Genomic DNA, 113,386 nt, shown 5'->3' with positions numbered 1-113,386 from the left:
TGAGGGTGCAGATGCACAGCCACGCGGTCGGGATGATGGTCACGAACGCGTAGCGCTCGCGCTTCATCTTGAAGATCACCACCGTGCAGAGCGTCAGCGCCACCGCGGCCAGCATCTGGTTCGAGATGCCGAAGAGCGGCCACAGGGTGTTGATGCCGCCGAGCGGGTCGGTCACCCCCTGGTAGAGGAAGTAGCCCCAGGCCCCCACCGAGATGGCGGTGGCCGCGATGCTCGGCCCCCACGACGTGGTGTTCTTGAACGACGGCACCGCCAGCGCGACCAGATCCTGCACCATGAACCGGCAGGCGCGGGTGCCCGCGTCCACGGCCGTGAGGATGAACAGCGCCTCGAACAGGATCGCGAAATGGTACCAGAAGGCCATCATCGCCTTGCCGCCGATGGCCGACGAGATGATGTGGGCCATGCCCACCGCGAGCGTCGGGGCGCCGCCGGCGCGGGAGATGATCGTGTGCTCGCCGACATCGGCGGCGGTCTGGGTGATCACCTCCGGGGTGGTGGCGAAGCCGAGCTTGGTCACCGCGGCGGCGGCGGTCTCGGGCGTGGTGCCGAGCAGGGCGGCGGGCGAGTTCATGGTGAAGTAGACGCCGGGGTCGATCACGCAGGCCGAGACCAGCGCCATGATCGCCACGAAGGATTCCATCAGCATGCCGCCGTAGCCGATGAAGCGGGCATCGGCCTCGCTGGCGATCAGCTTCGGGGTGGTGCCCGACGAGATCAGGGCGTGGAAGCCCGAGACCGCGCCGCACGCGATGGTGATGAACAGGAACGGGAACAGGCTGCCCGCCCAGACCGGACCGGTGCCGTCGACGAACTTGGTGACCGCCGGCATCTGCATGTGCGGCGCCACGACGGCGATGCCGAGGGCGAGGCCCACGATGGTGCCGATCTTGAGGAAGGTCGACAGGTAGTCGCGCGGGGCGAGGAGCAGCCAGACCGGCAGGATCGAGGCGACGAAGCCGTAGCCGATCAGCATCCAGCAGAGCTGCGGGCCCGTGAAGGTGAAGGCCGGTCCCCAGACCGGGCTCGCCGCCACCGAGCCGCCGGCCACGATCGCCAGCATCAGCAGGACGAAGCCCAGGATCGAGACCTCGCCGATCTTGCCGGGCCGGATATAGCGGGAATAGACGCCCATCAGCATGGCGATCGGGATCGTCGACATCACCGTGAAGGTGCCCCAGGGGCTCTCGGCGAGCGCCTTGACCACGATGAGGGCCAGCACGGCCAGCAGGATCACCATGATCAGGAAGGTGCCGAACAGCGCGATGATGCCGGGAATCGTCCCGAGCTCGGCCCGGATCAGCTCGCCGAGCGACCGGCCGTCCCGGCGCATCGACACGAACAGGACCATGAAGTCCTGCACAGCGCCGGCGAGGACCACGCCGGCCAGGATCCAGAGCATGCCGGGCAGGTAGCCCATCTGGGCGGCGAGCACCGGGCCGACCAGCGGGCCCGCGCCCGCGATCGCCGCGAAGTGGTGGCCGAACAGGACGCCGCGGTTGGTGGGGACGTAATCGAGACCGTCATTGTGCCGCACGGCCGGCGTCATGCGCTTCGGGTCGAGGCGCATCACCTTGTCGGCGATGAACTGGGAATAGTAGCGGTAGGCGATCAGGTAGACGCAGACTGCCGCGACCACGACCCAGAGGGCGTTGATGGTCTCGCCCCGCTGGCTCGCCACGATCGCCAGCGCCGCGGCGCCGAGGGCGCCCACGAGGACCCATGGCCCATGCCTGCCGAGCGCCGTACCCATGTCCCACTCCCTGACCGACCGCCTCGCGCACGGGGCCACGCGCGGGGGCTCCGGCTGGGACTTCGTGGTCCCGGGCTACACGGGCGGGTTATCCTATTGGTCCGCCGTTGACGCAAGCGATCCGAGCTGTGATGCAGCGTCGGCGGCGGCACGACGCCCAATGTGTCACATCGGGTCTCCGGCACGGCCCCGACCCCCTTCACGGCCAGGCTGCCGAGCTCCGTCGCCGCCCGCCGTCGGAGAAGGAAGGGCGCCGGCGCGGTCCGGGCCTGCGAGGAGCGGACAACCATGGCGAAGGTCGCATTCCTGGGTCTCGGCGTGATGGGCGGGCCGATGGCTGGCCACCTCGCCAAGAAGGGTGGCCACGACGTCACCGTCTACAACCGCACCACGCCGAAGGCGGAAGCCTGGGTGAAGACCTATGGCGGTGCCTTCGCCCCCACGCCCCGGCAGGCCGCCGAGGGCGCCGAGATCGTCTTCGCCTGCGTGGGCAACGACGACGACCTGCGCAGCGTCGTGCTGGGCGACGACGGGGCGCTCGCCGGCATGACGCCGGGCGCGGTCTTCGTGGACCACACCACCGCCTCCGCCGAGGTGGCCCGGGAACTGGCCGCGGCCGCGGAGGCCAAGGGGCTCGGCTTCATCGACGCGCCGGTCTCCGGCGGCCAGGCCGGCGCCGAGAACGGGGTGCTGACCGTGATGTGCGGCGGCGACGCGGCGACCTACGCCAAGGTCGAGGGCGCGATCGGGTCCTTCGCCCGGGCCTGCCGGCTGATGGGCCCGGCGGGCGCCGGCCAGCTCACCAAGATGGTCAACCAGATCTGCATCGCCGGCCTCGTCCAGGGCCTCTCCGAGGGCGTCCACTTCGCCAAGCGCGCCGGCCTCGACGTGGAAGCGGTGCTCGACGTGATCTCCAAGGGCGCCGCCGGCTCCTGGCAGATGGAGAACCGCGGCAAGACCATGAACGCGGGCAAGTTCGACTTCGGCTTCGCGGTCGACTGGATGCGCAAGGATCTCGGCATCCTGCTGGACGAGGCCCGCCGCAACGGCGCCAAGCTGCCGGTCTCGGCGCTGGTGGACCAGTTCTACGCCGAGGTTCAGGCCATGGGCGGCAACCGCTGGGACACGTCGAGCCTCGTGGCCCGGCTGGAGCGCTGAGGGCGGCAGCTCCCCTCGCGGTCCGGAGGGGTCGGAAACGGCCCCGTGTACCCCCTCCCTCGCCCCGTCGCGGGAGAGGGGGTGTCGGGCGAGGACAGCATCCGCACAGAACAGGATTCTGCTCCGCGTGCAGGCCCTGCCTTCTCCGGAAGCCGGGCTCCCTCACCCGCACGGGGAGGGAGCCCGCGGGAAGCCTCACAGCGCCGCCGCGGCCTCCTCCGGATCCATCCAGCGCCAGTCCTCCCCCATCTGGTGGCGGAACCACGTGAACTGGCGCTTGGCGTAGGCCCGGGTATCCGCCTGTCCCCGGACGATCGCCTCCTCGAGTCCGATCGCCCCCTCGAGATACGCGATCAGGCCCGGCACGCCGTGGGCGCGCATCACCGGCAGCAGCGGGTCGAGGTTTCGCCTGTGCAGGCGGGCGACCTCGTCCAGCGCCCCTTCGGCGATCATGGTCCGGAAGCGGGCGTCGATGCGGGCGCGCAACACGGCGCGGTCGGGGGCCAGGAAGATTTTTTCGAGGGCCCACCCGGCGAGCGGCCCGGGTATCGGATCGCCGTAGAAGCTCGCGATCGGCCGGCCGGTGGCGAGAAAAATCTCCAGGGCCCGCATCACCCGCATCCGGTCGCTCGGGCGCAGGCGGGCGGCGCCCTCGGGATCGTGGCGGGCGAGGTCGGCGTGCAGCGCCTCGGTGGGACGGCCCTCGGCCTCCGCCCGCACCTGCGCGCGCACGGCCTCGGGCACCGGCGGCAGCTCCGAAAACCCCTGCTCCAGCGCCCGGAAGTACAGGCCCGTGCCGCCGACGAAGACCGGCCTTTGCCCGTCGAGCGTCGTCAGCAGCGCCGCCACATCCCGTGAAAAATGCCCCACGGAATAGTTCACGGCGCCGTCGACATGCCCGTAGAGCCGGTGGGGCACCCGTGCCTCCTCGTCCGGGTCGGGCCGGGCGGTGAGGCGCCGCAGGTCGCCGTAGACCTGCATGGAATCGGTGTTGATCACCACGCCGCCGTGACGCTCCGCCAGCCGGGCGGCCAGCGCCGACTTGCCCGACGCGGTGGGCCCTGCGATGAGGATCGCCGCCGGGCGCCCCCCGGCTTCCTCCCGGTCTGGCGGCAAGGTGAAACTCCACGATGCTGGTCGCGGTCCTGATAGCAAACCCGGATCGGCCGTCCATCACCGATGCGGTGCTGGCCGAGGCCCGCGCGGTGCTGCGGACGGAGCACCAGCCCCGGATCCTGCACGGCGCGGTGGCGGCCGAGCTGCTCGTTTCGGGCGAGCCCGCCGCCGCGGCGTCCCTCACCGACGCGCTGCGGACGGCCCTCGCCGGTGAACCCATCGACCTCGCCGTGCTCCCCGCCGACGCGCACCGGCGCAAGCGCCTGTTCCTGGCCGACATGGATTCCACCATGATCGAGCAGGAATGCATCGACGAGCTCGCCGGAACGCTCGGCCTCAAGGATCATGTCGCGACGATCACCGAGCGGGCGATGCGCGGGGAGATCGCCTTCGAGCCGGCGCTGCGCGAGCGCGTGGCGCTCCTGAAGGACATCCCGGTCGGTGCGGTCGACGGGCTGATCGCCGAGCACCTGACCCTGACCCCGGGCGGCCGCACCCTGGTGCGGACGATGCGGGCGCACGGCGCCCACACCTGTCTCGTCTCGGGCGGCTTCACCCTGTTCACCGGCCCGATCGCGGCGATGATCGGCTTCGATGAGCACCGGTCCAACCTGTTGGGCGTGGCGGACGGACGGCTCACCGGCTTCGTGGAGGATCCGATCGTCGGGAAGGCCGAGAAGCGCGCGGCGCTGATCGAACTCCGTGAGGCGCTGTCCCTCGGCCCTGCGGAGACGCTGGCGGTGGGCGACGGGGCCAACGATCTCGACATGCTGACCGAGGCCGGCCTCGGCGTGGCGTTCCGCGCGAAGCCCGCGGTCGCCGCCGCGGCGCGGGTCCGGGTCGAGCACGGCGACCTCACCGCGCTCCTGTACCTGCAGGGCTATGCGGCGGCGGAGTTCGTGGGGTGAGCCCTCACTGAAGGGTGCGGGTCGGGGCGCGGACCGCGCCCGGAACGGCCGGGGCCTGAACGCCGATCGCACCGACCCGCCGGCGCACCGGCTCGACCTTCGCGCAGGCGACGGCGCCCATCGCGGCCGCGATGTCAGAGCGTGTCGATACGCGGAGCTTCTCGATCTCCGGTTGGTTCGCGAACCGCTGCGCCTCGCGGCACCGGCGTGCCGCGCCGCGGCACCACGGGTGTCCTGAACGCAGGAAGGCCGCCGCTCCTCGCGAAGCGACGGCCTTCGATCTCGCGTGGGACAGCGCTCAGTCCAGCCCGACGGCCACGAAACGGACGTCGCCTGTGGCGCTCGCCACCAGCAGCAGCACCGACTTGCGCCCATCCTTCTTCAGGGCGTCGATCCGCTTGGTCACCTCCGCCGGGGTGCTCACCGCCTCCTGGCCGACCTCGACGATCACCTCGCCGGGCTGGATCCGCTTGTCGGCCGCCGTCGAGTTCGGGTCGACCCGGGTGACGACCACGCCCTTCACGGTGTCCTTGATGGAGAACTTCTTGCGCAGCTCGTCGGTCATGCCGGAGAGGTTGAGGCCCAGCGCCTGCCGGGTGGCGCTCTCGGGCTCCGGCTGGCGCAGGTTGGCGAGCTGCGGCTTGTCGCTGTCCTCCAGGCGGCCGAGGGTGACGGGCTTCGTCACCTCCTCGCCCTTGCGGACCACGACCACGTCGACCTTCTGACCCACGGGGGTCGAGGCCACGATCCGCGGCAGGTCGCCGGAGGCCTTCACCGGCGCACCGTTGAACTTCAGGATCACGTCGCCCACCTCGATCCCGGCGGTCTTGGCCGGACCCTTCTCGTCGACGCCGGCCACCAGGGCGCCCCGCGCCCCGCCCTTGAGGTTGAGCGCCTCGGCGGTGGTGTCGTCGACGTTCTGGATGCGGACGCCGAGCCAGCCGCGGCGGACCTCGCCGAAATCGCGGAGCTGATCGATCACGGGCTTGGCCGTACCCGACGGGACCGCGAAGCCGATGCCCACCGAGCCGCCGGTCGGCGACAGGATCGCCGTGTTGATGCCGATCACCTCGCCGTCCATGTTGAACAGCGGACCGCCGGAATTGCCCTTGTTGATGGCCGCGTCGGTCTGAATGTAGTTGTCGTAGGGTCCGGACTCGATGTTACGGCCCCGGGCCGAGACGATGCCGGCCGAGACCGAGCCGCCGAGCCCGAACGGATTGCCGATGGCGATGACCCAGTCGCCCGGGCGCATCTTATCCGAATCGCCGAACGGCACCGCCTTCAGCGGGTGATCGGCCGGGGGCTTCACCCGCAGGACCGCGAGATCGATCTTCGAATCCTTGCCGACGATCTCGGCCTTGAGCTTGGTGCCGTCGTGCAGGATGACCTGGATGTCGTTGGCGTCGCCGATGACGTGGTTGTTCGTCACCACGAGGCCGGCGGCGTCGATGATGAAGCCGGAGCCCAGGGAATTGGACTTGCGCTGCGCGCGCGGCGCCTCGCCGTCACCACCGCCGCCGCCGCGGCCTCCGCGCCGGTTGAAGAATTCCTCGAACAGGTCCTCGAACGGGGTGCCCGGGGGGACCTGCGGCATGGCGCGGCCGCCGCGGGCCTCCACGGTGGTGGAGGCGGAGATGTTGACCACCGCGTCGGTGACCTGCTCGGCGAGATCCGCGAGCGAGGCCGGCCCCTTGGCGAGGGCGGGAACCGGCAGGGCGGCCGCGGCTACGGAGGCGCCGATCAGGATCGAGGCCATCAGCGCGCGGGCGCGGGAACGGGGCTGCGCGGTGGCGCGGCCGAAGGGCGCCACGGGGGCGCTCGCGACGGGGTGCATGGTCGACCTCTTCAAGAACGCGTTTCCGGCGCCGCGGGCCTCGACCGACGATCGGGGGCCCGCGGGTTTTCCTGCAAGGTAGTCTCCGGACGCCGGGGCGCCAACTCGCATCCCGATCAGCGTGCCGTCCCGGCCGCGGACCCGGTGGTGGACCCGGTGGCGGCGCTCGGATCGGCCGGTCCGCGCGGCCCGCGGGCCGCCGGGGCCGGGGGCCGGCCCTGCGGGTCGCTGAAGTACCGGAAGAAGTCCGAAGTCGGGCTGATCACCAGACGGGTGTCGGATCCCTTCAGCCCGCTCTCGTAGGCCTGCATCGAGCGGTAGAAGCTGAAGAAGTCCGCATCCTTGCCGAACGCCTCGGCGAGGATGCGGTTCTTGTCCGCGTCACCCTGTCCGCGCAGCTGCTCGGAGGTCTGCGTCGCGTCGGCGAGGATCACCGTGACCTCGCGGTCGGCCTTGGCGCGGATCGTGGCGGCGATCTGGTCGCCGTTGGCGCGGATGTCGGCGGCCTCGCGCTCGCGCTCGGTCTTCATCCGGCGGTAGACGGCGGCCGAATTCTGCGCGGGCAGATCGACGCGGGTCATGCGCAGGTCGACGATCTCGATGCCCAGTGCCTTGGCCTGCCGGTTCACGTCCTCCTGGATCTGGTGCATTAGCTGGCCGCGGTCGGTCTTCACGATGGCGTCGCGGGTCGAGCGGGCGAGCACGTTGCGCAGGCCGGAATTGGTGAAGCTCGCGAGCCGCTGGTTGGCGAGCCCGATATTGCCCACCGCCTGGTAGAAGCGGAGCGGGTCGAGGATCCGGTAGCGGGCGAAGGCGTCCACCTCCAGGTTCTGCCGGTCGGCGGTGAGCACCGTCTGCACCGGCAGGTCGAGGTCGAGCACGCGCTTGTCGAACAGGACCACGTTCTCCATGAACGGGATCTTGAAGTACAGGCCGGGCTTCTCCTCGCCGGTGGCGTTGAGGACGGCGCGGACGCGGCCGAACTGCAGGACCAGGGCCTGCTGCATCTGGCCGACGGTGAAGATCGACGCGTAGAGGCCGATCGCGACGATCGCCGCGATCGCGATCAGGCCGGTGCGGAGAGCCTGCTTCATCGGGCGGCTCCCGTCTGGGTCTGGGCGCGGGCGCCGAACTCGGAGAGCGGCAGCACCGGCAGCACGCCGGCGGCGGTCGCCGCCCCGGGCTGCGTCCCGTTCTGGTCGATGATCACCTTGTTCACGGACCCCAGTACCTTTTCCATCGTCTCCAGGAAGATCCGCTCGCGGCTGATCGCCGGGGCGGCCTTGTAGGAGGCGTAGACCTCGCTGAAGCGGGCCGCCTGGCCGGTGGCGTCGGCGGTCGCCTTGGTCCGGTAGGCCTCGGCCTGCTGGACGATCTGGGACGCCTTGCCGCGGGCCTGCGGCACTTCGCGGCTCGCGTAGGTCTTGGCCTCGTTCTGCGCCGTGTCGGCGTCCTGCTGGGCCGCGTTCACGTCGATGAAGGCGGGGCGCACCTCCGGCGGCGGATTGACCGAGACGAGCTGCACCACCTCGATGCGCACGCCGGCGCCGTACTCGTCGAGCGCCTTCTGGACCATCTCCTTCACCTCCTGGGCGATGCTCGACTGCTCGTTGGTGAGGATCGCCTGGATGTTGCGGCGGCCGATCACCTCGCGCATCGCGCTCTCGGAGATCGCCTTGATGGTGCCCTCCGGGTTCTGGAGGTTGAACACGAAGTCGGAGGCCTTCAGCGGGTTGACCCGCCACTGCACCTCGAAATCGAGATCGACGATGTTCTCGTCGCCGGTGAGCATCAGGCTCTCGTCCGGCACGTCGCGGGTGCGGCCCTGGCCGTTCGGACCGGCGCGGAAACCGATCTGGATCGAGTTCTGGGAGCCGACATCCGGCTTCACCACCCCGCCGATCGGATAGGGGAAGTTGTAGCGCAGGCCCTCGCCCTTGGTGCCGACATAGCGGCCGAAGATCGTCTCGATGCCGACCTGACGGGGGTAGACGGTGTAGAAGCCGGTGGCGAGCCAGATCGCGACGGCGAGCACGGCGATCACCGCCGCGCTGCGGCCGCCGCCGACGCCCTGCGCGCCGCCGCCCCCGTAGCCGCCCGAGCCGCCACCGCCGCCCGGGATCAGACCGCGCAGGCGGTCCTGCCCGCGCCGGAGCAGGTCCTCAAGATTCGGCGGCGTCTTGCCGCCGCCGCCGCCACCACCCCAGGGACCGCCGCCGTTGCCGCCGGGCCGGCCCCACGGGCCCCCGCCGCCGCTCTGATTGCTCCAAGGCATCCTAGACGTCGTCTCCTGCCTGTCCGCGCCCGGCCCATACCCCGGCCGGCGCCCCCTGCCTGAACGGCCACGCTCGCCCGCCTAGTCCCGGCCATCCGGATCGATCGCGAGGCGACCGCATCCGGCCTCAAGCCTTAAGAGCCTGCACGCACGCATCTTCCCGCAGGATGCGCAGGCCCGGCGTGAGCACGCGCACCCGACAGGCACCTGCGGGCGCGCGCCCCGTGCTGTCAAGGCTGGCAGGTGGGCATGCGCGGCATGGAACGCAATTGCGGCGGCGCGCCTCAGCGGACGCGCTCCCAATCGACGAACGCGAAGGCGTGCTCGTCCCGGGGTCCCGCCGGATGCGCCTCGCGGAACGTCTCCCGGAAGCGACCGCGGTCGAAGGCCGGGAAGCGCACGTCGCCCTCGGGCTCGGCCTCGACCTCGGTGAGATGGAGCCGGTCGGCCTGCGGGAGCGCGAGCGCATAGATCTCGGCCCCGCCCACCACCATCAGCTCCGCCCCGGCGGCGGCCGCCAGCGCGGAGGGCCAGTCATGGACGGTCTCGACCCCCTCGGCGCGGAAGCCGGCATCCCGGGTGAGCACCAGGGTGCGACGCCCCGGCAGGGGCCTGCCGATCGAATCCCAGGTCCGCCGGCCCATCAGCATCGGCTTGCCCATGGTCAGGGCCTTGAAGCGCTTCAGGTCGCTGGAGAGATGCCAGGCGAGGCCGTTGTCGCGGCCGATCACGCCGTTGCGGGCGACCGCGGCGACCAGGGAGACGATCGGGCTCATACCGCCACCGGGGCCGCGATGGCCGGGTGCGGCTCGTAGCCCGCAATGGCGATGTCCTCGTACCGGAAGGCGAAGAGGTCGCGGACCTCCGGGTTGAGCCGCAGCTGCGGCAGCGGGCGCGGGGTCCGGCCCAGCAGGGTCCGGGTCTGCTCCAGGTGATTCCGGTAGAGATGCGCGTCGCCGAAGGTGTGGACGAAGTCGCCGACCCCGAGGCCGGTCACCTGGGCGATCATGTGGGTCAGCAGGGCGTAGCTCGCGATGTTGAAGGGCACGCCGAGGAAGGCGTCCGCCGAGCGCTGGTAGAGCTGGCAGGAGAGCCGCCCCTCGCTCACGTAGAACTGGAACAGGCAGTGGCAGGGGGCGAGCGCCATCCGGTCGAGGTCGGCCGGGTTCCAGGCCGAGACGATCAGGCGGCGGGAATCGGGGTTGCGCCGGATCTCGTCGAGCACCCAGGCGATCTGGTCGACGGTGCCGCCGCCGGGCTTCTCCCAGGAGCGCCACTGCTTGCCGTAGACCGGCCCGAGATCGCCGTGCGCGTCGGCCCACTCGTCCCAGATCGTCACGCCGTTGGCTTGGAGCGCGGCCACGTTGGTATCGCCCGTCAGGAACCAGAGCAGCTCGTGGATGATCGAGCGCAGGTGCAGCCGCTTCGTGGTGACCAGCGGGAAGCCGGCCGACAGGTCGAAGCGCATCTGGTGGCCGAACACCGAGAGCGTGCCGGTGCCGGTGCGGTCGTCCTTGGCCACGCCCTCGTCGAGGATGCGCCGGAGCAGGTCCTGATAAGCGTCCATCGGTCATTCCTGCGCGCCGACGCGACGGCGGGCAAGCGCGCCGCCGACATCTGTCCACCGCCGTCACCAGCTGGCGGTCAGGCCGGCCAGAGCAGGTAGGTTACGAGGGCGAGGTTCGACCAGCCGTGCAGGGCGATCCCGGGCCAGAGCCGGCCGGTCCGCCAGCGCAGCCAGCCGAGCGCCAGGGCGAGCGGCAGCAGGGAGACCGGCCGGGCGAGCCCCCAGGAGGAGATGTGGGCGGCGGCGAAGATGACCGCCGTGACCAGGATCGCCCCCGCCGGCCCCAGCACCGCCCGGGCACGGGCGAAGGCCTCGCCGCGCAGCAGCAGCTCCTCGGCCACGGGCGCCAGGATCGCCAGATAGGCGAGCCACGCCGCCACCGCGGCCTGGCTCATGAACGGGGACAGCCGCACGTGCTGGCCGAAGCTGGCACCGAACAGTTCCGCGGTGCCGGTGACCCAGGCGATGTGCAGAACCGGCCAGACGAGGAGGAGCCCCAGCAGGGCGACGGGCCGCATCCCGTTCGGGCGCTCGCGGTCGAGGGCGAGGCGGCGGCGCCAGCCGGTCCGGTCGCGCCACCAGGCCGCACCCACCACCAGAACGGCGAGGAACACCTGACGCAGGACGTCCGTGGCGAAGGCACGGTGGGTCAGCTCCACCGCACCGAGGAACGGGCGCCGCTCCGGCGGCAGGAACGGATCGATCCCGCTCCACAGATCGAACCCGACGCGCACGACCGCCAGCGCGAGCAGGCTCGCGGCGCCGAGATAGAAGACGACGAGCGCGACCAGCCCGCCGAGATGCCAGGCCGCCGACCAGATGCCGGGACGAGGGGCGTCGGCCACCGCGCCGGAAGACGACTGCGCGCTTCCGGCAACAGCCTCACCCGGAGGCTCCAAATGAGACGGCGGCGCGACACGATCGGGCTTCAAAACCGGACCGATCCCCTCTATATCTTGGGAGCCGGTCGCGAGGCCGGCTATGGCGATAAACGTTCTTCGCAATAAACCTATCGGACCCGGGGGCGGTACCCGGCGCCTCCACCCGAGCCCAGGACATGCTGCCGCAAGGCGCGTGATCTTAGCCTGGGCTTTGGCGGGGGCGAAATAGGATCGACGAGGGCGTAAAGGTTGGACTTTCGCTCGGCATGGTTCCGCCGTTATCGGGCCTTTGCAATAGTTGCCAACGACAACTTTGCTCCGGTGGCGGTGGCCGCGTAAGCGGTCCCCAATACCGACCTAAAGTCCTAGCGGGTAGCACCGCATAGGCGGGGTTCGGAGGCACCTGGCAACAGAAGCCTCCACTTCCAATCCTCGGTCCAGCCATCCGCGGCGGGGCGCCGGGCAGACCGGGCGAGAGCGCAACCGCAGATGGCAGACGACCTCATCCGCTACGATCTACTGGTACAGGACGCCCTGCGCGGCGTGGTCCGCAAGGTGCTGACCGACGCGGCCCGCGAGGGCCTGATGGGCGAGCATCACTTCTACGTCTCGTTCCGGACGGAAGCGCCCGGCGTGCGGATCTCGCAGGCCCTGCGGGAGAAGTACCCGCAGGACATGACGATCGTCCTGCAGCACCAGTTCTGGGACCTCAACGTCACCGAGCACGCCTTCGAAGTCGGCCTGTCCTTCTCGGGGGTGCCGGAGCGGCTGCTGGTGCCGTTCGACGCCCTGTCGGGCTTCTTCGATCCCTCCGTGCAGTTCGGCCTGAAGTTCGATCTCAGCGAAGCCGGCGAGACCCCCGAGGAGGCGAACGCCGCCCCGGCGGCCAAGCCCGGCCCGCGCGGGGCCGGCTCGGAACCCGGCGAGGTGCGGCCCAAGAGCGCCGGTCTCGCCACGATCGGCTCCGGCGCGCCGAAGGGGCTGCCCGCTCCCGCCGCTCAGGGCGAGAAAGCCGCCGGCAAGTCCGACGACAAGGCCCCCCGCCCCGCCGCCAAGAAGGAGGGCGAGGAGGGCAGCGCCGAGGTCGTGAGCCTGGACGCCTTCCGCAAGAAGAGCTGAGCGTCTCCCGGGCCGGATCGACGGCCGGGCGTCGTACGGGGGACGACACGGTCGCGCCGTCGATGCTGTCGGCGGCTGCGGGGAGCCCGCGCCCGATCGCCAAGCGATCCGCGACCCTCGAGACCGTCGATCAGATTCGGTCGCCCGTCCCCTCCGGCCGTCCTGCTGAAGGGCGCCGGCCTGCACCGCGGCACGGTGACCGGGCCCGGCCTAGCCCCGCGCCACCGCGTCCATGCGCAAGCCGTGCTCCGGCCGCAGCGTCACCCGGTGGAGCGGCGTCACCGGCGGATGATCCGCCGGCAGCCGGAAGCGCACCGCCCGCACCACATGCGCCAGCACGATCACGGCCTCCTGAATCGAGAAGCTCTGGCCGATGCAGATCCGCGGCCCCGCCCCGAACGGCAGATAGGCGAAGCGCGGAATCGTGTCGCGGTTCTCGGGCAGGAACCGCTCCGGCACGAAGGCCTCCGGATCCTCCCACAGCAGATGATGGCGGTGGAGCACCCAGGGCGCCACCATGACCAGCGAGCCCCGCGGCACCTTGATCCGGCCGAGCCGGTCGTCCCGGATCGCCTGACGGCTGAGGAACGGCACCGGCGGGAACAGGCGCATCGCCTCCTCGATCGCCGCCCGGGTGAACGGCAGACGCTCCGCGGAAAAATCCCCCGGCCCGGCGGCATCGACCTCGGCCTCGATCCGCGCCTGGGCGGCCGGATCCTGCGACAGGCAGTAGAGCGTCCAGGTCAGGGAATTGGCCGTGGTCTCGTGCCCGGCGGCGATGAAGGTGACGATGTTGGCCTTCACGGCGAGATCCGAGAGCCCGTTGCCGGTCTCGGGATCCTGCGCTTCGAGCAGCAGGGTCAGCAGGTCCCGGGGCGCCTCCCCCCGCGCCATCAGCGCCTTGCGGCGGGCGATGAGCTCATCGACCACCTCGGCGAAGAAGCGGCCCGCCGGACGGGCCCGCAGGCGGCCGATCCGCGGCACGAAATCGGGCACGCCGAACACGTCGAGGGGGTCGATCGGCCCGACCGCTTCCAGGAAGCGCGTGATCGCACGGCCGAGAGCATCGGGATCGCTCGGCAGGCCTTGCGTGAAGATCGTCCGCTCCAGCACGTCGAGCGTGACGCGGGTCATCTCAAGGGCCACATCGACCTGCTTGCCGTCGCGGCGGACGAGGCGGCGGCCGAGACGGGCGCCGGCGGCGTTCATCGCCTCCGAAAAGCCCTGGACCGTGCGGGCGTTGAAGATCGGCGCCAGCGTCCGGCGCTGGAGGCGCCACTCGTCGCCCTCGGCGCTGAGCAGACCGTTGCCGAGCCCCGGGGCGAGGACACGCCGCTGCAGGTCGTCCTTGCGGTAGCCGTCGGCATTCTCGATGAGCAGGTAGCGGATCAGCGCCGGGTCGCTCACCAGGGTGATCCGGCCCATCGCGCCCTCGGCCGCCACCACCGGCAGCTTGAAATGCGCGTCCATCCAGGTGGTGATCGGATTCTTCCGGGCCGCCCGCAGGAAGTCGAACAGGCCGAGCGGCGCCTTCAGCGGCGGCGGCACGACGGGGCGGAACCGGGCGGCGGGTTCGGACAGATCGATCGTCGCGCTCATCGGCTCCTTGTCCGGCGGGAACAGAGCTTCGCTCTTGTCGGGGTACCGGGAAAACCGGCATCGCGATTCACCCGCGCCTCATTTAAGTAGGCACCGCACGGCACCAGACGTAGAGGCCACGATGTCGCCCACCGAGACCGCCACCCGCACCGAGTCCGACACCTTCGGGCCGATCGAGGTTCCGGCGCATCGCTACTGGGGCGCGCAGACGCAGCGCTCGATCCAGAACTTCAAGATCGGCACCGACCGGATGCCGGCGCCCCTCGTCCACGCCCTCGGGGTGGTGAAGCAGGCTGCCGCCCTGGTGAACAAGGATCTCGGCGCCCTCGACGCGACGCTCGCCGACGCCATCGCGGCCTCGGCCGCCGAGGTAGTGGAGGGCCGCCACGACGACGAGTTCCCCCTGGTCATCTACCAGACCGGCTCGGGCACCCAGTCGAACATGAACGCCAACGAGGTGATCGCGAGCCTCGCCAACGAGCGCCTGGGCGGCCAGCGCGGCGGCAAGTCGCCGGTCCACCCGAACGACCATTGCAACCGCGGCCAGTCCTCGAACGACACCTTCCCCACCGCCATGCACATCGCGGTGGCGCGGGAGATCCAGGGGCGCCTGCTGCCGGCGCTCTCCCACCTGCACGGCGCGCTGGACGCCAAGGCCAAGGCGTTCGCGTCGATCGTCAAGATCGGCCGCACCCACCTGCAGGACGCGACGCCGGTCTCGCTGGGCCAGGAATTCTCCGGCTACGCCGCCCAGGTGGCGCTCGGCGGCTCGCGGGTCGCCGCGACCCTGCCGGGGGTTCTGGCACTCGCCCAGGGCGGCACCGCGGTCGGCACCGGGCTCAACGCCCATCCGGAATTCGCCGACCGCTTCGCCGCCAAGGTCGCGGAGCTGACCGGCCTGCCCTTCACCTCCGCCGAGAACAAGTTCGAGGCGCTGGCCACCCACGACGCGCTGGTGTTCACGCAGGGCGCGCTCGCGGCCCTCGCCGCCGGCCTGTTCAAGATCGCCCAGGACATCCGCTTCCTCGGCTCGGGCCCGCGCTCCGGCCTCGGCGAATTGTCGCTCCCTGAGAACGAGCCCGGCTCCTCGATCATGCCCGGCAAGGTCAACCCGACCCAGTGCGAGGCGCTGACCATGGTCTGCGCCCAGGTGATCGGCAACGGCACGACGGTGAGCTTCGCCGGCAGCCAGGGCAATTTCGAACTCAACGTCTTCAAGCCGGTGATCGCCAACGCGGTGCTGCTATCGGTGCGGCTGCTCGCCGACGCGGCGGTGAGCTTCACCGACAATTGCGTCGTCGGCATCAAGGCCAACGAGGACAAGATCGCCGACCTGATGAGCCGCTCGCTCATGCTGGTGACCGCGCTCGCCCCCTCGATCGGCTACGACAAGGCCGCCGAGATCGCCAAGACCGCGCACAAGAACGGCACCACCCTCAAGCAGGAGGCCCTGCGCCTCGGCTACGTCACCGAGGCGGAGTTCGAGCGCGTGGTCCGGCCGGAGACGATGCTGGCGCCGAGCGCCGACTGATTGTTGTGTGACGTCCCGGCGCGGAGCCTCCCGCGCCGGTTACGGGAGGCGATCCGTGGCCGAGATCATCAATCTGCGCCAGATCCGCAAGGCGAAGGCCCGTGCCGAGGCCGACACGAAGGCCGAGGCCAACCGGATCGCCTTCGGCCAGCCGAAGAAGGCCAAGACCCTCCAGCAGCGGCGCAAGGCCCTCGAGACCGAGCGCCACGAGGGCCATCGCCTCGCGCGGCACGAGCCGGATTCCGACCCGAACGCATGATCCGCCTCCCGTGAGCGCCGGCCTCACCAAGCACTCCGTGATGATCGCCGGTCACCGCACCAGCGTGTCCCTGGAGGATCCGTTCTGGGCGGCGCTGCGGGAGATCGCGGAGGCGCGGGGCCAGTCCGTCCAGGCCCTCATCGGGGCGATCGATGCCGGGCGCGACGGACAGAACCTGTCTTCGGCGATCCGGGTCTTCGTCCTCGAAGCCGTGCGCGCGATGCCGGAAACGTGAGCGCGTCGCGCCCTGTCCGATCTGCCGGTCCCGAATAGCTTGTGACGTGCGCGTGACAAAACCCCGCAGTCAGGAGATCCCATGGCCACCCGAGAGCCGCTGCTCAGAACAATCCCGATCGCCGAGCTGCGCCCGACGCAGATGACGGTGGGCTACCGTGAAGTGGCGGAGAAGCGGCGGCGCTGGCGGGAATACGACGGCGAGAAGAAAGAGGAGTTCCTCGGCGCCCATATGATCCCGACGCTGCTCGGGCCGAAGAAGCGCCATTACATCATCGATCATCACCACCTCTCCCGCGCCCTGCACGAGGAGGGGGTCGAGAGCGTGCTCGTCACCGTGGTGGCCGACCTGCACTACCTCGACAAGGACGCTTTCTGGACGGTGTGCGACCACAAATCCTGGGCGCATCCCTACGATGCCGAGGGCGTGCGCCAGCACTTCAAGGACATCCCGAAATCGGTCGATGCCCTGGCGGACGATCCCTACCGCAGCCTCGCCGGCGAGCTGCGCCGGGCCGGCGGCTTCGCGAAGGATACCACCCCGTTCAGCGAGTTCCTGTGGGCCGACTTCCTGCGGCGGAACATCAAGGAGAAGCGGATCGAGGGCGACTTCTCCTCCGCCCTGGAGCGGGCGATGGCGCTGGCGAAATCCAAGGACGCCGACTACCTGCCCGGCTGGTGCGGACCGGTGACCCGCCCCATCCGCTAGGGCGCCGCCGGGTCGTCGCGGTGGATCCGCCCGACCGTTTCGCGTGACGCGGCGGGCTGTCTGCCCGAAAAACGCCCCGCCCCTGGGCGAGGTTCGGGGGGGCCGCCCGCGCCCGCCCCCTCCAGCCGGACGAACAGCCCCCGCATGCCGATGCCGCGTTTCGCCCCGAGCCTCGCGCTCGCCGCCCTGCTCCTGCCCGCCGCCGCGCAGGCCCAGGATCGCGGCAGCGTCAATCCGAAGCCCCTGCCGCCCCTGGAGCATCCGGACGCGCCCTCGACGCCCGCCAAGGCGCTGTTCGGGCGCGTCACCAAGGCGGCCTCCGGGCCGGCGCACATCTACGGCTTCTATGCCAAGGGCTGCTTCTCCGGGGGTGAGGCGCTGCCGCTGGACGGTCCGAACTGGCAGGTCATGCGCCCGTCCCGCAACCGGATGTGGGGCACGCCCTACCTCGTCGATTTCATCGAGCGCCTGTCGCAGAAGGCGGCCCGGGTCGGCTGGCCCGGCCTCCTCGTGGGCGACATGGCCCAGCCCCGGGGCGGCCCGATGATCACCGGCCACGCCTCGCACCAGATCGGCATCGACGCCGATGTCTGGCTGACGCCGATGCCCGACCACCGCATGAGCCGGGCGGAGCGCGAGGAGACCTCGGCCACCGACATGGTCCGCCGCGACCGCCTCGACATCGATCCGGAGGTCTGGACGCCGACGCACCTGCAACTGATCAAGGTCACCGCCGAGCAGCCGGAGGTGGAGCGCATCTTCGTCAACGCGGCGATCAAGAAGGCGCTGTGCCGCGACGCCGCGGGCAGCCGCTGGATGTCCAAGGTGCGCCCGATGTACGGGCACAATTACCACTACCATATCCGGCTCGCCTGTCCGGCCGGCCAGGAGGATTGCCAGCCGCAGGGCGCGCCGCCGCCGGGCGACGGCTGCGACGACCTCAGCTACTGGTTCTCGGATGCGGTGCTGCATCCGAAGCCCCCGAAGGTGCCGCCGAAACCCAAGCCCGCCATGACCATGGCCGCGCTCCCCAACGCCTGCCGGGCGGTTCTGAAGGCGCCGTAGGGCGGAGGCGCGGAGGCGGGGCGGCCGCCATCGCGGGCGAGGCGACCCGTCCGCGCGCCACCCGCGCTGACGGTGGCACCGCCGAGGGGATGAGCGGCGCGGAAACGATCCGCCCGGCGAGACTGGTCGCTCGGCGCGCCGGACGCGATGTGCTAACGCCTGCGGATGCCCCGCTGGCTCTTCATCCTCTTCGCGACCGCCGTCGCCCTCTCGGTGCTGGGCAGCGTGCTGATCGTGCTCCGCAGCCCGAACAGCACGCCGCCGCCGCACGGCAGCGCCGCCCCGTTGCCGGGCCCGCAGACGCGGCCCGACGGACGGAGCCCGTGAGGCTCAGGCGGCGACGCCGGTTCCCACCGGGCAGCTGACGCCGGTGCCGCCCAGGCCGCAATAGCCCGCCGGGTTCTTGGCGAGGTACTGCTGGTGGTAGGCCTCCGCGAAATAGAACCGCTCCAGCGGCTTGATCTCGGTGGTGACGTCGGGGAAGCCGCGCGTCCGGAGCGCCTCGGCGTAGGCGTCGCGCACGGCCCGGGCCGTGGCCTCCTGGTCGGGGCCGACGGTGTAGATGCCGGAGCGGTACTGCGTGCCGACATCGTTGCCCTGGCGCATGCCCTGCGTCGGGTCGTGGCTCTCGAAGAAGGTCCGCAGCACCGCCTCCCGGGACAGCACCGCCGGATCGAAGGCCACCAGCACGACCTCGTTGTGGCCGGTCTGGCCGGTGCAGACTTCCTCGTAGGTGGGGTTCGGCGTGTAGCCGCCGGCATAGCCGACCGCCGTCACGAACACGCCCTCGGGCAGTTGCCAGAACCGCCGCTCGGCGCCCCAGAAGCATCCGAGCCCCAGCACGATCGTCTCGATGCCCGGCGGATACGGCCCCTTGAGCGGGTTGCCGTTGACGAAATGCGTCTCGGCTGTCGGGACCGGCGTCGGGCGGCCCGGCAGGGCGTCGGCCGGGGCCGGCATTTCGGGACGCTTGCGGAACGAAAACATCGGCTTGCCTTCCGGTGTCGAACTCCCGCCGATATGGGGAGGCGGAGGCGGCCAGAAAAGCGTTCGGCGGCCCGGCGACGCGAAACCTTGACGCGAGACTGGACCTCGGACGCGAATTCCGGCTTGTACCCCCGAGAGACACTGATCGAATGGCCGCTCCGAGCGGCGTTGGGAAGGGCTGATCCGCATGGAGACGGGCGGGACTGCCACGAGCCACGTGCCGGACAATGTGAAGGTGGGGTCGCAGCGGGGCGATCCGTTCGCCGCAGCCGTGCGCGCGACGCGGATGCCGATGATCATCACGGATCCGGCCCAGCACGACAACCCGATCGTCTTCGTGAACGACGCCTTCCTGACGCTGACCGGCTATACCCGGATGGAGGTGATCGGCCGCAACTGCCGCTTCCTGCAGGGTCCCGAAACCGAGGCGGAGGCCGTCGATCGCCTGCGCGAGGCCATCCGGCGGGAGGAGGACATCCGGGTCGACCTCCTCAACTATCGCAAGGACGGCTCGACCTTCCAGAACGCCCTCTATGTCGGGCCGGTGCGGGATGAGGCGGACCGGGTCGTCTACTTCTTCGCCTCGCAGTTCGACGTCAGCGAGCGCTACGCGCTGACCGCCGAGGTCGAACGGCTGAAGGGGGCGCTGGCGGAGGCCGAGGCCCGGCTCGCGGGCCGTTAGGCTGCGCCCGAGCGCCAGGGCTTCGTCATTACTTCGTCAGGGCTTCGTCAGGAAGCCGATCGGCTCGCGGCCCGGCTGGCCGAGCCAGAGCAGCACCGCGCCGAGCCCCAGGCCGATCAGGGAGGCCGGCGCCAGGGTGAGCGGCAGGCCCAGGATGTGCCAGAGCCAGGGCGCCGCCCCCTCCACGCTGCCCTGCAGGGCGCTGGCCTTGTCCTTGAACAGGGTGGCGATCACGTCGGAGAGGGGCGTCACCCGCAGGCCGTTGTTGGCGATGGAACGGGCGCCGTCATAGATCAGCGCGACGAAGCCGCCGGCCATCAGCAGGAAGCCCAGGACGCGGGCCAGGAAGCGGAACATCGCGGGGCCTTCTGAGCCTTGCCTTACGGACCGTTTGGGCTTTCGCCGGCGCGCCCGAGGGCGCCCGCCCCGGGAGTATGGGTCCGGACCGCAAGGTGCAAGCGCCAGCGGCGCGTCTGCGGCGCGGCCGGGGCGAGCGTCGATCCGCGCGGTTGCCGGGTCGCCGGGCCCGTGCCACAGGCTCGCCCCGCGGCGGCGGGCCGCGGGAGAGCGGTCGACCTTGAACGCGCGCGCGACGAATCTCGGCCTCGTGATCTTCGATTGCGATGGCGTTCTGGTGGACAGCGAGCCCCTGAGCCTCGCCTGCTTGACGGCCGGACTGAACCGGATCGGCGTCGATATCGACTTCGCCACCGTGCGGGCCCGCTTCACCGGCACCGCGATGCCCTCGATCATGGCCCATATCGCCAGCGACTACGGGGTCGCCGCCCCCGCCGGCTTCGTCGAGGCGGTGAAGGCCGAGACCCTGGCGCTGTTCGACGCGGAGCTGCGGGCGATGCGCGGCGTCGCCGAGGCGGTCGCCGCCGTGGGCCTGCCGGTCTGCGTCGCGTCGAGCAGCGACCCGGTGCGGCTGCGCCATTCCCTGACCCTGACCGGGCTGCTGCCGCTGTTCGGCGAGCACGTCTTCTCCTCGGCCCAGGTGGCACGGGGCAAGCCGTTCCCCGACCTGTTCCTGTTTGCCGCCGCGCGCATGGGCGCCGCTCCGGCCGCCTGCCTGGTGATCGAGGACAGCGTGCCCGGCGTCACGGCGGCCCGGAGCGCCGGCATGCGGGTGGCGGGCTTCACCGGGGGCGGCCATTGGGGGCACGACCCGGCGGGCACCGGCCTCGCGGAGGCCGGCGCGACCCGGATCTTCTCGGACTTCTCCGACCTCGCCGCGGTGATCGCCGCCGCCTGAACGATCCCGCCTCCCCCGAGCGCGGCCGGCACCGGATTCCTGCCAGGCGGGCACCGAAAATCGGAAGTCCGTTCCGTTGACGGTGTGCGGCGCCACGCCCATTTTCAGGGTGCCGGCCGGGCTGAACGCCCGGGCGCTCCGCCGGTCCGGCCGCGGTGATTTGAGAAGCGTAGCTTGCGCCGCGTGATCAAACGCTAAAGCACTGCGACGGCCCCGTGCCGCGCGGTCCTTCAGTCTGGAGGACATCCGATGGTCCTGCGAACACCGTCCCTTCGACACCCGCTCCTGAACGCGCCCTGCTGCCCCGCCGCCCGTCGGCGCTGTCGACGCTAGCCCCGCCGACCGTCCGCAGCAGCCCACGCGATCCGGCACGGCGATATGCCGGCCCAGGGAGTTCCCAGTCCGATGCACAGTCTCGCAGAGTTCCAGCCCGAAAACCGTCCCGATTTCGCAGACCCGGCCATCGGGCCTGCCGAACCGGCCCGGGTGATCGAGATCGGTGAGGTCACCGCCGGGATCGCCGTGCCCGAGGGGCGCGGCGTCCGGTTCTTCTCATCGGCGCGCGCGTTCGACGGTCTCGACGGCGCCGTGTTCCGCACGGCCGAGCAGGCGGCCCGGGCAGCCCGCGCGCGCATGCGTACCCCGAGCCGGCCGGCCGCGCGGGCGCATCGCCCCGCGCTGCGCCGGGCCTGACCCGCGCGCCACCCCGCGCGCTACCGGCCGCACTCGTCGCGGGTGCGCTTCAGGGCTTCCGCGAACCCGCCGAGGGCGTATTCGTCGCTCGTCGGGTTCCCGCGCAGCGAGGTGGTCTTGATCACGAGCTTGGGGTTGCGGGCGCTCATCTCCGAGACGACCCGCGCCTCCTCGGCGGGGTTCTGCAGCCAGGCATTGCCGTCCTTCACCACGAGGCCGTAGCGGCTGGCGCCGAGGTTGAGGCTCGGATCGGTGGGCGCGGCCGCGGAGCCGGGCTTGATCTGGGAGGCCGCGGGCTTCGACGGGAAGCCCAGCATCACCGCCACCTCGTTCTGGACGTTCTCGCCCTTGCGCACGCTCACGAACAGATAGGCGGTGTCGCGCTTCAGGGTCTTGGGCGAGCGCGTCTGCGGCTGCGCGATGGCGTAGCAGAGCTTGTTGCGGCCGTCGCCGTTCACGAACACGTTCCAGTCGCCGAAGATCGCCACCGGCGTGGCCTGCTGCATGCCGGGCGGCGTCGCCGCCTTCTCCGCGCGCTTGGTCCGCTCGCGCCCATGCCGCCGCACCCGGCGGCTCGGGGCCGCGTCGCCGCCCCCGGCATCCGGGGCCTGCGCCACCTCCTGGGCATTGGCCGTCGTCGCCGACAGGCCGACCCCGCCGAGCAAACCGGTGGCCAGCCCGGATGCGAGCAGGGCGAGAGCTCCGACCGGGAGCGAGCGGGAAACGCGGACCATCTTCACTTCCTGACGACGGGCGGCTCCGTCAGGAGCCGGACCGGGGATCGGGATTAGTGAAGCTTGCGTAAAACGTCGGCAAGATGGCGAGGCCGGATCTCTCGAACATCAGACCGCGCGGGCTTCCGTCGCCCGGGCCGCGATCAGTCCGGCCGGAACCGGCAGCGGCTCGACCGCCTGGCCGGCCGAGACCGCGATCGCGTCCGGCTGGGCCGGCGCGGCACGCTTGCGGGGCGGATCGTTGTAGGGCGTGTTGTAGCCCTTGCGGACCGCGGCCCAGTAGGATTCGCGCGTCAGGCCCGACCCGGTCAACGCGGCGTCGATCATCGCCGTGGCATGCGCCGCGAAATCCGGCACGTCCTCCGGGTTAAGCCAACTCTCGACAGGCATCCTGCGAACTCCGATCCGAACGGCGAAGCTTGTAGCTGAGCGGACTTATCCAGACACTGAACGCGCGGGTGGGCAGAGGGTTGCAATGCACAATTTTGATGGGCGCTGTGGATGACCGGGCGCCCGTCATCGGGCCCGAGGCGATCGGGGCGCCGCCCTGTCGGCGGAGCGAAACGCCCCCCGGCCCGCGCTACGCCCGGTGAACGACGAGGGTAAAGCCTTCCTCCGGGTCCGGCGGCACGAAGTAGCGGCTGAACAGGTCGAACTCGGCATCCGTCACCGTGAAGGTATGGGCACCCTCGGCGTTGCGGAGGCGGAGGCGGGCCTTGCAGACCGCATCGGGTACGTCGAGGACGTGGAGTTGGTGGGCGACGCCGGCCGCCTCGAACAGGGTCCGCATCCAGGCCCGGCTGGCGACGGTGTTAGCCGGGAAGTCCAGCACGACCGAGAGGCCGAGTCGCAGCAGCGCCACGAGGTGCGGCGCCATCGCGTCGCGCAGGCGCGCCGCGTTGCGCGCGTAGTCGGCCAGGGAGGTTTGCTCACCGGGATAGAGCCGGGCGAGCCAGTGATCCTCCGCGACCACGACCGTGCCGGGCTGCTGCCCCAGGCGGTCGGTCAGCGTCGATTTGCCGGCAGCGATCTTGCCGCACACGAGGTGCAGAGTCGGGACGTGGGTGGGCATGGCGGGGACCTTGGATGCGGCGCGACGGCCGCGGGGCGCTCACGGGCGGGTCGGCCCGGCCTGACGGATCAGGCCGGGTTCCGAATTCGCCCGCGCAACGCGGCCCCTCCGCCGTGAATCGACAAGGTCATGAACCCACTCTGACATCCGCCGGGCGCCACTGCCAAGGAGCACCGAGGAGCGGCGGAGGCCCGCGGGGGCGCGCTGGCTCAGCCCAGCCGCTCGATCCAGGCCTGCGCCTGTTGCCGGACGTTGTCGGGCGCGGTGCCGCCGTAGCTGGTGCGGCTCGCCACCGAGTTCGCGACGCCGAGCACCGCGTAGACCGCATCGGTGATCCGCGGCTCCGCCTCCTGCATCTCGGGCAGCGACAGCGCCTCCAGCCCGACGCCCTTGGCGGAGGCGACGCCGACGAGACGGCCGGTGACGTGGTGGGCTTGCCGGAACGGCAGGCCGAGCTCGCGCACCAGCCAGTCGGCGAGGTCGGTGGCGGTGGCGTAGCCGGAGCCGGCGGCTTGGCTGAGCACCTCGGCGTTGGGCTCAAGATCCTTCACCATGCCGGTCATGGCGGCGAGGCACAGCGACAGGGCCTGGAGGGCGTCGAACGTCCCTTCCTTGTCCTCCTGCATGTCCTTCGAATAGGCGAGCGGCAGGCCCTTCATGACGACGAGCAGGCCGGTCAGCGCGCCGATGATCCGGCCGCTCTTGGCCCGTACCAGCTCGGCGGCGTCGGGGTTGCGCTTCTGCGGCATGATCGACGAGCCGGTGGTGTAGCCGTCCGACAGGCGCACGAAGTTGAACTGGGCCGAAGTCCAGACCACCAGTTCCTCGGCGAAGCGCGACAGGTGCACCGCGCAGATCGAGGCCGCCGCCAGGGCCTCCAGGGCGAAGTCGCGGTCGGCGACGGAATCCAGGGAATTCGCGGTCGGCCGGTCGAAGCCGAGCGCCGCCGCGGTGGCGTGCCGGTCGATCGGGAAGGAGGTGCCGGCGAGCGCAGCGGCGCCGAGCGGGCACTCGTTGAGCCGCGCCCGAGCGTCACGGAACCGGCCCCGGTCCCGGGCCAGCATCTCGACATAGGCGAGGCAATGGTGGCCGAAGGTCACCGGCTGCGCCGACTGGAGATGGGTGAAGCCCGGCATCACCGTGCCGGCGTGCTGCAGCGCCGTCTGGCTGAGGGCGCGCTGCAGGTCGGCAGCCTGCTGGTCGAGCGAATCCAGGGTGTCGCGCACCCAGAGCTTCATGTCGGTGGCGACCTGGTCGTTGCGCGAGCGCGCCGTGTGCAGGCGGCCGGCGGCCGGCCCGACGATCTCGGTCAGGCGGCTCTCCACGGACATGTGGATGTCCTCGAGCTCGCGCTTGAACGTGAAGGTGCCGGCCTCGATCTCGTCGCGCACGGACTTGAGCCCGGCCTCGATCGCGGCCACATCCTCCGCCGGCAGGATGCCGGCTTGGCCCAGCATCGCCACATGCGCCAGCGAGCCGCGGATATCCTGGGGCGCGAGGCGCTTGTCGAACCCGATGGAGGCGTTGATCTCCTCCATGATCTCCGCCGGGCCGCTCGCGAAGCGGCCGCCCCACATCCGGTTGCTCATGTCGATCCTTCCGCGCCCTGACCGTCCCGAGGCCCGAGCCTGATGCCCGGCCGCACGCCCATCCTGGCCGGCGCGGGCGTCGCCGCGCTCGCCGTCCTCGGCCTCGCCCTATACGGGAGCGGTCTCCTGCCCGGCAACATGGGCGGCGCCCTTCAGCCCTGCGCCGCCGCCAAGCCCGCCCTCGCCCGGGTCGACGCCGCCGCGAAGGGCGAGGTCGCCGCCATGCAGGCCCTGACGCAGGCCCGGCCCGCGCCGGACATCCGCTTCAAGGGGCCGGACGGCGCCGAGACCGGCCTCGCCGACCTCAAGGGCCGGCTGCTCCTCGTGAATCTCTGGGCGACGTGGTGTGCCCCCTGCAAGGCCGAGATGCCGGCCCTCGACCGGCTCCAGGCGCAGATCGGCGGGCCCGACTTCCAGGTCGTCGCCATCAACGTCGACACCCGCAACCTCGAGACGCCGCCGGCCTGGCTGAAGCAGGCCGGCATCCGCGACCTCGCCTTCTATGCCGATCCCGGGGGCCGCGTGCTTCCGATCATCCAGCGCGACACGCAATCGCCCGGCCTGCCGACCACGATGCTGATCGACGCGCAGGGCTGCACCCTCGGGGTGATGAAGGGACCGGCCGCGTGGTCGAGCCCGGACGGGTTGGCCCTGATCCGTGCGGCGCTGGGACGGACGTCATAGAGGTTGGCATCATAGAGGTTGGCGCCATAGGGGTTACGGTCGCGCCCTTGCGCCCACCTGGGATGCGCGGCAAGGCCTGCTGCGATGACATCTCCCCACACCGCGCCGCGGAGGCGGGGCCCGCGCCCCCTCTCGATCATCCGCACGCTGCTCGCCGGCGAGGCGGTGGGCGGGCTGATCCTGATGGCGGCCGCCGCCCTGGCGCTCGTCGTCGCCAACGGGCCGTTCGCCGAAACCTACGCGCACGGGCTCCACGCGGCCCTCGGGCCGATGAGCGTCCAGCACTGGATCAACGACGGCCTGATGGCCGGGTTCTTCCTGCTGGTCGGGCTGGAGATCAAGCGCGAGGCCCTCGACGGGCGGCTGCGCACCTGGCCCGACCGGATCCTGCCCGGCTGCGCGGCTTTGGGCGGCATGGCGGTGCCGGCCGCCTTCTACGCCCTGGCCAATCTCGGCGCCGGCACCCTGCGGGGCTGGGCGATCCCGGCGGCCACCGACATCGCCTTCGCGCTGGGGGTCCTGGCGCTCCTCGGATCGCGGGTGCCGGTCTCCCTGAAGATCTTCCTCAGCGCGGTCGCCATCGTCGACGATCTCGGCGCCGTCGTGGTGATCGCGCTGTTCTACAGCTCCGGCCTCGACCTCACCATGCTGGGGCTCGCCGCCCTGGTAGTGGCCGCCCTCTACGGCCTCAACCGGGCGGGGATCGGATGGCTTCCGGCCTACGGGCTGCTCGGCCTCGTGCTCTGGGTCCTCGTGCTGCGCTCCGGGATCCACGCGACGATCGCGGGCGTGCTGCTCGCGCTCACCATCCCGATCCGGGTCAGCCCGGGCCGGCCGGAGGATGCGCTCTCGCCCCTGCACCGGCTGGAGCACGCCCTCGCCCCCTGGATCACCTACTTGGTGGTGCCGGTCTTCGGCTTCGCCAATGCGGGCGTGGACCTCTCCGGCCTCACCCCCGAGGCCCTGCTCCAGCCGGTGACGCTCGGCATCGCGGCCGGGCTGTTCCTCGGCAAGCAGGCCGGCGTGTTCGCGAGCCTCCGGCTGGCGGTGGCGCTGGGATGGGCCAAGCGCCCGGCCGGGGCCGGCTGGGGGCAGGTCTACGGGGTCGCGGTGCTGTGCGGCATCGGCTTCACCATGAGCCTGTTCATCGGCGGCCTCGCCTTCCCGGATCCGGAGCATGAGACCGCCGTGAAGCTCGGCGTGCTCGCGGGCTCGGTCCTGTCGGGGCTCGCCGGCGCGGCGATTCTGCTGCTGGCCAAGCCGCGGACCGCCACGCGATAGCGGCGTCCCGCGCACGAGGCGGGATCCGCTGCGCGGAAAAATGCGCTACCCCGCGTCGGCATGCGCTTCTATCTCGGCCTCGCCACCACCTTCCACGACCCGGCCCTCGCCCTGGTCGGGCCCGACGGCACCCTGCTCTTCGCCGAGGCGGCGGAGCGGGTCCTGCAGTACAAGCGCGCGCCGAACTGCGAGCCGGACGCCCCGGCCGTGATGGCGTCGCTGCTGAGGGACCACGTCCCGCCGGGCTCCGAACTCGTCGTCGCCTCCAGCTGGGGCCCGCAATTCACCGACTTCCTGCGTGGTCAGGCGGGCACCGGCGCCTTCGACCTCATGGCGCTGTCCGCCCACACCACGGCGCTCAATCGCTCCTTCGTGCCCGAGCAGGCCGAGCGGGTGTTCATCGCCGACCTCCACGGCGCGCAGGAGCGGGCCGGCCACGGCACCCTGCTGGCCCTGAACCAGGAAGCCCGGATCACCGGCGCGGCGCCCCGGGCGACCATCGCCGGGCAGCGGCGCTACCCGCACCACCTCTGCCACGCCGCCTACGGCCTCTGGGGCAGCCCCTTCGACACGGCCACGGCCCTGGTGGTCGACGGCATGGGCGAGACCGGCGCGGCGGCGATCCACCGCCTGGAGGGCGGCCGGATCACGGAGCTGCGCCGCCATCGCGGGCGCGGCTCGCTGGGGTTCCTGTACGGGCTGATCACGGATCTCGCCGGCTTCGACCAGGTGAAGGGCGAGGAGTGGAAGATCATGGGGCTCGCCCCCTACGGGCGGTCCGATCCGGATCTCGCCGCGCTGCTCGGCCGGCTCTGCACGGTCGAGGGCCACCGCCTGCGCTATGCCGACGCGGAGACGATCCGCTCCGTGGCCGCGGAGATCCGCGCCCGCCGCCCCGCGGACGCCCTGGAGACCGGCTGGGCCGATCTCGCCCGCTGCGGCCAGGATCTTTTCGGCACCCTCATGGACGCGCTGGTGGCCGAAGCCTACGCCCTGGCGCCCGCCGAGAACCTCGTGATCGCCGGCGGCTGCGGGCTGAACTCCTCCTACAACGGCCGGGTGCTCGGCCGCTCCGGCTTCACCCGGCTGCACGTGCCCTCCGCCCCGGCGGATGACGGCAACGCCGTGGGCGCCGCGTGGCTCGCCTACGCGGAGGACCATCCGGACTGGGCAGGGCCGCCGCACGCGCAGCGCCCGCTGACCCCCTATCTCGGCTCGCGGGTCTCCACCGGCCCGATGGAGCGGCTCGCCGAGCAGGAGCCCCGCGCCAAGCGCGTCGGCCACGCGGAGGCGACGCGCGCGGCGGCGCGGATCCTCGCCGAGGGCGGCCTCGTCGGCTGGGTGCAGGGCCGGGCGGAGTTCGGGCCCCGGGCGCTCGGCAACCGGTCGATCCTGGCCGATCCGCGGCCGGAGGGCGCCAAGGACGCCCTCAATGCCAAGGTGAAGTACCGGGAGGCGTTCCGGCCGTTCGCGCCGTCGATCCTGGCCGAGGCCGGGCCGGACTGGTTCGAGGATTACGCCGACAGCCCCTACATGGAGCGCACCCTGGTCTGGCGGGAGGCGGTCCGGGCCCGGGTTCCGGCCGTGGTCCACGCGGACGGGACCGGCCGGCTCCAGAGCGTCACGGCGGCGCGGAACCCGGCCTACGCGGCCCTGATCGGCGCCTTCGCGGCGATCACCGGCGTGCCGATCCTGCTCAACACGAGCTTCAACGTGATGGGCAAGCCGATCCTCCACGGCGCGGAGGACGCGATCCTGATGTTCTACACCACCGGCCTCGACGCCCTCGTGGTCGAGGATTGGCTGGTGGTGAAATGAAAAGCGCCGCGCCCCCGGGGGACGCGGCGCCGGTCGCGCGACCGCGCGGATGCCTTACTCGCAGACCTCGACGCGGCGGTAGGTGAACTCGCCGTCGCCGAGCCATTCCTTGCGGCGCTCGTAGTGGCAGATCGGGCCGCGGCGCTCGCGCACCACGATGGTCTCGGGCTCCTCGACCACGACGCGGCGCGGGCGGTACTCCGGCGGGGGCGGCGGGGGCGGCGGGTTCGCGCCGTTGACGAGGGCGCTGCCGACCATGCCGCCGACGACGCCGGCCGCGAGGCCGCCGACGATGGCACCGGTCTGGTCGCGGGCGGTGGCCGGGGCGACCGCCCCGAGCACCAGGGTCGCCGCGAGGGCTGCGGCCCCAGCGCGAATCATCGTGAAGGAACCGTTCAAGGACACGCGAAAGATCTCCCGTTCGTGTTGAGGACGATCCAACACCGGGAGGATTAAGAATCCCCGAAGTGGGCCAATTGAATTGTGTGCCGGATATGGCATCGGCCCGTCCGAAGTTCCTGGGCGGAGGCGCGCAGGGCCCGCCTCCGCCGGCCGGCTACTTCGCCTTGTCGGCGATGCCCTTCAGGCCGGCCTCATAGACGCCCGCGATGGCCTCTTCCGCTTTCGCGTCGGGAGCGCCCTTGGCCTTGAACGTCCCTTTCCAGGTCACCTTGGAACCGCTGCCGGCCTTCGCGACCATGATCGTGGAATGATAGTCCGTGACGGGCAGCGGACCTTCCAGGATGGTGTAGGTGTAGTCCATCTTGGTGTCGTTGCGGGATTCCTCCTCCTCGACGATCGTCCCGCCACCCTTCAGGCTGAGCGTCCGGACCGCCTTGCCGCCCTTCTTCGACAGGGCGCATTTCTCGATCACCGGATGCCAGTCGCCGATCCCGCAGAACCCGCCGATCGTCTTCCACACGGCTTCGGGCGACGCGGCCACATCCACCGACTTGGTGACGTCCAGGGCCCAGGCCGGCCCCGCCGCCCCGAGGCAGATCGCGGCGGCCGCCAACAACATACGCTTCATCAGTCGCTTCCTCCCGCTCGACGCTCGATTTCCCGGCGTCCGAGTCAGGCCCAAACCAAGAGCGACACGCCCACGTTGCAAGGTCGACTTTAGTCCAAGACGCGGCCGAAAAATTCCGCCCCGGCCGCGCTGCGGGCCATCCGGTGCACCGCGTCCCCCGCGGGCTCGGATGTCAAAGCAGACCGTCGAGGGCCCCGATCACGACCGTCGGCGCCGAATCCATGTACTCGTCGGGCAGGCCCTTGCGGTTGACCCAGGCGGTCCGGAACCCGAAGACCCCGGCCCCCGCCACGTCCCAGCGGTTCGACGAGCAGAACAGCACGTCGCCCTGCCCCACCGCCAGCCGGGTCAGGGCGATCCGGTAGGCGTCGGGATGGGTCTTGAACACCTGCGCGTCGTCCACCGAGAGAACCGCGTCGAGGTGATCGGCCAGCCCCGCCGAGGCCACCGCCCGGTCGACCATGGCGGCGTTGCCGTTGGTGAGCACCGCCGTGCGGATCCCGCGCTTGCGCAGGGCCGCCAGCACGCCCGGCACCTCCGGATAGGCATCGAGGTCGCGGTAGGCGTCGAGGAGCCGCTCGCGCAGGCCGGGATCGACCTGCGGGTGGACCGCCAGGGCGTAGTCGAGGGCCCGCACGGTGAGGTCCCAGAAGGCCGCGTACTGGCCCATCAGCGACAGGGTCCAGCTGTATTCGAGCTGCTTGTTGCGCCAGACCTCGGAGAGGTGGGCGGCGTCCGGCCCCACCGCCTCGGCGTAGCGCTGGACCGCGGCGTTCACGTCGAACAGTGTGCCGTAGGCGTCGAACACCGCGGCCTTCACGCCCGCGAGGGGTCCTGATGCGTCGGTCATGGTGTTCCTCACTCGGTGCTCTCGCCCGATCTGGGGCCGGACCCGCGCTGCGGCGAGCCCGGCCGGGTCACTCAGGCCCGGCGCAGGCGCAGGCCGAACAGGTGCAGCAGGCCGGCCAGCAGGCCGCCATAGACCAGCGCTCCCACGAGCCCCAGCACCGCCAGGACGACGAGGTCGCGCCCGTGCGGGAGGGCCGGCACCAGCGCCTGGACGAGTCCCTGGCCGTAGACGGCGACCGCCGCCAGCCCGAGGCAGGCCAGGGCCACCCCGGCGACGGTGAGGCCGAGCGTGCGCCCCGGCGCCGTCCAGTTCCGGCGCTTGGCCAGGACGAGCAGCAGCAGCAGGTTCACCCATTGGCTGACCGCGGTGGCGAGCGCCAGCCCGGTGACGCCGTAGGGGCCGGTCAGCCAAAGCTTCAGGACCACGTTGACGCCGATCGCCGTGAGGGAGGCCCAGAGCGGCGTCTTGGTGTCCTGGCGGGCGTAGAAGCTCGCCACGGCGCTGCGCACCAGCACCACCGCCGGCAGCGCCAGCCCGTAGGCCGCCAGCACCGAGGCCGCCCGGGCCGCATCCTCGGCGCTGAAGGCGCCGCGCTGGAACAGGGCCGCCATGATCAGGCCCGGGATGGTCAGGAAGGCCACGGTGAACGGCGCCGACAGGGCCAGGGAGAAACCCGCGGCCCGGTTCTGCGCCGCGTGGGCCCCGGCCACGTCGCCGGCCGCGATCCGGCGGCTCATCTCCGGCAGCAGGACGGTGCCGGCCGCGATGGCGATGACGCCGAAGGGCAGCTGGTAGAGCCGGTCGGCGTAGTAGAGCGCCGAGACCGCCCCGGTGGGCAGCCAGCTCGCGATGATCGTGTCGGCGAAGGCCGCGATCTGGAAGCCGGCCGAGCCGACCACCGCCGGGCCGAGCACCGTGAAGAAGCGCTTCAGCGCCGGATCGAGGCGCGGCACCGCGAGGTCCGGCATCACCCGGACGCGGCGGCAGCCCCACCAGAGCAGGCCGAACTGGAGCACGCCGGAGACGGCGACGCCCCAGGCGGCGGCGTAGGCGGCGTTCGGGAACAGGAAGCTCACACTCAAGGCCGCCAGCATGGCGAGGTTGAGCAGGACCGGGGCGCCCGCCGCCACCGCGAAGTGCCGGTGGGCGTTCAGGATGCCCGATAGCAGCGTCACCAGCGTCATGAACAGCAGGTACGGGAAGGTGATGCGGGTCAGCGCCACGGCGAGCTGGAAGCGCTCGCCGTCCTCGGCAAAGCCCGGCGCCAGGGCGTGGACCACCCAGGGCATGGCCGGCAGGGCGAGATTGAGCAGCACGAGCTGCACGATCAGCATCAGGGTGAAGACGCGGTCGGCGAAGCGGTGCGCCGCCCCGGGCTCGCCGGCCTCCGCGAGCCCGGCATAGGCCGGCACGAAGGCGGTGTTGAACGCGCCCTCGCCGAAGATCGCGCGGAAGTGGTTCGGGAGCCGGAAGGCGACCACGAAGGCGTCGGCCATGGGCCCGGCGCCCATTACGGCGGCCATCACCACGTCGCGGGCGAAGCCGGTGACGCGGGAGACCAGCGTCCAGCCGCCGACGGACAGGATGGAGCGGATCATCGGGCAGGGCGCTCGCTCACCCCCTCCCCCCGCAGCGGGGGCGGGCGGGAGCACGGTCGAAGCGTCGCGCGTGTCGATCGAAAGGAAATGGCCGGCCCCTTCTGCACCGGGTCATCCGGCCTCGGGCGCATCAAGAGCCGGTTTCGTGCGCCACCTCAAGGGTGCCGCGGACACAGGGTCCGCGGCACCGGCGATGCGCCTCAGCGGGTCGCCTCGGCGTACATCTTCTCCACGTGCTCCCAGTTCACGAGGTTCTCGATGAACGCCTTCAGGTAGTCGGGCCGGCGGTTGCGGTAGTCGATGTAGTAGGAGTGCTCCCACACATCGACGCCGAGGATCGGCTTGGCGCCGTGGACCAGCGGGTTCTCGCCGTTCGGGGTCTTCATGATCGCGAGCTTGCCGTCCTTGACGGCGAGCCACGCCCAGCCCGAGCCGAACTGGCCGACGCCCGCCTGGATGAAGTCCGCCTTGAACTTCTCGGCGCCGCCGAGATCCTCGTCGATCTTCTTGGCGATCGCGCCGGGGATCGCGCCGCCGCCATTCGGCTTCATCCACTGCCAGAAATGGATGTGGTTGTAGTGCTGGCCGGCGTTGTTGAAGAGCGGCTGATTCGTGTTGTAGGCGGCCTTGACGATCTCCTCGACGCTCTTGCCCTGGAGATCCGTGCCCTCAAGCAGCTTGTTGCCCGTGTCGACATAGGCCTTGTGGTGCTTGTCGTGGTGGAACTCGAGGGTTTCCTTCGACATGTACGGCCCCAGCGCGTCGTAGGCGTAGGGCAGTTCCGGCAGGGTGAAGGTCATCGCGTCTTTCTCCGCTTAGCAGGGGGCGGCCTCGTCCCCGGCGGGGGGTCCCGAGTCGAGAGCCCGCTAGGTAAGTCGGCGACCGCGGGACGGCAACGCCGTTCGGCCGCAGCGCGGGACGTTCCGTCGATCCCGAAGCCGCGGCGGCGGATCGGTCCGCGCGGCGGATTGCCGGGTGAGATCCGGACTATTCCGCTTTCCCGGACAATCTCAGCCCCGAGTTTTGCAATATGATCGGTAGGCCTTACTGTGCGACCGCCTTGAGTGCCGGCCGTCAGCCGGCCCGTGTCTAGAGAGTATCATGATCGCTGCGCTGTTCGCGCTCGCCGCCGCCATGATCATCGGGGGCTGCGCCGCCGTGATCCAGGGCTTCCCGTACGTGCGTCTGGAGAGCGGGCTCGCGATGGTGATCGCGGGGTCAGTGGCGGCCTCGTCGGGTGCGGTCCTCCTCGGCCTCGGCGTGGTGGCCCTCGGTTTCCGACGGGTCGAACGGGCGATCGGGCGGAATCCGATGGCCGGCCCGCGGGAGGCCACCGCGGGCGCCGCACCGACGATGTCCCCCGACGAGGGCCGGATCCGGCTGCCGCCGGTCCTGCCGGCGGCGCCCGCCTTCATCGTGCCCTCGGTGGTGGAGCCGGCCTTCGACCCCGAGCGCCCCCGGATCGAGCCGAACCTGGAACTTCGGGCCGACGAGGCCCGCGCGCCCGTCGCGGGCCCCTCTTTGGCCGAGTTGGAGAGACCCGTTCCGGCCGAGCCGCCGCCGCTGCATGTGGCGCCTCCCGTCCACGTGGCGGAGCCGATCCGCGCACCCGCGCCGGAAGCCCCGAAGGCCGAAGCCGCGATCGCGCCCGACGACGACCTGTTCGCCGCCCCCGAGCCGCCTCCGGAATCCCGGTCGGAGGAGCCCCATAAGGAACCGCAGGAAGGACCGCAGGAGGAGACACCCGCCCTGCGCCCGAGCCTCGACACTCCCCCCGAGCCCGAGCCGGCTCCGAAGCCCGCCACGCGCACCGTGGTGGGGCGCTACGCCTCGGGCGGCAACACCTACGTGATGTTCGAGGACGGCTCGATCGAGGCGGAGACGCCGCAGGGCCGCTTCACCTTCGGGTCGCTCGACGAGCTGAAGGCCTTCGTGGATGGCGGCGGCGAGGCCGGGACCCGCGGCGCGGCCTGACCCCCGCGTCCGCGCGCGCGCAGCGCAGCGACCCAGGGCCGCGCGCCGTCTGCGGGCGCGGTGCGCTGCTCGATGGCCCCGTCCCCCGCAAGGACGGTGACCTGTCCGAGCCGGCGGCGGGGACGCGGCCTCACACCAGCGGGTTGAGGTTGTCGTTGCGCGGCGGGATCGGCGCCCGCATCGTCAGGGCGAAACCGCCGGGGGCGTAGTCGGTCGTTACCTCGGCCTGGACCTGGGTGATCAGGACGCGTTGCAGCAGGCGCGACCCGAAACCCTGACGGCTCGGCGGCGAGACGGGGGGACCGCCCGTCTCACGCCAGGAGAACCGCAGGATCCCGGCCGGTCCGCCGGGCTCCAGCGACCATTCCACCGCCACCCGCCCGGTGCGGTTCGAGAGCGCCCCGTACTTCGCGGCGTTGGTGGTCAGTTCGTGGATCGCCATGCCGATCGGGACCGCGATCTCGGAGGGCAGGTCGATCGCCGGCCCGTCGAGGCTGATGCGGCCCTCGGCGCCGCCGTCCGGCGCCACCTCCGCGTAGGGCTTCAGCTCGTTGCGCAGGAGGTTGGCCAGGGACGCCATCTGCCACGTGTCCTCGGTGAGGACCGAGTGCGTATGCGCCAGGGATTTGATGCGCCCGACGAACGCCTCGTAGAAGCTCTCGATGCTCGACGCCGTCCGCGCCGTGGAGCCGACGATGGCCTGGACGGTGGCCAGCGTGTTCTTCACCCGGTGATGCAGTTCCCGGATCAGCAGGCTCTGGCGCTCCTCCGCGACCCGGCGGTCGGTGACGTCCGCGACGACGCCGATCAGGCGGCGCGGCAGGCGGCCGGGGGCGTCGCGCTCGAACCGCCCGGCCATGTCGATCGTGCGCCACACGCCGTCGGACTTGCGCCGGATCCGGCCGCTGATGTGGAGATCGCCGTCCTCCCGCAGCGCCTTGGAGATCGCCCGGCGGACCGCGGGACGGTCTTCGGGATGGAGGATGTCGTTGAGGAACTCGGTCTTGCCGATCGTCCCATCCTCGGGCGTGTGCCCGAAGATCTCGTACATGTGCTCGTTCTCCCAGATCGCCTGGTCCTCGAGCATGTGCCACTCGAAGATCCCGAGCTTGGCGACCGTGGTCGCGACCCGCAGGCGCTGGTCGCGGGACAGGATCTCGTCCCGGGCCTCGACCCGTGTGGTGATGTCCTGGATGACGCCGACCATACTGGCCGGTCTGCCGTCCGGGCCCGGCACGGCCTGCCCCCGCACCCGCAGGATCACGGAGCGCCCCGCCACCGTCGTGGCCGTGTCGAACTGATAGGGCTCGTCGGTTCCGGCCGCGTCGTCGATGAGCGCGCTCAGGCGGGTGAGTTCCGCCTGCGACAGGCCGGTCTTGAGCGCCTCCCACGAGACGGAGCGACCCGGCGGCCGGCCGAGGATCCGGGCGGCGCGGCGCGACAGGGTGAGAAGGCCCGTCGCCCGGTCCCAGCGCCATTCCCCGAGCCCGGCGGCCGCCAGCGCCTCCCGGTTCGCCTCGGAATGGGCGGCCGCATCCACGTCGACCGCCTCGACGACCAGGGTCAGGCCTGCGCGCCGGACCCGCACGTCGAGGGAGGTGCCGTCCGAGCGGCGCCAGAACTGGAGGCCGTCCCGGAGCCCCTCCGGTCCCTCGGTCAGGAGATCGGTGGCCGGCCGCCCGGGCAGGGTGCCCTGCGGCCAGCCGAGGAGATCGTGCAGCGCCCGATTGGCGGCAGCGATCGTCGCCTCGTCCGCCGACAGCACGACGAGGCCGATCGCGGCGTCGTCGAAGCCGGTGCGGGACGGGTCCGCCGCCGCCGGGTCCTGCCCCACCCTCTCATTCACTCGGAAGAATCCTCGAACGTGCCGTGGCACGCTCCCGCCGGAGATGAACCCCGCCCCGCGATCCGCAACCGCGGCGGGACTTCAGGATGGCGATCGAGCGTGACTGTGGCAAGGCGTTCCGCTCCGCCTGCGGCGACCGGGCGCCCGGGCGGCGCGATCGAGGCCGGTCTCAGCGCGGATGCCGGGCGAATTCCAGGTAGGTGGGCCGCCGCCCAGCGTCCAGCGCCTTGGCCTCGTAGCGCGTGCCGGGCCAACCCGGGAAGGGCTGCGTCCAGTCCTGCGCACCCCGTGCCGTCCAGGTGAGGTCCGGGCAGCGCGCGGCCCGGACCAGCGTCCAGCCGGCGTAGTCGTCGATGTCGCTGGCGAAGCGGAACAGGCCGCCATCCTTCAGCACCCGGCCGATCTCGGCGAGCGAGGCATCGGAGACGAAGCGGCGCTTGCGCTGCCGGCGCTTGGGCCAGGGATCGGGATAGAGCAGGTAGACCCGATCGAGGCAGGCATCCGGCAGGCGCGCCAGGAGGGCGGTCACGTCCGCGTCGCGGATGCGGACGTTGCGCAGACCCTGCGCCTCGATCGCCGCCAGCAGCTTGACCACACCGTTCACGAAGGGCTCGGCGCCGATGATGCCGACGGTCGGCTGCGCGGCCGCCTGAGCGGCGAGGTGCTCGCCGCCGCCGAAGCCGATCTCCAGCCAGAGCGCCTCGGGCGGCGCCGCCATCGCGGGAAACAGCGTCCGCGGATCGAGGGGCCGGTCGTCCGGCGGCAGGTCGATGCGCAGGGCCGGCAGAAGCTCGGCGAGCCGGCGCTCCTGCTGGCCGCGCAGGCGCTTGCCCTTGCGCCGGCCGAAGAAGGCGCGCTCCAGCTCCTCGGCCGGCGGTGCGGCGCGTCCAGACGTGTCAGACATGGTCACGGTGCGCCGTCGAAGGGCTTGCGCATCTCAGCGGGGTTGCTCGGCGGCGTGGGACCTTCGTCCCGTGCCGGTGTCTCGCGCCGTCGGTCCGGGGGCCGCGGGCAAGCCCGGATCCGGGATCGCCGTCCCGACGCGGATCCGGATCCGCCGGCGCGTCTGGATGCGGGCTCCGCGGGGCGGCCCCGGATGACGGAGCGGTTGCCGGCCCGAGCCGGCCACCGGTCGGACCCAGGCATGGGGGCGCCGATCGCGGTGGGTGTGCGTCCGGCGCAGGCCCCGGACGACACCGGAACCGGCGCTGCCCCGAACCCGCTCCGCGGGTCCGGGGCGATTCCGTCCTCAGGCGAGGGCGGACTTCAGCTTGCCGGCGAGGTCGGTGCGCTCCCAGGAGAAGCCGCCATCGGCCTCCGGGGCGCGGCCGAAATGGCCGTAGGCCGAGGTGCGCGCGTAGATCGGCTTGTTGAGGCCGAGCGCCGTGCGGATGCCGCGGGGCGACAGGTCCATGGCGTCCATCAGCACGGCTTCGAGCTTGGCCTCGTCCACGTTCCCGGTGCCGTGCAGGTCCACGTAGATCGAGAGCGGCTTCGAGACGCCGATCGCGTAGGCGAGCTGGATCGTGGCGCGGCTGGCGAGGCCCGCGGCCACCACGTTCTTGGCGAGGTAGCGCGCCGCGTAGGCCGCCGAGCGGTCGACCTTCGTCGGATCCTTGCCGGAGAACGCGCCGCCGCCATGCGGGGCCGCGCCGCCGTAGGTGTCGACGATGATCTTGCGGCCGGTGAGGCCGGCATCGCCGTCCGGACCGCCGATCACGAACTTGCCGGTCGGGTTCACGTGCCAGGCCGTGCCCTCGTTGACCCAGCCCTGCGGCAGGGCCTTGAGGATGTAGGGCTCGACGATGGCGCGCACGTCCGCGGAATCGAGGGACTCGTCGAGGTGCTGCGTCGACAGCACGATCTGCGTGACCTCGACCGGGCGGCCGTTCTCATAGCGGACCGTGACCTGGCTCTTGGCGTCGGGCCCGAGCTTGGCGGCGTCGCCCTGCTTCGCCTTGCGGGCGTCGGCGAGGTCCTTGAGGATCTTGTGGGCGTAGAAGATCGGCGCCGGCATCAGCTCGGGGGTCTCGTCGGCGGCGTAGCCGAACATGATGCCCTGGTCGCCCGCGCCCTCGTCCTTGTTGCCGGCGGCGTCCACGCCCTGGGCGATGTCGGCCGACTGGGCGTGGAGGTAGATGGCGACGTCGTTGTTCTTCCAGTGGAAGCCCGACTGCTCGTAGCCGATATCCTTCACGGCCTCGCGGGTCAGGGCCTCGAGGTCCTTGAAGGTGACCGAATCGGGCCCGCGCACCTCGCCGGCGATGACGATGCGGTTGGTGGTGGCGAGGGTCTCGACGCCGAGCCGTGCCTCCGGCATCGCCGCGAGATAGGCGTCGACGACGGTGTCGGAGATTCTGTCGCAGACCTTGTCGGGGTGCCCCTCGGACACGGACTCGCTGGTGAACAGATAGTTTGAGCGCGGCATCAGACGGCCTCGGTTCAGAGGTACGCCGTCGCGATCGCGGCGTTAGACCCTTCATGGGGCGGGCGTTCTCGCACCCGAGCAGTGGACGGTCAAGATGGAGGAACGAACGGATCCGCTATAACGGACGAAACGACCGAAAGAACGGCCGCCCCGGGGATCCCGCCGCGGCCTCAACCGCCGATCTTGCTCTCCAGGGCGCGGATGGCGTCGGCCACGTCGCGGCGCGCTTCCTCGGAGAAGTTTTCGGTGATGTGACGGCCCACGATTTCGGCCAGCCCCTTCAGGCCGCCATCCGACAGGGCCGATTGCTCGCGCTCGCCGAAGCCCGGCGCGACGAAGTCATCGTTCCGGGGCATGCCTTTAAAGAAGTAATCCATCGGCACGCCGGTCATCCGCGAGAAGATATCGAGATGGACGGCGCTGATCCGGTTGGTGCCCTTCTCATACTTCTGGAGCTGGGCAGCAGACATACCGAAGCTCTGCGCGACGCGGCGCTGTGTGAGCGACGCCTTCCGGCGCTGCTCGGCGATGCGTTGCCCGACATAGACGTCGCGCTGATCGGTCTTCTGGCCCGCCATGAAGTGCTCGTCCACCCCCGCCATGAATCCTGGCAGCAAAGCTTAGCGCGGCCCTCGGTACTTGTCACCGGCAGGCGGTCACCGTGGCGGACGATTTGCGCGCGGCTCCGCGGCCGGAGAGAATTGCAAGACGCGAAAACTTGGCGTCCCCGGCAGGGCTCGAACCTGCGACCCCAGGTTTCATACCACTTCGGCTTTCGCCGCCGCGTCCCGAAGGCTCGCGTTCGTGGCCTGGACTATCCCTTCACCGTGGACTGGATCGCCTCCAGCCGTTAGGTGCCGCCCGTCTAGTCTCTACACCTTCCCGCCGGGGCACCGTCGGGCTTGGCTCGGGATCGGCAGAGCATCGGACGCCTGAGCGCCGATGCCGGAAGCTTTCCCCGACTTTGAGCGGATCCGCCGCGTGGTTTCCCGACGCGACGCCCAATTAAACCTGCTTAGGAAACCTGTGCTCTGTCCAGCTGAGCTACGGAGACAACCGCGTGCTCCATAGCATTCTCCCCGTCCGAGGCCAACCGCGCCCGGTGGAAAGGCGGACGGCCGGGGCTCGCGGCCTCGGGGGTGTTCCATGGGCGGGATCACGGGCTGGGAGAGACAGCGGAGCGCGGCAGCGGCGCGGGTGGTGCGCGCAGCGGTGCGCGCGGTCGTGCTCACGGCCTCCCTCGCCGCGACGCCGGGCGTCCTTCCGGTCCGGGCCGCCCCGCGGACCAGCCTGTCCGAATGCATCGCGGGGCCGGCGCGCGTCGAGGTCATCGCGGGGATCGGTCCCCGGGGGGAGATCCGCCTCGCGTCGGGCGTCCGGGCGGTGCCGGACTCGCTGCGGTGGCCGGACGCGCCGGAGGCCGCATCCGCGGCCCAGGCCTGGCTGGAGGCCCGTCTGGGCGCCAGGGTCACGATGATTCCGCGCGGGCAGCCCGACCGCTGGGATCGGGTGCGGGCCGATCTCCTGATCGCGGAGGGTGAGGAGGATCTGGCGGGCGGCCTCATCGGGGCGGGCCTCGCCGTCGCGGACGCGAACGAGGCCGATTCGCTCTGCCGCCCCGCCCTGCGCCTCGTGGAGGCGGCGGCCCGCGCACGCAGGCTCGGCCTCTGGCGCGCGCCGCTTCCAGGGGCGCAGGACGGCCCGGCGCTCCGGGCGAAGGCGGGGCATTTCGTCGTCGTGGAGGGGCGCATCCGCCATATCGGCGAGCGGGGCGCGCGCACCTATCTCGATTTCGCGGCCCGGGGCACGGACGGGCTCACGGTGACGGTATCGAAACGCACTTGGCGAATGATGCGCGCCCGTGGTTTGAGTGCGGCCTCGCTCGAAGACCGGCGCGTGCGGGTGCGCGGCCTCCTCGAGGTCCGGCGCGGCCCGACCTTGGAGGCCGCCGTCGACGGGATCGAGGTTCTGGACGAGGCGGACCGGCCGGAGGCCGGTCCGGACGGGGAACGGGAATTGCGGCGCTGATCGCGATGGGCGGGATCACGGGTCACATCATCGGGGCGTGCGTCCACGGGGCGGGACGCCGCCCGCGCGGTGCGGCGGCGCTCGGCGGGCTCGCCCTGCTGCTCGGCGCCTGCGTCGCCGACCAGACCGAGGCGACCGTGCGGCCGGCCGTGGTCCGGGTGCCCGCGGAGGCGCCGCGCACGACGGGCCGCGAGCGCGCCGCGGACGCCGACCACCTCAAGCTCGTGGCCTCCTTCGGGGGCGAGGCGCGGGCGCCCAACGTGATGCGGCTGCTCACGGAGGTGACGGACCGCCTCGTGCGGGCCAGCGACCGGCCCGATCAGAGCTACACGGTGACGCTCCTCGATTCGCCGGTGGTCAACGCCTTCGCGCTGCCGAACGGGCGGCTCTACGTGACCCGCGGCCTCGTGGCCCTGGCGAGCGACACCTCCGAGGTGGCCGCCGTCCTGGCGCACGAGATGGCCCACGTGACCCTCAACCACGCCACGGCCCGCAGCGAGCTGGAGCTGCGCTCGGCGCTCGTCAGCCGGGTCGTGGCCGACGTGCTGAACGATCCCGATACCGGCGCGCAGCTCCAGCACCAGTCCCGCTTCGCCCTGGCCCGGTTCTCCCGCGAGCAGGAGCTGGAGGCGGACGCCACCGGCGTGCGCACCCTCGCCAAGGCCGGCTACGATCCGTTCGCGGCCGGGCGCTTCCTCACCGCCCTCAGCCGCTCGACCGGGCTGAAGGCCGGCAGCGCCAACGCGCCCGACATGCTGGCGACCCATCCGGGCACGGCCGAGCGCATCACCCAGGTCACCCGGGCGGCCCGCCGCATCGGCGCGCCGGGCATCGGCACCGACGACCGCGCCACCTACCTCGCGGCGGTGGACGGCCTCGCCTACGGCGACAATCCGCGCGACGGCGCGGTGCGCGGGCACCGCTTCATCCATCCCGGCCTCGGTATCGCCTTCGAGGTGCCGGAGGGCTTCACCCTGGAGAACACCCGCTCGGCGGTGCTCGGGACGACCCAGGACGGCAGCCGGCGCCTGCTGTTCGACCAGATCGAGGCCAAGGAGGGCCAGCCCCTCGATGCGGTGCTCAAGGCGAGCTGGAACGACGCCTTCGACCCGGCCGGCTTCGAGACCCGGGAGGTCGGCGGCCACCCGGCGGCCTTCGCGCTGTCGCGGGGGAAGGAGTGGACCTTCCGCCTCGCGGCGATCCGGATCGGCGATTCGACCTACCGGATGATCATGGCCGCCAAGGGCACCGCCGATCCCGACCCGGCCTTCCGCCGCTGGACCTCGACCCTCGTCGCCGTGTCGCCGGACGAGGCGGTCCTGCGTCCCCTGCGGCTGCAGGTGGTCCAGGCGATGTCGGCCAATGCCGAGGATCTCGCCCGCCGCATGGCGGTGCCCGACCGGGCGCTCGACCGGTTCCTCGTCCTCAACGGCCTGGAGCGCGGCGCCGCGCTGGTGCCGGGTCGCGGCTACAAGATCATCGTGGAATAGCCGCCCTGCGCGGCGGCGGCTTGTGCGTTCGCCCGGCCCGGACATCCTGCCGGGGTCGTTCAGGGAGAGCGCCGTGATTCGATTCTTCTACAATCTCAGCCCCAACCCCATGAAGGTCGCCCTCTGCCTCGAGGAGATGGGGCTGCCCTACGAGCCGGTGCCGGTCGATACCCGCAAGGGCGAGCAGTTCGATCCCGCCTACACGGCGGTCAACCCGAACGGGAAGGTGCCGGCGATCGTCGACGGCGACGTGACCGTGTTCGATTCGAACGCGATCCTGATGTATCTGGCGGGCAAGACCGGCCGGTTCCTGCCGGAGGGCGAGCCGGTCCGCGGCGAGATGCTGTCGTGGCTGATGTTCGTGGCCACCGGCATCGGGCCGTTCTCCGGCCAGTGCGTGCATTTCCGCCACTTCGCGCAGGACGGGGGCGCCTACGCCACCGAACGCTACACCTTCGAGGCGCGCCGGCACTGGGGCATCCTCGACCAGCGCCTCGCCGACCGCACCTACGTGCTGGGCGACACCTACACGATCGTCGACATGGCGGTCTGGGGCTGGGCCCGGATGGTGCCGTTCATCCTCGGCGAAGGCGCCTTCGGGGACCTGCCCAACGTCAAGCGCCACCTCGATGCGCTCAACGCGCGGCCGGCCGCGCAGGCCGCCGAGGCGCTGAAGGGCCGCCACGCCTTCAAGGCCGAGATGGACGACGAGGCCCGGAGCTTCATGTTCCGCGCCGTGAACAGCGCCGCCTGACGCTCCGCCGGATCCGACCGCTCCCTTCGCCTCAGGGCGCGGGAGCGGTCACCGTGAGCATCGGCAGGGTGACGGAGAGCGTGCCGGGCGGTGTCCGCTCGGTACCGAGCGTCAAACAGGCGGCGAGGCCGAGACACAGGGCGAGACCGATCAGCGAGGTCTCGAAGCCACGATAGACCCAATCCATGACGGTCCCCGTTCGCGAGGGACCGTCAGGATGCGCTCCTCCGGTTAACGGATCTGTGCGCCGGCACGCATCCGCTGACCAGCGCTTACCAGCCGGATGCGACGAGGGCGGCCCCGGCGGCGATCAGGCCGACGCCCATCCAGGCGGCGAGGCTGAGGGTTTCGCCGAGCAGGGTGGCGCCGAGGATCGCCACCAGCACGACGCTGAGCTTGTCGATCGGCGCGACCCGGGCGGCGTCCCCCAGCGACAGGGCCCGGAAGTAGCAGAGCCAGGACGCCCCGGTGGCGAGCCCCGACAGGGTGAGGAAGACGAGGCTGCGGCCGGAGATCTGCGCGAGGCCGCCGGCCTGCCCGGAGCCGACGACGATCGCCCCGGCAAAGACCAGGATCACGGCGGTCCGCACGAAGGTCGCGACATCCGACTGGACGCCCGAGACCCCGACCTTGGCGAGGATCGCGGTGAGTGCCGCGAAGCCGGCGGCGGCGAGCGCCCAGAAGCGCCAGGAGTGCAGCAGGTGGCTCACGGAGCTCTCACGCCGTTTCGGTTCCGGGCGCTCGGCGTCTTCGCGCGCGGAGCGACAGGCGGAGTGCCACGCCGACCGAGCGCGCCCCCCCAGATCGCATCACGGCGCTCGCGATGCGGATGCGCCCATGGACGTTGACGTGGACGTGACCGCCGCGCCCGGGGCGCGGCGGCGCTCGGATCTCGGCTTCAGAGCAGCTTGTCGATCGTGATCGGCAGGTCGCGCACCCGCTTGCCGGTGGCGTGGAACACCGCGTTGGTGATCGCCGCCGCGGTGCCGACGATCCCGATCTCGCCGAGCCCCTTCACGCCGAGCGGGTTCGCCTTGTCCTCCTCCTCCACGAAGATCACGTCGATGTCGTAGATGTCGGCGTTCACCGGCACATGATACTCGCCGAGATTGTGGTTCATGAACCGGCCGATCCGGTGGTCGAGCATCGACTCCTCCTCCAGGGCCGAGCCGATCCCCATGACGACGCCGCCGAGGATCTGGCTGCGCGCGGTCTTCGGGTTCAACACCTTGCCGGCCGCGATCGCCGAGACGACGCGGGTCACCCGGACCTGACCCAGCTCCTCGTCGACCTTCACCTCCACGAAGATCGCCGAGTGGGTGTAGGCCTCGTATTTCTGATTGAAGTCCTTGTCGGGCCCGGCCTGTTCCACCGCCTCGACCTTGTCGATGCCGGCCGCCTGCATCACCTCGACCAGGGAGACGCTGCGGCCCGGATCGCCGGCAACCGAGATCCGGCCGTCCGCGAAGACGGCCCGGTCGAAGTCGACATTGGCGAGCGGCGAGTTCTCGAGCCCGCGGGCGAGCTTGAACACCTGTTCGCCGACATTGCGGCAGGCCTTCATCACGGCGGTGCCCGAGGAGGCCGCCGTCCAGGAGCCGCCGGCGACCGGCGCCTCCGGCAGGCGGGTGTCGCCGAGCTTGGTCGTCACCGCGTCCATCGGCAGGCCGAGGGTGTCGGCGGCGATCTGCGTCAGAATCGTGTAGGTGCCGGTGCCGATATCGCCGGTGGAATTGCCCACCGTCAGGCGGCCGTCCGGCGTCAGGGTCGCGATGGCGCTCGACTGCATCATCATCGATTCCCAGATGCCGGTGGCCACGCCCCAGCCGACGAGCTCCCGCCCCTCGCGCATGGAGCGGGGCTCGGGATTGCGCTTCGCCCAGCCGAAGCGCTCGGCGCCCTGCCGGAAGCAGCTCTTCAGCTCCTTCGAGCCGAAGGGCTTGCCCTGGGCGGTGGCGTCGGATTCGGCGTAGTTCTTCAGCCGCAGGGCGATCGGGTCCTGGCCGGTCGCATAGGCGAGCTCGTCCATGGCGGTCTCGATGGCGAAGACCCCGGTCACGGCACCGGGGGCGCGCATGTCGCCCGGGGTGGCGGTGTCGAGCTTGGCGATGCGGTAGGTTAGGGCCACGTTCTCGCAGCGGTAGAGAACCCCCGACCAGTTGACGATCACCTCTTGGTAATCCTCGAAGGTGGAGGTGCCCTGGACGGCGTCGTGCCGCAGCGTCGTCAGCGTGCCGTCCGGCTCGGCGCCGAGCGCGACGGTCTGGAGCGCCTCGCCCCGGTAGGTGAAGGACCACATCTGGTCGCGGGTCAGGGTGACCCGGACCGAGCGCTTCAGCTCCTGGGCGGCCAGCATCGCCAGGAACGCCTGGTATTGGGGGCGCAGCCCGGAGCCGAAGCCGCCGCCGAGATAGGGGTTGAGCACCCGGACCTGATCGGGCTTCAGGCCGAACACGTTGACGAGGTACTGGTGGCTGTTCGAGACGCCCTGGATCTTGTCGTAGACCGTGTAGGTCCCGTCCTGCTCCACCACCACCGTGGTGGCGTGCGGCTCCATCGGGTTGTGGTGCTCGTTGGCCATGCTGTAGCCGCCCTGCACGCGGATCGGCGCGCTGCCGAACGCCTGGTCGGCGTCGCCCCACGGAGCCGGCGGCGGCTTGATGCCCTCGCGCTTGGTGGGCGGATCGTAGGCGTCGCCGCGCACGGCCTTGAGGTCGGTGACGGGCTCCTGCATCGCGTAGCTGACGCGGACGAGGGACGCGGCGTAGCGCGCGGTCTCGAAATCTTCCGCCACCACCAGGGCGACCGGCTGGCCGCTGAACACGATCAGGTCGTCGTAGAGGGCGCGGAAGGGCGAGCCGGGGGGCGCCACCGCGTCCTGGAAGTTCTTGTCCCGCCACGCGGTGCGCGGCCGGTTCGCGTGGGTAATGACCTTGAGGACGCCCGGGACCGCCTCGGCCTCGGCGGACTCGATGGCGGTGATCCGGCCTTTGGCGATGGAGCTGGACACCACATAGCCGTAGGCGAGGCCGGGCGCGGCGAACTCGCCCGCGTACTTGGCGAGGCCGGTGACCTTGGCGGGCCCGTCGATGCGGCTGCGCGGGCTGCCGACGAAGGTGTCGCGGCCGGTGGAGCTGAAGGTCTGGGGGTTCGAGGTCTGGGTCATGGCGGGGCCTACTGGATGCGCTTGTCGCTGAGCGACTGGGGCGTGCCGGCGGCGGCCTGTTCGAGGCCGCGCACGATGGCCCGCCGGGCGAGATCGATCTTGAAGCCGTTCTCCGATTGCGGCTTGGCTTCCGCGACGATCAGGTCGGCCGCGTCCTGGAAGCTGGCGCGGGTGGCGGGCTTGCCCTCGAGCAGGGCCTCGGCCTCGCGGTTGCGCCAGGGCTTGTGGGCGACGCCGCCGAGCGCGAGGCGCGCGGTCTTGATCCGGTCGCCGTCGAGTTCGAGCCCCGCCGCCACCGAGACCAGCGCGAAGGCGTAGGACAACCGGTCGCGCAGCTTCAGGTAGGTGAAGTGCTGCGGGAAGCGGCTCTCCGGCAGGTCCACCGACACAACGATCTCGCCGGGGGCGAGGTTCGTGTCCGTCTCGGGGGACTCCCCCGGCAGGCGGTGGAATTCGGAGAACGGGATCGACCGCTCGCCCTGCGGCCCGTTCACCTGCACGGTGGCCTCCAGGGCGGCCAGCGCGATGCACATGTCGGAGGGGTGCGTGGCGATGCACTTGTCGCTCGTGCCGAAGATCGCGTGGATGCGGTTCATCCCGCCGATCGCCGGGCAGCCGGAGCCGGGCGCGCGCTTGTTGCAGGGCGTGGCCACGTCGTAGAAATAGTAGCAGCGGGTCCGCTGCAGCAGGTTGCCGCCCGTGGAGGCGGCGTTGCGCAGCTGCGCCGAGGCGCCGGCCAGGATGGCGTTGCGCAGGAGCGGATAGCGCTCCGTCACTCTGTCGTCGTACGCCACCTTGGCGTTGGTCACGAGCGCCCCGATCCGGAGCCCGTCCCCGTGCGCCTCGATCCGGTCGAGGGGCAGGTGGGTGATGTCGATCAGCCGGCCCGGCTTCTCGACCTCGTACTTCATCAGGTCGATCAGGTTGGTGCCGCCGGCGATGAAGCGGGCCCCGGCCCCGAAGGCCTGCACCGCCTCCGCCACCGTGCCGGCGCGGACGTAATCGAAGCGGTTCATCGGGCGTCTCCCTGCATGACGTCCTCGATGGCGTCGACGATGTTGGTGTAGGCGCCGCAGCGGCAGAGGTTGCCGCTCATCGCCTCGCGGATCTCGTCCCGGGTGTGGGCGTGGCCCTCGTTCATCAGGCCCACCGATGAGCAGAGCTGGCCGGGCGTGCAGTAGCCGCACTGGAAGGCGTCGTGCTCGATGAACGCCTCCTGGATCGGGTGGAGGGCGTTGCTGCCCGCCCGGTCGCCGAGGGCGGCGAGCCCTTCGACCGTGGTGATCTCGGCCCCGTCCTTCATCACCGCGAGGGTCAGGCAGGAATTCACCCGGGTGCCGTTCACCAGCACCGTGCAGGCGCCGCACTGGCCGTGGTCGCAGCCCTTCTTGGTGCCGGTGAGGTCGAGCCGCTCGCGCAGCAGGTCGAGTAGCGTGGTCCAGGGCGCGACGCGGAGTTCGCGTCGCTGCCCGTTGATCGTCAGCGTGATGCCGATGGGCGTATCCGCCGACACCGGCGGCTGGGTCTCGAGTCGCATGATGTCGTCCACGGTCTGGGCCGGCCGGGGCCGGGCGGGAACGGATCGGCCGAAGCGGCAACCGGCAGAGACGCGCGGGCACCGGCCTGAGGGCTCGATCGATAACCATTCCAATCTGCGCCTGTTCCGGTGCGCGCTGTCTCACCCCATGATCGCTGGCGGGTCCGCGAAGCGGCTCCGGGGCCAATCAACCCGTCCTCCGACGTTGCCGCCCCCGCCCCGCCTCGGCTAACCCTCGTCCCGCAGAGTCCCCGCCGCACCCCGGAGCCCCCGATGGCCGCGCTCGACGCGATCCTCAACGACATCGACACGGATCTGGAGAACGCCCTGGAGCGGCTGTTCGCCTTCCTGCGGATCCCGTCGATCTCCACCGATCCCGCCTATGCCGGCCAGTGCCGCGAGGCCGCCGCCTGGCTCGCCAAGGACCTGACCGCGCTGGGCTTCGAGACCTCCGTCGAGGAGACCTCGCTCCATCCGGTCGTGCTGGCCCACAAGCCGAAGCCGGGCGCGCCGCACGTCCTGTTCTACGGCCATTACGACGTGCAGCCCGTCGACCCCCTCGACCTGTGGACGACGCCGCCCTTCGAGCCGCACCTCGCCGACGACGGGCAGGGCGGCAAGAAAATCGTCGGGCGCGGCGCCTCCGACGACAAGGGGCAGGTGATGACCTTCGTGGAGGCGTGCCGGGCCTATATCGCCATGCACGGCGAGTTGCCCTGCGGCGTCACGATCCTGATCGAGGGCGCCGAGGAGAGCGGCTCGCAGGGGCTCCCCGAATGGGTCGCCGCCAACCGCGACCGGCTCGGCTGCGACGTGGTCCTCGTCTGCGACACCGGCATGTGGGACCGGAAGACCCCGGCCATCACCTCGTCCCTGCGCGGCCTCGCCTATTTCGAGGTGAAGGTGACCTGCGCCGACCGGGACCTGCATTCGGGCTTCTTCGGCGGCGCCGCCCGCAACCCGATCCACGTCCTGTCGAAGATCATCGCCGACCTGCACGATGCCGACGGTCGCGTGACGATCCCGGGCTTCTACGAGGGCGTGCACGAGCGCCCGCCCGAGGTGCTGGAGCAGTGGCGCGGCCTCGGCCTGACGCCGGAGACCCTGCTCGGGCCGATCGGCCTCAAGGAGCCCGCGGGCGAGCGCGGGCGCATGCCGATCGAGCTGGTGCAGTCGCGCCCCTCCTGCGACGCCAACGGCATCATCGGCGGCTATACCGGCGAGGGCACCAAGACGGTGATCGCCTCGACCGCCTCCGCCAAGGTCTCGTTCCGCCTCGTGGACGACCAGGATCCGAAGCGGCTCGCCGAGAGCTTCGAGGCGTTCGTGCGGGAACGCGTGCCGGCAGATTGCCGGGTCGAGGTCATCACCTACAAGGGCTCGCGGGCGATCAGCCTGCCCTTCGACATGCCGCAGCTCGGAGCCGCCAAGGCCGCGCTGCAGGACGAGTGGGGCGTGCCGGCGGTGACCGTCGGGGCCGGCGGCTCGATCCCGATCGTCGGCGACTTCAAGCGGATCCTCGGGCGCGACACCCTGCTGATCGGCTTCGGCCTCGACGACGACCGGATCCACTCGCCGAACGAGAAGTACGACCTGACGAGCTTCCACAAGGGCACGCGCTCCTGGGCGCGGATCCTCGCGGCCCTCGGCCAGGGCTGAGCCGTCAGCGGGCGGAGGCCGACCGCATCTTCCCGTCGATCCAGGTCCAGAGGGCCCGGACCTCGTCGGCGGCCGGGCTGACGGGGGCGTATTCCGTGACGCCGAGCCCGGTCGCCAGGGCGTCCTGGTGGTCGACCCGGTGGATGATGCCGGGCTCGGCCAGGACGCCCAGGGCGCGCAGCTGCGCCGCGTAGGCGCTGGTGCGCGGCGAGGGCGGCGGCGGGCACTGGTTCAGCACCAGGGCCAGCCGCTCCCGCAGCCCGAGCCCGACGAGCGCCTGGAGGGTCGGCCGGGCGGCCACGATGTCGAGCCGCGAGGGGCGGACCGGCATCAGGACGAAGTCGGCATCCTTCAGGGCCGGCGCGAGGCCGGACGCGCTGCCGGCGGTGTCGAGGACGGCGAGCGTCGTGCCCTGCTCGGCGAGGATGCCGAGAATCTCCGACAGCTGGCCCATCTCCCAGGGCTGGATCCGGTCGACCGCGACGGCGTCGCTCTCGCGGTCGCTCCCGCGGTCGCCCTTGCGCAGGGCCCCCCAGCCGGCCAGGGATCCCTGCGGGTCGAGATCGAGGGCGGTCACCTGCTCGCCGGCCTCCGCGGCGGCGACGGCCAGGGAGGCCGCGAGGGTTGTCTTGCCCGTCCCGCCCTTCTGCACCGCCAGGGCGAGGACCCGCAGCGAGCCGGCGCCGGGCCGGGGCGCGGTGTCCGGCGCCGGTTCGGATCCTTCGGGATCCATGCGTGTCCCACCTCTCCAATCTCAGGCCCGGGCCTCGGCCCGTGCGGCGCCGAATCGAGGTCCGGCACGATCGTGCTTACCGTGACGCCGCTGGCTGGGGCCAGCGTCGCGCGGCGGCGCCTGTGGACCGCCCGTCGCCGGCTCCCGATCGGCGGGGCGCGGATTCCGGCGCGCGGGATCGCCCGGACGGCCCGTGCGTTGGGCCGGCATCCCGTCGGTCGCGCGCCGCGCCCCCGCCGGGACTCCGATGACCGCCACGCCGGGATCCGCATGCGCCTCGACCGCCGCCGCCTGATCGGAACGGGGCTCCTGGCCCTCGCCGCCCCCGCGGCCCGCGCCGGGACGCCGCCGCCCCCGACGAGCCGGCCTGCGGGGATTCTGGACCTCGCCATCGCGGCGGATGCGCCCTCGACCCCCACGGGACTCGCCATCGCCCGGGGCGGACGGATCTTCGTGATGATGCCGCGCTTCACCGGTGCGGAGCCGATCACCCTCGGCGAGGTGCTGCCCGACGGATCGGTGAAGCCCTACCCCGACGCGGCGGCCAACCGCCCGGATCCGCAGGCGCCGCAGGCCACCCTGTTCCATGTGCCGAACGGCGTCTTCGACCGTGACGACACCCTCTGGGTGCTCGATGCCGGCCTGCCGACCGGCAAGGGACGGCCGGTGCCGGGCGGCGCGAAGATCCTGGCGATCGATATCGGCCGGAACAGCATCCGCCGGACGATCCCCCTCGACGCGGGCGTGGTGCCGGATTCCTCGCTGAACGACCTGCGGGTCGACGTGCGCGACGGGCGGGCGCTGGCCTACGTCACCGATCAGGGGCAGGCCGGCGCGGGGGCGATCCTCGCGGTCGATCTCGACAGCGGGCGGGTGGTGCGGCGCCTCGCGGACCATCCCAGCACGCGCTCCGAGGAGGGCTTGGTCAAGTTCGTGGAGCGGCGGCCCGTGATGGAGCGGAAGGGCGACGCGCCGGAGAAGAGCCCGAAGGGCGGCGCCAACGGCATCGCGATCAGCCCGGACGGACGCCGCCTGTACTACGCGCCGCTGATGAGCCGGCGGCTCTACGCGGTCGAGACCGCGGCCCTGCGCGACCCGAACGTCTCGGACGCGGCCGTGGCCGCCGCTGTCAAGGATCTCGGCGAGAAGGGCATGACCGGCGGGCTGACCACCGATTCCGAGGACCGGGTCTATCTCAGCCTGCAGGAGCACAACGCGGTCGGCCGGCGCCTGCCGGACGGCACCGTGGAGGTGCTGGCCGCCGACGACCGGCTGATCTGGGCCGACACCTTCTGGATCACCCCGGACCGATGGCTCTATATCTCGGCAGCCCAGGTCAACCGGCGGCCGGAATTCAACCGCGGCCGGGACCTGCAGCAGCCGCCCTACGCGATCCTGCGCATGCGCATCGACGCGGACCCTGTCCTGTAGCGGATCATGACGGACCTCTCGCACGACCCGGACTTCTTCGCCCTGCTCACCGGCAGCTATGCGCGGCGGCTCGGCGAGTCCCTGGTGCCGGCCGGTGCCGATGCGGCCTGGCTCTACGCGGCGGCCCCCTTCGCGGTCCTCGCCCACGATGGCGCCGCGGATCCCCGCTTCGTCTACGGCAACCGGGCCGCCCAGGCCTGCTTCGGCTACGCCTGGGACGAACTGATCGGCCTGCCCTCGCGGCTCTCGGCCGAGGCGCCCGAACGGGCCGCGCGGCAGAGCCTCCTCGACGCGGTCACCCGGGACGGCTACAGCCGCGGCTATCGCGGCCTGCGGATCGCCAAGGACGGGCGGCGGTTCTGGATCGACCAGGCGGTGGTCTGGCAGCTCGACCGCGACGGCATGAATGTGGGACAGGCCGCGACCTTCTCGGCATGGCGCGACGCCTGAGGAAGCGGCCGATCCTGCCGGCTCCGTCGCCGGGCCAGCCCCGTCGCAGGCCGGGCCTTACACCTTCCGATAGAAGTTTCTTGAAAATATCAGTTACAGATAGAAATCAGTCACGCGCTTTGCAGTCTCGATCACGTTCGTTTGAAATCTTGTCTTGGCTCGAAACTCGACTGCATTTATCGACTAAACTTTAATCATCGTGCCTCACCAAGGTGCAAACTCCGAAATCACCGCGCGCGTGTCTGCGCCGCCGCCGGTCTCGGATGCCACCGTCTGGAAGGCCACCCGCCCACGATGACCATCAAACTCAGACTGCTCGCACTCCTGGCCGTCATGGGCCTGCTCCTGCTCGCATGTGCCGCCATGGGCAATCTCGCCCTTCACTGGAATCACCAGAGCTTCAAGACCGTCTTCGACGACCGCGTCGTCTGCCTCCGGCAATTCAGCATCATCCGCGATGCCTATGACGACCTGATCGACATCTCGCGCAGGCTGCGCGGCCGGCAGATCGACCCGGCCCAGGCGAAGGACCAGATCGAGCGCGATCTCTCCAACCTGCACACGCAGTGGTCGGCCTATCTGGCGACCTACCTGACCCCGGAGGAGAAGGCTCTGGCCACCGAGCTGCAGGGGTCGCTCGACCGGAACGATGCCATCGCGGCCGAGATCCTCAAGCGCATCGCCGCCGGTCGCGCTTCGGATTTCGAGTCCACGCATGCGGACCTGCTGACGAGCCTGCGGACCGCCAACGCGACCCTCGGCAAGCTCACGGCCTTGCAGGTCCGTGAAGCGGAGGCGGAGTTCGAGCGCTCCGAGACCACCGCGGGCTGGTCGCGCCTCGCCCTGCTGGCCGCCCTCGTCCTCGCGGCGCTCAGCATCGCCTACGGCATCTACACGATCGTCGTGCAGGTGATCCGTCCGCTCGGCGGCATGACGGCGACGATGACCCGCCTGGCCGCCGGCGAGCTCGAGGCGCCGGTCACGGGCGCGGAACGGGCGGACGAGATCGGCGGGATGGCCCAGGCCGTCCAGGTGTTCAAGGAGGCGATGATCGCCAAGCGGGACGCCGACGCGGCTGCAGCGATCGAGAACGCCGCCAAGATGCGGCGGGCCCAGGTGCTGGACGATGCGACGCGGGCGTTCCAGAGCCAGGTCACGCAGCTCACGCACGGCCTGGCCTCGGCCGCAACCGAGATGGAGGCGACTGCCCAGTCGATGAGCCGCACGGCCGATCAGACGGCGGGTCAATCCATGAGCGTCGCCTCGGCCGCCGAGCAGACCTCCTCCAACGTCCAGACCGTGGCGGCGGCGAGCGAGGAAATGGCGGCCTCCATCGGCGAGATCGCCCAGCAGGTCGCCCGCTCCACGATCATGGCCGAGCGGGCCGCCGCGGATGCCGCGCAGTCCACCACGATCGTGCGCGGGCTGGCCGAGGGCGCCGAGAAGATCGGGGCGGTGGTCGGTCTGATCTCCGGGATCGCCGCTCAGACGAACCTGCTGGCGCTCAACGCCACGATCGAGGCCGCCCGTGCGGGCGAGGCGGGGCGCGGCTTCGCCGTCGTCGCAGGCGAGGTCAAGGAGCTGGCCTCGCAGACGGCGCGGGCGACGGACACCATCGCCGCGCAGATCAACGCCATCCAGGGCGAGACCCGCGAGGCCGTCGCGGCCATCCAGTCGATCGGCGCGACGATCACTGAACTCCGCGAGATCGCCGTCGGCGTGGCCGCCGCCATGGAGGAGCAGGGCGCGGCGACCCAGGAGATCGTCCGCAACGTCACGCAGGCGGCTCAGGGCACCCAGTCGGTCACCGTCAGCATCGGCAGCGTCACGCAGGCCGCGAGCGAGACCGGCGCCGCCTCCGCGCAGGTGCTCACCGCAGCGTCGGAGCTGTCACGGCAATCCGAGCAGCTCGGGGCCGAAGTGTCGGGCTTCCTCGCCACGGTCCGGGCGGCCTGACGGCCCCTCGGGCCGACCGGGCGGGCCTCCTCAGGCCCGCCCCTCCTGGACGGCGTGGCAGGCGACGCCGTCCAGCAGCGCCGGCACCTCGGTCCGGCAGCGGTCGTTCGCCAGCGGACAGCGCGGGTTGAAGGTGCAGCCGGGCGGCGGGTCGATCGGGTTCGGGATCTCGCCGGAGACCGGCACCCGGGCGCGGCCGACATGGGCGAGGTCGGGCACCGCGTCGAGGAGCATCCGCGTGTAGGGATGGCGGGGCCTGGCGAACAGGTCCTTGGCGGCGGCGACCTCCACGAGGCGGCCGAGATACATCACCCCCACCCGGGTCGCCATGTGGCGGACCACGGCCAGGTTGTGGGAGATGAACAGGTAGGTCAGCCCGAGACGGTCCTGCAGGTCGCGCATCAGGTTGAGGATCTGCGCCTGCACCGAGACGTCGAGCGCCGAGGTCGGCTCGTCGCCCACGAGGAACTCCGCCTGGCTCGCCAGCGCCCGGGCGATCGCCACCCGCTGGCGCTGGCCGCCGGAGAATTCGTGCGGGTATTTTTTCGCATCGTCCGGGTGGAGCCCGACCAGGCCGAGCAGCTCGCTGACCCGGGCGCGGATCGCCCCCTCCCCCTGGATCAGGCCGAAGGCCCGGATCGGCTCCGCGATGATCCGGCCCACCCGCCAGCGCGGGTTCATGGACGCGTAGGGGTCCTGGAAGATCATCTGGATGCGCGCCCGCAGGCGCCGCCGGGCTGCGGCCTGGCGCGGGTCGGTCATCGAGACGCCGGTGATCGTCACCTCCCCGGCCGAGGGCGGCAGCAGGCCGACCACCATCCGCGCCACCGTCGACTTGCCGGAGCCGGATTCGCCCACGATCGCGAAGGTCTCGCCCTTCTCGATCGTGAACCCGACCCGGTCCACCGCCGTGAGGAATTTCCGGGGCTCGCCCTCGAGCACCCGGTTGAGCCAGGGCTTCGAGACGTCGAACCGGCGGCGCAGATCGGTGACTTCGACGTAGGCGCTCACGCTGCGCGCTCCGCTGCATCGTACAGGTGACAGGCCACCCGGCTCGCCTCCACGGCCTGCGGCTCCGGCCGCTCGACCCGGCAGCGCGAAAAGACCTTCGGGCAGCGCGGGTTGAAGGCGCAGCCCTTGGGGATGGCGGTGAGGCGCGGCATCGAGCCGGGGATCTGGCTCAGCCGCGTGGCCTCCTGCGACAGGGTCGGGATCGCCCCCATCAGCCCCACCGCGTAGGGATGGTGGGGCTTCGCGATCACCGAGGCGACCGGGCCGATCTCGGCGACGCGCCCGGCATACATCACCGCCACCCGGTCGGCGGCCTCGGCGATCACGCCCATGTCGTGGGTCACCAGCATCACCGCGGTGCCGTGCTCCCGGCAGAGGCGCTTGAGCAGGGTGATGATCTGGGCCTGGACCGAGACGTCGAGCGCCGTGGTCGGCTCGTCGGCGATGATCAGCTCCGGCTCGGCGGCGAGCGCGAGGGCGATCACCACCCGCTGGCGCATGCCCCCGGAGAACTCGTGCGGGTAGCCGTCGATCCGCCGCTCGGGGGCCGGGATGCCGACCTCGGCGAGCAGGTCGATGGCGCGGGTGCGGGCGGCTTTCCCCGACAGGTCGGTGTGGGTGCGCAGGGTCTCGACGATCTGGTCGCCCACCCGGAACAGCGGGTCCAGCGAGGTCAGCGGATCCTGGAAGATCATGCCGATGCGCTTGCCCCGCACCCGCCGCATGGCCTCGGGCGAGAGATTGTCGATGCGCTCGCCGCGCAGGCGGATCTCGCCGCCGGCGATGCGTCCGGGGCGGTCGATCAGCCCGATCACCGCCGAGCCGGTCACCGACTTGCCGGCCCCGGATTCGCCGACGACGCCCAGGATCTCGCCGCGGCCGATCTCGAAGGAGACCCGGTCGATGGCGGTGAGCGGCCCGCGGCGGGTGTCGAAGGCGACCGTGAGATCGCGCACGGAGAGGATCGTGTCGGTCATGGCGTGGCGGCTCCGGTGGCAACCGGGCGTCGGATGGGCGCCCCCGTCCTTGCGAGCGGAGCGAAGCAATCCAGCGGCGCCGCGTTCACCAAGGTCGCGCTGCCCTGGGTCGCTTCGCTGCGCTCGCGCTGACGATGTCCCATCATTGCAGCTTCGGATTGAGCGCGTCGCGCAGCCAATCCCCCAGGAGGTTGATGGCGATGACCAGCCCGGCCAGCGCCAGCCCCGGGAAGGCGACGATCCACCACTCGCCGGAGAACAGGAAGCGGTTGCCGGTGCGGATCAGCGTGCCGAGCGACGGCATGGTCTCGGGCAGGCCGGTGCCGAGGAACGACAGGGTCGCCTCGGTGATGATCGCGAGCGCCAAGTTGATCGTCGCGATGACGAAGACCGGGCCGGTGACGTTCGGCAGCACGTGGCGGACCAGGATCACCGGGGAGGACAGGCCGATCAGCCGCGCCGCCTGGACGTAGTCCTTGCCCTTCTCGACCATCACGGAGGACCGCACGGTCCGGGCGTACTGCACCCAGAAGGACAGGCCGATCGACACCACGATCAGCCCGATCAGTGGCCCGACGTCGAGGGCGCTGCCGAAGGTTGCCTTGGCGACGCCGTCCACTACCAGGGCGATCAGGATCGCCGGGAAGGTGAGCTGCACGTCGGCGATCCGCATGATCAGCGTGTCGAGGACGCCGCCCGCGTAGCCGGCGATCAGACCCAGCGCGATGCCGATGACGCCGGAGGTCAGCACCCCGAGCCCGCCGACGATCAGCGACAGGCGCAGGCCGTAGAGCACCGCCGAGAGCACGTCCCGGCCCTGGTCGTCGGTGCCGAGATAGTAGGGCGCCTGACCGTCCGCCTGCCAGATCGGCGGCAGGTTGGAGTTGATCAGGTCGAGCTGGGCCGGGTCGTAGGGGTTCTGCGGGGCGATCAGGGGCGCCGCGAAGGCGAGCCCGACCATCAGCACCGTGGCGACCAGCGCCGCCATGGCGGTCTTCGAGCGCAGGAAGCTCGCCAGCAGGTCGGAATCCCGCCAGCGCGCGAGGCGGGAGGGCGCCGCCTCCGGCAGGGGGACCGGCGGGGTATCGCCCGCGTCGAGGTCGTATCCGCTCATCGGTCGCCCTTCACGCCGTGTCCGGTGGAAAGCTTCGGGGCGGCTGCCGTCGTCTTTGCGAGCGGAGCGAAGCGATAACGGCAACCCAGAACGCGACCGTCTTGCGCCGACGGGCCTGGCAGGCGCGACCTGCCCCCTCTCCCGTGCGGGAGAGGGTCGGGGTGAGGGTCGAGACCGCTCAGAGTGAAGCGCACCCTCGAAGCGCCGACAGGCCGCGCCCCATCCGGACAATTCTCATCCCTCACACTGTCCCTCTCCCGCACGGGAGCGGGGACCCGGGCCTCCTGCGAAGCGGGCGTGACCGTCGCGTCCCGTTCAATGACGCGCGGCAGGCAAGCGGAACGGTGCGTCATGTCCGGTCTCACGCCGCCCGCCCGGTCGAGAGCCGCAGGCGCGGATCCACCACCGTGTAGAGGATGTCGACCACGAGGTTGATGGTCACGAAGATCAGCGCCACGAGCAGCAGGTACGCGGACATGATCGGGATATCGACGTTCTGCACGGCCTGCACGAACAGCAGGCCCATGCCGGGCCACTGGAACACCGTCTCGGTGATGATCGAGAAGGCGATGACCGAGCCGAGCTGCAGCCCCGCGATGGTGATCACCGGCACGAGGGTGTTCTTCAGGGCGTGCCGCAGGTGGACGGCGCGGGTGGTGAGCCCCCGCGCCCGGGCGAAGCGGATGTAGTCGGTGCGCAGGACCTCCAGCATCTCGGCGCGCACCAGCCGCATGATCAGCGTCATCTGGAACAGGCCGAGCGTCACCGAGGGCAGGATCAGGGCCTTGAGCCCCGACGCGGTGAGGAAGCCCGTCGTCCACCAGCCGAGCCGGACCGTGTCGCCCCGCCCGTAGGAGGGCAGCCAGCCGAGCGTCACCGAGAAGAGGTAGATCAGCAGGATGCCGATCAGGAAGGTCGGCAGGCTGATCCCGATGAGCGAGACGGCCTGGAACAGCCCGGCGAGCCAGGAGTCGCGGCGCAGGGCGCAGTAGACGCCCATGAGGACGCCGACCACGAGGGCGAAGACCGTCGCGCATAAGGCGAGCTCCAGCGTCGCCGGCATGCGCTCGGCGAGGAGCTGCGCCACCGGCTGCCGGAACTGGTAGGAGATGCCGAACTGACCCCGCGCCACGCTGCCGGCGTAGCGGGCGAACTGGACCAGGACGGGATCGTCCAGGCCGAGATTTTTGCGGATCTCCGCCCGCTCGGCCACGGTGGTGTCGGGGCCGACGATCTGGTTCACGGGATCGCCCGCGAACCGGAACATCGCGAAGGCGATGAGCCCGACGACCGCGAGGACCGCGGCCGCCTGGATCACCCGGCGCAGCAGGAAGGCGAGCACGCCCGGATCCTACTGCGGATCCTTCGACACCCAGTAGAGCAGGAGCAGGTTGTCGGCGCGCTGGGTCAGGTGGACCTTCTTGGAGACGCCCCAGGCCAGCGCCTGCTGGTGCAGCGGGATGTAGCCCCAGTCGGTGTTGAGGACATCGAAGCCCTCCTTGATCAGGGCGTCGCGCTTGGCCTTGTCGGTCTCGCCCTCGACCTTGTCGGCGATGGCGTCGATCTTCGGATCGCAATAGCCCGCGAGGTTCCAGCTGCCCCGGCCCGACTTGTCGCCGGGCTTCCGGCAGCCGACGATCTCGTAGAGGATGTTGTGGCTGTCGAGCGAGGACGGGGTCCAGCCGAGCAGGTAGAACGACGTGTCGTAGTTCGGGGCCAGCACCTTGGCGAAGTACTTGGCCTTCGGCTGCGCGTTGAGGTTCACCTTGACGTTGATGCGGGCGAGCATCGAGACCACCGCCTGGCAGATCGCCTCGTCATTGACGTAGCGGTCGTTGGGGCAATCCATGGTGAGCGAGAACCCGTCCGGGTAGCCGGCCTGGGCCATCAGCTCCTTGGCCTTCTTCAGGTCGGTGGCGGGGCGCTTGAACTCGGCGCCGCGGTCGTAGAGGCTCGGGGCGATCATCAGCGCCGAGGGCACCGCCTGCCCGCGCATGACCCGCTTGGCGATCGTGTCCTCGTCGATGGCGAGGTAGAAGGCCTCGCGGACCTTGATGTCCTTGAACGGGTTCTTGCCCTTGACGCTCGAATCCTTCAGCTCGTCCCGGTCCTGGTCCATGCCGAGGAAGATCGTGCGCAGTTCGGGCCCGGCCATCACGGTGGCGGTGCCGCTGGCGTTCACCCGCTGCTGGTCCTGCAGCGGCACGGGGTCGATCCAGTCGACCTCGCCGGAGAGGAGCGCGGCGACGCGGGTCGCCGGGTTGGCGATGGTGGTCAGCACCGCCTCGTCGAGGTTCGACTCGACCTTGCCCCAGTAGCCGTCGAACTTCTTGAACACCGTCTTCACGCCCGGCTGGTGCTCGGCGATCACGAAGGGGCCGGTGCCGTTCTCGTGGAGGGTGGCGTAGCTCGGGCTGGAGGCGTTGGGCGGCGTCGGCTGCACGACGCCGTTCTTCTCGGACCATGCCTTCGACATGATCAGCCAGGTCGGGAACTGGGCGATGGCGATGGGGTTCGGCTTCTTCAGCACCATGTCGACGGTGAAGTCGTCGACCTTCACGAATTCGGCGTCGGACGGGACGTTGGTGGTGAAGTTCGAGCCCGGGGCGCGGACCCGCTGGGCGGAGAAGATCACGTCGTCGGCGGTGAAGGGCGTGCCGTCGTGGAACTTCACGTTCTTGCGCAGGTGGAAGCGCCAGCGGGTCGGCTCGGGCGTCTCCCAGGATTCGGCGAGGCCGGGGGCGAATTTCAGGTTCTTGTCGAGGGTGACGAGGGATTCGTAGGCCGCCTGCTGCATGCCCTCGGTGAAGCTCTCCTTGAGGGAGTACGGGTCGAGGGATTTCAGGTCACCCTGGAAGGCGAAACGGAAGACGTTCGCGGCCTGCGCGGGCAACGCCGCGAAAGCGAACGTCGCGACGGCACCCGTGGCCACGCCGCGGACGAGGGTCTTCAGGGTCGAACGGGACAAGCGGATCTCCGGAACCGTGAATGCGCCACCGGCCGGCAGCCCCGGCGGTGTCCACCGCGGCGTCAGCAAGCTTCGGACCATCTGTATACAAGGCGGCGGCCGAGGCTGTCGCGGGTGAGTGACATTATTCGGCCGCCCGAACGCGTTTTTCCCGCCTCCTATCGTCCTCGATCGACGGCCGAGGCGCCGCCATCGCGCGGCAGGCGGGACCGGAACGGCCCTCGCGCATGGAAGCGCGCGCCTCCTCCCCCGTGCGGGAGAGGGGGCGCGTCGCGCCTTGCATGGGCCGGGGCGCGAGCGCGCCGGCCTACTCGGCCGCCACCCGCGCCGGCTCGTGCCGCGTCTCCGCGTCCGCCCGCTCGCCCTCCGCCACCGCCTTGCGCCGGAACAGGCGCATGACGACGACGAAGAAGACCGGCACGAAGAACACCGCCAGCACGGTGGCGGTGATCATGCCGCCCATCACGCCGGTGCCGATCGCCTGCTGGCTCTTCGAGGCGGCGCCGGTGGCGATGGCCAGCGGCACCACGCCGAAGATGAAGGCCAGCGAGGTCATCACGATCGGCCGGAACCGGAGCGTGGCGGCGTCCACCGCCGCCCGGATCACCGAGGTTCCGGGCTTCCAGAGGTCCTTGGCGAATTCCACGATCAGGATGGCGTTCTTGGCCGAGAGCCCGATGATCGTGATCAACCCGATCTTGAAGTACACGTCGTTGGGCATGCCGCGCAGGTAGACGGCCGCCACGGATCCGATCACGCCGAGCGGGATCACCAGCATGACCGAGACCGGGATCGCCCAGCTCTCGTAGAGCGCGGCGAGGCACAGGAACACGATCAGCACCGAGAGGGCGAGCAGCAGGCTCGCCTGGCTGCCGGCCTGCTTCTCCTGGTAGGACTGGCCGGTCCAGGCGTAGCCGAAGCCCTTCGGCAGCTGGAGCATCAGCCGCTCCATCTCGGCGATGGCGTCGCCCGACGTGTAGCCGGGGTTCGGCTCGCCGGTGAAGCGCACCGACTGGTAGCCGTTGAAGCCGACGATCTGGCTCGGCCCCATGCCCCATTTCAGCTCCGCGAAGGACGACATCGGCACCATCGTGCCGCCGGCGTTCTTGACCGCGTAGTTGAGGATGTCCGACGCGTTCATGCGCTGGAGCTGCTCGGCCTGCACGTAGACGCGCTGCATCTTGCCCCGGTTGGGGAAGTCGTTCGGATAGACCGAGCCGAGGTTGAGCTGGATCGTGGCGTTGATGTCCTCGAACTTCACGCCCAGGGCCGCCGCCTTCTCGCGGTCGATCACCAGCTCCGCCTGCGGGGTCGGCGGCAGGCCCTCGATCTTCACCTTCTGGAGGATCGGGCTCTGCTGCGCGAGCTTGAGCAATTGCTCCTGGGCCGAGAGCAGGGCCGCGTAGCCGCGGTTGGCCCGGTCCTGCAGGCGGAACGAGAAGCCCGCCGCGTTGCCGAGATTGTCCACGGGCGGCGGTTCCTGGGCGTCCACCGTGGCGTCGCGGTAATTGGCGAGCGCCGCGTTGGTGCCGGCGACGAGGGCGGCGGCCGAGTTCTTGGCGTCGCGCTCGGACCAGGGCTTGAGGGTGACGAAGGCCTGGCTGGTGCTCGGGGCCTGGCCCGAGAAGGAGAAGCCGTTGAGCATGGTCACGGTGGCGACGCCGGGCTGGGCCAGCAGGTGCTCCTCGACCTTGCGGACCGCCTCCTGGGTGCGGTTGTAGGAGGCGCCCGGCGGCGTCTGGATGTCGACCGTGAAGAAGCCCTGATCCTCCACCGGCAGGAAGCCCTCCGGCAGGTTCACGAAGGCGTAGGCGGTGCCGGCGACCAGCGCGAGATAGACCAGCATCACCCGGCCGGATTTCCGGATGAACCACTGGGTGCCGCGGCCGTAGCGGGCGGTCTCCCGGTCGACGAACCGGTTGAACATCCCGAACACGCCGCCCTTGGCGTGGCCGTGGCCCTTCTCGATCGGCTTCAGGAAGGTCGCGCAGAGGGCCGGCGTCAGCGACAGGGCGAGCAGCGCCGAGAAGGCGATGGAGGTCACCATCGCGATCGAGAACTGCCGGTAGATGACGCCCACCGAGCCGGGGAAGAACGCCATCGGGATGAACACGGCCATCAGCACCAGGGTGATGCCGATGATCGCCCCGGTGATCTGCCCCATGGCCTTCTTGGTGGCCTCCTTGGGGGGCAGCCCCTCCTCGTTCATGATCCGCTCGACGTTCTCCACCACCACGATGGCGTCGTCGACCAGGATGCCGATGGCCAGCACCATGCCGAACATGGTGAGCACGTTCACCGAGAAGCCCGAGATCCACATCACCGTGACGGTGCCCATCAGGGCGATCGGCACCACGATGGTGGGGATCAGGGTGTAGCGGATGTTCTGCAGGAACAGGAACATCACCAGGAAGACCAGCACCACCGCCTCGACCAGCGTGTGCAGCACCTTCTCGATGGAGGCTTCCACCGCCGGGGTGATGTCGTACGGGATGTCCCACTTCAGGTCCGGCGGGAAGAACTGGGACAGCTCCACCATCTTGGCGCGGATCGCCCGGGCCGTCTCGAGGGCGTTGCCGTCGGGGGCGAGCGTCACCGAGATGCCGGCGGCGGGGCCGCCGTTCAGGCGGGTGGAGAACTGGTAGGCGTCGCCGCCGAGTTCGATCCGGGCGACGTCGCGCAGGCGCACGTTCGAGCCGTCGGGATTGGCCCGCAGCACGACCGCGCCGAACTCCTCGATGGTGCCGAGCTGGCCCTTCACGATGATCGGCATGGTCAGCGATTGCCGGGTCGGGCTCGGCTGCGCGCCGACCGCCCCGGACGCGACCTGGACGTTCTGGTTGCGGATCGCCTCGGTGACGTCCGAGGCGCTGAGCGAGAGGCCGCGCAGCTTGTCGGGATCGACCCAGACGCGCAGCGACCGCTCCGTGGAGTAGAGCGTCGCGCGGCCGACGCCGGGGATGCGCCGGATCTCGTTGATGACGTTGCGGATCAGGAAGTCGCCCAAGCCTACCTCGTCCATCGACCCGTCCTTGGAGACGAGGGTGATGATGTTGAGGGTCGCGGCCGAGGCCTCCTCCACCAGGATGCCCTGCTGGCGCACCTCCGCCGGAAGGCGCGCCTCGACGCGCTTCAGCCGGTTCTGGACCTCCACGGAGGCGAGCGACGGGTCGGTGCCGGGCTGGAACGTGGCGGTGATGTTCACCGAGCCGAACGAGTCGGTGGTCGACTCGAAGCTCATGATGTTGGCCGCGCCGTTCAGCTCATCCTCGATGAGCCGGGTGGTGCCGATGTAGAGGCTCTCCACCGAGGCCCCCGGATAGGCCGTGGACAGGGCGATGGAGGGCGGGGCGATCACCGGGTACTGCGCCACCGGCAGGTTCGGGATGGCGAGGGCCCCGCCCAGGCAGATGAACAGGGCCACGACCCAGGCGAAGACCGGCCGGTCGATGAAGAAGCGTGCCATGATCGGGCTCTCCCGGCTCAGTGGCGCGGCTGGACGGCGGCGGCCCGCGGCGCGACCTCCGCCTTGTCACCCGAGGCGTCGGGGGCCTCGTCGGTATCGTGCTTCGGACCGGTCTCGCCGTGGACCGGCGTCTGGTCGCGGGGCTTCACCTTGGCGCCGACGGTGATCTTCTGGAAGCCGTCGATCACGACCCGCTCGCCGGCCTTCAGCCCCGAGCGGATCAGCCAGTTCTGCCCGACCACCGGCCCGACCTCGACGGGCTGGCGCATGACCGTCTCGTCGGCGCGCACCACCCAGACCTCGGCGCGGCCGTCGTCGGTGCGCTGGATCGCCTGCTGCGGCACCGCGATGGCGTCGGAATCGATGCCCTGCTTGATCCGCGCCCGCACGTACATGCCGGGGAACAGCTCGTCGTGCGGGTTGGGGAACTGCACCCGCAGGGTCACTTGGCCGGTGCTCGGATCGGCGGTGACGTCCGAGAACAGGAGCCGGCCGGCCAGCGGGTAGAGGGAGCCGTCATCCATGATCAGGTGGACGTTGGCGGTGTTCTCCTCCAGCCGCGCCAGCTCCCCGCTGGCGAGGTCCCGGCGCAGGCGGTTCAATTCGCCCACCGACTGGGTGATGTCGACGTAGATCGGGTCGAGCTGCTGGATCGTGGCGAGCGCCCCCGTGGAGCCCGGCTCGATCAGGGTGCCCTCGGTGAGCAGCGCCCGGCCGATGCGGCCGGTGATCGGCGCGCGCACGTCGGTCCAGCCGAGGTTGAGCTGCGCCCGGTCGCGGGCCGCCTTGGCGCCGGCGACCTCCGCCTCGGCCTGCTTCTTGGCCGCGAAGGCGGCATCGTACTGGGCCTGGCTGGCGGTGGCCCGCGTCAGCAGCTGCTCGAGCCGGTCGGCCTGCTGCCGGGCCAGCACGAGGGCGGCCTCCTGACGGGCGAGCGCCGCCTCGGCGCTGGCGAGCTCGACCTGATAGGGCGCCGGGTCGATCTTGTAGAGGATGTCGCCCTCCTTGACCTGGCTGCCCTGCTCGAAGAGCCGCTTCACCACGAGCCCGGAGACCCGGGAGCGGACCTCGGCGATGCGCATGGGCGCGACGCGGCCCGGCAGGTCGCGGAGATAGGGGATCGCCTGGGGCTCGACCTTGACGAAGCCGACCTCGGGCACCGGCGGCGCCGGCGCGGCCACCTGCTTCGGGTTGCAGGCCGCGAGGCCGAGCAGAAGCAGGGCCGCGGGCAGGACGGTCCTGGCCCGGCCCGGACGGCGGCGAGAGGATGAGGTTCTGACGGACAGAGTGCGGGTCACGATTTCCGACGCTCCTGAAAACATGCGTCTGCTGAGGCTGGCGCGGAGCATGGACCCGCGCATCGTCGTGGCAGATCTCGGGACCGGTCACGAGGCCGGTCGGACGGAGATCAGGACAGGCGCGCATCCTCGCCGGCCGCCAGGGCCGGGGCACGCGTCAGGCCAAGCGGGGAGGCCGGTGCGGCGAACCGTCCGGCGCGGAAGCCGGCAGGATGTCGGACCTGTATTCGAACGATGCGGAAAGAGTGTGACGGGGCCGCGGCGCCTCGACCGGCGGGCGCGGCAGCCCCAATTCGGTGAGGATCTCGCTGTCGGCGGCGCAGAGATCGGTGCGGCCGAAGACGGACCGCTTGGCCTCGGGTTGCGCGTCCGGCGTGCCCGACAGAACCGAGAGGCGCGGGCTCGTGATCGCGCAGGCCGGGCCCTCCGGCCGCGCGGATTGGGCCCGTGCCGGCACGGCGGCCATCGCGGCCGCCGCGAGGACGAGCAGCGCCAGCACGGCGAGGCCCCGGGCGAGGCGGTCCGGCAAGGCCGCGACACGGCGGGCCAGAAGGGCGGCGGATCGGATCACGGATCTGAGATAAGCACGGCTGTCGCCGGGCGCAATCACCCACGGCGTCGCGGCGTCCGCGGAGTGTTGCATGCAGCACACAGCTACGCCCGGAAGTGCACATCCCGACGGCCCGGCCTCAACCTTGCCGTGAAGTCCGGGCCGGCTCGCCCGATGCGCGCAGGGCACCGCGAAGGTCTGCGCCACGACGGACGGAGGATGGAGACCATGCCGAGACGGATCGCGCTGCTCGGGCTCGCGGGGTTGCTGCTTGGAAGCGCCCCCGCGCTGGCCAACCCGCTGGACAGGGGCCCCATCGCGGACTTCCTCAACGTCTTCCGCAGCCAGGCGATCCCCCGCGAGACCGTGGCGTGGACCGGCAAGGAGAAGCCCGGGACGATCGTGGTCTCGACGCGCCAGCGCCGGCTCTACTACGTGCTGGGCGGCGGCGCGGCGGTCCGCTACGGCGTCGGCGTCGGCCGGCAGGGCTTCTCGTGGTCGGGCACCAAGACCGTCACCATGAAGAAGGAATGGCCGGATTGGCGCCCGCCGCAGCAGATGCTGGCCCGCCGCCCGGACCTGCCGCGCTACATGGCCGGCGGCCAGGACAACCCGCTGGGCGCCCGCGCCCTCTATCTCGGCTCCTCGCTCTACCGCATCCACGGCTCGAACGAGCCGGAGACGATGGGGGCGGCGGTCTCGTCGGGCTGCATCCGCATGACCAACAAGGACGTGGTCGACCTCTACGACCGGGTCCGGGTCGGCACCAAGGTCGTCGTGCGCGACTGATCGCGGCGGGTGGCGGCGCCCGGCCGCCGCCCTCCCCCCCTGCGTCGCCCTCTCCCCTGCGCCTCGGAGCGGCCCCGGGGCGGCGCGCGGACCGACCGCGACGCGCAAGGCCGTGCGCGGCCGGATCGGCGCGGCTGCGGCTGCGGACGGGTCCGCGTCGACAGGCGCGGCGGGCCGGTGATAGGAGCCGCGCCGTCGGGCAGAGCCGGATCGCCCGATCTCCACGAGGGACAGCATGAACGAACGCATCATCCTGCGGGCCGGCGAGGCCCTGGTGGCGGGCGGGCCGCCCAACACCGCCTCGGAGCCCGAGGTCATCATCGGCGAACTCGACGGGCCGGTCGGCACCGCCCTCGCCACGCTGACCGGCGATCAGGTCGTCGGCCACAGCCGCGTCTTCGCCCTGCTGAACACCGACATCATGGTGCGCCCGGTCACGCTCTGCGTGTCCAAGGTCAGCGTCACCGAGAGCAAGTACACCTCGATCCTGATGGGCACCGTGCAGTTCGCCATCGCCAACGGCGTCCTCGACGCCGTGCGGGCGGGCTACATCCCCAAGCACAAGGCCAACGATCTCGGCATCATCTGCTCGGTCTGGCTCAGCCCCGGCGTCATCGAGGCCCAGCATGTCGACCACAAGGCGCTGTTCGACATCCAGCGCCGCGGCATGACCGAGGCCATCCGCAAGGCCATGACCAACGAGCCCTCGATCGACTGGCTCCTCGAGAACCAGGACAAGATCGTGCACAAGTACTACCAGATGGGCCTCGACGGGAAGATCTGAGCGCCCGTCCGCGCCGCGATCACGCCTCCCGCCGTCGGCTCCCGGCCGGCGGCCGCGGCGCGGACCCGGCGGGCGTTCCTGCGGGACCCGCATGGCCGGCTTCCTGCAGGGCCGCGTCCGGGGCCCGGGCCGATAGGGAGAGACGCCACGCCATGATCAGCGCCTTCGATCTGTTCAAGATCGGGATCGGCCCGTCGAGTTCGCACACGATCGGCCCGATGGTCGCCGCGCGCCGCTTCCGCGACCGCGTCGCCGGCCGGTCCGGCGTCGCGCGGGTGAGCGCGGAGATCTTCGGCTCCCTCGCCTGGACCGGGCGCGGCCACGGCACCGACGTGGCGATCTACCTCGGCCTCCTGGGGCACGAGCCCGCCACCGTCGATCCCGACGCCGTGGCCGGTTACACGCAGGCCCTCGCCGAGACCGGCGCCCTCGGCCTGCCCGGCATTGCCTTTGATGGCACGCGGGACCTTCTCTTCAACTTCACCGAGGTGCTGCCGCGCCACACCAACGGCATGCGCTTTCGCGCCTACGATCCTGCCGGCGGGCTTCTGGACGAGGTGGTCTGCTACTCCGTGGGCGGCGGCTTCGTGGAAGAAGAGGACGAGCACGGCACCGCCGGCCTGGACGCGGTGGCGCTGCCGTATCCGTTCGAGAGCGGCGCCGACCTCCTGCGGACCTGCGCCGAGACCGGCCTGACGATTCCGCAGGTCCAGATGGCCAACGAGCGCGCCCTGCGCTCCGACGCGGAGATCGAGGCCGGGCTCGATGCCATCCGCGACGCCATGCTCGCCTGCATCGCCCGGGGTCTGCGCATGGACGGCGAGCTGCCGGGCGGCCTCAAGGTGCGGCGGCGCGCCAAGCGGCTCCACGCGACGCTCGAAGCGAACCGGCTGTCCAACAGCCGTCCGGCCCACGAGATCATGGACTGGATCAGCCTGTTCGCCCTGGCGGTGAACGAGGAGAACGCCTCCGGCGGCCGCATCGTCACGGCGCCGACCAACGGTGCGGCCGGGATCGTCCCCGCGGTGCTGCGCTACATCGTGGATTTCTGCCCCGGCTGGAGCGAGTCGCGCGGCCGCGACTACCTCCTCGCCGCCGCGGCCATCGGCGGGCTGATCAAGCGCCGGGCCTCGATCTCGGGCGCCGAGGTCGGATGCCAGGGCGAGGTCGGCTCGGCCTCGGCCATGGCGGCGGCGGGCCTCGCCGCGATCCTCGGGGGCGAGCCGCCCCAGGTGGCCAACGCCGCCGAGATCGCCATGGAGCACCATCTCGGCATGACCTGCGACCCGATCGGCGGCCTGGTGCAGATCCCCTGCATCGAGCGCAACGCCTTCGGCGCCAACAAGGCGGTGGCCGCCGCCTCCCTGGCGCTGCACGGTGACGGGGTGCATTTCGTGAGCCTCGACCAGGTCATCGAGACCATGCGCCAGACCGGGCACGACATGCAGGCCAAGTACAAGGAAACCTCCCTGGGCGGCCTCGCGGTCAACGTCGCCGCCTGCTGAGCACGCCGGCCCCGGCGCGCCGCGCACGATCCCGCGGGTGCGCGGGTTCCGCCTGTCGCGGGCGGGGAGCTTCGGCTAGGATGGCGGGATGATCAGACGCGCCGATTCCCGTCCGTTCAGCCGCCTCGCGGCCGGTCTCGCGCTCGGGGCCGGTCTCGGGCTCGGGGCCGCGTGTCTCCCGGCGGGTCCCGCCGCCGCCCAGGCGTTGTTCTGGCCGTCCGTCGGCTTCGCGCCGCTGCCCTCCTTCGCCTGGCCGCAGATGCCCGAGGACGCGTATGGCCGCTGGACCGGCTCCTACGCGCGCCTCTCGACCGGCTACGCGGTCAGCACGTCCCGGCATTTCGGCAGTTATTCGGGCCCGACGATCGGGTTCGAGGGCGGCCGGATGTGGCAGGAGGGCCCGATCCTCTACGGCATCAGCGGCGGGTTCGATTATCTGGCCGGGCTCGACGGCACCCTCACGCCGGGCTTCGGGCGGCTCGCCTATTCCAACGACTTCGCCGGGTCCCTGGAGGTGAAGGTCGGCACCCTCGTCGCGCCGGACGTGCTGGTCTACGCCAAGACCGGCGCCCTGGCCCTGCACCAGACGCTGCGCGTCGGGCCGACCCCGGGGTCGCTGCCGTTCACGCGCCAGGACATCGCGGTGCGGCCGGTCGCGGGCGTCGGCGTCGAGTGGGCGGTCACGGACCGCCTCTCGCTGGCGGTCGAGGCGGGCGTGGTCGGCGGCGGGATCCGCTGAGGCGGTCTCTGCCGGCACCGCCGCGCGGCGGTGCCGGGAGGCGGCCCCCTGATCGGCCCCCTACTTCGGGACGAAGGCCCAGTAGTCGAGGTCGAGAATCACCGCCGGGTCGTAGCCGTCGCCCGCGCGGTCCGGGAAGGCGCCGCAAGACTGATTCTTGGTGGCGACCGTCCGCAGGCGCAGGAGCCCGACATCGTCGCGGCCGACATCGGCTGTGGCCAGCACCTCGCTCCAGGCATAGACCGTGTCGCCGGCAAACAGCGGTGCCACGTGGCGGCCGGCATTGATGCCCGCGAGGGCGAAGGCGTTGCCGAGCCCGTTGAAGCTCAGCGCCCGGGCGAGCGAGATGACGTGGCCGCCGTAGATCAGGCGCCGGCCGAACCGGGTGTCCTTGGCGGCCAGCCCGTCGAAATGCACCTTGGCGGTGTTCTGGAACAGGCGCGTGGCGATCTGGTGCTCGGCCTCCTCGACGGTCATGCCGTCGACGTGGTCGATCTTCTCACCGACCGCGTAATCCGCGAAGCGGTGCGGGCTGCCGGCGAGGTCGGTGTCGTAGGCGGCGGCCGAGAGCTTCGGCAGGGCGCCCGCGAGATCCTGCGGGTCGACCACCTTGGCGAGGCTCGGCACGTGCTCCTCGGCGATGGCCGCCTCGGGGTCGCGCTTGCGCACGAGGACCCAGCGGCAATAGCTCAGCACGGTCTCGCCGCGCTCGTCGGAGCCCACCGAGCGGACATAGACCACGCCGGTCTGGCGGTTCGAGCTCTCCTTGAGGCCGATCACCTCCGACACGGTGGAGAGCGTCTCGCCCGGATAGACCGGCCGCCGGAACCCGCCCTCCGCGTAGCCGAGATTGGCCAGCGCGTTCAGCGAGACGTCCGGGACGGTCTTGCCGAACACCATGTGGAAGGTGAGCAGGTCGTCGAGCGGGCTCTTCGGGTAGCCGATGGCCCGGGCGAAGGCGTCCGACGACTGCACGGCGAAGCGCGGGCCGTAGAGGCCGGTGTAGAGCGCCACGTCGCCCACCGTCACGGTGCGCGGGGTGGCGTGGCGGATGGTCTCGCCGAGGCGGAAATCCTCGAAGAAGCGGCCGGGATTCGTCTTCACGGGCGTTCGGTCCTACTGCGCGTAAACGTAGGTTGCGGGCACGGCGTACTCGTGCAGCAGGCGGCTGATGAACAGCAGCAGCAGGATCAGGATGATCGGCGAGATGTCGACGCCGCCGAGATTGGGCAGCAGGTTGCGGATCGGCCGCAGCACCGGCTCGGTCAGCCGGTAGAGCACCTCGCCGATCTGCGCGACGATCGGGTTGCGCACGTTCACCACGTTGAACGCCACCAGCCAGCTGAGAACCGCGCTTGCGATGAGGACATAGATGAAAAGCTGGACGACCGTGTCGAAGAGCCAGATCAGGGCGTTCATGCAGGTCCGCGCGCTATCCTCGGGGCGCCCGCACCCCAGCGCCGGAGCGGCGCGCGGCGGGCGACGTTGAAACAGGGAATTGACAGGCTGAGCCGCCCGCGCCTACAAGGCCGGCGCCTCGACGGGGCTGTAGCTCAGATGGGAGAGCGCCGCAATCGCACTGCGGAGGTCAGGGGTTCGAATCCCCTCAGCTCCACCAGGCCTTCCTGGTGACAATTCAGCATCCTGGCGACGCGGCGATATCGCCGTCGCAGCCAGGACTTAGCGGTAACCAGCCGCGATTTTCGCGCCCTGCGCCCCTGTCCGATCACCGATCTCAAGCCTGCTGGCGCCCGGACCGCGCCTGATCCGCGGGCGCGGAGGGATGGGCGACCGCGGGCCGTCTCACGCCGCGCGGCCGCGTCCGGACCGGCGGCCCTGCAACCATTGCGGCGGACCGGGGTTCGCTCCCGATTGACGACAGGCGGAGGCCGGGTGGCGCCCTGGATCGAACAGACAGTCTGGTGGCAGGTCTTCCCCCTCGGCTTCGTCGGCGCCCCCGACCGGGCCGACCCGGCCGCACCGGTCGTGCATCGCCTCTCCCACCTGCAGGCTTGGCTCGACTACGCGGTGGAGCTCGGCGTGTCCGGGCTGGCGCTCGGGCCGATCTTCGCGGCCTCCACGCACGGCTACGACACGATCGACCCTTTCCGGATCGATCCGCGCCTGGGCGATGAGGCCGATTTCGACGCGCTGATCGCCGCGGCCCGTGCCCGCGGCCTCCGCGTCCTGCTCGACGGGGTGTTCAACCATGTCGGGCGGGCCCATCCCGCCTTCCAGGACGTCCTGCGCAACGGGCCCGAAGCCCGGCAGGCCAACTGGTTCAGGCTGTCCTGGCCGCGGGGCTCCGGCCCGGGCATCGAGCCGGACTACGCCTGCTTCGAGGGCCATCGGCAACTCGTGACGCTCAATCACGACGCGCCGCAGGTCGCCGATCATGTCGCCGCCGTCATGGACCATTGGATCGCCCGCGGCGCCGATGGCTGGCGGCTTGACGCGGCCTACGCGGTCCCCCCGCACTTCTGGGCGCGCGTGCTGCGGCAGGTCCGCATCGCCCACCCGGAGGCCTACATCGTCGGCGAGGTGATCCACGGCGATTACGCCCGCTTCGTGCGGGACACCGGCATGGATGCGGTGACCCAGTACGAGCTGTGGAAGGCGATCTGGAGCGCCCTCAACGATCGCAACCTGTTCGAGTTGGCCCACGCCCTGGACCGGCACAACGGCTGCCTCGACACGTTCGCGCCCCTGACCTTCGTGGGCAACCACGACGTGACGCGGATCGCCAGCCGGCTCACGGACGACCGGCACCTGCCGCACGCCCTGGCGATCCTGCTGACCTGCGGCGGAACGCCCTCGATCTATGCCGGCGACGAGCAGGCCTTCCGCGGCGTGAAGGAGGAGCGGGTCGGCGGCGACGACGCGATCCGGCCGGCCTTCCCGCCGACGCCCGCGGACCTCGCTCCGTACGGCTGGCCGATCTACCGGCTGCACCGGGACCTCATTGCGCTGCGGCGGCGTCATGCCGGGCTGCACCGCGCGCGGACACGGACCCTGCACCTCGCCAACGAGCAGCTCGTGGTCGTGCTGGGCGACGGCGCCGCGCGCGTCCTGCTGGCCCTGAACCTCGCCGACGCGGCCGTTCCGCTGCCGGTCCCGGATGCCCGGGCGATCGAGGCCGGCCAAGGCGATCTCGCGGAAGCCGGCGGCCCGAGCGCCCGGGTGACCCTTCCGCCCCACGGCTGGGCCATCCTGGTTGTCTGACCGTCGCGGGTCGGCCCGCGACGGATCGGCCGCGGCCCTGCCCTACCCCGTGCCCTACCCCGTGCGGCGCGCGGTCCAGCGGCCCGCACAGGCGCCGAGCCCCGACAGGGTCCAGCGGCCGGTCCCGGCGGATCCGCGCAGACGGCCCGAGACCAGGACGCTGGCGAGCCCCTTGCGGATCGTGCCGGTGATCCGGCCGTCCGCGCCCGCCCGGCCGGACGCGTCGACGCCGTTGCCGCCGGCATCGTCCACGGTCCCGTCCCGGATGACGATCGGGTAGCTATACGGCCCCGTGCAGCTCCCGCTCTCCGCGGTGGCTATGACCGACCAGGCTCCATCGAACCGGTTGGCCGCGTAGGCTCCCGTCGGAGCGCCGACGGCGAGGAACAGGGCGGGCGCGAGCAGTGCAGCACGAAGTCGGGTCATCGTCTCCTCTGTGGTGATTTCGAAGCGCGGGCGCGGTTCATCCGCGGCCGGATCATCGACAGGGCCGATCGGGTGCGGGCCTGAAAGGGCAACGGGCCGGACGCGCGCCCGGAGTGGCGCGGGCGTCCGGCCTCGCGGCCGTGCCGGACAAGAGGGCCATCCGCCCGGCACAACCTCGACAAAGGGGTGGGATGCCGTGGAAGCCTGGGGCCCCACGGCACGTCCCGCAACCCCGATATGGCCCCTAACACGTTCTTTCAAATGAGAGATTTGTACCAGTACGGCGCGCTTTTTTCACGCCGCCGATCCGGACGCCCGACCGCTCCCGTCAGGAGAAGTTCCGCGAAGGCCCGCCGCCCAGGCGGCGCGGCCCACGGTGCCCGACACGGCCGGCAGGCGGGCCGGCCGGTGCCCCGGACGCGATGCGGCATCGACTTCTGCAACTTCTAAACAGTGGTCGCGAAGATCCGCCCCGGGGTCGCACCGGCCCCGGCGCTTCTGGCCCGGTGTTCGGTCGATATCCGCACGTTCGGCACGCCCAGGTCTGCTGGGCGGTTCGCCGGCGATCTGCGCGAGACAACGCCTCGACGGGCTGGGCATCAATCCTTGGCTCAAAACGCCCGCGTCGATGATGCGTGTATACCAAGAAAATAACTTAGGTGAGGGAACCTGCTTGTGCGCAACCCGTTTGTGCCCGGCTGCCGGAGGAGCGGCGAGCGCGGCATGGGGTGCGAGAGCGGTGACGGCGGGCGTCGACAGGCACGAACTCCGGCAGATCATCGCCGGCCTGAGCGAGGGCGTGATCCTGGTCGAGCCCGACCAGACCATCGCGTACGCCAACGCCGCGGCCCTGGCGATGCACGGCGCCGAGAGCCTCGACGAGCTCGGGCCGACCGTGGACGCGTACCGGGACCGGTTCTGCCTGCGCTACCGCAACAACGTCGCGCCCAACCAGTATCCGATCGAGCGCGTCGTCGCCGGCGAGCGCTTCCACGATGTCGTGGTCGAGGTGCGCCGGGCCGACAAGCCCGAGATGGATTTCGTCCACTCGCTGCGCAGCCTCGTGGCCACGGACCGCGACGGCAAGCCGAGCTGCCTCGCGCTGATCCTCAAGGACGTCTCCGACCAGTTCGAGGCCGAGGAGCGGTTCGAGCGGACCTTCAACGCCAACCCGGCTCCGGCGGTGATCACCCGGCTGTCCGACCTGCGCCACGTCAAGGTCAACACCGGCTTCCTGGAGATGACCGGCTTCACCCGCGACGCCGTGATCGGCCGCAGCGTCTACGAGGTCGACGTCCTGGCCGGCGCCCGCAACCGCGACCTCGCGGTCGCGCGCCTCGAGTCCGGCGGCACGATCCCCCAGATGGAGGCCTGCCTCGACCTGCCCGACGGCGGCAGCCGGTTCGTGATCGTCGCCGGCCAGCCGATCGCGATGGGCGACGAGCCGTGCATGCTGTTCACCTTCGCCGACCTCGAACTGCGCCGGAAGGCCGAGACGGCCCTGCGCCAGAGCGAGGAGCGCTTCGCCAAGGCGTTCCGGATGACGCCGGTGCCGACCGTGCTGGTGCGGGCGGACACGTTCCAGGTCACCGGCATCAACGAGGCGTTCAGCCGGGTCTTCGGCCACGGCGAGGACCGGATCGTCGGGCGCAGCCTCGACGAGGCCGGGCTGTGGGTCGCCGACAAGCAGCGCCTGCAGGTCGAGGCCGCCCTCGACCGGCACGGCTACGTCCTCGGGGTCGAGGTGTGCCTGCGCCACGAGAGCGGGACGAACCTGGACTGCCTGGTCTCGGCCGAGCGCGTGACCATCAACGATGCCGAGTTCGCCCTGCTGGTCCTGCAGGACATCACCGAGCGCAAGCACACCGAGCGGGAGCTGTTCGACGCGATCGAGACCGTGATGGCCGACACGTCGTGGTTCAGCCGCGGGCTGATCGAGAAGCTCGCGACCCTGCGCCGCCCCGGCCGGGAGGCCGCCGAGGGGGCGGCGCCGAACCTGACGGTGCGCGAGCGCCAGATCCTCAACCTGATCTGCTCGGGCCTCGGCGACGACGCGATCGCGCGCAAGCTCGGCCTGTCGCGCAACACGGTGCGCAATCACGGCGCCGCCTTGTACCGCAAGATCGGCATCCACAAGCGCAGCGAGGCGGTGGTGTGGGGGCGCGAGAACGGCTTTCCGCTGAGCAGGCCTGACGGATGAATACCGCCGTACCGGTATGGGCGGACCATTGATCGGGCGATGTCCGCCCTCATCTTCCGCGCGGCCAGGGCTCTTCCGCGCGGGACGAGGCGCCCGCGACTGAGCCCCCTCGCCGGCGCCGCCCCACCGCGAGGCCCCCTGGCGACGCCCCCACCGGCGACACCCCCTTGCGACGACCCACGACGACCACCACCACCGGAGTGACAGCGTGACCACCATCCAGACCGTAGCAACGCCCCTCGCGCCGGACGCGCACGCCGACACGCGTGCCGTCCTGCTCAACCAAGTGTCCTGGGGGGCGATCTTCGCCGGCGCCGTCACCGCCCTGGTCACCCAGGTGATCGTGAACCTCGTCGGCGTCGGGGTGGGCCTGGCCTCGGTGGGCACGACGGCGGCCGACAATCCCTCCGCCTCCACCGCCTCGATGGGCGCCGGCATCTGGTTCGTGGCCTCGGGCATCGTCGCCTCGCTGGCCGGCGGCCTGATCGCCGGCCGGCTCTCGGGCAAGCCCCTGCCGGGCGCGGCCGCCCTGCACGGTCTCGTGTCCTGGGCGGTGACGACGCTGGTCGTGCTCTACCTGCTGACCTCGGCCGCCAGCGGCCTGGTCGGCGGCACGCTGAGCACGGTCTCGGGGGCGCTCGGCGGCGCGGGCAACCTCGTGGGCGGCACCGTGCAGACGGCGGCCCAGGCGGCGGCGCCGTCGCTGGCGAAGATCTCGAACCCGCTGGACGGCATCGAGCAGAAGGTCCGCCAGCAGACCGCCGGCCAGGACCCGCAGGCGGCCCGCGACGCGGCGGTGGCGGCGATCAAGGCGCTGTTCACGGGTGACGCGTCGCAGAAGCAGCAGGCCGAGGCCCGCGCGGCCGACGCCCTGGCCAAGGCGCAGAACATCCCGGTCGATCAGGCCCGCCAGCAGATCCAGGATTACGAGACGCAGTACGACCAGGCGGTGGCCACCGCCAAGCAGAAGGCCGAGGCCGCGGCCGTGACGGCCAAGTCGGCGGCCACGCAGGGCGCCTTCTACGCGGCGCTGGCGCTGATCCTGGGGGCCCTGGCGGCCTTCCTCGGCGGCCGCCTGGGCGCGCCGAAGCCCGCGGCCCTGCTCGGCGCCTACGAGACCCGGCGCGTCTGACCGCCCTCGGCGCCCGCGCCTCCATGCGGGCGCCGCCCATCCCCGGCGGGCGGAACGCGCCTGGCCGGGATCCCTGCCCCCCCTCCAACCGCACGGAGCACACGCGATGAGCAGCACCACCGACAAGATCAAGGGCCTAGCCAACGAGGCGGTCGGCAACGTCAAGCAGGCGGCCGGCAAGGCCACGGGCAACGACAAGCTGGTGGCCGAGGGCAAGGCGCAGGAGCTGAAGGGCGAGGCCCAGAAGACCGTCGGCGACATCAAGGACGGCGCCAAGACCCTCGCCGACAAGATCACCGGCAAGCACTGATCCTCATCCCGCGGCGCCGGGCCACCGGCGCCGCAGCCCCCCGGCGAGGTCCCATCACCCCGAGACAGGAGAGCAGCATGAACCGCGACCAGATCCGTGGCGCGTCCCGTCACCTCAAGGGTCGCGCCCAGACCGCCCTGGGCGGCCTGACCGGTGACCCGGCCCGCCAAGTGCGTGGCGCCGTCAACCAAGTGGCCGGCGGCGCTCAGTATGCCTACGGTCGCGCCCGCGACCGGGCCGAGGATTTGGCCGACGATGGCCGCCATCTGGCCGAGGCCGCCCGGACGCGGGCCGACCATCTCATTGGCGAAGGCCGCGAACGCGCCCGGGACGTGCGCCGCCGTGGCGCGGTCTACGGCCGGCAGGCGATCCGCACGGTCGAGGCCAACCGCACGAACACCCTGCTGGGTCTGGCCGCGCTCGCCTTCGCGGCCGGCTGGCTCGTCCGCCGCACCCGCTGAAGGAGGCCCCCATGCTGCGCAAGATCCTGACGGCCTTCATCGTGCCGAAGCTCATCGCCTATGTCGGCCGCCGCTTCGACCGGCGCCAGCGCACCGGCCGGACCTACTGAGGTAACGCGCCGTCGCGGCGGCCGTCGTTCCCGCGCCCGCCCCGGTCGCGGACGCCGGGAGACCCGCCGGGGCGACGCGACCCGCGGGCCGCTATCCCGGCGCCTTCCAGATGCTGGCGGCGATCCGCGTCGTCTCGACCAGTGCCGCGTGGAGCGCCGCGTCGCCGTCGCAGCGGCCGGCGCGGATGGCTGCGACCAGAGCCGCCGGCGCGGCGGCGTCCCCTTCGGCGGCGTCCCCTTCGGCGGAGAGCACGCCAAGCATCCGCGCCCAGGCCTCGGCGGCGGCACCCTCCTGCTCGATCTCCCGCAGGACGATGCCCATCGCGTTGGCGGCCATCAGCAGGACGTAACGCTGGCGCCCCGACAGGGCGGGGGCGACCTCGTCGAGGAGGCTCTGCCGGGCCACCGCCAGGAGGGCGGCGCCCGCGGGCGCGTCCGGGAAGGCGGCGCTCATCGGGCTCCCCATCGTTCGGGCGCGGTCTCGCGCAGGATCGTGGCTTCGAGTTCGGGCGCCATCCGGCCGGTGAGCGCGAGCTCCAGCGACGTCTCCTGACCCGAGACGTGGCGGTGGCCCTGCTCCAGGGCGATCACCGCCCAGCGCAGATGCGCCATGATCTCCCAGTAGCACACGGCCTCCGGGTCGATCCTGCGTCCGCTCTCGGCCTCATAGCCGCGGTAGAAGGCGGCCCGCGGGGCGATGCCGCCGGCCTCCAGGTCGGGCCGGCCGAACCGCCAGCAGGCGGCGCAGAACCAGCCGATATCCTGGACCGGGTCACCCCAGCCGGCGAATTCCCAATCGAGGATCGCGGTCAGGCCCTCGGCATCGACCATGTAGTTGCCGGTGCGGAAGTCGCGATGGACCAGGACCGGCTCGGGACAGGGCGGCGCGTGGCATTCGGCCCAGCGCAGGCCCCATTCGAGGGCCGGGCGCACGGCGCCGATCCCGTCGAGATTCGCCCGCAGGGTGCGGATCTCGGTGAGCGCCGGATGCGCGTCGGGCGCACCGAGGAAGGCGAGGTCGTCCGCCAGGACGGCGCGGCCGGGGCCATCGGCCCGCAGGATTCCGTGGATCCGGGCCAGCTCCCGCCCGAGCTGCTCGGCCAGGGCCGCCCGGTCGCCGCCGAGGCGCGTGTCCTTCACCACCCGCGGCCCCAGCCCGACCCCGGAGACGAACCCCATCAGGGCGAAGGGCGCCCCGACCACGCCCGGATCGGCGCAGAATCCGACCGGCTCCGGCACCCGCACGCCGGCCGCGAAGGCGGCGCGCAGGATCCGGAACTCCTCGGCCCGCGGGCGGCTCGACGCGATGGTGGCCGGCGCGTCCTTGCGCAGGACGAAGCCCCGCTCGCCGCCGTCGACCCGGCAAGCCAGCATCCAGTTCTCCTGGATCGAGCCGCCGGTCAGCGGCCGGATGTCGTCGAGGGTGACCGTCCCGGCCCCCAGGGTCCGGCCGATCCAGGCGCAGAGCGCCGTCCTTTGACCTGCGTCCAGCATGGGGGTTCAGGGCCGCGTCACTGGACGCGCTCGAGGGCCAGGGCGATCCCCTGGCCGCCGCCGATGCACATGGTCACGAGACCGTAGCGGCCGCCGGTCCGGGCCAGCTCGTAGAGGGCCTTCACGGTGATGATCGCCCCCGTGGCGCCGATCGGGTGGCCGAGGGCGATGGCGCCGCCGTTGGGGTTGACCGTGTCGGGATCGAGGTCGAGGGCGCGGGAGACCGCGCAGGCTTGGGCCGCGAAGGCCTCGTTCGACTCGATGACGTCGAAATCCCCCGCCCGCAGCCCGGTCCGCTCCAGCAGGCGCCGCACCGCCGGCACCGGGCCCATGCCCATCTCGGACGGGTCCACGCCCGCATGGGCATAGCCGACGATCCGGGCGAGCGGCGTCGCGCCGTCGCGCTCGGCCTGCGCGGCGCTGGACAGGACCAGGACGGCGGCGCCGTCGTTCAGCCCCGAGGCGTTGCCGGCCGTGACGCTGCCGGTCTTGGAGAAGGCCGGGCGGAGCTTGGCGAGGTCGTCGGCGCTCGTGGCCTTCGGGTGCTCGTCGGTGTCGAAGGCCACCGTCTCGCGCTTCCGCTGCACGTCGATCGGCAGGATCTGATCGCGGAACCGGCCCTCGCGGATCGCCCGTGCGGCGCGCGCCTGGCTCTCGGCCGCGAAGGCATCCTGCATGGCGCGGGGGATGGCGTAGCGCTCGGCCACGTTCTCGGCGGTGACGCCCATATGGCCGTTGCCGAATGGGTCGCTCAGCGCGCCGAGCATGTAGTCGACGAGGACGGCGTCGCCCATGCGCGACCCGGTCCGCCCGGTGGTCAGGAGGTGGGGCGCGCGGCTCATGCTCTCGGCCCCGCCGGCCACCGCAATCTCCGCATCGCCGAGCAGGATGGACTGCGCGGCCGAGACGATCGCCTGCAGGCCGCTGCCGCAGAGGCGGTTGACCGTCATGGCCGGCACCTCCTTGGGGAGGCCGCCCTCCAGGGCGGCGACGCGGGCGATGTAGGCGTCCCGGGGCTCAGTGGGGATGACGTTGCCGAGGACCACGTGGCCGACCGCCTCGGGCGCGGTCCCGGCCCGGCGCAGCGCCTCGGCGACGCAGCGGGCGGCGAGGACGGAGGGGGGCGTTCCGGCGAGCGCGCCGCCGAAGGTGCCGATCGCGGTGCGCACCGCGCCTGTGATCACGACATCGGTCATCGTCTTGGGCTCCATGGCTTACTCGGCCGATCGGCGGATGGGACAGCGGACAGCCTGGACGAGGCCGTGCTCACGCCCCGACACCCCACGACCAGAAGGCGTCGCCCTCGGCCTCCAGATTGCGGTTGAGGACCATCTTGTGGACCTCGTCGGCCCCGTCCACGAGGCGGGCCTGCCGGGCGTAGCGGTAGATCCATTCCAGCGGCGTGTCGGTGGAATAGCCCCGGGCGCCGTTGATCTGGATCGCCGTGTCGGCGGCCGCGTGGAGGAGGTTGGCCACGTGCACCTTGGCCATCGACACCTCCTTGCGGGCGAAGCTGCCCTGGTCCAGCGCCCAGGCGGCCTTCATCACCAGGAGCCGCCCGATCTCGATCCGCATGGCGAGGTCGCCGAGCATCAGCTGGATGCTCTCCCGGTCGGCGAGGCGCACGCCGAAGCCGTGCCGCTCGGCCGCATAGGCCCGGGCGATCGCGACGCAGCGCTTCGACAGGCCGAGCCAGCGCATGCAGTGGGTCAGCCGCGCCGGCCCGAGGCGGATCTGGGTGAGCTTGAGGCCGTCGCCCTCGCTCATCAGCACGTTCTCGGCCGGGATCTCCAGGCCCTCGAACAGCAATTCGCAATGGCCGCCATGCTCCTCCGGCCCCATGATCGGGATGCGGCGCAGGATCCGCCAGCCGGGCTGGTCCCTGTGGAACAGGAAGGCGGTCAGTCCCTTGCGCGCGTCGTCGGAGGTGCGCGCCATCAGGATGAAGTGCGCGGCCTCCTCGGCGCCGGTGATGTACCACTTGCGGCCGGTGACCACGTAGCGGTCGCCCCGCCGCTCGGCCCGGGTCTGGATCATCCCCGGATCGGAGCCGCCGCCGGGATGCGGCTCGGTCATGGCGAAGGCCGAGCGGACCCGTCCGTCGACGATCGGCGCGAGCCAGCGCGCCTTCTGGGCCGGCGTCGCCACCTTCTCCAGCACCATCATGTTGCCGTCGTCCGGCGCGGCCGCGTTGAACACGACCGGCCCGAAGATCGACCGGTTCATGGCCTCGTAGCAGACCGCCATGCCGACCCTGTCGAGACCGGCGCCGCCGGTCTCGGGCCGCAGCTGCAGGCACCACAGGCCCTGGTCGCGGGCGAGACCCCGCAGCCGGGCCAGCTCGGTGAGGCTGATGTTGCCGTGGCCGTCATAGGCCGTCGGATCGGCCTCCAGCGGCAGGATGTGCGTGTCCACGAAGGCCGCGATCCGGGCGCGGTAATCCTCGACGCGCGGGGAGATGGTGAAATCCATGAGCCCACCTGCTGTGCCGGCCCAGGCGATAAAAATCGAGCGAGCGCTCGCTTTTTATCGCCTGGATTCGGATCTGGCAACGCGCTAAGGGCGACTGACAACGGGCCAAGGGACGGGGACCGTCTTCGGCCGTCGCCCCGACCGGCCCGCGCGACGATGGATCGATGAGACCCGCTGACGCTCCCCCGTCCGCCCGTCCGGCCGAATTGCCGGCGAAGGACGCCTACGCGACCGAGGCGATCTGCGCGCGGATCCTGGCGCGGCACCGGGACCGGATCAGCGTCCGGAAGGATCACGTCGCCACCGCCAACCTCGCCCGGATCATCGAGGCGGTGCTGAAGCTGTCGAGCCGGCAGGGCTTCCACGAGACCAGCCTGCGCGACCTCGCGCAGGCCTCGGGCCTCAGCATGGGCGGGCTCTACTCGTACTTCGACAACAAGAACACGCTTCTGGTGATGATCCTCACCGAGGTGGCCGAGACGGCCGAGGCCGTCCTGCGGCAGGCTCCCGCGGGGATCGAGGGGGATCCGGCCGCGCATCTGCGCTGGCTGATCGAGACCCATATCCGCCTGACCGAGGCGATGCAGCCCTGGTTCGTCTTCGCCTTCATGGAGGCGAAGGGGTTTCCGGCCCCCGCCCGGACGATGGCGACGGAGAGCGAGGCCGCCACGGAGCGCATCTTCGCCGAGGTCCTCGCCCGCGGCGTTGCGGCGGGCGTCTTCGCGGTCGCCGACGTCGATCTCACCGCCGCGCTGATCAAGCCGCTCCTGCAGGACTGGTACGTGAAGCGGGCCAAGCACCGGAAGCGCGGCATCCCGATCCAGCGCTACATCGCCGGCGTCATCGCCTTCGTCGAGAAGGGCATCGCGGCGCCCTGACCGCGTCGGCGCGGCCCGCTTCGCGCCGCTGCCGGCCGCCCTCCGCGAACGGACCGCCCGGGCGCCGGGCGTCCCCGGCCGCCGCGCCCTCGCGGCGAGGCGCTAGGAGGCTGGGGCGCGGCCCGACGCCAGCGGCCCGGGCAGCGCCCCGATCAGGACCCGCAGGCCGCCGATGTCGTCGAGGACGGCGTCGGCGGCGTCTGCGTCTTCGGGGCGCCCGTAGCCGTAGCGGGCCAGGATCGCGGCGACGCCCGCCGCGCGGGCCGCCGCGATGTCGTGGTGCATGTCGCCGACCATGACGGCCCGGCCGGGCTCGACCCCCAGCCGGCGCAGGGCCTCCCGGAGCGGCGCGGGATCGGGCTTGCGTTGGGGCAGCGTGTCGCCGCCCACCACCGTGTCGATCAGCGGCGTCAGCCCCACCGCATCCAGGATCAGGCCGGTGGCGCGGGCCGGCTTGTTGGTGACGATCGCCAGCGCGAGGCCCGCCTCCCGGAGCGCGCGGACGGCTTCCGCCGCGCCGGGAAACAGAGCCGTGCCGGCCGCCGCGATCGGCTCGTACACGGCCAGGAAGGCCGGCAGCAGCTCCGCCGCCCGGTCGGCGTCGCCGCCGGAGGCCCGCAGGGCGCGCCGCAGCAGCGCCAGGGCGCCGTCGCCCACCATCGCCCGCACCGCGGCGGCCGCGACCGGCGGCAGGCCGTCCTGCGCCAGAATCGCGTTGAGGGCCGTCCGGAGATCGGCCAGGCTGTCGACGAGGGTGCCGTCGAGATCGAGGAGAACGGCGTCGAAGCGCGACGGGGCCGCAGGCAAGGGTGTTCTCCGCGTCGAGGGGGGCCGCCGCCGGACGCCGACGCTTCGGTCTCCGGGACGGGCGGTTCCTAGCGGGTCGCGCGCGGCCGGGCCAGGGAGCGCCGCTCGCAACGGGCGCGACCCGCGATGACGCGGCCATGTCCGGGCCATGTCCGGCCCGTGACCGGCCCCGCGGGTTCGGACGATTGCGAGCGGCCCGGCGGATCGCGCGGCGCATCCGCACGCGGCTGGCGAATCCGGCCTCCTGGGCGATCGCCCCGATGGCAGGCGGGTCACCGCCCGGATCCGCTCGGCCGCCGCGACGCGGATCGTCCCGACGGCCCGGCGCGCCGGGACACGAAGCGTGACCGGACGGGAGGCATCCGCGTCCGGACCCGGCGGCCCGGATGCGGCACCGCCTATCGCGGCCCGGAGCCGGCCGGCGTCTGATCGGTGCAGGTGATCGGCTTGCCGGACCCGTCGGTCCACGTGACCGACCGCCCCTTGCCCCGCAGCTCGTGGGTGGCGTCGGCATAGCGGAACCCCGACCCGCTCAGCTGCACCGGCAGGGTGACGGCGCCGCCGTCGCCCGGCCGGACGATTGCCTGCTCCGGCCCCGCGCCGTTCACGAACGTGACGGCCAGCGTCCGCCCCGTCGGACAGGCGAAGGTCACGTGGATCGTCTCGGGCCGCCCCGGTCCGGCCGCAGCCCCGTGCGGCCCGGCGGCCACGAGCAGGCCGCCCACGAGGATCGCGGGCCGGACGGCACGGGCAGGGATTCTCATCGACCACTCTCCAGACACGTTCCGGCGGCCGCGTGGCGGCCGTCCCGACGATCATCGCCGGGATGCGCCCTGCGGGCAATCGGAGGCCTTCCCGGATCACCTGAAATGCGCGCAACCGAACAATTGTATTGATCTATAATGTTTCATTGCCGCACAGAAACGAAAGCCCAATACAGTAAATAATTCACGATTTGTCCAACGCGACAAGACGGATCACGGTCCAGCCCCGTCGATCACGGTGTGCCGGCCGCGATCGAAGATCGGTCCGGTCGGCGAGCCAAGCGTCCGGGGCTGTTGCGACGGCACTGTCCAGGACGCGAATCCGGGTCGTGGCTGACCACCGCCCGCGCGCGCCGCTTAAATGGCTCCTTAATGAAAGGAAAATAGTAATGCGAAAATCGCGCAGCTGCAGATCCAATGAACCGCCCGAAACACGCTCTGTCGACACTGATCGCGGCGCTGACCAAATCCCCGCGCGGCCTGACCGCCATCCGTCAGCTCGCGGAACTGCAGAAACAGGTCCCGTCCCTCTACGGACTGCTCTCGGTCAATGCCTGCGCGCTCGCCGCGACGCATTATGCCCTGGCGCCCGCCATCCTGACGCTCGGCATTCCGGCGGTCGTGATCTCGCTGTGCCTGATCCGCGGGGTCCACTGGCTGCGCCTGCGGCCCGAGACGTTGAGCGAGGCGCAGGCGGTCCATCATCTGCGGCGGACCACGGTGCTCACGATCTTCTTCTCGATCGTCTTCGTGGTCTGGGCGATGGTCCTGACCGGGTTCGGCGGCCCCTACGAGCAGGGCCACGCGGCGATCTTCGTGGCCGTCACGGTGATCGCCTGCATCTTCTGCCTGACCCATCTGCCGGTCGCGGCCTTCCTGGTGACCGGCATCGTCATGAGCGTGTTCCTGTTCTGCTGCGTGACGAGCGGGAACAAGGTCTTCCTCGCCATCGCGGCGAACACGGCCTTCGTGACGGTGGTGATGGTCCGGACCCTCAACACCAACTACCGGGCCTTCGTCGACCTCGTGGCGTCCCAGGCCGTGGCGAGCCGGCTTTCCGAGGAGAATGCGCGCCTTGCCCAGACCGACAGCCTGACCGGCCTGCCGAACCGCCGCTACTTCTTCCAGAAGCTCGACGAGGCGATCCGCTCGCCCTCGGAGGCGGGCGCGCCCTTCGCCCTGGCCATCTTCGACCTCGACCGTTTCAAGCCGATCAACGACACCTACGGGCATAATGTCGGCGACCGCGTCCTGGCGGAAGCCGGCCGGCGCCTCGCGGAATTCGCCAGCGCCGACGTGGTGGTGACGCGGCTGGGCGGCGACGAATTCGGCGTGATTCTCCGAGCGTCCGAAGGGGCCGCGGCGGCGCTCGCCTTCTGCGACGGCATCTGCACGGCGCTGCAGCAGCCGACGCGGATCGGCGACATCCGGGTCGTCACCGGCTGCTCGGGCGGCCTCGCCCTCTCCTGCAAGGCCACGCGCGACGCGGACGCCCTGTTCGACCGCGCCGACTACGCGCTCTACCACTCGAAGGAGCAGCGGCGCGGCGCAACGACCCTGTTCTCGCAGGAGCACAAGGACGCCATCCATGCCGAGCAGGCGGTGGAGACGGCCCTGCGGACGGCCGACCTCGCCGCCGAGATGGTCCTGCACTACCAGCCGATCCTCGACACGGAGACGGGACGGATCGCCTTCGTGGAGGGTCTGGCGCGGTGGACGAGCCCGTCGCTGGGCCAGGTCGGGCCGGACCGGTTCATCGCGGCAGCCGAGCGCTGCGGCATGATCCACACGGTCACGCTCCTGCTTCTGCGCAAGGCGCTCGCCGACGGCGCGCGGCTGCCGCCCGAGACCGGCCTGTCCTTCAACCTCTCCGCCCACGATCTCGCCTCGCCGGAGACCGTCCTGGCGATCCTGGCCGCGGTGCAGGGCAGCGGCTTCGACCCGCGCCGGCTGACGCTCGAACTCACCGAGACCGCCCTGATGCGCGACTTCGATCACGCCAAGGCGGCCATCACCGCCCTGCGCAGCCTCGGCATCAAGATCGCGCTCGACGATTTCGGGACGGGCTATTCCAGCCTGGGCTACGTCCACCGCCTGCCGCTGGACAAGATCAAGATCGACCGCAGCTTCATGGTCGACATCAACACGGACCGGGGCTGCAGCCTGATCTCCACGATCCTGGACCTGTGCCGCAACCTCGGTCTCGACGGGATCGTCGAGGGGATCGAGACGCAGGCCCAGCTGGACGTGGCGCGGCGGCACGGCAGCCGCTACGTCCAGGGCTATCACATCGGCCGGCCGATGCCCCTCGCCGACCTGCTCCAGCGGATGGACCACGACGCCGGCGCGGTGCGTCGCAGGGCCTGAGGGACGGGCGGGCGGCGCGTCGCCATCCGCCGGCACGGCGCCGTCCGTCGGGCCGCAGCCTCAGGCGGCCACCGGGGCCGCCCCGGGTTCCGGCAGCTGCATGTGGCGATAGGCGTGCCGGGTGAGGACGCGGCCGCGGGGGGTGCGCTGCACGAAGCCGCGCTGGATGAGATACGGCTCGATGATGTCCTCGATCGCGTCGCGCGGCTCCGACAGGGCCGCCCCGATCGTCTCGATCCCCACGGGCCCGCCCCCGAAGGAGCGCGCGATCAGGCTCAGGTACTTGCGGTCCATCACGTCGAGCCCGGCCGCGTCCACGTCGAGCAGTTGCAGCGCCCGGTCGGCGATCGCCCGCGTCACCGTCTCGGCCTCCGCCACTACGGCGAAGTCCCGCACCCGCCGCAGGAGACGCCCGGCGATCCGCGGCGTGCCCCGCGCCCGCCGGGCGATCTCGTTGGCGCCCTCCGCCGACATCCCCAGGCCCAGGACCCGCGCCCCGCGCGCCACGATCTGCTCCAGCTCGTCGATCTCGTAGAATTCCAGCCGGATCGGGATCCCGAACCGGTCGCGCAGCGGCGTGGTCAGAAGCCCCGCCCGGGTCGTGGCGCCCACCAGCGTGAACTTCGGCAGCTCGATCTTGACCGAGCGCGCCGCCGGGCCCTCGCCGATGATCAGGTCGAGCTGGTAATCCTCCATGGCCGGGTAGAGGATCTCCTCCACCGCCGGGTTGAGCCGGTGGATCTCGTCGATGAACAGGACGTCGCGCTCCTCCAGGTTGGTGAGCTGCGCGGCCAGGTCCCCGGCCTTGGCGATCACCGGGCCGGAGGTCGAGCGGAAGTTCACGCCGAGTTCGCGCGCCACGATCTGGGCGAGCGTCGTCTTGCCCAGGCCCGGCGGGCCGACGAACAGCACGTGGTCCAGCGCCTGGCCGGTCTTCCGCGCCGCCTCGATGAACACCTGCATGTTCGCCCGCGCCGCACGCTGCCCGATGAACTCGGACAGGCTCAGCGGGCGGATCGTCTGATCCGGCTCGCCGGCGACCGGATCCGCGCCCGTCCGGAGCGGCGCCATCGTTCAGGCCGCCCTGGCGCGGCCCGACGCCCCCTCGAAGGGCTGGACCAGGACGCGCCGGCCCGAGAGATCGTGCACGCTCACCCGCCACTCGGCCCAGTCGGTCCGGTTCGCCAGCGACTGCCGCACGTCGGAGGCGACCTTCCGGGCCCGGTCGACCAGGCGTGCCGCGGCGCGGACCTCGGTGCCGCGGGCATCGAACACGCATTCGAGGCCGTTGGTGCAGTGGAACCGGTACTTGGCCATCCCTCGCTCCTCCTCGGCCGCCCCGTGCGGCCCGCGTCGTCTGTTCATTATATGTTCTCATTTTCGTAGGATCCAGCCCCGGCGGGGCGTCGCAGGCGCCCCCGGCGGGGCCGGGGCGTCGGAGGTTCGGTTGCGGCCGACGGGATCGGCAGGGAACACCGCGCGCCCTGCGGGCTTACCGGCCCGGACGCTTCACCATCGGACCGGGATACCGCCATGCGCGCCACGCTCCTCGCCCTCCTGCTGGCCGCCGCCCTGGGCACGCCCGGCCGCGCCGCCGAGGCGCCGGCCGAGTCCGACGCCCTCAAGCCGATGGTGAAATCGGACAGCCTCGTGTTCAACGGCATCACCCGATCCCCGGACGGCCGGCTGTTCTCCCCGTTCCAGCGGCAGAGCAAGGACACGGGCCTCGAACTCGGCGAGTGGCGGGACGGCAAGGCGGTTCCGTTCCCCGACGCGGCCTGGAACGCCTGGAAGCCGGGCGACGATCCGGCCAAGGCCTTCGTGGCGGTCAACGCCATCCGGATCGGGCCGGACGGGGACCTCTGGGTGGTCGACAAGGGCGCGCCGGGCATGGGCGCGGCGCCGCTGCCGGGCGGCCCGAAGCTCGTGCAGATCGACCTCGCCACGAACGCCGTGCGCAAGGTCTATCCGCTGCAGGCGGCGACCGGCGAGAAGAGCTTCATCGACGATTTCCGCTTCAACGGCAGCCACATCTACCTGACGGATGCCGGCCAGCCCGGGCTGATCGTCCTCGACCGCGAGACCGGCGGCCTGCGGCGGGTGCTCGACGGCCATTGGTCCACCATCGCGCAGCGCCCGCTCACCGGCCAGGGCCGGGTGCTCCGGGACGACCAGGGCAAGCTGCTCTTCATCCACGCCGACCAGCTGGAGGTCTCGCCGGACGGCAAGACCTTCTACTATCAGGCCTGCACCGGGCCGCTCTACAGCATCGAGACCCGGTATCTCGACGACGCGACCGTGAGCGACGACGAGCGCGCCAAGCACGTCAAGCTCCACGCCGCCACCGTGGCGACGGGCGGCACCGCCATCGACGCGGCGGGCACGATCTACGCGAGCGACACGGACGGCCTGCGGATCCTCAAGATCGCGCCGGACGGGACGATGAGCACCCTGGTGCAGGACCCGCGGCTCGTCTGGGTCGACGCGATGTGGATCGACGAGCAGGGCGGCCTGTGGATCCCGGCGGCGCAGATGAACCGCACGCCGGCGATGAACGGCGGCGAGGCCTCGGCGGTCAAGTTCCCGACGACGATCTACCGGATGCAGATCGACGCCAAGCCGCTGCGCAACTGAGCCGGGTATGAAGCGCCGGACGCACCGCGCGGAGAACCGGGATGCCGGTTCCCAAGTTTGACCGAAGCGGGGGCCGGGCCCCGGCGCGAGGATGGGAGGGACGGATCATGCGCAGGATTCGGACGTCGCGGCCGGCCGCCGCCTTCTTGGCGGCCGGCCTGATCGTCACGTGCGCGACGCCGACGCGGGCCGACGCCGCCCTCGTCCTTCGCGAGACCCGGCTCCACACGCCACCGGATTCCCACGAGCCGCAGCGGGCGATGGTCAACCTGCGCAACACCGGTCCGGACCTGGCGACGAACGTGACCGTCCTGTGTACCTTCACGGGGGCCGGTGGGGCGGTGCTCGACACGCAGCAGGCCTCGGTGCCGGAGGTCGTGGGCCTCGCCGACGTGCAGGCCGAGACGATCTACTACGGCTGGCCCCGCGCGAGCGGCGCCACCTGCCGCCTCGCCGAGCCGCACTGACCCGGTCATCGCGGGCCGGCCGACGCAGCCTTGGCGGTTTCCGCGCGTTATGGTGCGTTCCCGTGGCGTCCCAGGTCCGTTTCCGGCAGAAGGCCCCCACGACCCGCCACCTCTGTCACAGCGCCAGTCCCGTGCCCGATTCACCGGCCCTCCCCGCCCCGGCGACCAGCCCCGACCGCCCCGCGCAGATCGGCCCCGTCGCGTCCGCGCGGCCGGCGGCGGAGCCCGTCGCGACGCCCGGACCCTGAGCGTGGACGCGACAGGGACCGACATGCTCCTGCGGCGCGCCCGCGCGCTGGAGGAGGAGGCCGCCGGATTGCGGGCGCGGGCGGCGACCACCGGCACCGGCGGCGCGCCGCCGATCCCCGACGGCGCCGCCCGGTTCGCCGCCATCGCCCTCGACCGCGACGGGTGCATCACCGCCTGGAACGCCGGCGCCGAGGACATCCTCGGTTGGACGGCGGAGGCGATGGGCGGCCAGCCCTTCGCGGCGCTGTTCACGCCCGAGGACCGGGCGGCGGACCATCCCGGGGCCGCTCTGCGCAGGGCCCTGGACGAGGGCGGCGTCGCGGACGCGGACTGGCACCTGCGCGCCGTCGGCGGCCGCCGGCGGATGTCCGGCTCGGTGACGCCGCTGCGCGACAAGGCCGGTGCCCATGTCGGCTACGTGGCGGTGCTCCAGGACAGCCTGGACCTCGACACCGCCGACCGGGCGCTCCGGGAGGCCGAGGCCCGTCTGCTGCGGGCGCAGGAAGCGGGCGGGATCGGCCTGTTCACCGTGGGGGTCGACGACGGGCTCCTGCACCCGACCCCGCAATTCTGCCGGCTCTACGGCCTGCCGGAGCGCAGCACCTACCCGGCCGAGATCGTCGAGGCCCTGATCCTGCCGGAGGACCAGACCCTCGTCTCGACGGCAGCGAGCCGGCGCCGGGGCGACGCCCCGCGCGACGTCACCTACCGGATCCGGCGGCCGGATACCGGGGAGATCCGCTGGATCGCGCGGCAGGGCGAGATCGAGCGCGACGTCCACGGGCGCCCGGTGCGGTTCTCCGGGGTGGCGCGCGACATCACCGAGCAGCGGCAGGCCCGGGACGCCCTGCGCGCCGGCGAGGAGCGCTACCGGACGCTGTTCGACGCCATCGACGACGGCTTCTGCATCATCGAGTTCTTCGACGGCCCGCACGGCCCCCTGAGCGACTACGTCCACATCGAGGCCAATCCGGGCTACGAGCGCCACACCGGCATTCCCAACATCGTCGGACGGACCCTGCGCGGCCTCGTCGCGGCCGAGGACGCGGATGCGTGGCTCGACCTGTACGGCGGGGTGCTCCGCACCGGCCGCCCGATCCGGTTCGAACGCTTCTTCGCGCAGGCCGACCGCTTCATCGACGTCTCGGCGGCCCGGGTCGAGCCGCCGGGACGGCGTCAGGTCTCGGTGCTGTTCCGGGACGTCACGGCGCGCCGGCAGGCGGAGGACGCGCTGCGCGCCAGCGAGGCGCTCGCCCGCACCAACATCCAGCGCGTGCAGCTCGCCCTCGCGGCCGGCGCGATCATCGGCACGTGGTTCTGGGACCTGCCGAGCGACCGCTTCACCGTCGACGAGGCCTTCGCCCGCAGCTTCGGCCTCGATCCGGCCCTCGGCCGCGAGGGCCTGAGCCTCGCTCAGGTGGTGGAGACCGTACATCCCGACGACCGCGACGGCCTGGCCCAGGCCATCACGGCCGCGATCGCCCGGGGGGGCGCCTACGCGCACCAGTACCGGGTCCGCCGTGCCGACGGGAACTACTACTGGCTGGAGGCGAACGGCCGCGTCGACCATGCGCCGGACGGCACGCCCCTGAGCTTCCCCGGGGTCCTGATCGACGTGGACGAGCGTAAGGCCGTCGAGGCGGAGCGGGACCGGGTCACCGCGGCGCTGCGCAGCCTCAACGAGACCCTGGAGCAGCGGGTCGCCGCGCGCTCCGCCGAATTAATGCGCGCCGAGGAGGCCCTGCGCCAGTCGCAGAAGATGGAGGCGGTCGGCCAGCTCACCGGCGGGCTCGCCCACGACTTCAACAACATGCTGGCCGGGATCGTCGGCTCGCTGGAGCTGATGCAGACCCGGATGCTGCAGGGCCGGGTCGGCGACCTCGACCGCTACATCGGCGCGGCGCAGGGGGCGGCCAAGCGCGCCGCCGCCCTGACCCACCGCCTGCTGGCCTTCTCGCGCCGCCAGACCCTCGACCCGAAGCCGACGGACGTGAACCGTCTGGTCGAGGGCATGATGGACCTCGTCCGCCGCACGGTCGGCCCCGCCGTGGCGATCGAGTCGGTGGGGGCCGGCGGCCTGTGGCCGACGCTGGTCGACCCGAGCCAGCTCGAGAACGCGCTGCTCAACCTGTGCATCAACGCCCGGGACGCGATGCCGGAGGGCGGCCGCATCGTCATCGAGACGGCCAACCGCTGGCTCGACCACCGGGCCGCCCAGGAGCGCGAGCTGGAGCCGGGCCAGTACGTCACGCTCTGCGTCTCGGACAACGGCACCGGCATGACCCCCGACGTGGTCGCCAAGGCCTTCGACCCGTTCTTCACCACCAAGCCGATCGGCGAGGGCACCGGCCTCGGCCTGTCGATGATCTACGGCTTCGCCAAGCAGTCCGGCGGGCAGGTCCGGATCTACTCCGAGATCGACCAGGGCACGATGGTCTGCCTGTACCTGCCCCGCCATCTCGGCGAGGCGGAGGCCGAGGCGAGCCTGCCCGACCTCGCCCACGCCCCCCGCGCCGAGCAGGGCGAGACGGTCTTGGTGGTGGACGACGAGCCCACCGTGCGGATGCTGGTGACCGAGGTGCTCGAAGACCTCGGCTACGCGGCGATCGAGGCGGCGGACGGGGCCTCGGGCCTGAAGGTGCTCCAGTCGGACGTGCGCATCGACATGCTCATCACCGATGTCGGCCTGCCCGGGGGCATGAACGGCCGCCAGATGGCCGATGCCGGCCGCCAGCACCGTGCCGACCTGAAGGTCCTGTTCATCACCGGCTACGCGGAGAACGCCGCCCTCAACCACGGCCATCTCGGCCCCGGCATGCAGGTGATGACGAAGCCCTTCGCCCTGGAGGCGCTGGCCACCCGCATCCGCGGCATCATCGGGGGCGAGGGCTGAGATCCGGAGGCCGCGGTCGGGCGCCAGGCGGCCGCATCCGGGGCGGTGCGGTCGGGCCGGACCGGGCGGCGCCCGGCGGAACGTCGGTGCCCCCGCCGGACACGGGGTGCGGCAGGCCCGCGCGGAACGGGCGGGCGGGGTCGGGCGTCATTGCCATACCGATCCGACGCGCCCATGAGGACGGCCTCAGCGCGGTGCCCGAATTGGAGAGCGGCAGCCGCGGTTGCGCGTCAGGAATGTCGACCCGCGCCGAGGCCGGCAGCGCGAACGCGGGGCGACCGGCCGGGCCGCGCCGAACGGAGGCGACAGGGAAGCTACCGTGGACACGCAGACCATCCCGGCCGAACTCAGCACCTTCTTCGAGAAATCCCACATCGCCCTGGCGCTGGCCGCGGCGACCGACGACAACGTCCTGCTCCTGGTGAACGCGCGGTTCCACCAGCTCACCGGCTATACGGGCGCGGAGGTCGTCGGGCGCAATTGCCGCCTCCTCCAGCGCGACGCCGACAACCGGGAGGCGCGGGCCAAGATCCACGCCTTCCTGGAGAACGACCGGCAGGACTCCGTGCGCACGCCGATCCTGAATTTCCGCAAGGACGGAAAGCCTTTCGTCAATCTGCTGTACATGTCCAAACTGAAGGCGATCTCGGGCGAGGTGCGCTTTCTTTTCGCATCCCAATTCGATGTCAGCCGCTCGCAACCCGAGTTGCTTTCCGCCTACGATACCGAACTCGGCCGGACCTTGAGCCGGCTGACCCCGACGCTTGCGGAGAGTGGGCTCGTCATCGAGGGCTCGCTGATGACGATCGCCAACACGGTCGCCACGGTCGCGCAGGCCAAGCTCACGCTCGCGGATCTCGATGCACCAGGATTTCCATAACGCCCCCGGAGGCGAGGCCTCGGAGATCCTGGACGGCGCCGGGACGGTGACGGCCCCGCCCTTCGCCGGACCCGTCGTGGGAATCGGCGCCTCGGCGGGCGGACTCGAGGCCCTGCGGGAGATGCTGGCGCGCGCCCGGCCGCCGACCGGCATGGCCTTCGTCATCGTCCAGCACCTCGACCCCAACCACGAGAGCATGCTGGCACAGCTCCTCGACCGGCAGACCGAGCTGGAGGTGCTCCAGTGCGAGGGCGGGGAGCGGATCGCGGGCGACAAGGTCTACATCATCCCGCCCGGGCGGGGCCTCGTCATCCAGAACGGCGTCCTCGAACTCACCCACTTCGTCCAGCCGCGGGGCCTGCGCCGGCCGATCGACGACTTCTTCCTGTCGCTCGCGGTCGACCAGCAGGCCAACGCCGCCTGCGTGATCCTGTCGGGCACGGGGGCCGACGGCACGACCGGCCTGCGGGCCATCAAGGAGCATGGCGGCGTCTGCGTGGTGCAGCAGCCCGACACCGCCCGCTACGACGGCATGCCGCTCTCGGCGGTCGGCACCAGCCTCGTCGACTTCGTGCGGCCGCCGGGGGAGATCGTGGACTGCCTCACGAGCTTCTTCCGCCGCCGGGGCAACGACGCCGTCGACGACCTCTGCCGGGTCATCCGCGCGACGGTGGGCCACGACTTCTCCGGCTACAAGCGGACCACCCTGGTCCGGCGGGTCGAGCGGCGCATGCACGTCCTCGGGCTCGAGTCCGGCCGGGCCTATCTCGGCCGCGTCCGGGCGGACAAGACCGAGTGCGAGGCGCTGTTCCGCGACCTCCTCATCAACGTCACCCGCTTCTTCCGCGACGCCGAGCTGTTCGAGCTCCTCCGGGAGCGCGCGGTGGAGCCCCTGCTGCGCACCCGCGACCCCGAGGAGGACATCCGGGTCTGGATCCCGGGCTGCTCCAGCGGCGAGGAGGCCTACAGCATCGCCATGCTGTTCGCCGACGCCGCCCGCCGCCTCGGCCTGCCGCCGGCGGTCCAGATCTTCGCCACCGACATCGACGAGCGCATGCTCCAGATCGCCCGGGAGGCGACCTACCCGGCCGCCGCGCTCGCCGACATCCCGGCGCATCTGCGGGAGCGCTACGTCGTCCCCCATGCCGAGCGCTTCACCATCGCGGCCGAGATCCGCGACCTGATCCGCTTCTCCAGCCACAGCCTGGTCAAGGACCCGCCCTTCTCGCGGGTCGACCTCCTGTCCTGCCGCAACCTGCTGATCTATTTCGACGAGCGCCTCCAGCAATCGGTGGTGCCGCTGTTCCACTACGCGGTCCGGCCCGGGGGCTACCTGTTCCTCGGGCCTTCGGAGAGCGTCAGCCGGTTCGAGCACCTCTTCCCGGTCATCGACCAGCACGCCCGCCTGTTCGAGCGGCCGCCGGGCGCGCCGCAATACCCGATCGACCTGCCCGGGAGCGCCCGGCGCGGCGAGACCCGGCGCGGAGCGCGCGAGGAGCGCCGCGGCGAGCCCTCGATCGCCGACGAGACCGTCGCGGTGCGCCGCGTCATGGAGCGCTACGCCCCGCCCAGCATGGTGCTCAACGAGGATGGCGGCATCATCGCCGCCTACGGGCGCCTGAGCCGCTACTTCGACTTCCCGGTCACGCGGACCGGCGGCAGCAGCGCGATCACCCTGGCCCGTCCGGGCCTGCGTGACGTGATCGGGCCGCTGCTCCGCCAGACCCGGGACGTGCGCAAGCGCGTGGTCGTCCGCGACGTGGAGATCCGCTCGGAATACGGCGTCCAGCCGGTGGAGCTGATCTGCGATCCCCTGCCCGACGGCTCGATGCTGCTCGTCCTGCGCGACACCGGCGCCTTCCGGGCTGCGGACGATCTCGACCTGATCGAGATGGATGCCGGCGGCGACCACGTCGAGGCGCTGGAGGAGGAGCTGCTGCGCACGCGCTACAAGCTCCGCTCCACCGTCGAGGAGCTGGAGACGACGAACGAGGAGCTGAAGAGCTCCAACGAAGAAATGATGTCGATGAACGAGGAGCTCCAGTCGACGAACGAGGAGCTGTCCACGGTCAACGACGAGCTGAAGACCAAGGTCGAGCAGCTCACCATCGCCAATGCCGATCTGCGCAACTTCTTCGAATCCACCGATCTCGCCGTGGTCGTGCTGGACCGCGCCCTGAAGGTGCGCAGCTTCACCACGGCCGCCACGGCGATCTTCCCGCTGCAGCCGGCCGACCGGGGACGTCCCCTCGCCGACGTGTCGAGCCGGCTCGCCGGCCTAGAATACCTGCATGACGCCCAGGAGGTCTGCGCCGGCGGCTCGGTGATCCAGCGGCGCGTCGCCACCCGGGATGGGGACCGGACGCTCTCCCTGCGGGTGCTGCCCTACCGCCTGCAGAACGGCAGCGTCGACGGCGCCACCCTGGTGCTCACCGACATCACCGAGGCCTTGTCCCTGGAGCGCCAGCTCGCCGCAGAGCGGGAGCGGCTGGAACTGGCCGTGAAGGCCGGAGGCATCGGCGTCTGGGAATACAGCCCCGATGCCGGGACCATCGTGGTCGACAGCACCGCCGGCACGATCTTCGGCCTGACTCCCGACACGCCGCACCCCACCGCCGCCCTGGCGGCCAGCGTGCTGCCCGAGGACCGTCCCGGCTTCGAGGCGGCCCTCGCCGAAGCGGCGCACGGCCTGGACGAGTTCGAGGCGCGCATCCGCGTGCGCGTCGCCGATCACGCGCTGCGGCACATCCGCAGCTACGGGCGCCTGACCCGGAGCGGCGACCGGAAGCGGATCGTCGGCGTCTGCATCGACGTCTCGCCCGAATACGCGCTCGCCGAGACCCGCGACCTGATGCTGCGGGAGATGAACCACCGGGTGAAGAACCTGTTCGCGATCATCGGCGGCATGATCTCGGCGGGGGCCCGCACGCACCGGGAGATCGGCGTCTTCGCCACCGACATGCGCGACCGCATCTCGGCCCTCGGGCGGGCACATTCCCTGGCCGATCCCTCCGACGGCCAGGGCATGAGCGACCTCGCGGGCCTGATCGGCGCGACCCTGCGCCCGTACCGCGATCACGTCCCCACGGTGATCGAGGGGCCCCTCGTGGCGATCAACTGGCGGCACGTCTCGTCGCTGGCGATGATCCTGCACGAATGGGCGACGAACTCGGTGAAATACGGCGCGCTCGGGTCCGACGACGGCGCGCTGTCCGTCACCTGGGACCGCCAGGAAGAGGGGCTCGTCCTCGAATGGTGCGAGCGCATGGCCCGCGTGGCCGAACCGCGGCCGGGCCGGGGCTTCGGGACCCTGCTGGTGGAGATGTCCCTGCGCCAGCTCGAAGCGACCGTGACGCGCAGCCACGACGCGTCCGCCTACCGGATCACCCTGCACCTGCCGGAACTGGCGCTGACGCGGGGGTGAGGCGCGAGCCGATCCCTCCGCTACCGGCCGCACGCTCGCGGCGGCCCGTCGGATCCATCCATCCGTGTCGGCAACGCGGCTTCAGGACCGGGCGCGGGTCCCCTCGCCCGTGCGGGAGAGGGACAGGGTGAGGGGTGCGGCCTTACCGAGAAAGTCTCGACCTCGACTGACCGGCGACGGGGCGCTCGATCCTGATCCTTCTCGTCCCTCACCCCAGCCCTCTTGCGCTCGGGAGAGGGGGGTCCGTCGCGCCTCGTCTCCAGCGCCCGTGCCCGCACCCATGCCCGCGCGTCCTTCGTCCTCTCGTCTCGGGCCGCGCCCTGCAGACGCGAAACGGCCCGCCGCGGCGATGCCGGACGGGCCGTCCTGCCTGGCGGGGCACCGGGATCCCGGCGCCCCTCCGATCAGTCGATGACCTCGACGATGCGGTGGCCGCGATCGACCAGGACGGGCTGGTCGTTCACGATGGTGTAGCGGTAGCCCGGACGCACCCGGTACTCGTCGGGTACGTCGTAGTAGGTCACGCTGTCCTCCGGCAGCACGGCGCCGACCCGGACCGGGCCGCCCCAGCTGTACGAGCGCACGCCGCGGTCGCGGACGTAGCTGCGGAACCGGGGACGGTCGTCGACCCCGAGGATGCCGCCCACCGTGCCGGTGGCCGCGCCCACGGCGCCGCCGACGATGCCGCCGACCGGGCCGGCCGCATCGGCGCCGACCGCCGCACCCTCGGCCGCGCCCCGCAGGGTGCCCTGCGCCTGGGCGGCCACCGGAAGGGCGAGGAGGCCGGCCGTCGCCAGCGACAGAAGAAGCTTGTTGGTCATGCTGAGATCTCCAGGCTCGTCAGGGCGTTACGGGCCGCGGAGGCTCAGTTGCAGCCTTCCTTGTGGACGGTCTTGGAGTTGCCCATGCCGTCCTCCTTGTGGACGGTCTTGGAACCGCAATCGACGGTGCCGGTGGTGACCTCGCGCTTCTCGACGACGGTGTCGCGGTGGTCGACGACGGCGGGCCCGTCGCGGCGGATGACCGTGGTCTCCTCGGCGCTCGCCGCGCCGCACAGGGCCGCGAACAGGGCACCCGAGAGAATGATGTTGCGCATTGGTAGCCTCCTGGTTTCAATCGAACCCAGCAACGGCAACTGCGGAAAAAGGGTTCCACACGCATCGCTCTGTACAGCGCGCGGCTATTTGCGATGAGAGGCGGTATTGGTTGCGTGCAATCGATCGCAACGGGCCGGTTCAGCTGCGCAGGACCGGCGCGCCGCGTCAGCCGGCCAGGGGCGGCACCCGGCGCCACCAATCGTGCGCCCGCTCGTACTGGTGCGCCACGCGCAGGATCTCGGCTTCGGCGAAGGGCCGGCCGGCGATCTGGAGGCTGATCGGCAGGCCGCGCCGGTCGAAGCCGCAGGGCAGCGCGATCGCGGGCAGGCCCGTGAGGTTGAACGGGTAGGTCAGCCGCCAGGAGGCCGCCAGCACGCTTTCCGCGCGGCCGCCGAGCGACACCGCGGACTCGTCCGTCCGCCACGCGGTCAAGGGCGAGGCCGGGCCGACGATCACGTCGGCCTCCGCCAGGACGGCGGCCATCTCGTCCATGATCAGGGCCCGCACCTGCTCGGCGCGCAGGTAGTCCGGCCCGGTCACGAGCCGGCCCATCTCCACGAGGTCGCGGACGTCGGCGGCAAAGCCCGCCACGTGGCCCTGGGCGAGGCTGCGGTCGTGATAGGCGGTCGAGGAGGCGAGCTCGATGGCGTAGATGGCCCCGAGGCCGTGGCGCAGGGACGGCACCGCGACGTCGCGGACCGTGCAGCCCCGGTCGGCGAGGAAGCGGAGCGCCCCCTCGATTGCGGCGGCGACGTCCTCGTCGACCGCGTCGAAGAAGTGGTTGCGGATCACCGCGACGCGCAGGCCCCGGATCGGCCGGTCCAGCCCGGCCGTGTAGTCGGGGACCGGCGCCGCGCTGGCGGCGGGATCGCCGGCATCCGGGCCGGCGAGCGCCTGCAGCATCAGGGCGGAATCGGCCACCGTCAGGGTCAGCGGCCCGGCATGGTCGAGGGACCAGGAATGCGGGACGATCCCCGACCGGCCGATCCGGCCGTAGGTCGGCTTGAGGCCGACGACCCCGCACAGGGCGGCCGGGATCCGGATCGAGCCGCCCGTGTCCGAGCCGAGGGCGGCCGGGCAGAGGCGGGCCGCGACCGCGGCGCCGGAGCCGCCGCTGGAGCCGCCGGGCACCCGGTCGAGGTCCCAGGGATTGCGGGTCGGCGGCGTGACCATGCCCCAGGCGAATTCGTGCATGCGCAGCTTGCCGAGGATCACCGCGCCGGCCGCCCGAAGCCGCGCCACCGCGTGGCTGTCGGCCGCCGGGAAGGTCAGGGCCTCCACGGCGGTACCCGCCCGGGTCGGCATGTCGGCCGTGGTGTAGTTGTCCTTGATGGCGATCGGGATGCCGTGCAGCGGGCCCCGCGGGCCGGACCGGGCGATCTCGGCATCGGCCGCGCGCGCGGCGTCGAGGGCCGCGGACGAGAGGTGGACGAAGCTGTTCAGGGCGCCGTCGAGGCGCGCGATCCGGTCGAGGCTGGCGCCGACGAGGTCGGCGCTCGACAGCTCCCGCGCCGCGATCCGCCGCGCGAGCTCGGTGATCGGCAACGGCCAGAGGGCGTCAGTCACGGCGGTCGTCATGGGGCCCCCGGCGGTACGGTAAGGTCGGATCGAAGACGACCGGCGGATGGATGTCCGCGAGGTCGAGGTCGCGGAGCCGGGCGATCTCGGCGAGCACCGGCGCGAACTGCCTCAGCAGGTGCGCGACCCGCCCGGGCTCCTGGCGCAGGCCGATGACGTCGCGCAGGAGATCGGGCGCATCGGCGGACCCGCCATCGGCCGCAGCGCCCGGCCGCTCGGCGGGCGCTTTCAGGAGCATCGCCACGACGTCGTCCGGCAGGGCGCCGGCCGGGCCGTGCTTCCGGGGCATGCCGGCCACGAACGGCACGAGCTGCCGCCGGGCGATGGCCAGGACGCGGCGCAGCTCGGCGACGGGCTCGGCGTGCTCGTCGACCCGCAGGTCGAGGAGCGGGTAATCCTCGCCGGCGACGATCCTGAGGGCCGCCGATTGCTTGCCGCGCTTGTCGCCGCCGGCCGCATCGCCGGCCTCCAGCGCCCGCATGAGCCGCTCGTCGAGGTCGCAGGCGGCGCTCCCCGCGAAGGCCTCCGCCATGGCGTCGATCACGCCGGTCCCGGCGAGCATGTTGCCCTGCACGGCGTAGCCGGCCCCGGTGCGGTGTCCGGCGGCGTCCGTGCAGCCGGCGCCGGTCCAGGCCGCGCCGGTCCCGCGCGCATCGACGAGGCCGAGCTGGCGCAGGTCCGGCCGGTCGTCGGTGGCGAGCGCCGCCGCCAGGGCGGCGTCGGGGCCCTGCCCGCCGGCCAGCCCGTCGAGGATGCGGGCGGCGAGGTAGGGGTTCACCCAGGACTGGGTGGTGACGGCCCCGATCCCGGCGCGGATGTAGGGGCAAAGCCCGCCCACCGCCGGGACGGCGCTCGCCACCGCGACGCCGAGCTGCCCGGTCCGCGGGCAGCGGGCGGCGATCGAGAAGGTGTTGAGTTCGCTCATGGCTCACACCGCCAGATGGCCGATGACGCGCGCCTGCGCGTCCGGCGCCTTGGCGGGGCCGCTGTCGACGATCTCGCCGAGCTTGAGGACGGCGTAGCGGTCGGCCAGCGCCAGCGCGAAGGCGACGTGCTGCTCCACCACCAGCATGGACACGCCCGCCGCCCGCTCGGCGTCGAGCACGCCGCGCAGGCGCTCGACCATGGAGGGCTGCACGCCCTCGGAGATCTCGTCGATGAGGAGCAGGCGCGGGCGCAGCATCAGGGCGCGCCCGAGGATCAGCATCTTCTGCTCGCCCCCCGAGAGGGTGCCGGCCCGCTGGGCCAGCCGGTCCTTCAGGAACGGGAAATGACCGAACAGCCGCTCCAGCGCCTCCGGCAGCATCCGGTCGGAGGGGACCGCGAGGCGCAGGTTGTCGCGGATCGACAGGTCCTGGAACAGGGGCTGCTCCTGCGGCGCGTAGCCGACGCCGAGCGCCACGAGCCGGGCGGGCGACAGGCCGCCGAGCGCCTGTCCCCCGACGGTGATCGCGCCGCCCCGCAGGGCGACCATGCCCAGGATGGTCTTGAGCAGCGTGGTCTTGCCCATGCCGTTCTTGCCCAGCAGCGCCACGATCTCCCCCGGCGCCACCGACAGGGACACGCCCTTCACGATCGAGACCGCTCCGTAGCCGCTCGACACCCCCTCCAGGGCGAGGGCGGCGCCCGCCGGCTCGCTCCGCCGCACTGCCTCAGCCGCTGCCTCAGCCATGGGCACCTCCCGAATAGATGGTCCGGACCAGCTCGGAGCCGACGACGTCCTCCACCGTGCCGTCGAGAACGAGGCGGCCCTGGTGCAGCACCACGATCCGCGACGAGATCTCGCGCACGAAGTCGAGGTCGTGCTCGACCAGCACGGCGGCGATCCTTCCCCCGGCGGTGAGCGCCTTGAGCACGGTCCCGATGGTGGTGCGCTCGGCCTTGGTCAGGCCGGCGGTGGGCTCGTCCAGCAGGATCAGCCGCGGCTCCAGCGCCACCACCATGGCGAGTTCGAGCGCCTGCTTCTGGCCGTGGGACAGGAGGCGGGTCGGCCGGGTCAGCAGGCGGTCGAGGCCGGTCATGCGCAGGACGTCGAGGGCCGCCTGCGGCAGGCCCAGCGTCTCCGCCTGCCCGACCGGGCTCAGGCCGTCATGGGATGCCCGGGCGAGCCGGAGGCAATCGGCCACCGACAGGCTCTCGAACACGCTCGCCACCTGGAACTTGCGCCCGACCCCGAGGCCGACGATGCGGTTCGGCGTCAGCCCGGTGATCGGGGTGCCGCCGATGGCGATCGCCCCCGTGAAGGGCTCGGTGCCGTCGCTGAGGCAGCGCATCAGCGTGGTCTTGCCGGCGCCGTTGGGCCCGACGAGGCTGACGAGTTCGCCCGCCCGGATCTCCAGGTCGATGCCCTCCAGCACCGTCAGGGCACCGTAGGCCTTGGCGAGGTTCTCGACCGTGAGGATGGGGGTCGCGGAGGCGGCCGCATCCGGATCGGCCGCCCGCGCGACGAGGCGCGGCGGCGCGGGTTCCCGCCGGCCCATCGGGAGCGCCCGCCAGAGGCGGCCGACGAGGTCGGCGAGGCCGCCCGGCAGCAGGATGATGATGGCCACGAAGGCCGTGCCCAGGAGGAGCTGCCAGAGGAACGGCAGGTCGCCGGACAGGTTCGCCGCGAGGTAGTCGATGGCGATGGTGCCGAGCACCGGGCCGAGCAGCGTGCCGCGGCCGCCGAGCGCCACCCAGATCACCAGCTCGGTGCCGAACAGGAAGCCGGCATTCTCGGGCGCGACCACGCCCGAGGCGTTGGCGAACAGGAAGCCCGCGATCCCCGCGACGGCGGCCAGAGCCGCGGTCAGCCGGATCTGCAGGCGCCGCGGGTTGAGGCCGAGATAGGCGCAGCGCGCCTCGTTGTCCCGCAGCGCCACGAGGGCGCGGCCCGCATCGGCCCGGACCAGGATCCAGGCCGCCAGGGTGACGACGATCAGGAACAGGGCCGCGAGGCGGAAATAGCCCTCGCTCTCGAAGGGCAGCACGTCGAATCCGACGAGGCCGCTGCTGGAGCCGGTCCATTCGCCGCCCGCGTAGATCAGCTGCACCACGACGATCGGGACGACCAGCGAGATCACCGAGGCGTAGAGCGGGGTCGAGCGGTGGTAGAAGGACAGCCAGCCGACCGCGAGGCCGAGCAGGGCCGGCGCGACGAGCGCCGCCGCGACCGCCGCGGCGATCCCCAGGGGCGTCGCCCCGTAGGCGGTGAGGATCATCGCGGTGGCGTAGGCGCCGACGCCGAAGAAGGCCGCCTGCCCGAAGGTCAGGATCCCCGCGAAGCCCCAGAGCAGGTCCACCGTGACGGCCAGCACCGCGTAGATCATCGACCGGGTCAGGACGTTGACCGCGAAGGTGTCGAGGACGAGCGGCGCGATCCAGAGGGCGAGCGCCGCCAGGATTGCGACCACGACGGGCGCCGCGCGGGACAGGCGCCGCCGGCGGGGGGCCGCGGCGGCGCGCTCGGTGACGGGCAGGGTCTCAAGCACGGGAGAAACCTTTCGGGCTGATCCGCAGCACGAGGGCGGCGAGCACCGCGATGGCGATGCTGCCGAGGATCGGGCTCACGAAGGTGCTGATCAGGACCTGCGCGGCCCCGAAGACGAGGCAGGCCGCCGCGAGCGCCAGGTACGAGGCGTCGGCGACCATCACCAGCATGAAGGCGCCGATCAGCCAGGCGACGCCCATGTTCGGATCGACGCTGGTGAGCGGCGTCAGCAGGACGCCGGCGAGCGCCGCGAACCCCGCGCCGATCATGAACACGACGAGGCGCACGCGCCCCGTGTCGATGCCGAGGCTGCGCGCCAGGGTCTCGTTCATGATCACCGCCCGGGCCGAGAGCCCGAGCCGGGTCCGCTCGATGGTCAGCGCGAACAGGGTGCCGATCGCCAGCGCGATGCCCAGAGCCACGAGGCGGTAGGCGGAATAGTCGACGCCGAGGATCTCGACGGTGCCCGCCAGCAGGTTCGGGGTGAGCTGGACGTCCCGGCCGAAGGCCAGGGTGATGAGCTGCCCGACCACGATGCCGAGCCCCCAGGTGGCCAGGATCGCGTCGAGCGGCCGCCGGTAGAGCGGGCGGATGATGAAGTGCTCGGCGAGACCGCCGAGCGCCGCGCCGACCGCGAAGGCCAGCGGCAGCGCCAGCCAGGGATTCAGCCCGAGCTTGGCGGTCACCACCGCGCAATAGGCGCCGACCGTCAGCCACGCCCCGTGGGCGAAGTTGATGATCTTGAGCACGCCGAAGATCGCCAGGAGGCCGATCGAGACGATGAACAGGATCGCCGCGGTGGTCAGGATGTCGAGGGTGAGCAGCATCGGGGAGTTCCGGTTGAAGGACCGTCATCACGAGGCGAAAGCGGCAGAGGCCCGGCGCAATGAGCGCCCCTGTGCGGGCCTGCCGATCCACGCATCTGCTTTGGCAACGCGGATTCAGGATCGGGCGCGGGTCCCCTCTCCCGTGCGGGAGAGGGACAGGGTGAGGGATGCGGCCTCTCCAAGAGAGTCTCGACCTTGACCGCGCGGCGATGGGGCGCGCGATCCCGAAACCTCCGATCCCTCACCCCAACCCTCTCCCGCACGGGAGAGGGGGCGCGTCGCGCTCGTTCAGCGGCGTCGGTGTCCGCCTCGGACGGGCGGCCATCGTCGCCGGGCGGGGAGAGGGAGGCGTCGCGCCCCGCCCCTCATTGCAGCTTCGGGCACTGCTCGCCGGGATCGACGTCCTTGAAGGTGCCGGCGACCTTCACGGTGCCGTCCTTCTGGATCTGGCCGAGATACATGGTCAGCGGCGCGTGGTGCTGCTTGCTCATGGTGATCGTGCCCCGCGGCCCGGTGAAGCTTACCGTCGGCAGCGCCTCCAGCACCTTGGCGGTCTCGGTCCCGCCCGCCTTCTCGACCGCGGCTTTGTAGAGGTAGATCGCCTCGTATTCCGGCACCGAGAGGTCGTTCGGCGTGCGCAGCTCCGCGCCGAACTTCTTCTGCATCGCCGCCAGGAACGCCTTGTTCTCCGGGCTGTCGATCCCGGTGACGTAGGAGGCCGAGAGGTAGACGCCCTCGGCGTCCGCGCCCATGCTCTTGGCGGTGCCCTCGTCCAGCGCGAGGTTGGCGAAGGGCAGCGTCACGCCGGCGCCGCGCAGCTGCTTCGTCAGCGTCACGTTCGGCGCGCCGCCCGCCGTCGAGGTGATCAGCGCGTCGGGCTTGGCCTCCTTCAGCTTGGAGATGATCGCGGTCCAGTCGCTGCCGTCCATCGGCAGGTATTCCTCGCCGAGAACCTTGCCGCCGGTCTTCTCGACGTAGCTCTTGGCGAAGCCCAGCATGCCGCGGCCGAAGGCGTAGTCGCTGCCGATCAGGAAGTAGGTCTTGGCACCCTGCGCCTTGAAGGCGTCCACCACCGGCGGAACCTGCTGCTCCGGCACCCAGGCGTCCACGAACATGTTCTTGTTGCAGGAATGGCCCTCGTAGAACGAGGTGTAGATGTACGGCACCTTCCCCTTGGTGACGGCGGGCAGGCCGGCATTGCGCGCCGCGCTCGTCTCCATGGAGATCAGGACGTCGACCTTCTTCTGGTAGATCAGGCTGTCGAAGGCCTTCTGGGCGCCCGCCGCCCCGGAGGCGTCGTCGGCGACCTCGAGGACGAGCTTGCGGCCGAGCACGCCGCCCTTGGCGTTGATCTCCTCCACGGCGAGTTCGGCCGACTGCACCACCGAGGGGGCGACGACGCTGTTGGCGCCCGACAGGCCGATCGGGATGCCGATGACGATCGGCTTGCCGTCGGCGGCCTGCGCGGCCGTGGCGGCGAGGGCGAGCGCCGCGGCGCCGGCGAGGGACCATTTCACCATGAACGAACTCCTTGGGACGGACGGGAAGGGTTACGGATCTCGGCTCAGCCGTAGATGTCGGTGCGGCGGTCGCGCAGGAGCGAATTGAACCGGTTCAGGTCCTTGCGGCCGGCCGCGTCGAGATCGACCAGCGCCGAGAGGGTCTCGGTCCGGTCGCGGCTCGCCGGGCCGGCGAGTGGCCAGCCCTTGGGGCCGACGATCAGGCTCTGCCCCTCGAAGGGCTGGCCGCGCTCGGTGCCGACCCGGTCGGCGCAGGCGATGAAGAGGCCGTTCACGTGGGCGGCGGCCCGGTGCAGGGTGTTGGCCATGGCGGCCTCGCCCGCGGGCTGGTCGGGCATCGGCACCCAGTTGGTCGGGATGCAGACGATCTCGGCGCCCCCGAGCGCCAGCTGCCGGAAGGTCTCGGGGAACCAGCCGTCGTAGCAGATGGCGACGCCGACCTTGCCCAGCGCCGTGTCGAAGACGGGGAAGCCGAGGTCGCCCCTGGCGAAGAACACGTTCTCCTGGTCCCAGAGATGCGCCTTGCGGTAGGTGCCGATATAGCCCTCCGGCCCGACGATCACGGCGGCGTTGTAGAGGACGTCGCCGGCGGATTCGGCGATCCCCGCCACGATGTGCACGCCGAGTTCCGCGGCCAGCGCCGCCCAGGCCCGGGTGGTCGGGCCCTCCGGCACCGGCTCGGCCAGGGCGGCGGCCTCCGCGGCGGATTCGAACACGTAGCCGGTGCTGGCGAGTTCCGGCAGCACGATCAGCCGGCTGCCCGCGGCGGCGGCCGCGCGGACGAGATCGGAGGCCCGCGCCAGATTCGCGTCGACCGCGCCGAAGTCCGGCGCGAACTGGATGCACGACACCCGTATCGGCGGGCGCGCAGGACCGTTCGCTTGGATCATGAAAGCTCCAAAACGCAAAAAGCCCCTGGGCGCGGACAAGATCATCCGCGAACCAGAGGCTTCAAAGCCGAGATGTCATGCAGCAATCTTGCTGCGGGGCAACCTTGCCCGGTTAGACTACGATACGCGCCCCGAACCGGACCGCAAGACCATAAATGCGGCAGGCTGCTGCGATCAGGTCTTTTCCGCCAACGCGATGCGCAGGCCGAGACCGCTCATCGCCTCGTGGGCCGAGACCACGCTCTCGGCCACGCTGGCCATCGGCACGCGGGCGGCGGTGGCCCGGTCCCGGAGCATCTTGTAGGCGGCGTCCTCGTCGATCCGGTTCAGGTCCACGAGCAGCCGGACCGCCTTCTCGACGGTGCGGCGGCCCTTCATGGTCTCCTCCAGCCGGTTGATCTTGCTGGTGAGCCGGCCCTCGTAGCCGCGCCGGTAGCGGGCCAGGGCGAACTGGGTGAGCACGCCCCGCGGGTGGAGCGGCTTGTTGAGCACGCCGTGGGCATTGACGTCGGCGATCGCCTTCAGGGAGGTCGGGCTCTCGTAGGCCACGATGGCGATGACCGCCGGCTCCAGCGCCTCGATCGACGGCAGCAGGTGCATCACCTGGGCGTCGTCGAGCTGGATGAACAGCGTGTCGATGTCGGCGGGCAGGGCGGCGGGCGGCGGCCACGCCAGGGAGACCGCGCAGCCGAGGCGACGGAGCTGCTCCAGCAGCGCGGCGCCCTCCTCGTCCTTGGGGTGGATGACGAGGGCGCGGGCGCGCCGCAGGTCGTCCAGGATCTTGCGGGCGGGGGCGGTCACGCGGCGAGACCCTCCTCCAGCCAGTTCGTCTCGAACCGGGACCACGCGAGGTAGGGATCGGGCCGCACGGGCCGGCGCGCCCGCCAGACCACGTCGAACTGCCCGTCGGCCCGGGCGACGCCGATGCCCGGCGTGAGCCAGATGTGCCGCGTCTCGCCGTCGAAGGCGAGGTCGCCCTCCGGCGCCGCGAGGCGCTGGCGCAGGGCCGCCGCGCCGAGGCGCTCGGCGTCGAGGGTGCCGGCCTCCGTGAGCGCCCGGGCGAAGAGATGGACCTGCGCGTAGGCGGTCTCCGACCACATGCTGGTGGGGCGCTCGGGCCCGAACCGGGCCTGGAAGGCGGCGACGAAGCGCCGGTTCTCCTCGCTCGCAAGGGACCCGAAATACGGGGCCGCCAGGACGTGGCCGGTGCAGTGCTCGGGACCGATCGCGTGGATCTGGCCCTCCGCCAGGGTCAGGCTGGCGATCGGGCAGCGGGCGCGGTCGATGCCGGATTCCGCGTAGGCGCGGTAGAGCCGCTCGGCCCCGCGCCCCACCACGGTGGAGAAGACCGCGTCCGGCGCGGCGTCGCGGATCGCCGCGATCATGGCGGCATGGGCCGCGTCGTCCGCGTCGAGGGCCGCGTACAGCTCGCCCACGATGGTCCCGCCCTTCGCCTCGATCAGGTCGCGCATGACCCGGTTCGATTCCCGCGGGTAGATGTAGTCGGACCCGATCAGGAAGATCCGCCGCCCCTGCTCCTGCAGGAGGTAGTCGGCCAGGGCGAAGACGTTCTGGTTGAGGGTCGCACCGGTGTAGATGATGTTCTCCGAGTACTCGAAGCCCTCGTAGATCGACGGGTACCAGAGCAGGCCGTTGTGCCGCTCCATGGTGGACAGCACCGATTTCCGGCTCGCCGAGAGCGAGCAGCCGAACACCACCTCGACCCCGTCCTCGGCAAGCATTCGCCGGGCCAGGGTGCGGTAGGCGTCGGTCTCGCCGGCGGGGTCGTAGCAGACCGGCTCGATCGGGCGGCCCAGCACGCCGCCGGCCTGGTTGATCTCCTCGATCGCGAGCGCGGTGCCGAGGAAGTGCTCGGTCTCGGTGATGCCGCTCACCCCGCTGCGGGAGAACAGGACGCCGACCCGCCACGTCGCTTCATCCTTGGCCGCCATGGCCCCTCCCCGCGCGCGCCCAGGCCCGGCGGATCGCCCGCGCCTCGGCCCCGTCCTACCCGACGGACGCCCCCCTGCGGAAGCGTCGGCCCGGTCGCGCGGGCTCGTCCCGGATCCGCGACCGGACATCCCGCTCCGGCCGCTGCGATCCTCAGGCGGTCCCGGCCCCCGGTTCGGCCCGCCGCACCGGCCGGCTGACGAAGCGGGAGCCGGCGAGCAGGAACCGCCAGGGCGTCTCGGCGCCGCGGGTGATCCCGATGCGCCGGTCGCTGACCACCTCGACGGCCCCGGGATCGCCCGCGGCGCGGGGCTCGAACCGGAACGGCGCCCCCGCGAGGGGCGCGCCGTCCAGCGCGTCGGTGACGCCGAGGGCCTGGCAGAGGCGGCCCGGCCCGGCGCAGAGCAGGCGCGGATCCTCCACGCCGCGGCGCGCCCGCATGGCGGGAACCCCCTCGGTCGGCGCGAGGGCCCGGAGCAGCACGGCGCTGCCGGGCTCGCAGACGAGGTTCAGGCACCAGTGCATCCCGTAGGAGCGATACACGTAGGCATGGGCCGGCGGCCCGAACATGCTGGCGTTGCGCCGGGTCGGGCCGCGGAAGCTGTGGGAGGCCGGATCGGTGCTGTCGTAGGCCTCGGTCTCGACGATGATCCCGCCGGCCGCGCCGACGAACAGGCGGGCGCCGATCAGGTCGAAGGCCACCGCGGCGGCGCTGCGGGCGAAGAAGGTGTCCAGCATCGGGTCTCCGGCGCGGTCGATACGCGCGATCCTCACGTCCGGGACTCCACGGATCGCCGGCGATTGGAAATAAATCGGACGCGGCGGAAGTCTTGCTGGTACGAGGGACCGTGAATGGCGGGCCCAGAACCGATCTCCTCGGACCTCCCAGCATGGTGCGCACAGCCTCGATCGCGACGCTTCGATCCGCCGATGCGGGCGCGCAACCCCGATCCGCCACGCAAGCCGCGCGGATCCGCCTGAACCTGCGGCGCCTCCGGCTGGCCAGCGGCCTGGTCCTGTTCGGCTACGTGCTGACCCACCTGCTCAACCACGCCCTGGGCAACATCTCCCTCGACGCCATGGAGGACGGCCTCGACGTCGTCACGGCCGTCTGGCTCAATCCCGTCGGCCTGACGCTGCTCTACGGCGCCCTGGTGCTCCATCTGCTGCTCGGGCTCCAGGCGCTCTACGCGGCCCGCTTCTTCCATTGGCGGCCCTCCGAGGCCCTGCAACTGGTCTCGGGCCTGCTGATCCCGACGCTCCTCATCAGCCACATCACGGCGACCCGGATCTCCTTCGTCACCGAGGGGCTCGACAAGGGCTACGCGCAGGAACTCTACGCCTTCTGGATCGCCTCGCCGACGCTCGGCCTGCTGCAGGTCAGGGTCCTGGTCCTGGCCTGGATCCACGGCTGCATGGGCCTGTATTTCTGGCTGCGGCTGAAGCCCGCCTTCGGGCGCATGGCGCCCTGGCTGCTGGCGCTCGCGGTCCTGGTCCCGGTCCTGTCGCTGCTGGGCTTCGCGCAGGGCGGCCGCATGATCCTCACCCTGGCGCAGGATCCGGCGTGGCGGGCGGTGGCCCTCCAGCCGGTCCATGTCGGGCTGCCCGATCAGGTCGCGCGGCTCGCGGCCATCCGGGACGGGCTGCTCGGGACCTATGCGGGCCTGGTGGCGGCGGTGGTCGCAGCGCGCGGCGTGCGGACCCTCGCCGAGGTCAAGCGGGGCACGATCCGGCTCAGCTATCCGGACGGGCGGGTGGTGCGGGTCCCCCGGGGCACCAGCGTGCTGGAGGCGAGCCGGCGCAACCGGATCCCCCATGCCAGCGTCTGCGGCGGCCGCGGCCGATGCTCCACCTGCCGCATCCGGGTGACGGACGGCAGCGACGGCGCGCCCAGTCCCGGCCGCACCGAGCGGTCGGTCCTGGAGCGCATCGCCGCCGGTCCGGGGGTGCGGCTCGCCTGCCAGTTCCGGCCCGAGACCGACATGGCCGTGGTGCCGCTGCTGCCGCCGCAGCCGCGGATGCGCCAGGCCGACCTGCTCGACCGGGCGCAATCCGGCGAGGAGCGCTTCATCGTGGCGATGTTCGTCGACCTGCGCGGCTCGACCCGGCTCGCCGAGGAGCGCCTGCCCTACGACACGGTGTTCATCATCAACCGCTTCCTCGGCGCGGTCGGCGACGCCGTGCGGGAGGCCGGCGGCTCGACCAACCAGTTCCTCGGCGACGGTCTGCTCGCCCTGTTCGGCCTGGAGACGGAGCCCGGGCAGGCCGCCCAGGACGCCTTGCGGGCGATCGACCTCATCGCCGACGCCGTCGACACCCTGAACCGGCTGCTGGCGGCCGATCTGGAGCATACGCTCCGGTACGGGATCGGCGTGCATGCGGGCCTCGCCATCGTCGGCGAGATGGGCGACGCCACCGATGCCCGCTTCACGGCGCTGGGCGACACCGTCAACGTCGCCGCCCGCCTCCAGGGCCTGACCAAGACCCTCGGCTGCGTGGCCGTGGTGTCGGAGGCGGTCTATCAGGCGGCCCGCGTGGCGCCGGCGCAGATCCGGGACGTCGCGGTGGACGGCCGGTCCGAGGCCGTCCGGGTCAACACCCTGGGCCGCCTCTGAGGCGGCGTCCGGGCGGGACGCGCGGGCCGTCCCCGCGGGCAGATCCTGTCCCCGTGCTCCTGTTCCCATGCCCCCGGCCCCGCCGCCACGCCTCAGGCCCGTTGCCGGTCCGCCGCCCCGAGGCGCGGCGCCAGGGCCAGCATCAGCGGCACCACGGCGAGCGCCGTCCCGGCCGCCGCCACCGCCGCCCAGTGCGGGCCGGCCGCGTCGCCGAGCCGTCCGTAGAGCAGCGGCGCCGCCAGCGCGCTGCCGCCGAGCGTCCAGGTGTAGAATACCGCGAAGGCCCGCTCGACCCGGCCGCCCGGGGCCAGTTCCGGCACCGTCCCGTAGAGGACCGACGAGGTGCCGTTCAGCATCACGCCGAGGAGCGGCAGCAGGATCAGCCCGGGGGCCAGGGGCAGGACGATCACCGCCAGGATCGCGAGCGCCGTCCCGGTCTCGGTGAGGATCACGGTCCGGGTCACGCCGAGGCGTTCCCCGAGGCGCCCGCACACCGCCTTGCCGAGGGCGCCGCCGATGAAGACCAGCGAGAGCGCGAGGCCCACCGTGGTCAGCGCCGCACCCTTCTCCTGCAGCAGGAACGGCAGGTAGAGCAGGAAGGCCGGCCGCGCGGCGTTGTCGAGCATGCCGATGGCGACGAGGAGCCCGAACCCCGCGCCGGGCGGCGATCCGCCCGCGACCCGGCGGGTCGCCCGCTTGGCGGCCGCCTGGGCGCTGCGTGACTGCGGCTCACGCGGAAGCAGGCGCCCGACCAGCACCGCCACGAGGACGCCTCCGCCGGCGATCACCCAGAGGGCGTGGCGCCAGCCCGACAGGGTCAGCAGCAGCCCGACCAGGGGCGGGACCGCCGCCTTCCCGAGGTCGCCGGTGAAATTGTAGGTGCCGAGGGGCCCCCGCGCCGCCGCGCCGTAGGCCCGGGCGATCACCGCCGAGGCCAGGGGATGCTGGGTGCTGCTGCCGGCGCCGCCGAGCAGGAGGCCGACCCCGAGCCCGACGAGGCCGCCCGAGGCGCCGGCGATCGCGTAGCCCGCCGCGCTGAGCCCGGTGCCGAGCACCAGCACGATGCGGGCGCCCCAGGCCTGGGCAAGGCGGCTCGCCGGCATCTGCAGCGCCGCCAGCGCGCCGTTGTAGAGCGACCGTAGGAAGGCCAGGGCGACGTAATCGAGGCCGAACTCCGCCTGCCAGACCGGCAGCAGCACGTAGATCAGGTCCGTGTAGCCGTCGTGCAGGGCGTGGTTGACCCCGGTCGCCAGGAGGGTGCGCCGGGCCTCCGGCGGGGACGCGGTTTCGGAAGACGCGGTCGGAACGGACGCGACGGACATCCAGCCATCCTTCGTGGTTCCGATCCAGGATGGCGGTCTGGCGGGGGGCTGACAAACACCTTATGCTGACGCTCGCGTGAGGAAACCTGACCCGTGCATCGTCGCCTGCCGCCCCTGAACGCCCTGAAGGCCTTCGAGGCGGCCGCGCGGCACGGGAGCTTCACCCGGGCCGCGGACGAGCTGCGGGTCACCCACGGCGCGGTGAGTCGGCACGTGCAGATGCTGGAGGGCTGGCTCGGCCTGCCGCTGTTCACGCGCCACAACCGGCGCGTGGTCCTCACCGAGGCGGGGGTCGCCTACGCCACCGAGATCGGCGCCGCCCTCGACCGGATCGCCCTGGCCACGGCCCGCCAGGTCGAGCGCGGGCGGCCCCGCCTGCTGCACGTGAATGCGCTCGCCACCTTCACCCTGCGCTGGCTGATCCCGCGCCTGTCCGGCTTCCAGGTGGCCAACCCGGCGATCGAGGTCCGGCTGACGACCTCCAACGTGCCCCTGGCGCAGCTCGCGGAGCCGTTCGATGTCGCGATCCGCGGTGGTCCGGAGACGCGCCCGGGCCATCGCGCGGAGCCGTTCCTGTCCGAACGCCGCATCCCCGTCTGCAGCCCGGCCCTGCTGCAGCGCCTCCCCCTCGCAGAGCCCGAGCAGCTCCGACAGCACACCCTGCTGCACGCGGCGACGCTCCCGCGGGTCTGGCCGGACTGGCTGCGGGCGGCCGGTGTGCCCGATCTGGAGCCGCAGGCCTCGGTGACGCTGGAGCATTTCTACCTGACCCTCCAGGCCGCCCTCGACGGGCTCGGGATCGCCATGGGGCCCGAGCGGCTGATCGCCGACGACGTCGCGGCCGGCCGCCTGACCCTGCCCTTCGCGGGCCCGTCTCTGCCGGCACGGAGCTACTACACCTACGTCCCGGAGCCCCGGGCGGAGGATCCGGCGGTGCGGGCCTTCTGCGGCTGGCTCGCCGAGGCGGCCCGGCAACCGTGAGATCCCGTCTTTGCGAGCGCAGCGAAGCAACCCAGTGTCGCGCAACGTTGGGGTTCGTGGCGCCGCTGGATTGCTTCGCTGCGCTCGCAAGGACGGTTTCGGAGTGGCGTCCGGGCGCGGTTCCGCGCATGGATCGGATCCGGAACGCCCCCGACCGCGTCAGGGTTTGCGTGAGACGCTTCTGCCGAAGGTGACCGCATGGCGCGCAAGCGTCTCCGCCCGACGATCGAGAGCCTGATCGAATCCCTCGGGCGGCTCGGCCTGTCCCCGGAGGCCGTCGACCTCGACCGGCTGCTCGCCGATCTCGAACTGCCCGAATACGGCGCCGAGGTGGAGGACGACCGCGTCGCCCGCGCCGTGCGCGCGATGCAGGCCGCCCGGGCCTTCGCGGAGACCGGCATCCCGGCGGTCCGCAAGGCCGTGCCGAACCTCCGGGCCGTGGTGACGAAGGACCACCGGATCACGTGGCTGATCCGCACCGAGATCCCCCTCCTCGACAACGGCCGCCTGGACCTGCGGCTCGACATCGCGCCGGAGCCGGAGGCGGCCGAGATCCTGGCCCGCATGGCCGCCCGGAACGACCCGGCCCACCGCCTGGACGCCCTGCGCGAGGCCGTGACGCGCACGGCGCTCCAGGCCAGCCGGGCCCTGCACAAGCCGGTCGACCGGTTGCGGGCGCAGCTCCTCGTCGACCTGCGCGAGGTCGGGGCGGACGCCGCCGCCTACATCGCCCACATGGACCGGTCGCTGCGGTCCCGGGTGTTCACCTACGGCCCGAAGCTCGCCCGGGGCCTCAACGACACGCTCACCCCCGTGCGCCGGCACGCCAAGGCGGTGGCCCGCGAGGGCTCGCGCCTGCGCCGCCTGCGCGATCAGGTCGGCTTCGGCGCCTATATCGAGCGCTTCACCGCCGCCCGGCGCCTCAACCGGACAATCCTGTTCCACATGGGGCCGACCAATTCCGGCAAGACCTACGCGGCGCTCCAGCACCT

103 protein-coding genes, 1 tRNA gene, 1 other RNA gene and 1 pseudogene (2 of these 106 running past the window's edge) are annotated in these 113,386 nt (G+C 71.6%); 44 read left to right on the top strand and 62 right to left on the bottom strand.

Annotated elements, in window-relative coordinates; genetic code table 11:
* Positions 1–1,771 carry the 5' portion of a carbon starvation CstA family protein gene (locus P9K36_RS26075; protein WP_043759762.1) on the bottom strand. It extends 290 nt beyond the left edge of the window, so the window shows 1,771 of its 2,061 coding nt (coding positions 1–1,771); the start codon lies at positions 1,769–1,771; its stop codon lies off the left edge, out of view.
* Between the two features lie 288 nt (positions 1,772–2,059).
* Between P9K36_RS26075 and P9K36_RS26070 the strand changes: the two genes are divergently transcribed.
* On the top strand, positions 2,060–2,929 hold the full coding sequence (locus P9K36_RS26070; protein ID WP_043354879.1) for an NAD(P)-dependent oxidoreductase: 870 nt from the start codon (positions 2,060–2,062) through the stop codon (positions 2,927–2,929).
* A gap of 195 nt (positions 2,930–3,124) precedes the next feature.
* Here P9K36_RS26070 and miaA read toward each other — a convergent pair whose 3' ends face one another.
* Positions 3,125–4,045: a tRNA (adenosine(37)-N6)-dimethylallyltransferase MiaA gene (miaA, locus tag P9K36_RS26065; protein ID WP_043354877.1), complete on the bottom strand. Its 921-nt coding sequence runs from the start codon at positions 4,043–4,045 to the stop codon at positions 3,125–3,127.
* A 14-nt stretch (positions 4,046–4,059) separates the two neighbouring features.
* Here miaA and serB point away from each other — a divergent pair, with 14 nt between their 5' ends.
* Entirely contained in the window at positions 4,060–4,953 is an 894-nt protein-coding gene (gene serB / locus P9K36_RS26060; RefSeq protein WP_043759760.1) for a phosphoserine phosphatase SerB, read from the top strand.
* Positions 4,954–5,251: 298 nt separating this feature from the next.
* On the opposite strand, the gene P9K36_RS26055 is transcribed toward serB, so the two are convergent.
* The 6 genes from P9K36_RS26055 to P9K36_RS26030 all read right to left on the bottom strand — a co-directional run bounded on the left by P9K36_RS26055 (position 5,252) and on the right by P9K36_RS26030 (position 11,477).
* Positions 5,252–6,790 (bottom strand): DegQ family serine endoprotease, encoded by a 1,539-nt coding sequence (locus tag P9K36_RS26055; RefSeq protein ID WP_043379315.1) that lies wholly within the window; start codon positions 6,788–6,790, stop codon positions 5,252–5,254.
* A gap of 116 nt (positions 6,791–6,906) precedes the next feature.
* Complete coding sequence (locus P9K36_RS26050) at positions 6,907–7,884, bottom strand: protease modulator HflC (RefSeq protein ID WP_043379318.1); 978 nt, start codon at positions 7,882–7,884, stop codon at positions 6,907–6,909.
* Positions 7,881–9,065, bottom strand: coding sequence for an FtsH protease activity modulator HflK (gene hflK, locus P9K36_RS26045; protein ID WP_043348254.1), 1,185 nt, complete (start codon positions 9,063–9,065; stop codon positions 7,881–7,883). Before hflK ends, P9K36_RS26050 begins: the two co-directional genes overlap by 4 nt.
* Positions 9,066–9,349: 284 nt before the next feature.
* Entirely contained in the window at positions 9,350–9,841 is a 492-nt protein-coding gene (locus P9K36_RS26040; RefSeq protein WP_043348252.1) for a dihydrofolate reductase, read from the bottom strand.
* Entirely contained in the window at positions 9,838–10,632 is a 795-nt protein-coding gene (locus tag P9K36_RS26035; RefSeq protein WP_043348249.1) for a thymidylate synthase, read from the bottom strand. Before P9K36_RS26035 ends, P9K36_RS26040 begins: the two co-directional genes overlap by 4 nt.
* A gap of 77 nt (positions 10,633–10,709) precedes the next feature.
* A complete protein-coding gene (locus tag P9K36_RS26030) occupies positions 10,710–11,477 on the bottom strand; it encodes a type II CAAX endopeptidase family protein (protein WP_236952750.1) in 768 nt (255 codons plus the stop codon).
* A 78-nt stretch (positions 11,478–11,555) separates the two neighbouring features.
* Between P9K36_RS26030 and ssrA the strand changes: the two genes are divergently transcribed.
* Positions 11,556–11,937, top strand: a transfer-messenger RNA (tmRNA) gene (gene ssrA, locus P9K36_RS26025).
* 65 nt (positions 11,938–12,002) lie between these two features.
* Positions 12,003–12,632, top strand: coding sequence for a ClpXP protease specificity-enhancing factor SspB (locus P9K36_RS26020; protein WP_043759756.1), 630 nt, complete (start codon positions 12,003–12,005; stop codon positions 12,630–12,632).
* A 210-nt stretch (positions 12,633–12,842) separates the two neighbouring features.
* Here P9K36_RS26020 and P9K36_RS26015 read toward each other — a convergent pair whose 3' ends face one another.
* On the bottom strand, positions 12,843–14,231 hold the full coding sequence (locus P9K36_RS26015; protein ID WP_043759754.1) for a cytochrome P450: 1,389 nt from the start codon (positions 14,229–14,231) through the stop codon (positions 12,843–12,845).
* Between the two features lie 121 nt (positions 14,232–14,352).
* On the opposite strand from P9K36_RS26015, the gene fumC reads away from it, so the two are divergent.
* The 6 genes from fumC (at position 14,353) to P9K36_RS25985 (ending at position 18,356) form a co-directional block, all read left to right on the top strand.
* Positions 14,353–15,762: a class II fumarate hydratase gene (gene fumC, locus P9K36_RS26010; protein ID WP_043759752.1), complete on the top strand. Its 1,410-nt coding sequence runs from the start codon at positions 14,353–14,355 to the stop codon at positions 15,760–15,762.
* A gap of 55 nt (positions 15,763–15,817) precedes the next feature.
* Positions 15,818–16,021 (top strand): DUF4169 family protein, encoded by a 204-nt coding sequence (locus P9K36_RS26005; RefSeq protein WP_043351113.1) that lies wholly within the window; start codon positions 15,818–15,820, stop codon positions 16,019–16,021.
* Positions 16,022–16,031: 10 nt separating this feature from the next.
* A complete protein-coding gene (locus P9K36_RS26000; protein WP_043351112.1) occupies positions 16,032–16,256 on the top strand; it encodes a ribbon-helix-helix domain-containing protein in 225 nt (74 codons plus the stop codon).
* An 81-nt stretch (positions 16,257–16,337) separates the two neighbouring features.
* Positions 16,338–16,964, top strand: a complete 627-nt coding sequence (locus tag P9K36_RS25995) for a ParB-like protein (protein ID WP_043351110.1) — start codon at positions 16,338–16,340, stop codon at positions 16,962–16,964.
* 144 nt (positions 16,965–17,108) lie between these two features.
* Positions 17,109–18,029: a penicillin-insensitive murein endopeptidase gene (mepA, locus tag P9K36_RS25990; protein ID WP_043351108.1), complete on the top strand. Its 921-nt coding sequence runs from the start codon at positions 17,109–17,111 to the stop codon at positions 18,027–18,029.
* A gap of 165 nt (positions 18,030–18,194) precedes the next feature.
* Positions 18,195–18,356, top strand: coding sequence for a hypothetical protein (locus P9K36_RS25985; RefSeq protein WP_164706358.1), 162 nt, complete (start codon positions 18,195–18,197; stop codon positions 18,354–18,356).
* 3 nt (positions 18,357–18,359) lie between these two features.
* Here the strand turns inward: P9K36_RS25985 and msrA are convergent, their stop codons facing one another.
* Positions 18,360–19,016, bottom strand: a complete 657-nt coding sequence (gene msrA, locus P9K36_RS25980) for a peptide-methionine (S)-S-oxide reductase MsrA (protein ID WP_043379331.1) — start codon at positions 19,014–19,016, stop codon at positions 18,360–18,362.
* A gap of 187 nt (positions 19,017–19,203) precedes the next feature.
* Between msrA and P9K36_RS25975 the strand changes: the two are divergent.
* Positions 19,204–19,686, top strand: a pseudogene (locus P9K36_RS25975) (PAS domain-containing protein); the annotation flags it as partial.
* Positions 19,687–19,734: 48 nt separating this feature from the next.
* On the opposite strand, the gene P9K36_RS25970 reads toward P9K36_RS25975, so the two are convergent.
* On the bottom strand, positions 19,735–20,055 hold the full coding sequence (locus P9K36_RS25970; RefSeq protein WP_043351099.1) for a hypothetical protein: 321 nt from the start codon (positions 20,053–20,055) through the stop codon (positions 19,735–19,737).
* 220 nt (positions 20,056–20,275) lie between these two features.
* Here P9K36_RS25970 and P9K36_RS25965 point away from each other — a divergent pair, with 220 nt between their 5' ends.
* Positions 20,276–20,953, top strand: a complete 678-nt coding sequence (locus tag P9K36_RS25965; protein WP_043351098.1) for an HAD-IA family hydrolase — start codon at positions 20,276–20,278, stop codon at positions 20,951–20,953.
* Positions 20,954–21,358: 405 nt separating this feature from the next.
* Positions 21,359–21,646, top strand: a complete 288-nt coding sequence (locus P9K36_RS25960) for a hypothetical protein (protein WP_043759749.1) — start codon at positions 21,359–21,361, stop codon at positions 21,644–21,646.
* A gap of 20 nt (positions 21,647–21,666) precedes the next feature.
* On the opposite strand, the gene P9K36_RS25955 is transcribed toward P9K36_RS25960, so the two are convergent.
* The 4 genes from P9K36_RS25955 to argH form a co-directional block, all read right to left on the bottom strand.
* The gene (locus tag P9K36_RS25955; protein ID WP_043759748.1) at positions 21,667–22,380 is read right to left on the bottom strand and encodes a hypothetical protein; all 714 of its coding nucleotides are present in this window, start codon (positions 22,378–22,380) and stop codon (positions 21,667–21,669) included.
* Between the two features lie 108 nt (positions 22,381–22,488).
* Positions 22,489–22,770 (bottom strand): hypothetical protein, encoded by a 282-nt coding sequence (locus P9K36_RS25950; protein ID WP_043759746.1) that lies wholly within the window; start codon positions 22,768–22,770, stop codon positions 22,489–22,491.
* A 190-nt stretch (positions 22,771–22,960) separates the two neighbouring features.
* Positions 22,961–23,452 (bottom strand): ATP-binding protein, encoded by a 492-nt coding sequence (locus P9K36_RS25945; protein WP_043759744.1) that lies wholly within the window; start codon positions 23,450–23,452, stop codon positions 22,961–22,963.
* Between the two features lie 209 nt (positions 23,453–23,661).
* Entirely contained in the window at positions 23,662–25,041 is a 1,380-nt protein-coding gene (gene argH, locus P9K36_RS25940) for an argininosuccinate lyase (RefSeq protein WP_043759742.1), read from the bottom strand.
* 42 nt (positions 25,042–25,083) lie between these two features.
* Here argH and P9K36_RS25935 point away from each other — a divergent pair, with 42 nt between their 5' ends.
* The 3 genes from P9K36_RS25935 to P9K36_RS25925 all read left to right on the top strand — a co-directional run bounded on the left by P9K36_RS25935 (position 25,084) and on the right by P9K36_RS25925 (position 28,824).
* A complete protein-coding gene (locus P9K36_RS25935; RefSeq protein ID WP_043759741.1) occupies positions 25,084–25,725 on the top strand; it encodes a TlpA disulfide reductase family protein in 642 nt (213 codons plus the stop codon).
* Positions 25,726–25,809: 84 nt separating this feature from the next.
* Entirely contained in the window at positions 25,810–27,006 is a 1,197-nt protein-coding gene (gene nhaA / locus P9K36_RS25930; protein ID WP_043379344.1) for a Na+/H+ antiporter NhaA, read from the top strand.
* 60 nt (positions 27,007–27,066) lie between these two features.
* The gene (locus P9K36_RS25925; RefSeq protein WP_043759739.1) at positions 27,067–28,824 is read left to right on the top strand and encodes a carbamoyltransferase C-terminal domain-containing protein; all 1,758 of its coding nucleotides are present in this window, start codon (positions 27,067–27,069) and stop codon (positions 28,822–28,824) included.
* A gap of 54 nt (positions 28,825–28,878) precedes the next feature.
* Here the strand turns inward: P9K36_RS25925 and P9K36_RS25920 are convergent, their stop codons facing one another.
* The 5 genes from P9K36_RS25920 to P9K36_RS25900 form a co-directional block, all read right to left on the bottom strand.
* Positions 28,879–29,205, bottom strand: coding sequence for a hypothetical protein (locus P9K36_RS25920; RefSeq protein ID WP_043351105.1), 327 nt, complete (start codon positions 29,203–29,205; stop codon positions 28,879–28,881).
* Between the two features lie 175 nt (positions 29,206–29,380).
* On the bottom strand, positions 29,381–29,854 hold the full coding sequence (locus P9K36_RS25915; protein ID WP_043379349.1) for an SRPBCC family protein: 474 nt from the start codon (positions 29,852–29,854) through the stop codon (positions 29,381–29,383).
* 172 nt (positions 29,855–30,026) lie between these two features.
* Positions 30,027–30,704, bottom strand: a complete 678-nt coding sequence (locus tag P9K36_RS25910) for a haloacid dehalogenase type II (protein WP_075381084.1) — start codon at positions 30,702–30,704, stop codon at positions 30,027–30,029.
* 71 nt (positions 30,705–30,775) lie between these two features.
* Positions 30,776–32,302: a murein biosynthesis integral membrane protein MurJ gene (gene murJ / locus P9K36_RS25905; RefSeq protein ID WP_043759736.1), complete on the bottom strand. Its 1,527-nt coding sequence runs from the start codon at positions 32,300–32,302 to the stop codon at positions 30,776–30,778.
* A gap of 200 nt (positions 32,303–32,502) precedes the next feature.
* Positions 32,503–33,102 (bottom strand): superoxide dismutase, encoded by a 600-nt coding sequence (locus P9K36_RS25900; protein ID WP_043351079.1) that lies wholly within the window; start codon positions 33,100–33,102, stop codon positions 32,503–32,505.
* Positions 33,103–33,403: 301 nt separating this feature from the next.
* Between P9K36_RS25900 and P9K36_RS25895 the strand changes: the two genes are divergently transcribed.
* Positions 33,404–34,276 (top strand): hypothetical protein, encoded by an 873-nt coding sequence (locus P9K36_RS25895; RefSeq protein ID WP_043759734.1) that lies wholly within the window; start codon positions 33,404–33,406, stop codon positions 34,274–34,276.
* Positions 34,277–34,406: 130 nt separating this feature from the next.
* Here P9K36_RS25895 and P9K36_RS25890 read toward each other — a convergent pair whose 3' ends face one another.
* The 4 genes from P9K36_RS25890 to P9K36_RS25875 form a co-directional block, all read right to left on the bottom strand.
* Positions 34,407–36,122, bottom strand: a complete 1,716-nt coding sequence (locus P9K36_RS25890; protein ID WP_043759732.1) for an HWE histidine kinase domain-containing protein — start codon at positions 36,120–36,122, stop codon at positions 34,407–34,409.
* 169 nt (positions 36,123–36,291) lie between these two features.
* A complete protein-coding gene (locus P9K36_RS25885) occupies positions 36,292–37,026 on the bottom strand; it encodes a tRNA (guanine(46)-N(7))-methyltransferase TrmB (RefSeq protein ID WP_043759730.1) in 735 nt (244 codons plus the stop codon).
* 345 nt (positions 37,027–37,371) lie between these two features.
* Entirely contained in the window at positions 37,372–38,550 is a 1,179-nt protein-coding gene (gene metK / locus P9K36_RS25880) for a methionine adenosyltransferase (RefSeq protein ID WP_043379362.1), read from the bottom strand.
* 170 nt (positions 38,551–38,720) lie between these two features.
* Positions 38,721–39,128, bottom strand: coding sequence for a helix-turn-helix transcriptional regulator (locus P9K36_RS25875; protein ID WP_043346443.1), 408 nt, complete (start codon positions 39,126–39,128; stop codon positions 38,721–38,723).
* Between the two features lie 568 nt (positions 39,129–39,696).
* Here P9K36_RS25875 and P9K36_RS25870 point away from each other — a divergent pair.
* The 3 genes from P9K36_RS25870 (at position 39,697) to P9K36_RS25860 (ending at position 42,822) form a co-directional block, all read left to right on the top strand.
* Entirely contained in the window at positions 39,697–40,578 is an 882-nt protein-coding gene (locus P9K36_RS25870; RefSeq protein ID WP_052083700.1) for a thermonuclease family protein, read from the top strand.
* Positions 40,579–40,583: 5 nt separating this feature from the next.
* Complete coding sequence (locus P9K36_RS25865; RefSeq protein WP_043759728.1) at positions 40,584–42,068, top strand: M48 family metalloprotease; 1,485 nt, start codon at positions 40,584–40,586, stop codon at positions 42,066–42,068.
* Between the two features lie 73 nt (positions 42,069–42,141).
* Positions 42,142–42,822, top strand: a complete 681-nt coding sequence (locus P9K36_RS25860) for a glutathione S-transferase family protein (protein ID WP_043346447.1) — start codon at positions 42,142–42,144, stop codon at positions 42,820–42,822.
* A 31-nt stretch (positions 42,823–42,853) separates the two neighbouring features.
* Here P9K36_RS25860 and P9K36_RS25855 read toward each other — a convergent pair whose 3' ends face one another.
* From P9K36_RS25855 to P9K36_RS25835, 5 genes are all read right to left on the bottom strand, one after another.
* The gene (locus P9K36_RS25855; RefSeq protein ID WP_164706359.1) at positions 42,854–43,009 is read right to left on the bottom strand and encodes a hypothetical protein; all 156 of its coding nucleotides are present in this window, start codon (positions 43,007–43,009) and stop codon (positions 42,854–42,856) included.
* Positions 43,010–43,094: 85 nt separating this feature from the next.
* Positions 43,095–43,532, bottom strand: coding sequence for an EamA family transporter (locus P9K36_RS25850; protein WP_043346438.1), 438 nt, complete (start codon positions 43,530–43,532; stop codon positions 43,095–43,097).
* Positions 43,533–43,720: 188 nt separating this feature from the next.
* Entirely contained in the window at positions 43,721–45,988 is a 2,268-nt protein-coding gene (locus P9K36_RS25845; protein ID WP_043759725.1) for a xanthine dehydrogenase family protein molybdopterin-binding subunit, read from the bottom strand.
* Between the two features lie 8 nt (positions 45,989–45,996).
* Positions 45,997–47,004 (bottom strand): xanthine dehydrogenase family protein subunit M, encoded by a 1,008-nt coding sequence (locus P9K36_RS25840; RefSeq protein ID WP_043759723.1) that lies wholly within the window; start codon positions 47,002–47,004, stop codon positions 45,997–45,999.
* Complete coding sequence (locus tag P9K36_RS25835) at positions 47,001–47,525, bottom strand: (2Fe-2S)-binding protein (RefSeq protein ID WP_043379471.1); 525 nt, start codon at positions 47,523–47,525, stop codon at positions 47,001–47,003. The genes P9K36_RS25840 and P9K36_RS25835 overlap by 4 nt, the downstream gene beginning before the upstream one ends.
* A 273-nt stretch (positions 47,526–47,798) precedes the next feature.
* Here P9K36_RS25835 and P9K36_RS25830 point away from each other — a divergent pair, with 273 nt between their 5' ends.
* Positions 47,799–49,184 (top strand): M20/M25/M40 family metallo-hydrolase, encoded by a 1,386-nt coding sequence (locus P9K36_RS25830; protein ID WP_043379370.1) that lies wholly within the window; start codon positions 47,799–47,801, stop codon positions 49,182–49,184.
* Between the two features lie 4 nt (positions 49,185–49,188).
* Here P9K36_RS25830 and P9K36_RS25825 read toward each other — a convergent pair whose 3' ends face one another.
* Complete coding sequence (locus tag P9K36_RS25825) at positions 49,189–49,917, bottom strand: ParA family protein (protein WP_043759721.1); 729 nt, start codon at positions 49,915–49,917, stop codon at positions 49,189–49,191.
* Between the two features lie 270 nt (positions 49,918–50,187).
* Between P9K36_RS25825 and P9K36_RS25820 the strand changes: the two genes are divergently transcribed.
* The 3 genes from P9K36_RS25820 (at position 50,188) to P9K36_RS25810 (ending at position 53,754) form a co-directional block, all read left to right on the top strand.
* Complete coding sequence (locus P9K36_RS25820; protein WP_100794118.1) at positions 50,188–51,348, top strand: L-dopachrome tautomerase-related protein; 1,161 nt, start codon at positions 50,188–50,190, stop codon at positions 51,346–51,348.
* A 6-nt stretch (positions 51,349–51,354) separates the two neighbouring features.
* Complete coding sequence (locus P9K36_RS25815) at positions 51,355–51,798, top strand: MEKHLA domain-containing protein (protein WP_043759719.1); 444 nt, start codon at positions 51,355–51,357, stop codon at positions 51,796–51,798.
* A gap of 294 nt (positions 51,799–52,092) precedes the next feature.
* Positions 52,093–53,754 carry a methyl-accepting chemotaxis protein gene (locus P9K36_RS25810; RefSeq protein ID WP_111473531.1) on the top strand — a complete coding sequence of 554 codons (1,662 nt, stop codon included), beginning with the start codon at positions 52,093–52,095 and terminating at the stop codon, positions 53,752–53,754.
* 30 nt (positions 53,755–53,784) lie between these two features.
* On the opposite strand, the gene P9K36_RS25805 is transcribed toward P9K36_RS25810, so the two are convergent.
* The 8 genes from P9K36_RS25805 to P9K36_RS25770 all read right to left on the bottom strand — a co-directional run bounded on the left by P9K36_RS25805 (position 53,785) and on the right by P9K36_RS25770 (position 65,159).
* A complete protein-coding gene (locus P9K36_RS25805; RefSeq protein ID WP_043759716.1) occupies positions 53,785–54,765 on the bottom strand; it encodes an oligopeptide/dipeptide ABC transporter ATP-binding protein in 981 nt (326 codons plus the stop codon).
* A complete protein-coding gene (locus P9K36_RS25800; protein WP_043354012.1) occupies positions 54,762–55,742 on the bottom strand; it encodes an ABC transporter ATP-binding protein in 981 nt (326 codons plus the stop codon). Before P9K36_RS25800 ends, P9K36_RS25805 begins: the two co-directional genes overlap by 4 nt.
* A gap of 142 nt (positions 55,743–55,884) precedes the next feature.
* Positions 55,885–56,856: an ABC transporter permease gene (locus P9K36_RS25795; protein WP_278306219.1), complete on the bottom strand. Its 972-nt coding sequence runs from the start codon at positions 56,854–56,856 to the stop codon at positions 55,885–55,887.
* Between the two features lie 361 nt (positions 56,857–57,217).
* Positions 57,218–58,198 (bottom strand): ABC transporter permease, encoded by a 981-nt coding sequence (locus P9K36_RS25790; RefSeq protein ID WP_278306218.1) that lies wholly within the window; start codon positions 58,196–58,198, stop codon positions 57,218–57,220.
* 9 nt (positions 58,199–58,207) lie between these two features.
* Entirely contained in the window at positions 58,208–59,824 is a 1,617-nt protein-coding gene (locus P9K36_RS25785) for an ABC transporter substrate-binding protein (protein ID WP_043759712.1), read from the bottom strand.
* A gap of 307 nt (positions 59,825–60,131) precedes the next feature.
* On the bottom strand, positions 60,132–63,290 hold the full coding sequence (locus tag P9K36_RS25780) for a multidrug efflux RND transporter permease subunit (RefSeq protein WP_278306217.1): 3,159 nt from the start codon (positions 63,288–63,290) through the stop codon (positions 60,132–60,134).
* Between the two features lie 17 nt (positions 63,291–63,307).
* Positions 63,308–64,588: an efflux RND transporter periplasmic adaptor subunit gene (locus tag P9K36_RS25775; RefSeq protein WP_236952749.1), complete on the bottom strand. Its 1,281-nt coding sequence runs from the start codon at positions 64,586–64,588 to the stop codon at positions 63,308–63,310.
* 157 nt (positions 64,589–64,745) lie between these two features.
* Positions 64,746–65,159 carry a hypothetical protein gene (locus tag P9K36_RS25770; protein WP_043379479.1) on the bottom strand — a complete coding sequence of 138 codons (414 nt, stop codon included), beginning with the start codon at positions 65,157–65,159 and terminating at the stop codon, positions 64,746–64,748.
* Between the two features lie 207 nt (positions 65,160–65,366).
* On the opposite strand from P9K36_RS25770, the gene P9K36_RS25765 reads away from it, so the two are divergent.
* The 4 genes from P9K36_RS25765 to P9K36_RS25750 all read left to right on the top strand — a co-directional run bounded on the left by P9K36_RS25765 (position 65,367) and on the right by P9K36_RS25750 (position 68,955).
* Positions 65,367–65,927: a L,D-transpeptidase gene (locus P9K36_RS25765; RefSeq protein WP_043379390.1), complete on the top strand. Its 561-nt coding sequence runs from the start codon at positions 65,367–65,369 to the stop codon at positions 65,925–65,927.
* Positions 65,928–66,162: 235 nt separating this feature from the next.
* Positions 66,163–66,711, top strand: coding sequence for a formaldehyde-activating enzyme (locus tag P9K36_RS25760; RefSeq protein ID WP_043353007.1), 549 nt, complete (start codon positions 66,163–66,165; stop codon positions 66,709–66,711).
* Between the two features lie 152 nt (positions 66,712–66,863).
* Positions 66,864–68,216, top strand: a complete 1,353-nt coding sequence (locus P9K36_RS25755) for an L-serine ammonia-lyase (protein WP_278306216.1) — start codon at positions 66,864–66,866, stop codon at positions 68,214–68,216.
* Between the two features lie 88 nt (positions 68,217–68,304).
* Entirely contained in the window at positions 68,305–68,955 is a 651-nt protein-coding gene (locus P9K36_RS25750; protein WP_043759709.1) for an outer membrane protein, read from the top strand.
* Positions 68,956–69,015: 60 nt separating this feature from the next.
* On the opposite strand, the gene P9K36_RS25745 is transcribed toward P9K36_RS25750, so the two are convergent.
* Both P9K36_RS25745 and P9K36_RS25740 read right to left on the bottom strand, forming a co-directional pair.
* On the bottom strand, positions 69,016–70,059 hold the full coding sequence (locus P9K36_RS25745) for a MaoC family dehydratase (RefSeq protein ID WP_043379397.1): 1,044 nt from the start codon (positions 70,057–70,059) through the stop codon (positions 69,016–69,018).
* Between the two features lie 12 nt (positions 70,060–70,071).
* Positions 70,072–70,374: a YggT family protein gene (locus tag P9K36_RS25740; protein ID WP_010684838.1), complete on the bottom strand. Its 303-nt coding sequence runs from the start codon at positions 70,372–70,374 to the stop codon at positions 70,072–70,074.
* Positions 70,375–70,497: 123 nt separating this feature from the next.
* Between P9K36_RS25740 and P9K36_RS25735 the strand changes: the two genes are divergently transcribed.
* Together P9K36_RS25735 and P9K36_RS25730 are read left to right on the top strand one after the other, a co-directional pair.
* Positions 70,498–70,573 (top strand) — tRNA-Ala (locus tag P9K36_RS25735).
* Positions 70,574–70,848: 275 nt separating this feature from the next.
* Positions 70,849–72,177: an alpha-amylase family protein gene (locus tag P9K36_RS25730; RefSeq protein WP_075381074.1), complete on the top strand. Its 1,329-nt coding sequence runs from the start codon at positions 70,849–70,851 to the stop codon at positions 72,175–72,177.
* A gap of 54 nt (positions 72,178–72,231) precedes the next feature.
* Here the strand turns inward: P9K36_RS25730 and P9K36_RS25725 are convergent, their stop codons facing one another.
* The gene (locus P9K36_RS25725; protein ID WP_043759707.1) at positions 72,232–72,603 is read right to left on the bottom strand and encodes a hypothetical protein; all 372 of its coding nucleotides are present in this window, start codon (positions 72,601–72,603) and stop codon (positions 72,232–72,234) included.
* Between the two features lie 739 nt (positions 72,604–73,342).
* On the opposite strand from P9K36_RS25725, the gene P9K36_RS25720 reads away from it, so the two are divergent.
* The 4 genes from P9K36_RS25720 (at position 73,343) to P9K36_RS25705 (ending at position 76,706) form a co-directional block, all read left to right on the top strand.
* A complete protein-coding gene (locus P9K36_RS25720; protein WP_043759706.1) occupies positions 73,343–74,803 on the top strand; it encodes a helix-turn-helix transcriptional regulator in 1,461 nt (486 codons plus the stop codon).
* A gap of 208 nt (positions 74,804–75,011) precedes the next feature.
* Positions 75,012–75,935 (top strand): PhnA-like protein, encoded by a 924-nt coding sequence (locus P9K36_RS25715; protein ID WP_278306215.1) that lies wholly within the window; start codon positions 75,012–75,014, stop codon positions 75,933–75,935.
* A gap of 106 nt (positions 75,936–76,041) precedes the next feature.
* Complete coding sequence (locus P9K36_RS25710) at positions 76,042–76,245, top strand: CsbD family protein (RefSeq protein WP_278306214.1); 204 nt, start codon at positions 76,042–76,044, stop codon at positions 76,243–76,245.
* A 77-nt stretch (positions 76,246–76,322) separates the two neighbouring features.
* Entirely contained in the window at positions 76,323–76,706 is a 384-nt protein-coding gene (locus P9K36_RS25705) for a CsbD family protein (protein WP_043350215.1), read from the top strand.
* A 201-nt stretch (positions 76,707–76,907) separates the two neighbouring features.
* On the opposite strand, the gene P9K36_RS25700 is transcribed toward P9K36_RS25705, so the two are convergent.
* The 4 genes from P9K36_RS25700 to P9K36_RS25685 all read right to left on the bottom strand — a co-directional run bounded on the left by P9K36_RS25700 (position 76,908) and on the right by P9K36_RS25685 (position 80,782).
* The gene (locus tag P9K36_RS25700) at positions 76,908–77,270 is read right to left on the bottom strand and encodes a DUF6285 domain-containing protein (protein WP_278306213.1); all 363 of its coding nucleotides are present in this window, start codon (positions 77,268–77,270) and stop codon (positions 76,908–76,910) included.
* The gene (locus P9K36_RS25695; RefSeq protein ID WP_278306212.1) at positions 77,267–78,310 is read right to left on the bottom strand and encodes a phosphotransferase family protein; all 1,044 of its coding nucleotides are present in this window, start codon (positions 78,308–78,310) and stop codon (positions 77,267–77,269) included. Before P9K36_RS25695 ends, P9K36_RS25700 begins: the two co-directional genes overlap by 4 nt.
* A 17-nt stretch (positions 78,311–78,327) precedes the next feature.
* Complete coding sequence (locus P9K36_RS25690; RefSeq protein ID WP_179697475.1) at positions 78,328–79,506, bottom strand: acetyl-CoA C-acyltransferase family protein; 1,179 nt, start codon at positions 79,504–79,506, stop codon at positions 78,328–78,330.
* 70 nt (positions 79,507–79,576) lie between these two features.
* A complete protein-coding gene (locus P9K36_RS25685; RefSeq protein WP_043379413.1) occupies positions 79,577–80,782 on the bottom strand; it encodes an acyl-CoA dehydrogenase family protein in 1,206 nt (401 codons plus the stop codon).
* Positions 80,783–80,946: 164 nt separating this feature from the next.
* On the opposite strand from P9K36_RS25685, the gene P9K36_RS25680 reads away from it, so the two are divergent.
* Entirely contained in the window at positions 80,947–81,660 is a 714-nt protein-coding gene (locus P9K36_RS25680; protein WP_278306211.1) for a TetR/AcrR family transcriptional regulator, read from the top strand.
* Between the two features lie 102 nt (positions 81,661–81,762).
* On the opposite strand, the gene gph is transcribed toward P9K36_RS25680, so the two are convergent.
* Together gph and P9K36_RS25670 are read right to left on the bottom strand one after the other, a co-directional pair.
* The gene (gph, locus tag P9K36_RS25675) at positions 81,763–82,467 is read right to left on the bottom strand and encodes a phosphoglycolate phosphatase (protein ID WP_278306210.1); all 705 of its coding nucleotides are present in this window, start codon (positions 82,465–82,467) and stop codon (positions 81,763–81,765) included.
* A gap of 398 nt (positions 82,468–82,865) precedes the next feature.
* Positions 82,866–83,231 (bottom strand): MliC family protein, encoded by a 366-nt coding sequence (locus P9K36_RS25670; protein ID WP_043351262.1) that lies wholly within the window; start codon positions 83,229–83,231, stop codon positions 82,866–82,868.
* A 417-nt stretch (positions 83,232–83,648) separates the two neighbouring features.
* On the opposite strand from P9K36_RS25670, the gene P9K36_RS25665 reads away from it, so the two are divergent.
* Positions 83,649–85,598, top strand: a complete 1,950-nt coding sequence (locus tag P9K36_RS25665) for an EAL domain-containing protein (RefSeq protein WP_111473535.1) — start codon at positions 83,649–83,651, stop codon at positions 85,596–85,598.
* 60 nt (positions 85,599–85,658) lie between these two features.
* Here the strand turns inward: P9K36_RS25665 and ruvB are convergent, their stop codons facing one another.
* Both ruvB and P9K36_RS25655 read right to left on the bottom strand, forming a co-directional pair.
* Positions 85,659–86,669: a Holliday junction branch migration DNA helicase RuvB gene (ruvB, locus tag P9K36_RS25660; protein WP_043759692.1), complete on the bottom strand. Its 1,011-nt coding sequence runs from the start codon at positions 86,667–86,669 to the stop codon at positions 85,659–85,661.
* 3 nt (positions 86,670–86,672) lie between these two features.
* The gene (locus tag P9K36_RS25655) at positions 86,673–86,915 is read right to left on the bottom strand and encodes a hypothetical protein (RefSeq protein WP_043387267.1); all 243 of its coding nucleotides are present in this window, start codon (positions 86,913–86,915) and stop codon (positions 86,673–86,675) included.
* 216 nt (positions 86,916–87,131) lie between these two features.
* On the opposite strand from P9K36_RS25655, the gene P9K36_RS25650 reads away from it, so the two are divergent.
* The 5 genes from P9K36_RS25650 to P9K36_RS25630 all read left to right on the top strand — a co-directional run bounded on the left by P9K36_RS25650 (position 87,132) and on the right by P9K36_RS25630 (position 96,145).
* Positions 87,132–88,232 carry an L-dopachrome tautomerase-related protein gene (locus P9K36_RS25650; protein WP_043759690.1) on the top strand — a complete coding sequence of 367 codons (1,101 nt, stop codon included), beginning with the start codon at positions 87,132–87,134 and terminating at the stop codon, positions 88,230–88,232.
* Between the two features lie 107 nt (positions 88,233–88,339).
* Positions 88,340–88,699: a hypothetical protein gene (locus P9K36_RS25645; protein ID WP_043351061.1), complete on the top strand. Its 360-nt coding sequence runs from the start codon at positions 88,340–88,342 to the stop codon at positions 88,697–88,699.
* A gap of 250 nt (positions 88,700–88,949) precedes the next feature.
* Complete coding sequence (locus P9K36_RS25640) at positions 88,950–91,841, top strand: PAS domain S-box protein (protein WP_205782335.1); 2,892 nt, start codon at positions 88,950–88,952, stop codon at positions 91,839–91,841.
* A 319-nt stretch (positions 91,842–92,160) separates the two neighbouring features.
* Positions 92,161–92,721 carry a PAS domain-containing protein gene (locus tag P9K36_RS25635; protein WP_043387271.1) on the top strand — a complete coding sequence of 187 codons (561 nt, stop codon included), beginning with the start codon at positions 92,161–92,163 and terminating at the stop codon, positions 92,719–92,721.
* Positions 92,702–96,145 (top strand): CheR family methyltransferase, encoded by a 3,444-nt coding sequence (locus P9K36_RS25630; protein ID WP_278306209.1) that lies wholly within the window; start codon positions 92,702–92,704, stop codon positions 96,143–96,145. Before P9K36_RS25635 ends, P9K36_RS25630 begins: the two co-directional genes overlap by 20 nt.
* 404 nt (positions 96,146–96,549) lie before the next feature.
* On the opposite strand, the gene P9K36_RS25625 is transcribed toward P9K36_RS25630, so the two are convergent.
* The 12 genes from P9K36_RS25625 to P9K36_RS25570 form a co-directional block, all read right to left on the bottom strand.
* Entirely contained in the window at positions 96,550–96,966 is a 417-nt protein-coding gene (locus P9K36_RS25625; protein ID WP_278306208.1) for a DUF1236 domain-containing protein, read from the bottom strand.
* Between the two features lie 44 nt (positions 96,967–97,010).
* The gene (locus P9K36_RS25620) at positions 97,011–97,241 is read right to left on the bottom strand and encodes a hypothetical protein (protein WP_043358016.1); all 231 of its coding nucleotides are present in this window, start codon (positions 97,239–97,241) and stop codon (positions 97,011–97,013) included.
* Between the two features lie 166 nt (positions 97,242–97,407).
* Positions 97,408–98,808: an amidase gene (locus P9K36_RS25615; RefSeq protein WP_278306207.1), complete on the bottom strand. Its 1,401-nt coding sequence runs from the start codon at positions 98,806–98,808 to the stop codon at positions 97,408–97,410.
* Positions 98,801–99,745 carry a DUF1028 domain-containing protein gene (locus P9K36_RS25610; RefSeq protein WP_053610622.1) on the bottom strand — a complete coding sequence of 315 codons (945 nt, stop codon included), beginning with the start codon at positions 99,743–99,745 and terminating at the stop codon, positions 98,801–98,803. The genes P9K36_RS25615 and P9K36_RS25610 overlap by 8 nt, the downstream gene beginning before the upstream one ends.
* Before the next feature lie 3 nt (positions 99,746–99,748).
* Positions 99,749–100,492, bottom strand: coding sequence for an ABC transporter ATP-binding protein (locus tag P9K36_RS25605; protein ID WP_278306206.1), 744 nt, complete (start codon positions 100,490–100,492; stop codon positions 99,749–99,751).
* Entirely contained in the window at positions 100,485–102,290 is a 1,806-nt protein-coding gene (locus tag P9K36_RS25600; protein ID WP_278306205.1) for an ATP-binding cassette domain-containing protein, read from the bottom strand. Before P9K36_RS25600 ends, P9K36_RS25605 begins: the two co-directional genes overlap by 8 nt.
* Positions 102,283–103,116 carry a branched-chain amino acid ABC transporter permease gene (locus P9K36_RS25595; protein ID WP_043387286.1) on the bottom strand — a complete coding sequence of 278 codons (834 nt, stop codon included), beginning with the start codon at positions 103,114–103,116 and terminating at the stop codon, positions 102,283–102,285. The genes P9K36_RS25600 and P9K36_RS25595 overlap by 8 nt, the downstream gene beginning before the upstream one ends.
* Before the next feature lie 365 nt (positions 103,117–103,481).
* Positions 103,482–104,636 carry a substrate-binding protein gene (locus P9K36_RS25590; protein ID WP_053610619.1) on the bottom strand — a complete coding sequence of 385 codons (1,155 nt, stop codon included), beginning with the start codon at positions 104,634–104,636 and terminating at the stop codon, positions 103,482–103,484.
* Between the two features lie 44 nt (positions 104,637–104,680).
* The gene (locus tag P9K36_RS25585) at positions 104,681–105,526 is read right to left on the bottom strand and encodes a nitrilase family protein (protein ID WP_043357995.1); all 846 of its coding nucleotides are present in this window, start codon (positions 105,524–105,526) and stop codon (positions 104,681–104,683) included.
* 174 nt (positions 105,527–105,700) lie between these two features.
* Positions 105,701–106,327 (bottom strand): ANTAR domain-containing protein, encoded by a 627-nt coding sequence (locus tag P9K36_RS25580; protein WP_043357993.1) that lies wholly within the window; start codon positions 106,325–106,327, stop codon positions 105,701–105,703.
* Positions 106,324–107,478, bottom strand: coding sequence for a transporter substrate-binding domain-containing protein (locus tag P9K36_RS25575; protein ID WP_043387289.1), 1,155 nt, complete (start codon positions 107,476–107,478; stop codon positions 106,324–106,326). Before P9K36_RS25575 ends, P9K36_RS25580 begins: the two co-directional genes overlap by 4 nt.
* Positions 107,479–107,629: 151 nt before the next feature.
* Positions 107,630–108,214 (bottom strand): DNA-3-methyladenine glycosylase, encoded by a 585-nt coding sequence (locus tag P9K36_RS25570; protein WP_043759675.1) that lies wholly within the window; start codon positions 108,212–108,214, stop codon positions 107,630–107,632.
* A 152-nt stretch (positions 108,215–108,366) separates the two neighbouring features.
* On the opposite strand from P9K36_RS25570, the gene P9K36_RS25565 reads away from it, so the two are divergent.
* Positions 108,367–110,091: an adenylate/guanylate cyclase domain-containing protein gene (locus P9K36_RS25565; protein ID WP_278306204.1), complete on the top strand. Its 1,725-nt coding sequence runs from the start codon at positions 108,367–108,369 to the stop codon at positions 110,089–110,091.
* Between the two features lie 92 nt (positions 110,092–110,183).
* Here the strand turns inward: P9K36_RS25565 and P9K36_RS25560 are convergent, their stop codons facing one another.
* Positions 110,184–111,413 (bottom strand): MFS transporter, encoded by a 1,230-nt coding sequence (locus tag P9K36_RS25560; RefSeq protein WP_043387294.1) that lies wholly within the window; start codon positions 111,411–111,413, stop codon positions 110,184–110,186.
* A 93-nt stretch (positions 111,414–111,506) separates the two neighbouring features.
* On the opposite strand from P9K36_RS25560, the gene gcvA reads away from it, so the two are divergent.
* Entirely contained in the window at positions 111,507–112,394 is an 888-nt protein-coding gene (gene gcvA / locus P9K36_RS25555; RefSeq protein WP_043357984.1) for a transcriptional regulator GcvA, read from the top strand.
* A 198-nt stretch (positions 112,395–112,592) separates the two neighbouring features.
* On the top strand, positions 112,593–113,386 hold the 5' end (the start) of the coding sequence (locus P9K36_RS25550) for a helicase-related protein (RefSeq protein ID WP_043759671.1). 1,351 nt of this gene lie beyond the right edge of the window; 794 of the gene's 2,145 nt are visible here — the first part of the coding sequence; the start codon lies at positions 112,593–112,595; the stop codon falls past the right edge of the window.

It is taken from the genome of Methylobacterium sp. 391_Methyba4, from assembly GCF_029691625.1.
Lineage (GTDB): Bacteria > Pseudomonadota > Alphaproteobacteria > Rhizobiales > Beijerinckiaceae > Methylobacterium > Methylobacterium fujisawaense.
The sequence above is the reverse complement of the archived record's forward strand: the minus strand, read 5'-3'. Positions and strand labels throughout refer to the sequence as shown.

Bases quoted from the DNA above. Each gene is read 5' to 3' on its own strand.
- P9K36_RS25685 (WP_043379413.1), bottom strand. From the start codon at position 80,782: ATGGATTTCACCATCTCCCCGCGCGTCGAGGATTACCGCGCCCGGATC.
- P9K36_RS25955 (WP_043759748.1), bottom strand. From the start codon at position 22,380: ATGGTCCGCGTTTCCCGCTCGCTCCCGGTCGGAGCTCTCGCCCTGCTC.
- P9K36_RS26055 (WP_043379315.1), bottom strand. From the start codon at position 6,790: ATGCACCCCGTCGCGAGCGCCCCCGTGGCGCCCTTCGGCCGCGCCACC.
- serB (WP_043759760.1), top strand. From the start codon at position 4,060: ATGCTGGTCGCGGTCCTGATAGCAAACCCGGATCGGCCGTCCATCACC.
- P9K36_RS25565 (WP_278306204.1), top strand. From the start codon at position 108,367: ATGGTGCGCACAGCCTCGATCGCGACGCTTCGATCCGCCGATGCGGGC.
- P9K36_RS25665 (WP_111473535.1), top strand. From the start codon at position 83,649: ATGAACCGCCCGAAACACGCTCTGTCGACACTGATCGCGGCGCTGACC.
- P9K36_RS25575 (WP_043387289.1), bottom strand. From the start codon at position 107,478: ATGGCGGCCAAGGATGAAGCGACGTGGCGGGTCGGCGTCCTGTTCTCC.
- P9K36_RS25625 (WP_278306208.1), bottom strand. From the start codon at position 96,966: ATGACCAACAAGCTTCTTCTGTCGCTGGCGACGGCCGGCCTCCTCGCC.
- P9K36_RS25755 (WP_278306216.1), top strand. From the start codon at position 66,864: ATGATCAGCGCCTTCGATCTGTTCAAGATCGGGATCGGCCCGTCGAGT.
- P9K36_RS26020 (WP_043759756.1), top strand. From the start codon at position 12,003: ATGGCAGACGACCTCATCCGCTACGATCTACTGGTACAGGACGCCCTG.
- P9K36_RS25995 (WP_043351110.1), top strand. From the start codon at position 16,338: ATGGCCACCCGAGAGCCGCTGCTCAGAACAATCCCGATCGCCGAGCTG.
- P9K36_RS25680 (WP_278306211.1), top strand. From the start codon at position 80,947: ATGAGACCCGCTGACGCTCCCCCGTCCGCCCGTCCGGCCGAATTGCCG.
- P9K36_RS25925 (WP_043759739.1), top strand. From the start codon at position 27,067: ATGCGCTTCTATCTCGGCCTCGCCACCACCTTCCACGACCCGGCCCTC.
- P9K36_RS25695 (WP_278306212.1), bottom strand. From the start codon at position 78,310: ATGCTGGACGCAGGTCAAAGGACGGCGCTCTGCGCCTGGATCGGCCGG.
- P9K36_RS25690 (WP_179697475.1), bottom strand. From the start codon at position 79,506: ATGACCGATGTCGTGATCACAGGCGCGGTGCGCACCGCGATCGGCACC.
- P9K36_RS25960 (WP_043759749.1), top strand. From the start codon at position 21,359: ATGCACAGTCTCGCAGAGTTCCAGCCCGAAAACCGTCCCGATTTCGCA.
- P9K36_RS25950 (WP_043759746.1), bottom strand. From the start codon at position 22,770: ATGCCTGTCGAGAGTTGGCTTAACCCGGAGGACGTGCCGGATTTCGCG.
- P9K36_RS25875 (WP_043346443.1), bottom strand. From the start codon at position 39,128: ATGGCGGGCCAGAAGACCGATCAGCGCGACGTCTATGTCGGGCAACGC.
- P9K36_RS26035 (WP_043348249.1), bottom strand. From the start codon at position 10,632: ATGGACGCTTATCAGGACCTGCTCCGGCGCATCCTCGACGAGGGCGTG.
- P9K36_RS25970 (WP_043351099.1), bottom strand. From the start codon at position 20,055: ATGTTCCGCTTCCTGGCCCGCGTCCTGGGCTTCCTGCTGATGGCCGGC.
- P9K36_RS25610 (WP_053610622.1), bottom strand. From the start codon at position 99,745: ATGAGCGAACTCAACACCTTCTCGATCGCCGCCCGCTGCCCGCGGACC.
- P9K36_RS25795 (WP_278306219.1), bottom strand. From the start codon at position 56,856: ATGAGCGGATACGACCTCGACGCGGGCGATACCCCGCCGGTCCCCCTG.
- P9K36_RS25630 (WP_278306209.1), top strand. From the start codon at position 92,702: ATGCACCAGGATTTCCATAACGCCCCCGGAGGCGAGGCCTCGGAGATC.
- P9K36_RS25585 (WP_043357995.1), bottom strand. From the start codon at position 105,526: ATGATCCAAGCGAACGGTCCTGCGCGCCCGCCGATACGGGTGTCGTGC.
- P9K36_RS25750 (WP_043759709.1), top strand. From the start codon at position 68,305: ATGATCAGACGCGCCGATTCCCGTCCGTTCAGCCGCCTCGCGGCCGGT.
- P9K36_RS25910 (WP_075381084.1), bottom strand. From the start codon at position 30,704: ATGACCGACGCATCAGGACCCCTCGCGGGCGTGAAGGCCGCGGTGTTC.
- P9K36_RS25710 (WP_278306214.1), top strand. From the start codon at position 76,042: ATGAGCAGCACCACCGACAAGATCAAGGGCCTAGCCAACGAGGCGGTC.
- P9K36_RS25740 (WP_010684838.1), bottom strand. From the start codon at position 70,374: ATGAACGCCCTGATCTGGCTCTTCGACACGGTCGTCCAGCTTTTCATC.
- P9K36_RS25650 (WP_043759690.1), top strand. From the start codon at position 87,132: ATGCGCGCCACGCTCCTCGCCCTCCTGCTGGCCGCCGCCCTGGGCACG.
- P9K36_RS25605 (WP_278306206.1), bottom strand. From the start codon at position 100,492: ATGGCTGAGGCAGCGGCTGAGGCAGTGCGGCGGAGCGAGCCGGCGGGC.
- P9K36_RS25780 (WP_278306217.1), bottom strand. From the start codon at position 63,290: ATGGCACGCTTCTTCATCGACCGGCCGGTCTTCGCCTGGGTCGTGGCC.
- P9K36_RS25595 (WP_043387286.1), bottom strand. From the start codon at position 103,116: ATGCTGCTCACCCTCGACATCCTGACCACCGCGGCGATCCTGTTCATC.
- P9K36_RS26040 (WP_043348252.1), bottom strand. From the start codon at position 9,841: ATGAGCCCGATCGTCTCCCTGGTCGCCGCGGTCGCCCGCAACGGCGTG.
- P9K36_RS25810 (WP_111473531.1), top strand. From the start codon at position 52,093: ATGACCATCAAACTCAGACTGCTCGCACTCCTGGCCGTCATGGGCCTG.
- P9K36_RS25815 (WP_043759719.1), top strand. From the start codon at position 51,355: ATGACGGACCTCTCGCACGACCCGGACTTCTTCGCCCTGCTCACCGGC.
- P9K36_RS25870 (WP_052083700.1), top strand. From the start codon at position 39,697: ATGGGCGGGATCACGGGCTGGGAGAGACAGCGGAGCGCGGCAGCGGCG.
- P9K36_RS25825 (WP_043759721.1), bottom strand. From the start codon at position 49,917: ATGGATCCCGAAGGATCCGAACCGGCGCCGGACACCGCGCCCCGGCCC.
- msrA (WP_043379331.1), bottom strand. From the start codon at position 19,016: ATGTTTTCGTTCCGCAAGCGTCCCGAAATGCCGGCCCCGGCCGACGCC.
- P9K36_RS25985 (WP_164706358.1), top strand. From the start codon at position 18,195: ATGCCCCGCTGGCTCTTCATCCTCTTCGCGACCGCCGTCGCCCTCTCG.
- P9K36_RS25655 (WP_043387267.1), bottom strand. From the start codon at position 86,915: ATGGCCAAGTACCGGTTCCACTGCACCAACGGCCTCGAATGCGTGTTC.
- nhaA (WP_043379344.1), top strand. From the start codon at position 25,810: ATGACATCTCCCCACACCGCGCCGCGGAGGCGGGGCCCGCGCCCCCTC.
- metK (WP_043379362.1), bottom strand. From the start codon at position 38,550: ATGCCGCGCTCAAACTATCTGTTCACCAGCGAGTCCGTGTCCGAGGGG.
- P9K36_RS25765 (WP_043379390.1), top strand. From the start codon at position 65,367: ATGCCGAGACGGATCGCGCTGCTCGGGCTCGCGGGGTTGCTGCTTGGA.
- P9K36_RS25560 (WP_043387294.1), bottom strand. From the start codon at position 111,413: ATGTCCGTCGCGTCCGTTCCGACCGCGTCTTCCGAAACCGCGTCCCCG.
- P9K36_RS25900 (WP_043351079.1), bottom strand. From the start codon at position 33,102: ATGACCTTCACCCTGCCGGAACTGCCCTACGCCTACGACGCGCTGGGG.
- mepA (WP_043351108.1), top strand. From the start codon at position 17,109: ATGCCGATGCCGCGTTTCGCCCCGAGCCTCGCGCTCGCCGCCCTGCTC.
- P9K36_RS26070 (WP_043354879.1), top strand. From the start codon at position 2,060: ATGGCGAAGGTCGCATTCCTGGGTCTCGGCGTGATGGGCGGGCCGATG.
- P9K36_RS26015 (WP_043759754.1), bottom strand. From the start codon at position 14,231: ATGAGCGCGACGATCGATCTGTCCGAACCCGCCGCCCGGTTCCGCCCC.
- hflK (WP_043348254.1), bottom strand. From the start codon at position 9,065: ATGCCTTGGAGCAATCAGAGCGGCGGCGGGGGCCCGTGGGGCCGGCCC.
- P9K36_RS26050 (WP_043379318.1), bottom strand. From the start codon at position 7,884: ATGAAGCAGGCTCTCCGCACCGGCCTGATCGCGATCGCGGCGATCGTC.
- P9K36_RS25590 (WP_053610619.1), bottom strand. From the start codon at position 104,636: ATGGTGAAATGGTCCCTCGCCGGCGCCGCGGCGCTCGCCCTCGCCGCC.
- murJ (WP_043759736.1), bottom strand. From the start codon at position 32,302: ATGATCCGCTCCATCCTGTCCGTCGGCGGCTGGACGCTGGTCTCCCGC.
- P9K36_RS25895 (WP_043759734.1), top strand. From the start codon at position 33,404: ATGATCGCTGCGCTGTTCGCGCTCGCCGCCGCCATGATCATCGGGGGC.
- P9K36_RS25645 (WP_043351061.1), top strand. From the start codon at position 88,340: ATGCGCAGGATTCGGACGTCGCGGCCGGCCGCCGCCTTCTTGGCGGCC.
- ruvB (WP_043759692.1), bottom strand. From the start codon at position 86,669: ATGGCGCCGCTCCGGACGGGCGCGGATCCGGTCGCCGGCGAGCCGGAT.
- P9K36_RS25670 (WP_043351262.1), bottom strand. From the start codon at position 83,231: ATGAGAATCCCTGCCCGTGCCGTCCGGCCCGCGATCCTCGTGGGCGGC.
- P9K36_RS25700 (WP_278306213.1), bottom strand. From the start codon at position 77,270: ATGAGCGCCGCCTTCCCGGACGCGCCCGCGGGCGCCGCCCTCCTGGCG.
- P9K36_RS25760 (WP_043353007.1), top strand. From the start codon at position 66,163: ATGAACGAACGCATCATCCTGCGGGCCGGCGAGGCCCTGGTGGCGGGC.
- P9K36_RS25865 (WP_043759728.1), top strand. From the start codon at position 40,584: ATGGGCGGGATCACGGGTCACATCATCGGGGCGTGCGTCCACGGGGCG.
- P9K36_RS25820 (WP_100794118.1), top strand. From the start codon at position 50,188: ATGCGCCTCGACCGCCGCCGCCTGATCGGAACGGGGCTCCTGGCCCTC.
- P9K36_RS25835 (WP_043379471.1), bottom strand. From the start codon at position 47,525: ATGCGACTCGAGACCCAGCCGCCGGTGTCGGCGGATACGCCCATCGGC.
- P9K36_RS25935 (WP_043759741.1), top strand. From the start codon at position 25,084: ATGCCCGGCCGCACGCCCATCCTGGCCGGCGCGGGCGTCGCCGCGCTC.
- P9K36_RS25845 (WP_043759725.1), bottom strand. From the start codon at position 45,988: ATGACCCAGACCTCGAACCCCCAGACCTTCAGCTCCACCGGCCGCGAC.
- fumC (WP_043759752.1), top strand. From the start codon at position 14,353: ATGTCGCCCACCGAGACCGCCACCCGCACCGAGTCCGACACCTTCGGG.
- P9K36_RS25915 (WP_043379349.1), bottom strand. From the start codon at position 29,854: ATGAAGCGTATGTTGTTGGCGGCCGCCGCGATCTGCCTCGGGGCGGCG.
- P9K36_RS25840 (WP_043759723.1), bottom strand. From the start codon at position 47,004: ATGAACCGCTTCGATTACGTCCGCGCCGGCACGGTGGCGGAGGCGGTG.
- P9K36_RS25885 (WP_043759730.1), bottom strand. From the start codon at position 37,026: ATGTCTGACACGTCTGGACGCGCCGCACCGCCGGCCGAGGAGCTGGAG.
- P9K36_RS25705 (WP_043350215.1), top strand. From the start codon at position 76,323: ATGAACCGCGACCAGATCCGTGGCGCGTCCCGTCACCTCAAGGGTCGC.
- P9K36_RS25800 (WP_043354012.1), bottom strand. From the start codon at position 55,742: ATGACCGACACGATCCTCTCCGTGCGCGATCTCACGGTCGCCTTCGAC.
- P9K36_RS25920 (WP_043351105.1), bottom strand. From the start codon at position 29,205: ATGATTCGCGCTGGGGCCGCAGCCCTCGCGGCGACCCTGGTGCTCGGG.
- P9K36_RS25620 (WP_043358016.1), bottom strand. From the start codon at position 97,241: ATGCGCAACATCATTCTCTCGGGTGCCCTGTTCGCGGCCCTGTGCGGC.
- P9K36_RS25830 (WP_043379370.1), top strand. From the start codon at position 47,799: ATGGCCGCGCTCGACGCGATCCTCAACGACATCGACACGGATCTGGAG.
- argH (WP_043759742.1), bottom strand. From the start codon at position 25,041: ATGAGCAACCGGATGTGGGGCGGCCGCTTCGCGAGCGGCCCGGCGGAG.
- P9K36_RS25570 (WP_043759675.1), bottom strand. From the start codon at position 108,214: ATGCTGGACACCTTCTTCGCCCGCAGCGCCGCCGCGGTGGCCTTCGAC.
- P9K36_RS25725 (WP_043759707.1), bottom strand. From the start codon at position 72,603: ATGACCCGACTTCGTGCTGCACTGCTCGCGCCCGCCCTGTTCCTCGCC.
- P9K36_RS25855 (WP_164706359.1), bottom strand. From the start codon at position 43,009: ATGGATTGGGTCTATCGTGGCTTCGAGACCTCGCTGATCGGTCTCGCC.
- P9K36_RS25945 (WP_043759744.1), bottom strand. From the start codon at position 23,452: ATGCCCACCCACGTCCCGACTCTGCACCTCGTGTGCGGCAAGATCGCT.